At 44.8% G+C, this 115,343-nt stretch carries 113 protein-coding genes and 2 tRNA genes (1 of these 115 running past the window's edge); 51 read left to right on the top strand and 64 right to left on the bottom strand.

The genetic code is table 11. The features are described from left to right. Positions 1-176: 176 nt before the first annotated feature. Genes ACHKAR_RS15090 through ACHKAR_RS15105 form a run of 4 tightly spaced genes read right to left on the bottom strand, consistent with a single transcriptional unit; the run spans position 177 to position 4,501 of the window. Positions 177-1,451 (bottom strand): adenylosuccinate synthase, encoded by a 1,275-nt coding sequence (locus tag ACHKAR_RS15090; RefSeq protein ID WP_159583524.1) that lies wholly within the window; start codon positions 1,449-1,451, stop codon positions 177-179. Positions 1,452-1,455: 4 nt separating this feature from the next. Then, complete coding sequence (locus ACHKAR_RS15095) at positions 1,456-1,794, bottom strand: STAS domain-containing protein (RefSeq protein ID WP_159583522.1); 339 nt, start codon at positions 1,792-1,794, stop codon at positions 1,456-1,458. Continuing rightward, positions 1,794-2,252 carry a Fur family transcriptional regulator gene (locus tag ACHKAR_RS15100; protein WP_159583520.1) on the bottom strand — a complete coding sequence of 153 codons (459 nt, stop codon included), beginning with the start codon at positions 2,250-2,252 and terminating at the stop codon, positions 1,794-1,796. The genes ACHKAR_RS15095 and ACHKAR_RS15100 overlap by 1 nt, the downstream gene beginning before the upstream one ends. Positions 2,253-2,299: 47 nt before the next feature. Next, positions 2,300-4,501 carry a RelA/SpoT family protein gene (locus tag ACHKAR_RS15105; RefSeq protein WP_159583518.1) on the bottom strand — a complete coding sequence of 734 codons (2,202 nt, stop codon included), beginning with the start codon at positions 4,499-4,501 and terminating at the stop codon, positions 2,300-2,302. Positions 4,502-4,569: 68 nt separating this feature from the next. Between ACHKAR_RS15105 and ACHKAR_RS15110 the strand changes: the two genes are divergently transcribed. From ACHKAR_RS15110 to clpX, 4 genes are all read left to right on the top strand, one after another. Next, positions 4,570-4,654, top strand: a tRNA-Leu gene (locus ACHKAR_RS15110). A gap of 71 nt (positions 4,655-4,725) precedes the next feature. Beyond that, positions 4,726-6,045: a trigger factor gene (tig, locus tag ACHKAR_RS15115; protein WP_395418211.1), complete on the top strand. Its 1,320-nt coding sequence runs from the start codon at positions 4,726-4,728 to the stop codon at positions 6,043-6,045. Between the two features lie 88 nt (positions 6,046-6,133). Continuing rightward, entirely contained in the window at positions 6,134-6,811 is a 678-nt protein-coding gene (locus ACHKAR_RS15120; RefSeq protein WP_159583514.1) for a ClpP family protease, read from the top strand. Further along, a complete protein-coding gene (gene clpX, locus ACHKAR_RS15125; RefSeq protein WP_159583512.1) occupies positions 6,811-8,040 on the top strand; it encodes an ATP-dependent Clp protease ATP-binding subunit ClpX in 1,230 nt (409 codons plus the stop codon). Before ACHKAR_RS15120 ends, clpX begins: the two co-directional genes overlap by 1 nt. On the opposite strand, the gene lpxB is transcribed toward clpX, so the two are convergent. Then, on the bottom strand, positions 8,026-9,129 hold the full coding sequence (gene lpxB / locus ACHKAR_RS15130; RefSeq protein ID WP_395418213.1) for a lipid-A-disaccharide synthase: 1,104 nt from the start codon (positions 9,127-9,129) through the stop codon (positions 8,026-8,028). The genes clpX and lpxB overlap by 15 nt on opposite strands. Further along, on the bottom strand, positions 9,126-9,554 hold the full coding sequence (locus tag ACHKAR_RS15135) for a 6-pyruvoyl trahydropterin synthase family protein (protein ID WP_395418215.1): 429 nt from the start codon (positions 9,552-9,554) through the stop codon (positions 9,126-9,128). Before ACHKAR_RS15135 ends, lpxB begins: the two co-directional genes overlap by 4 nt. A 91-nt stretch (positions 9,555-9,645) precedes the next feature. Between ACHKAR_RS15135 and rfaD the strand changes: the two genes are divergently transcribed. Further along, positions 9,646-10,611, top strand: a complete 966-nt coding sequence (rfaD, locus tag ACHKAR_RS15140; RefSeq protein WP_395418216.1) for an ADP-glyceromanno-heptose 6-epimerase — start codon at positions 9,646-9,648, stop codon at positions 10,609-10,611. Between the two features lie 51 nt (positions 10,612-10,662). Here rfaD and ACHKAR_RS15145 read toward each other — a convergent pair whose 3' ends face one another. The 15 genes from ACHKAR_RS15145 to ACHKAR_RS15215 form a co-directional block, all read right to left on the bottom strand. Continuing rightward, positions 10,663-14,619 carry a VPS10 domain-containing protein gene (locus ACHKAR_RS15145; RefSeq protein ID WP_395418218.1) on the bottom strand — a complete coding sequence of 1,319 codons (3,957 nt, stop codon included), beginning with the start codon at positions 14,617-14,619 and terminating at the stop codon, positions 10,663-10,665. After that, positions 14,603-15,037: a hypothetical protein gene (locus tag ACHKAR_RS15150; RefSeq protein ID WP_395418219.1), complete on the bottom strand. Its 435-nt coding sequence runs from the start codon at positions 15,035-15,037 to the stop codon at positions 14,603-14,605. Before ACHKAR_RS15150 ends, ACHKAR_RS15145 begins: the two co-directional genes overlap by 17 nt. Before the next feature lie 67 nt (positions 15,038-15,104). Further along, complete coding sequence (locus ACHKAR_RS15155; RefSeq protein WP_159583500.1) at positions 15,105-15,827, bottom strand: hypothetical protein; 723 nt, start codon at positions 15,825-15,827, stop codon at positions 15,105-15,107. Positions 15,828-15,961: 134 nt separating this feature from the next. After that, positions 15,962-16,903: a hypothetical protein gene (locus ACHKAR_RS15160; protein WP_395418221.1), complete on the bottom strand. Its 942-nt coding sequence runs from the start codon at positions 16,901-16,903 to the stop codon at positions 15,962-15,964. A gap of 26 nt (positions 16,904-16,929) precedes the next feature. After that, a complete protein-coding gene (locus ACHKAR_RS15165; RefSeq protein WP_159583496.1) occupies positions 16,930-17,763 on the bottom strand; it encodes a hypothetical protein in 834 nt (277 codons plus the stop codon). Positions 17,764-17,795: 32 nt separating this feature from the next. Further along, positions 17,796-19,223, bottom strand: a complete 1,428-nt coding sequence (locus ACHKAR_RS15170) for a SusD/RagB family nutrient-binding outer membrane lipoprotein (protein WP_159583494.1) — start codon at positions 19,221-19,223, stop codon at positions 17,796-17,798. A 3-nt stretch (positions 19,224-19,226) separates the two neighbouring features. Beyond that, positions 19,227-22,424 carry a SusC/RagA family TonB-linked outer membrane protein gene (locus ACHKAR_RS15175; RefSeq protein ID WP_221413349.1) on the bottom strand — a complete coding sequence of 1,066 codons (3,198 nt, stop codon included), beginning with the start codon at positions 22,422-22,424 and terminating at the stop codon, positions 19,227-19,229. Between the two features lie 241 nt (positions 22,425-22,665). Further along, on the bottom strand, positions 22,666-24,549 hold the full coding sequence (locus ACHKAR_RS15180) for an OmpA family protein (protein ID WP_395418224.1): 1,884 nt from the start codon (positions 24,547-24,549) through the stop codon (positions 22,666-22,668). Further along, positions 24,549-25,175, bottom strand: a complete 627-nt coding sequence (locus ACHKAR_RS15185) for a 7-carboxy-7-deazaguanine synthase QueE (RefSeq protein WP_395418225.1) — start codon at positions 25,173-25,175, stop codon at positions 24,549-24,551. The genes ACHKAR_RS15180 and ACHKAR_RS15185 overlap by 1 nt, the downstream gene beginning before the upstream one ends. Beyond that, entirely contained in the window at positions 25,153-26,028 is an 876-nt protein-coding gene (locus ACHKAR_RS15190) for a bifunctional 5,10-methylenetetrahydrofolate dehydrogenase/5,10-methenyltetrahydrofolate cyclohydrolase (RefSeq protein WP_395418227.1), read from the bottom strand. The genes ACHKAR_RS15185 and ACHKAR_RS15190 overlap by 23 nt, the downstream gene beginning before the upstream one ends. A gap of 16 nt (positions 26,029-26,044) precedes the next feature. Beyond that, complete coding sequence (gene lepA / locus ACHKAR_RS15195) at positions 26,045-27,835, bottom strand: translation elongation factor 4 (RefSeq protein WP_159583488.1); 1,791 nt, start codon at positions 27,833-27,835, stop codon at positions 26,045-26,047. 74 nt (positions 27,836-27,909) lie between these two features. Continuing rightward, positions 27,910-28,359 (bottom strand): D-aminoacyl-tRNA deacylase, encoded by a 450-nt coding sequence (gene dtd, locus ACHKAR_RS15200; protein ID WP_395418229.1) that lies wholly within the window; start codon positions 28,357-28,359, stop codon positions 27,910-27,912. Further along, positions 28,356-29,036 (bottom strand): Rossmann-fold NAD(P)-binding domain-containing protein, encoded by a 681-nt coding sequence (locus tag ACHKAR_RS15205; protein ID WP_395418230.1) that lies wholly within the window; start codon positions 29,034-29,036, stop codon positions 28,356-28,358. Before ACHKAR_RS15205 ends, dtd begins: the two co-directional genes overlap by 4 nt. Before the next feature lie 25 nt (positions 29,037-29,061). Further along, positions 29,062-29,451, bottom strand: coding sequence for a YkvA family protein (locus ACHKAR_RS15210; protein WP_395418232.1), 390 nt, complete (start codon positions 29,449-29,451; stop codon positions 29,062-29,064). Between the two features lie 7 nt (positions 29,452-29,458). Continuing rightward, positions 29,459-29,980, bottom strand: a complete 522-nt coding sequence (locus ACHKAR_RS15215) for a DUF7935 family protein (RefSeq protein ID WP_159583480.1) — start codon at positions 29,978-29,980, stop codon at positions 29,459-29,461. Positions 29,981-30,035: 55 nt separating this feature from the next. Between ACHKAR_RS15215 and ACHKAR_RS15220 the strand changes: the two genes are divergently transcribed. Then, a complete protein-coding gene (locus tag ACHKAR_RS15220; protein ID WP_395418233.1) occupies positions 30,036-30,332 on the top strand; it encodes a HesB/IscA family protein in 297 nt (98 codons plus the stop codon). A gap of 2 nt (positions 30,333-30,334) precedes the next feature. Here ACHKAR_RS15220 and folB read toward each other — a convergent pair whose 3' ends face one another. From folB to ACHKAR_RS15235, 3 genes are read right to left on the bottom strand one after another with little or no spacing between them, the layout of a single operon-like run. Continuing rightward, positions 30,335-30,685 (bottom strand): dihydroneopterin aldolase, encoded by a 351-nt coding sequence (gene folB, locus ACHKAR_RS15225; RefSeq protein WP_159583476.1) that lies wholly within the window; start codon positions 30,683-30,685, stop codon positions 30,335-30,337. A gap of 2 nt (positions 30,686-30,687) precedes the next feature. After that, positions 30,688-31,458 (bottom strand): DivIVA domain-containing protein, encoded by a 771-nt coding sequence (locus ACHKAR_RS15230; RefSeq protein WP_395418235.1) that lies wholly within the window; start codon positions 31,456-31,458, stop codon positions 30,688-30,690. 11 nt (positions 31,459-31,469) lie between these two features. Then, positions 31,470-32,381, bottom strand: coding sequence for a WD40 repeat domain-containing protein (locus ACHKAR_RS15235; RefSeq protein ID WP_395418237.1), 912 nt, complete (start codon positions 32,379-32,381; stop codon positions 31,470-31,472). 47 nt (positions 32,382-32,428) lie between these two features. Here ACHKAR_RS15235 and ACHKAR_RS15240 point away from each other — a divergent pair, with 47 nt between their 5' ends. Continuing rightward, positions 32,429-33,034 (top strand): 4'-phosphopantetheinyl transferase family protein, encoded by a 606-nt coding sequence (locus tag ACHKAR_RS15240; RefSeq protein ID WP_395418238.1) that lies wholly within the window; start codon positions 32,429-32,431, stop codon positions 33,032-33,034. A gap of 29 nt (positions 33,035-33,063) precedes the next feature. Here the strand turns inward: ACHKAR_RS15240 and ACHKAR_RS15245 are convergent, their stop codons facing one another. The 4 genes from ACHKAR_RS15245 to ACHKAR_RS15260 form a co-directional block, all read right to left on the bottom strand. Next, entirely contained in the window at positions 33,064-33,918 is an 855-nt protein-coding gene (locus ACHKAR_RS15245; RefSeq protein WP_370519069.1) for a transglutaminase-like domain-containing protein, read from the bottom strand. 73 nt (positions 33,919-33,991) lie between these two features. Then, on the bottom strand, positions 33,992-35,620 hold the full coding sequence (locus ACHKAR_RS15250; protein ID WP_395418240.1) for an acyl-CoA carboxylase subunit beta: 1,629 nt from the start codon (positions 35,618-35,620) through the stop codon (positions 33,992-33,994). Positions 35,621-35,672: 52 nt separating this feature from the next. Then, a complete protein-coding gene (locus ACHKAR_RS15255) occupies positions 35,673-36,605 on the bottom strand; it encodes an MlaD family protein (protein ID WP_395418242.1) in 933 nt (310 codons plus the stop codon). Between the two features lie 17 nt (positions 36,606-36,622). Continuing rightward, complete coding sequence (locus ACHKAR_RS15260) at positions 36,623-37,405, bottom strand: N-acetylmuramoyl-L-alanine amidase family protein (RefSeq protein ID WP_159583464.1); 783 nt, start codon at positions 37,403-37,405, stop codon at positions 36,623-36,625. Positions 37,406-37,502: 97 nt separating this feature from the next. On the opposite strand from ACHKAR_RS15260, the gene ACHKAR_RS15265 reads away from it, so the two are divergent. From ACHKAR_RS15265 to ACHKAR_RS15275, 3 genes are all read left to right on the top strand, one after another. Next, positions 37,503-40,271 (top strand): putative LPS assembly protein LptD, encoded by a 2,769-nt coding sequence (locus ACHKAR_RS15265; protein WP_395418243.1) that lies wholly within the window; start codon positions 37,503-37,505, stop codon positions 40,269-40,271. Positions 40,272-40,358: 87 nt separating this feature from the next. After that, the gene (locus tag ACHKAR_RS15270) at positions 40,359-40,709 is read left to right on the top strand and encodes a LytR/AlgR family response regulator transcription factor (RefSeq protein WP_159583460.1); all 351 of its coding nucleotides are present in this window, start codon (positions 40,359-40,361) and stop codon (positions 40,707-40,709) included. Positions 40,710-40,817: 108 nt separating this feature from the next. Further along, positions 40,818-41,528, top strand: a complete 711-nt coding sequence (locus ACHKAR_RS15275; protein WP_159583458.1) for a YebC/PmpR family DNA-binding transcriptional regulator — start codon at positions 40,818-40,820, stop codon at positions 41,526-41,528. 25 nt (positions 41,529-41,553) lie between these two features. Here the strand turns inward: ACHKAR_RS15275 and ACHKAR_RS15280 are convergent, their stop codons facing one another. Together ACHKAR_RS15280 and ACHKAR_RS15285 are read right to left on the bottom strand one after the other, a co-directional pair. Further along, positions 41,554-42,006, bottom strand: coding sequence for a hypothetical protein (locus ACHKAR_RS15280; RefSeq protein ID WP_159583456.1), 453 nt, complete (start codon positions 42,004-42,006; stop codon positions 41,554-41,556). Positions 42,007-42,101: 95 nt separating this feature from the next. Further along, entirely contained in the window at positions 42,102-43,043 is a 942-nt protein-coding gene (locus tag ACHKAR_RS15285; RefSeq protein ID WP_159583454.1) for a hydrogen peroxide-inducible genes activator, read from the bottom strand. Positions 43,044-43,254: 211 nt separating this feature from the next. Here ACHKAR_RS15285 and ACHKAR_RS15290 point away from each other — a divergent pair, with 211 nt between their 5' ends. The 5 genes from ACHKAR_RS15290 to ACHKAR_RS15310 all read left to right on the top strand — a co-directional run bounded on the left by ACHKAR_RS15290 (position 43,255) and on the right by ACHKAR_RS15310 (position 46,076). After that, entirely contained in the window at positions 43,255-43,806 is a 552-nt protein-coding gene (locus tag ACHKAR_RS15290; RefSeq protein WP_395418246.1) for a hypothetical protein, read from the top strand. Between the two features lie 84 nt (positions 43,807-43,890). Further along, a complete protein-coding gene (locus ACHKAR_RS15295; protein ID WP_159583450.1) occupies positions 43,891-44,430 on the top strand; it encodes a hypothetical protein in 540 nt (179 codons plus the stop codon). Between the two features lie 13 nt (positions 44,431-44,443). Next, on the top strand, positions 44,444-45,265 hold the full coding sequence (gene murI, locus ACHKAR_RS15300) for a glutamate racemase (RefSeq protein ID WP_395418248.1): 822 nt from the start codon (positions 44,444-44,446) through the stop codon (positions 45,263-45,265). Positions 45,266-45,282: 17 nt separating this feature from the next. Next, positions 45,283-45,615: a TfoX/Sxy family protein gene (locus tag ACHKAR_RS15305; protein WP_395418249.1), complete on the top strand. Its 333-nt coding sequence runs from the start codon at positions 45,283-45,285 to the stop codon at positions 45,613-45,615. 2 nt (positions 45,616-45,617) lie between these two features. Next, the gene (locus tag ACHKAR_RS15310; RefSeq protein ID WP_159583444.1) at positions 45,618-46,076 is read left to right on the top strand and encodes a GNAT family N-acetyltransferase; all 459 of its coding nucleotides are present in this window, start codon (positions 45,618-45,620) and stop codon (positions 46,074-46,076) included. 61 nt (positions 46,077-46,137) lie between these two features. Here the strand turns inward: ACHKAR_RS15310 and lysS are convergent, their stop codons facing one another. Both lysS and ACHKAR_RS15320 read right to left on the bottom strand, forming a co-directional pair. Continuing rightward, positions 46,138-47,868, bottom strand: a complete 1,731-nt coding sequence (lysS, locus tag ACHKAR_RS15315) for a lysine--tRNA ligase (RefSeq protein ID WP_395418251.1) — start codon at positions 47,866-47,868, stop codon at positions 46,138-46,140. A 3-nt stretch (positions 47,869-47,871) separates the two neighbouring features. Further along, positions 47,872-49,056, bottom strand: coding sequence for a proline dehydrogenase family protein (locus ACHKAR_RS15320; RefSeq protein WP_159583440.1), 1,185 nt, complete (start codon positions 49,054-49,056; stop codon positions 47,872-47,874). An 86-nt stretch (positions 49,057-49,142) separates the two neighbouring features. Between ACHKAR_RS15320 and aroB the strand changes: the two genes are divergently transcribed. Then, positions 49,143-50,177: a 3-dehydroquinate synthase gene (gene aroB, locus ACHKAR_RS15325; protein ID WP_395418252.1), complete on the top strand. Its 1,035-nt coding sequence runs from the start codon at positions 49,143-49,145 to the stop codon at positions 50,175-50,177. Here aroB and ACHKAR_RS15330 read toward each other — a convergent pair. Then, positions 50,170-50,331, bottom strand: coding sequence for a hypothetical protein (locus ACHKAR_RS15330; RefSeq protein ID WP_159583438.1), 162 nt, complete (start codon positions 50,329-50,331; stop codon positions 50,170-50,172). The genes aroB and ACHKAR_RS15330 overlap by 8 nt on opposite strands. 75 nt (positions 50,332-50,406) lie before the next feature. On the opposite strand from ACHKAR_RS15330, the gene ACHKAR_RS15335 reads away from it, so the two are divergent. The 7 genes from ACHKAR_RS15335 (at position 50,407) to ACHKAR_RS15365 (ending at position 56,974) form a co-directional block, all read left to right on the top strand. After that, on the top strand, positions 50,407-51,627 hold the full coding sequence (locus ACHKAR_RS15335; protein ID WP_395418254.1) for a 3-phosphoshikimate 1-carboxyvinyltransferase: 1,221 nt from the start codon (positions 50,407-50,409) through the stop codon (positions 51,625-51,627). 96 nt (positions 51,628-51,723) lie between these two features. Continuing rightward, positions 51,724-52,380, top strand: coding sequence for a TIGR04282 family arsenosugar biosynthesis glycosyltransferase (locus ACHKAR_RS15340; RefSeq protein ID WP_395418256.1), 657 nt, complete (start codon positions 51,724-51,726; stop codon positions 52,378-52,380). Between the two features lie 66 nt (positions 52,381-52,446). Further along, entirely contained in the window at positions 52,447-52,782 is a 336-nt protein-coding gene (locus tag ACHKAR_RS15345; RefSeq protein WP_159583432.1) for an arsenosugar biosynthesis-associated peroxidase-like protein, read from the top strand. A 40-nt stretch (positions 52,783-52,822) separates the two neighbouring features. Continuing rightward, positions 52,823-53,869 carry an arsenosugar biosynthesis radical SAM (seleno)protein ArsS gene (gene arsS / locus ACHKAR_RS15350; protein ID WP_395418258.1) on the top strand — a complete coding sequence of 349 codons (1,047 nt, stop codon included), beginning with the start codon at positions 52,823-52,825 and terminating at the stop codon, positions 53,867-53,869. 30 nt (positions 53,870-53,899) lie between these two features. Next, the gene (arsM, locus tag ACHKAR_RS15355) at positions 53,900-54,868 is read left to right on the top strand and encodes an arsenosugar biosynthesis arsenite methyltransferase ArsM (protein ID WP_395418259.1); all 969 of its coding nucleotides are present in this window, start codon (positions 53,900-53,902) and stop codon (positions 54,866-54,868) included. Positions 54,869-54,936: 68 nt separating this feature from the next. Then, entirely contained in the window at positions 54,937-55,566 is a 630-nt protein-coding gene (locus ACHKAR_RS15360; protein ID WP_395418261.1) for a hypothetical protein, read from the top strand. 43 nt (positions 55,567-55,609) lie between these two features. Next, complete coding sequence (locus ACHKAR_RS15365) at positions 55,610-56,974, top strand: M28 family peptidase (protein WP_395418262.1); 1,365 nt, start codon at positions 55,610-55,612, stop codon at positions 56,972-56,974. On the opposite strand, the gene ACHKAR_RS15370 is transcribed toward ACHKAR_RS15365, so the two are convergent. The 3 genes from ACHKAR_RS15370 to ettA form a co-directional block, all read right to left on the bottom strand. Continuing rightward, positions 56,966-57,859, bottom strand: coding sequence for a DUF72 domain-containing protein (locus tag ACHKAR_RS15370; RefSeq protein WP_395418263.1), 894 nt, complete (start codon positions 57,857-57,859; stop codon positions 56,966-56,968). The two genes, ACHKAR_RS15365 and ACHKAR_RS15370, sit on opposite strands and share 9 nt — an antisense overlap. Positions 57,860-57,978: 119 nt before the next feature. After that, positions 57,979-58,134: a zinc ribbon domain-containing protein gene (locus ACHKAR_RS15375; RefSeq protein WP_395418264.1), complete on the bottom strand. Its 156-nt coding sequence runs from the start codon at positions 58,132-58,134 to the stop codon at positions 57,979-57,981. Beyond that, on the bottom strand, positions 58,135-59,814 hold the full coding sequence (gene ettA / locus ACHKAR_RS15380; RefSeq protein WP_395418265.1) for an energy-dependent translational throttle protein EttA: 1,680 nt from the start codon (positions 59,812-59,814) through the stop codon (positions 58,135-58,137). A 78-nt stretch (positions 59,815-59,892) separates the two neighbouring features. On the opposite strand from ettA, the gene ACHKAR_RS15385 reads away from it, so the two are divergent. Together ACHKAR_RS15385 and ACHKAR_RS15390 are read left to right on the top strand one after the other, a co-directional pair. Beyond that, the gene (locus ACHKAR_RS15385) at positions 59,893-61,107 is read left to right on the top strand and encodes a DUF349 domain-containing protein (RefSeq protein ID WP_395418266.1); all 1,215 of its coding nucleotides are present in this window, start codon (positions 59,893-59,895) and stop codon (positions 61,105-61,107) included. Between the two features lie 132 nt (positions 61,108-61,239). Next, positions 61,240-61,461 (top strand): DUF2795 domain-containing protein, encoded by a 222-nt coding sequence (locus tag ACHKAR_RS15390; RefSeq protein ID WP_159583414.1) that lies wholly within the window; start codon positions 61,240-61,242, stop codon positions 61,459-61,461. Between the two features lie 60 nt (positions 61,462-61,521). Here ACHKAR_RS15390 and ACHKAR_RS15395 read toward each other — a convergent pair whose 3' ends face one another. Together ACHKAR_RS15395 and queA are read right to left on the bottom strand one after the other, a co-directional pair. Continuing rightward, positions 61,522-62,193, bottom strand: coding sequence for a 2-C-methyl-D-erythritol 4-phosphate cytidylyltransferase (locus ACHKAR_RS15395; RefSeq protein ID WP_395418267.1), 672 nt, complete (start codon positions 62,191-62,193; stop codon positions 61,522-61,524). Position 62,194: 1 nt separating this feature from the next. Further along, entirely contained in the window at positions 62,195-63,241 is a 1,047-nt protein-coding gene (gene queA, locus ACHKAR_RS15400) for a tRNA preQ1(34) S-adenosylmethionine ribosyltransferase-isomerase QueA (RefSeq protein ID WP_395418269.1), read from the bottom strand. Positions 63,242-63,362: 121 nt separating this feature from the next. On the opposite strand from queA, the gene ACHKAR_RS15405 reads away from it, so the two are divergent. Then, complete coding sequence (locus ACHKAR_RS15405) at positions 63,363-64,616, top strand: ABC transporter permease (protein ID WP_395418270.1); 1,254 nt, start codon at positions 63,363-63,365, stop codon at positions 64,614-64,616. A 62-nt stretch (positions 64,617-64,678) separates the two neighbouring features. Here the strand turns inward: ACHKAR_RS15405 and recA are convergent, their stop codons facing one another. Beyond that, the gene (gene recA, locus ACHKAR_RS15410) at positions 64,679-65,704 is read right to left on the bottom strand and encodes a recombinase RecA (protein WP_159583406.1); all 1,026 of its coding nucleotides are present in this window, start codon (positions 65,702-65,704) and stop codon (positions 64,679-64,681) included. Between the two features lie 107 nt (positions 65,705-65,811). Here recA and ACHKAR_RS15415 point away from each other — a divergent pair, with 107 nt between their 5' ends. From ACHKAR_RS15415 to tsf, 8 genes are all read left to right on the top strand, one after another. Next, positions 65,812-66,831, top strand: a complete 1,020-nt coding sequence (locus ACHKAR_RS15415; protein ID WP_395418272.1) for an aminopeptidase — start codon at positions 65,812-65,814, stop codon at positions 66,829-66,831. Between the two features lie 169 nt (positions 66,832-67,000). Next, a complete protein-coding gene (locus ACHKAR_RS15420) occupies positions 67,001-67,687 on the top strand; it encodes a response regulator transcription factor (protein WP_159583402.1) in 687 nt (228 codons plus the stop codon). Positions 67,688-67,708: 21 nt separating this feature from the next. Beyond that, complete coding sequence (locus ACHKAR_RS15425; protein ID WP_159583400.1) at positions 67,709-68,797, top strand: sensor histidine kinase; 1,089 nt, start codon at positions 67,709-67,711, stop codon at positions 68,795-68,797. Beyond that, on the top strand, positions 68,790-69,524 hold the full coding sequence (locus ACHKAR_RS15430) for an RluA family pseudouridine synthase (RefSeq protein ID WP_255465448.1): 735 nt from the start codon (positions 68,790-68,792) through the stop codon (positions 69,522-69,524). The genes ACHKAR_RS15425 and ACHKAR_RS15430 overlap by 8 nt, the downstream gene beginning before the upstream one ends. A 100-nt stretch (positions 69,525-69,624) precedes the next feature. Next, entirely contained in the window at positions 69,625-70,068 is a 444-nt protein-coding gene (gene rplM / locus ACHKAR_RS15435) for a 50S ribosomal protein L13 (RefSeq protein ID WP_159583398.1), read from the top strand. A gap of 8 nt (positions 70,069-70,076) precedes the next feature. After that, a complete protein-coding gene (gene rpsI, locus ACHKAR_RS15440) occupies positions 70,077-70,463 on the top strand; it encodes a 30S ribosomal protein S9 (protein ID WP_159583396.1) in 387 nt (128 codons plus the stop codon). Between the two features lie 9 nt (positions 70,464-70,472). Beyond that, positions 70,473-71,228 carry a 30S ribosomal protein S2 gene (gene rpsB, locus ACHKAR_RS15445; protein WP_395418273.1) on the top strand — a complete coding sequence of 252 codons (756 nt, stop codon included), beginning with the start codon at positions 70,473-70,475 and terminating at the stop codon, positions 71,226-71,228. A gap of 107 nt (positions 71,229-71,335) precedes the next feature. Continuing rightward, entirely contained in the window at positions 71,336-72,166 is an 831-nt protein-coding gene (gene tsf / locus ACHKAR_RS15450) for a translation elongation factor Ts (RefSeq protein WP_159583392.1), read from the top strand. Positions 72,167-72,248: 82 nt separating this feature from the next. Here tsf and ACHKAR_RS15455 read toward each other — a convergent pair whose 3' ends face one another. After that, complete coding sequence (locus tag ACHKAR_RS15455; protein ID WP_395418274.1) at positions 72,249-72,731, bottom strand: hypothetical protein; 483 nt, start codon at positions 72,729-72,731, stop codon at positions 72,249-72,251. Positions 72,732-72,849: 118 nt separating this feature from the next. Continuing rightward, the gene (locus tag ACHKAR_RS15460; protein ID WP_159583388.1) at positions 72,850-73,812 is read right to left on the bottom strand and encodes a zinc dependent phospholipase C family protein; all 963 of its coding nucleotides are present in this window, start codon (positions 73,810-73,812) and stop codon (positions 72,850-72,852) included. 126 nt (positions 73,813-73,938) lie between these two features. On the opposite strand from ACHKAR_RS15460, the gene rpsT reads away from it, so the two are divergent. From rpsT to ACHKAR_RS15515, 11 genes are all read left to right on the top strand, one after another. Next, positions 73,939-74,190, top strand: coding sequence for a 30S ribosomal protein S20 (rpsT, locus tag ACHKAR_RS15465; RefSeq protein WP_159583386.1), 252 nt, complete (start codon positions 73,939-73,941; stop codon positions 74,188-74,190). A gap of 92 nt (positions 74,191-74,282) precedes the next feature. Further along, positions 74,283-74,987: a RadC family protein gene (gene radC / locus ACHKAR_RS15470; RefSeq protein ID WP_395418275.1), complete on the top strand. Its 705-nt coding sequence runs from the start codon at positions 74,283-74,285 to the stop codon at positions 74,985-74,987. A 13-nt stretch (positions 74,988-75,000) separates the two neighbouring features. Next, positions 75,001-75,609 (top strand): DUF1684 domain-containing protein, encoded by a 609-nt coding sequence (locus ACHKAR_RS15475; protein ID WP_395418277.1) that lies wholly within the window; start codon positions 75,001-75,003, stop codon positions 75,607-75,609. 136 nt (positions 75,610-75,745) lie between these two features. Continuing rightward, complete coding sequence (gene pheT, locus ACHKAR_RS15480) at positions 75,746-78,151, top strand: phenylalanine--tRNA ligase subunit beta (RefSeq protein WP_395418278.1); 2,406 nt, start codon at positions 75,746-75,748, stop codon at positions 78,149-78,151. Then, positions 78,152-78,451: a hypothetical protein gene (locus ACHKAR_RS15485; RefSeq protein WP_159583378.1), complete on the top strand. Its 300-nt coding sequence runs from the start codon at positions 78,152-78,154 to the stop codon at positions 78,449-78,451. Positions 78,452-78,458: 7 nt separating this feature from the next. After that, entirely contained in the window at positions 78,459-78,743 is a 285-nt protein-coding gene (locus ACHKAR_RS15490) for a cell division protein ZapA (protein WP_159583376.1), read from the top strand. Between the two features lie 82 nt (positions 78,744-78,825). Next, positions 78,826-80,385, top strand: coding sequence for a ribonuclease Y (gene rny, locus ACHKAR_RS15495; protein WP_159583374.1), 1,560 nt, complete (start codon positions 78,826-78,828; stop codon positions 80,383-80,385). Positions 80,386-80,490: 105 nt separating this feature from the next. After that, positions 80,491-81,243 carry an MBL fold metallo-hydrolase gene (locus ACHKAR_RS15500; RefSeq protein WP_395418279.1) on the top strand — a complete coding sequence of 251 codons (753 nt, stop codon included), beginning with the start codon at positions 80,491-80,493 and terminating at the stop codon, positions 81,241-81,243. Positions 81,244-81,373: 130 nt separating this feature from the next. Then, positions 81,374-81,937 (top strand): hypothetical protein, encoded by a 564-nt coding sequence (locus ACHKAR_RS15505; protein WP_395418280.1) that lies wholly within the window; start codon positions 81,374-81,376, stop codon positions 81,935-81,937. A 51-nt stretch (positions 81,938-81,988) separates the two neighbouring features. Further along, positions 81,989-84,340 (top strand): alpha-L-rhamnosidase-related protein, encoded by a 2,352-nt coding sequence (locus ACHKAR_RS15510; protein ID WP_395418282.1) that lies wholly within the window; start codon positions 81,989-81,991, stop codon positions 84,338-84,340. 150 nt (positions 84,341-84,490) lie between these two features. Continuing rightward, complete coding sequence (locus tag ACHKAR_RS15515) at positions 84,491-84,637, top strand: lmo0937 family membrane protein (protein ID WP_159583360.1); 147 nt, start codon at positions 84,491-84,493, stop codon at positions 84,635-84,637. 81 nt (positions 84,638-84,718) lie between these two features. Here ACHKAR_RS15515 and ACHKAR_RS15520 read toward each other — a convergent pair whose 3' ends face one another. The 3 genes from ACHKAR_RS15520 to ACHKAR_RS15530 all read right to left on the bottom strand — a co-directional run bounded on the left by ACHKAR_RS15520 (position 84,719) and on the right by ACHKAR_RS15530 (position 87,758). Continuing rightward, positions 84,719-85,612, bottom strand: a complete 894-nt coding sequence (locus ACHKAR_RS15520) for a hypothetical protein (RefSeq protein ID WP_395418283.1) — start codon at positions 85,610-85,612, stop codon at positions 84,719-84,721. A 78-nt stretch (positions 85,613-85,690) separates the two neighbouring features. After that, complete coding sequence (locus ACHKAR_RS15525; RefSeq protein WP_395418284.1) at positions 85,691-87,091, bottom strand: sensor histidine kinase; 1,401 nt, start codon at positions 87,089-87,091, stop codon at positions 85,691-85,693. Then, positions 87,078-87,758 (bottom strand): response regulator transcription factor, encoded by a 681-nt coding sequence (locus tag ACHKAR_RS15530; protein WP_395418285.1) that lies wholly within the window; start codon positions 87,756-87,758, stop codon positions 87,078-87,080. The genes ACHKAR_RS15525 and ACHKAR_RS15530 overlap by 14 nt, the downstream gene beginning before the upstream one ends. 106 nt (positions 87,759-87,864) lie before the next feature. Between ACHKAR_RS15530 and ACHKAR_RS15535 the strand changes: the two genes are divergently transcribed. Next, the gene (locus ACHKAR_RS15535; RefSeq protein WP_395418287.1) at positions 87,865-88,737 is read left to right on the top strand and encodes a DMT family transporter; all 873 of its coding nucleotides are present in this window, start codon (positions 87,865-87,867) and stop codon (positions 88,735-88,737) included. Here ACHKAR_RS15535 and ACHKAR_RS15540 read toward each other — a convergent pair whose 3' ends face one another. From ACHKAR_RS15540 to ACHKAR_RS15555, 4 genes are all read right to left on the bottom strand, one after another. Then, on the bottom strand, positions 88,738-89,325 hold the full coding sequence (locus tag ACHKAR_RS15540) for a hypothetical protein (RefSeq protein ID WP_395418289.1): 588 nt from the start codon (positions 89,323-89,325) through the stop codon (positions 88,738-88,740). 66 nt (positions 89,326-89,391) lie between these two features. After that, positions 89,392-90,060 carry a DUF2461 domain-containing protein gene (locus ACHKAR_RS15545; RefSeq protein WP_395418291.1) on the bottom strand — a complete coding sequence of 223 codons (669 nt, stop codon included), beginning with the start codon at positions 90,058-90,060 and terminating at the stop codon, positions 89,392-89,394. A gap of 111 nt (positions 90,061-90,171) precedes the next feature. Next, a complete protein-coding gene (locus ACHKAR_RS15550) occupies positions 90,172-92,793 on the bottom strand; it encodes a fibronectin type III domain-containing protein (RefSeq protein WP_395418292.1) in 2,622 nt (873 codons plus the stop codon). Positions 92,794-93,204: 411 nt separating this feature from the next. Next, positions 93,205-94,725: a 2-isopropylmalate synthase gene (locus tag ACHKAR_RS15555; RefSeq protein WP_395418294.1), complete on the bottom strand. Its 1,521-nt coding sequence runs from the start codon at positions 94,723-94,725 to the stop codon at positions 93,205-93,207. A gap of 202 nt (positions 94,726-94,927) precedes the next feature. Between ACHKAR_RS15555 and ACHKAR_RS15560 the strand changes: the two genes are divergently transcribed. Continuing rightward, positions 94,928-96,472, top strand: coding sequence for a hypothetical protein (locus tag ACHKAR_RS15560; RefSeq protein ID WP_159583344.1), 1,545 nt, complete (start codon positions 94,928-94,930; stop codon positions 96,470-96,472). Positions 96,473-96,478: 6 nt separating this feature from the next. Here the strand turns inward: ACHKAR_RS15560 and ACHKAR_RS15565 are convergent, their stop codons facing one another. From ACHKAR_RS15565 to ACHKAR_RS15610, 10 genes are all read right to left on the bottom strand, one after another. Next, a complete protein-coding gene (locus ACHKAR_RS15565; protein ID WP_395418296.1) occupies positions 96,479-97,540 on the bottom strand; it encodes a VOC family protein in 1,062 nt (353 codons plus the stop codon). A gap of 75 nt (positions 97,541-97,615) precedes the next feature. Next, positions 97,616-99,637 carry an excinuclease ABC subunit UvrB gene (gene uvrB, locus ACHKAR_RS15570; RefSeq protein WP_395418297.1) on the bottom strand — a complete coding sequence of 674 codons (2,022 nt, stop codon included), beginning with the start codon at positions 99,635-99,637 and terminating at the stop codon, positions 97,616-97,618. A gap of 6 nt (positions 99,638-99,643) precedes the next feature. Continuing rightward, on the bottom strand, positions 99,644-100,390 hold the full coding sequence (locus tag ACHKAR_RS15575; protein ID WP_159583338.1) for a shikimate dehydrogenase family protein: 747 nt from the start codon (positions 100,388-100,390) through the stop codon (positions 99,644-99,646). Between the two features lie 2 nt (positions 100,391-100,392). Then, positions 100,393-101,271 (bottom strand): DUF368 domain-containing protein, encoded by an 879-nt coding sequence (locus ACHKAR_RS15580; protein ID WP_395418299.1) that lies wholly within the window; start codon positions 101,269-101,271, stop codon positions 100,393-100,395. A gap of 37 nt (positions 101,272-101,308) precedes the next feature. Further along, positions 101,309-102,076 (bottom strand): phosphosulfolactate synthase, encoded by a 768-nt coding sequence (locus ACHKAR_RS15585; RefSeq protein ID WP_159583334.1) that lies wholly within the window; start codon positions 102,074-102,076, stop codon positions 101,309-101,311. 75 nt (positions 102,077-102,151) lie between these two features. Next, a complete protein-coding gene (locus ACHKAR_RS15590; RefSeq protein WP_159583332.1) occupies positions 102,152-103,552 on the bottom strand; it encodes a tetratricopeptide repeat protein in 1,401 nt (466 codons plus the stop codon). A gap of 100 nt (positions 103,553-103,652) precedes the next feature. After that, positions 103,653-104,366, bottom strand: coding sequence for a tyrosine-protein phosphatase (locus tag ACHKAR_RS15595; protein ID WP_395418300.1), 714 nt, complete (start codon positions 104,364-104,366; stop codon positions 103,653-103,655). A 33-nt stretch (positions 104,367-104,399) separates the two neighbouring features. Then, positions 104,400-106,739 (bottom strand): GumC family protein, encoded by a 2,340-nt coding sequence (locus tag ACHKAR_RS15600; RefSeq protein ID WP_395418301.1) that lies wholly within the window; start codon positions 106,737-106,739, stop codon positions 104,400-104,402. Further along, on the bottom strand, positions 106,736-107,443 hold the full coding sequence (locus ACHKAR_RS15605) for a polysaccharide biosynthesis/export family protein (RefSeq protein ID WP_395418303.1): 708 nt from the start codon (positions 107,441-107,443) through the stop codon (positions 106,736-106,738). Before ACHKAR_RS15605 ends, ACHKAR_RS15600 begins: the two co-directional genes overlap by 4 nt. A gap of 151 nt (positions 107,444-107,594) precedes the next feature. Further along, on the bottom strand, positions 107,595-108,707 hold the full coding sequence (locus ACHKAR_RS15610) for a glycosyltransferase family 4 protein (protein WP_395418304.1): 1,113 nt from the start codon (positions 108,705-108,707) through the stop codon (positions 107,595-107,597). Between the two features lie 89 nt (positions 108,708-108,796). Between ACHKAR_RS15610 and hflX the strand changes: the two genes are divergently transcribed. The 3 genes from hflX to ACHKAR_RS15625 all read left to right on the top strand — a co-directional run bounded on the left by hflX (position 108,797) and on the right by ACHKAR_RS15625 (position 112,312). Then, entirely contained in the window at positions 108,797-109,936 is a 1,140-nt protein-coding gene (gene hflX / locus ACHKAR_RS15615; protein WP_159583322.1) for a GTPase HflX, read from the top strand. Between the two features lie 98 nt (positions 109,937-110,034). Continuing rightward, positions 110,035-111,753: a GMC oxidoreductase gene (locus ACHKAR_RS15620; protein WP_395418306.1), complete on the top strand. Its 1,719-nt coding sequence runs from the start codon at positions 110,035-110,037 to the stop codon at positions 111,751-111,753. Between the two features lie 4 nt (positions 111,754-111,757). After that, positions 111,758-112,312, top strand: coding sequence for a gluconate 2-dehydrogenase subunit 3 family protein (locus ACHKAR_RS15625; RefSeq protein ID WP_395418307.1), 555 nt, complete (start codon positions 111,758-111,760; stop codon positions 112,310-112,312). Here ACHKAR_RS15625 and ACHKAR_RS15630 read toward each other — a convergent pair. From ACHKAR_RS15630 to ACHKAR_RS15640, 3 genes are all read right to left on the bottom strand, one after another. Beyond that, a complete protein-coding gene (locus tag ACHKAR_RS15630) occupies positions 112,309-112,827 on the bottom strand; it encodes a DUF350 domain-containing protein (RefSeq protein WP_159583316.1) in 519 nt (172 codons plus the stop codon). The two genes, ACHKAR_RS15625 and ACHKAR_RS15630, sit on opposite strands and share 4 nt — an antisense overlap. Beyond that, complete coding sequence (locus tag ACHKAR_RS15635; RefSeq protein ID WP_395418309.1) at positions 112,817-113,614, bottom strand: hypothetical protein; 798 nt, start codon at positions 113,612-113,614, stop codon at positions 112,817-112,819. The genes ACHKAR_RS15630 and ACHKAR_RS15635 overlap by 11 nt, the downstream gene beginning before the upstream one ends. A 71-nt stretch (positions 113,615-113,685) precedes the next feature. Then, positions 113,686-114,051 carry an arsenate reductase family protein gene (locus ACHKAR_RS15640; RefSeq protein WP_395418311.1) on the bottom strand — a complete coding sequence of 122 codons (366 nt, stop codon included), beginning with the start codon at positions 114,049-114,051 and terminating at the stop codon, positions 113,686-113,688. Between the two features lie 159 nt (positions 114,052-114,210). Between ACHKAR_RS15640 and ACHKAR_RS15645 the strand changes: the two genes are divergently transcribed. Then, positions 114,211-114,282, top strand: a tRNA-Arg gene (locus ACHKAR_RS15645). Positions 114,283-114,339: 57 nt separating this feature from the next. Here ACHKAR_RS15645 and ACHKAR_RS15650 read toward each other — a convergent pair. From ACHKAR_RS15650 to ACHKAR_RS15660, 3 genes are all read right to left on the bottom strand, one after another. Then, a complete protein-coding gene (locus tag ACHKAR_RS15650; protein ID WP_395418312.1) occupies positions 114,340-114,831 on the bottom strand; it encodes an FISUMP domain-containing protein in 492 nt (163 codons plus the stop codon). 89 nt (positions 114,832-114,920) lie between these two features. Then, entirely contained in the window at positions 114,921-115,304 is a 384-nt protein-coding gene (locus ACHKAR_RS15655) for a VOC family protein (RefSeq protein WP_395418313.1), read from the bottom strand. 11 nt (positions 115,305-115,315) lie between these two features. Further along, positions 115,316-115,343, bottom strand: the final stretch of a protein-coding gene (locus tag ACHKAR_RS15660) for a hypothetical protein (protein ID WP_159583306.1). It continues 227 nt past the right edge of the window; 28 of the gene's 255 nt are visible here — the last part of the coding sequence; its start codon lies beyond the right edge, outside the window; the stop codon is at positions 115,316-115,318.

Here is a 115,343-nt window from a genome sequence, read left to right on the forward strand (position 1 = left end):
AAAGCGGATGCAAAATTAGAACTTATTTTTTAATATCAAACCCTATTGTGAGAAAAATATTTTTTTATTTCTAAGCCCAATCTCACCTCATCCTCTCAAGCATCTCCCCATCCCCGCTGAATGGACGGCAAAGATAGTAAAACTCCTGAAGTCCAAAAGGGATTAGGAATAAATAGTTAAGATATTTTTTCTTTCAGCAGTGTCTGAGTCCTATCCGGACCCAATGAGATCAAACTAATGGGTGTTTGCGTCTGATTTTCGATGTATTTGACGTACTCATCCAAGGATTGAGGTAGATTCTCAAATGCAGAAATGTTATTGTCTTTCCACCCTTTGAACGACTCGTAAAGCAAGCCTTCATTTTGGGTGTCCAAATAAAGTGGGAGTTCTTCTGTGATCTGATCGCCCAATTTGTAACTATGGCATACTTTTATTTCATCCATATCCGAAAGAACATCTGCCTTCATCATGAAAAGCTGAGTGACTCCATTGAGCATGCATGTATACTTTAGCGCTGGTAAGTCCAACCAGCCACACCGCCTGGGTCTTCCTGTGGTCGCTCCAAATTCATTGCCCAGCTTCCTCAGCGTTTCGCCAGCCTCTCCATGAAGTTCTGTAGGGAACGGTCCGCTACCGACTCTGGTACAATAAGCTTTGAAGATGCCATACACTTCGCCAATCCTACCTGGAGCCACGCCCAACCCTGTACAGGCACCTGCTGCTATGGTATTGCTGCTGGTTACGAAAGGATAGCTTCCAAAGTCGATATCGAGCAAGGAGCCCTGCGCTCCTTCTGCCAGCACGCTCTGACCATCTACCAAAGCCTGATTGATTAAATACTCAGTGCTAAGGATATCAAATTCACGTACCAACTCCACAGCCTCAAAAAACTGCTTTTCCTCCTCTTCTAATAAAGCTTCGAAATTATAGCGCTCGAGGATCTCCAGATGAAAATCCCGGAGTTGCTTATAGCGCTCATCAAAATCCGGTTCGTTAATATCTCCGATTCTTAATCCTTTTCTTGCTGCTTTGTCTTGATAGGTAGGACCTATTCCGCGAAGGGTTGACCCTATCTTCTTATCGCCCTTGGCAATTTCATAAGCCTTGTCTAGCATCCTATGAGTAGGAATAATCATCTGGGTCTTATTAGAAATGACCAGATGTCTCTTCAAGTCCAGATTGAAAGGAGCAAGTTCTTCAATTTCTCTCTTGAAAGTAATGGGGTCGAGAACTACACCATTTCCGATGACATTCAGGATACCCTCGTGAAAAATACCAGACGGAATCTGATGTAACACATGTTTGTGCCCATCAAACTCGAGGGTATGACCTGCATTGGGCCCTCCCTGAAACCTGGCTACCACGTCGTATTTTGGTGCCAAATAATCCACAACTTTTCCTTTACCCTCATCTCCCCATTGAAGGCCTAATAAAATATCAACTGATGCCATTAAATTATTTGATTTTGCTGAGCGCTTCCTGCTCTGTATCTACTATGTTAAAAATTGCCTGAAGTTTGGTGATAATAAGTAGCTTCTGGACATGCTCGGAGGGTTTGATCAAAAATAGCTCACCTCCCTTGTTTCTGAATTTTGTAAGCAAAGTTATTAAAACTCCAATACCGCTACTATTGATGTAACGGACATCCGAAATATCAATAAGACAATACTTCATCCCCTTGGTAAGAGAATCATTGACGAGTTCTACAAGCTCGGGCCCATTATTCTCCCCTATTAAATCACCATTGAAAACCAGTCTGAGTTGATCGCCGGCGGTTGTATGTTTATAATTCATTATTTGATATTCGGTTTATTCTCGCAATTTTCTCTCTTACAGTTGGCATGCAAAATCAAAGAATGGTGCATTACATCAAACTGCAGAAGTTCACCAACGGTATTTTGAATGTTTTGGATGCGTGGATCACAAAACTCCATGACTTTATTACAGTCGGTACAAATCAGATGATCATGCTGGCGGTATCCATAGGCCTTTTCGTATTGCGCAAGGTTCTTCCCAAATTGATGCTTAGTAACCAACTCGCATTCCACCAGCAAATCAAGTGTATTATATACAGTAGCTCTACTCACTCTGTAATTTTTATTCTTCATACTAATGTAGAGTGACTCCACATCAAAATGGCCGTTTCTGGAATAGATTTCTTCAAGTATGGCGTATCGCTCAGGAGTTTTCCTCAGGCCTTTTTCTTCCAGGTACTTGGTAAAAATATTCTTAACCTCCTCAAATACGATCACTTGGCTTCAATTTGGTGCAAATATACAAGTTAGAAGTTCAAAATTAATCAGTTGTCCCGGGTAACAGAAACAACCCCCGGTACCACTTCCAATTTGCCGATGAGCTGATCCACATGTTTGGTGTCGCTCACATACAATTGAATCTCCCCCTCAAATATGCCTCCTTCGGTGTTGATGGTAATTGATCTCATATTTACTTTCAACTCTCCTGATATAATACTTGAGACGTCATTGATTAATCCCATACGATCCGTACCTATTATTCGCAAACCTGCCAGGAACGAATTATCCTGACTAGAGGTCCATTTGGCCTTTACCACCCTATAGCCGTAATTAGAGAGCAATTCAGCCGCATTGGGACAAGTAGTGCGATGAATTTTGATGCCATCATTGACGGTGACGAAACCAAACACATCGTCGCCTGGAATGGGATTGCAGCACTTGGCAAACTTATAGTCCACCACATCCATATCCTCCCCGATCAACAATAGATCAAAGTCCTTTTCCCTGACTTTTTTAATCTGAGACTGCATGCCCTTGGGATCTGTGACCCTCCGGTATTTGTGCTCCTCTTCCTTTTTCTCGTTGAATTTTTTGATGAGGCTATGGTCAATCTTTCCCTTACCTATCAGGTAAAAAAGATCCGTGGGGGTTTTTACATCGAAATGGTCTGTTAGTTGTAACAGGGCCTCCTGGGTGAAATTGATTTTGAGCTGCTTCAGTTTGCGCTTGACGACTTCCTTGCCTTCCATTACAAACTGTTTTTTCTCTTCTTTGAGGGAATCCTTGATTTTAGATTTGGCTTTGGAAGTCACCACATACTTCAGCCAATCCTCATTGGGCTTTTGCTTTTTAGAGGTCAGGATCTCAACCTGATCACCATTTTTCAATACATAATTGAGAGGTACCAGTTTTTGATTCACTTTAGCACCCAGACAATGGGCTCCCACTTCTGTATGTATATCAAATGCAAAATCTAAAGCTGTGGAGCCATTGGGCATGGTGACCAAGTCTCCCTTTGGGGTGAAAGCAAATACTTCTTCCTGAAAGAGGTTGGACCTGAAGTCGTCAACGAACTCTATGGCTGAAGCATCATTCTGCTCAAGAATCTCCCGAACTTTTCCGATCCAAAGCTCAAGCCCCTTGTCAGCGTCACCATTTTTGCTCTCTTTATATTTCCAGTGGGCAGCATAGCCCTTTTCGGCAATTTCATCCATTCGGCGTGTTCGGATCTGCACTTCCACCCATTGTCCTCTGCCACTCATCACAGTGGTATGAAGTGACTCGTAGCCATTGGATTTAGGAATACTGATCCAATCCCGCAAGCGGTCCGGATTGGGCTGATAGTAATCAGTAACGATTGAATAGGCCTGCCAGCAAGCTGCCTTTTCATTCTCCAATTCAGTGTCGACGATGATTCTAACGGCAAACAGATCGTACACTTCCTCAAAAGGTACATTCTGCTTTTTCATTTTATTATGAATACTATGAATCGACTTGGGACGTCCCTTTATCTCATATTGAAAGCTTTGGCTATTAAGTTCATCCTTGATGGGCTTGATGAAATTTCTGATAAACTTATTTCTAGCGTCTTTGGTCGCATTGATCTTAGATGCGATATGTCTGTACGCATCCCCATCTGTATACCTGAGGTATAGATCTTCCAGTTCTGACTTAATGGCATATAGTCCCAGACGGTGAGCGAGTGGGGCATATAGATAAATGGTCTCATTGGCGATTTTGAGCTGCTTATCCCTGGGCATACTCCCGAGGGTACGCATGTTATGGAGTCTATCGGCCAGCTTGATCAGAATCACACGGACATCATCCGACAGTGTCAGAAGCATTTTTCGGAAGTTTTCCGCCTGTTGAGAGCTCCCCTGATCGAAAACACCAGCTATTTTGGTCAGCCCGTCGATAATACTGGCAACTTTTTTACCATAACCCCGCTCAATATCCGCCAATTCCACTTCCGTATCCTCCACCACATCATGGAGCAATGCCGAAACAATGGAAGTAGTGCCCAATCCAATTTCGCTAACACAAATCTGGGCCACCTCTAAGGGATGGAAAATATAAGGCTCACCGGATTTACGGCGCATATCCTTGTGCGCCTCCATAGACATGTAGAAGGCTTTCTTGATGATCCTGGCATCTCCAGATTTTAGTATCGGCTTGGCATGACGTAGCAGCTTACGATACCTCCTAATAATCTCCCTTTTCTCTTCTTCTAAATCAACTTCAATCATCAATGAATAAAAATTATTTTAGGGTTTTGCGAAATTAAACTTTTATATATCTTTGCACTCCAAAAAAAGCGGATGTGGCGAAATTGGTAGACGCACTAGACTTAGGATCTAGCGCCGCGAGGCATGGGGGTTCGAGTCCCTCCATCCGCACCAAAAAACAACCCTCTTTCCGAATAGTTTCGTGAAAGAGGGTTTTTAATTTATAAACATTAATACTTACCACATTGGACATCTCACTGGATAAAATCAACAAAACTGAAGCGGTAATTAAAGTTAATTTAAAGGCCGATGATTACCAACCTGGTGTAGCGCAAAAGATCAAAGAATATAGCAAGAAGGCCAACATCAAAGGGTTTCGTCCCGGCAAAGTGCCTTTAGGGATGATTCAGAAGATGTATGGCAAGTCTATCTTGTTAGAGGAGTTGAATCAATTGCTCTCTGAAAAGCTTAATGCTTACCTGAGAGAGAGTGATTTGCAGTTTCTCGGAGAGCCCATGCCGAAAGATGATTTCGAATCTATCGATTTGGACAGCCAGGAAGATTTCGAATTTGCTTACCATGTAGGGTTTGCAGAAGAATTTGAGCTCGCTATCAATGACAAATTGAAGGTGGACAAGCACTCTATCAAAATAGACGATAAAGTGATTGGTGAAACCATCGAAAACTTACAGAAGCAATTTGGTGAGTTGATCACTGCTGAAGTTTCTGAAGCGAATGACACCCTCTATGGCCCCATCAAAAGTGCCGATGGCAGCATTCATAAGGAGATAAGCATCGACCTGAATGATGTAGAAAAAGCCTCTGTTAAGAAATTAACAGGTCTGAAAGCAGAAGATTCGGTAGAGCTGGATCCCAAAAAACTCTACACAGACAGTCACAAACTCCATCATCAGTTGGACATCTCTCATGATGCTTTTGATCTTTTGAAGGGCAAAATGACTTTCACTGTTAAAGGCATTAACCGTCAGGTTCCCGCAGAAGTGAATCAGGAGCTTTTTGACAAGACCTTTGGTGAGGGGACTGTAAAGGATGAAAAGGAATTCAAGGAAAAAGTAAAAGAGTCTGTTGGCAAAAGTTTTGAGAATGAAGAAGAGCAGTATTTCGACTATCAGTTGAAAGAGACGCTCATCGAGAAAGCTAAAATCAACTTGCCTGATGAGTTTTTGAAAAACTGGTTACTCAAAACCAACGATCAAATTACTCCCGAAATCCTTCAGGATGAGTATGCGACATATGCTAAGGAGCTGAAATGGTCACTGATCAGAAATAAAATTGTAAAAGATCAGGACTTCAAAGTGGAGAACGATGAAGTGGTGGAGGAAGCCAAAAACCTTATCAGAAAGCAATTCGGACAAGCTGGTTTGATTGGGCAGATGGAAGACAAACTGGAAATGTTTGCTCAGAATTATCTACAGGCAGAAAATGGAGATAATTACATGAAGATTTACAACCAGGTACAAAATAATAAGGTGTTTAGTTACCTCAAGGAGAATATCACCATCAAGGACAAGAAAGTCACGATGGATGAATTCAGAAAACTTTAGGAAACTAAGTCATACCAAAACAAGTTTAAATAAAAGTCCTTAGTGCTAAGGACTTTTATATTTTTGCCTAGTTAAGCTAAATTGAAACATGATCAATAAAGAAGAATTCAGAAAATTTGCCGTAAAAGGCCAAGGAATAAATGGTTTGACCTTTGACGCGTATACGGATCGCGTGGAAAACATGACCCGTGCAGTCATTGAAGAACGACCAACCAATTTCAGAGAAATTGATGTTTTCTCCAGACTCATCATGGACAGGATTATATTCCTGGGTATGCAAGTAGAGGAGAATATTGCCAATATTATTACCGCTCAGTTGCTCTTTTTGGAGTCTGTAGATTCTAAAAAAGATATCCTGCTATACATCAATAGCCCTGGAGGATCAGTATACGCCGGATTGGGGATGTATGACACCATGCAGTATGTGAGTCCTGATGTGGCCACCATATGCACAGGTATGGCTGCCTCTATGGGAGCGGTGCTGATGACCGGGGGTGCCAAAGGCAAAAGATCTGCTTTGCCACACTCAAGAATCATGATACACCAACCAAGTGGTGGAATGCAGGGTCAATCTAGAGACATGGAGATTACCTTAAAACAAATGCAGGAACTCCGGAAGGATCTTTATACCATCATAGCCAATCATTCGGGCAGATCTTATGAAGATATAGAAAGAGATTCGGATCGTGATTACTGGATGCGTGCATCTGAGGCTAAAGAATACGGCCTGATTGACGAAGTATTAGAAAGAAACCCAAAGAAATAATGGCGCAAGTTACCTGTAGCTTTTGTGGAAGAAATAAGAAGGATGTAGACCTGATGATATCAGGTATTCATGCTCACATTTGTGATAAATGTATTTCACAGGCTCAGCAAATCCTCAACGAAGAGCTGAAAACAAAAAGCTCGGCGGAAAGCCCAAAGTTTAACCTGATCAAACCTACAGACATGAAGAGACATCTTGATGAGTTTGTAATCGGTCAGGATGAAGCGAAAAAGTATATCTCAGTAGCTGTCTACAATCACTACAAGCGACTCATGCAGGCAGACAGCAAGGATGATGTGGTGATTGAAAAATCTAACATTGTCATGGTCGGACAAACCGGGACAGGTAAAACCTACCTAGCCCGCACGTTAGCCAAAGTACTTCAGGTGCCGTTTTGCATAGCCGATGCTACAGTGCTGACGGAAGCTGGGTATGTAGGTGAAGATGTGGAAAGTATCCTCACAAGGCTCCTACAAGCTGCCAATTATGAGGTAGAAGCAGCCGAGCGCGGGATCGTTTACATAGACGAGCTGGACAAAATTGCGCGAAAATCTGACAATCCATCCATTACAAGGGATGTAAGTGGCGAAGGTGTTCAGCAAGCGCTTTTGAAGCTACTGGAAGGTACCTCTGTGAATGTACCGCCACAGGGTGGTAGGAAGCACCCGGACCAAAAGATGATTACGGTTAATACTGAAAACATCCTTTTCATTTGTGGTGGAGCATTTGATGGCATCGAGCGCCACATTGCCAACAGGCTCAATACAAGGCCGATTGGTTTTGCCAACGCCGATGATTTCAGCACAGAGTCTGTGGATAAGGACAACCTGCTTAAATACATTACCGCATTAGACCTGAAAAGTTTTGGGCTTATCCCGGAGCTGATTGGGCGATTGCCGGTGCTCACACACCTGGATCCGTTGGATGGTGTGGCTTTGAAAAAGATTCTGACAGAGCCAAAGAATGCACTGATCAAACAGTATGAAAAGCTGTTTGAAATGGAGGACGTAAAACTCACCATGACTCCTGAGGCGCTTGACTACATTGTAGAAAAAGCCGTAGAGTTCAAACTGGGAGCACGCGGGCTAAGATCTATCTGTGAGGCTATCATTACGGATGCCATGTTTGAAATCCCTTCCAGCAAGGATGTGAAAGAAATGGAAGTCACTAAGGACTATGCCGAGGAGAAATTTGAAAAATCGAAATTTAATAAGTTAAGAGCGGCCTAAGTCAATAATGTGTCTGGCTGCTTTCTCTGAAGCGTTTGTTTCACCTAAAATACTGCGAATCTCCGAATAACCTTCGGAGATTCTTTTTTTGGATGCTACATCGGAAAGTAAAGTCTCCAGTTCGGAAGCTACGTTGACCGCATTGTAATCCCCCTGAATAAGTTCCCTGACCACTTCCTTCCCAGCAATCAGATTAACCAAAGAGATGTGAGGTACCCGGATCATTCTTCTGGCGATCAGATAAGTCAGCCAGCTCGTTTTGTACACCACCACCTGAGGCTTACCAATGAGTGCCGTCTCCAGAGTGGCAGTACCAGAAGTTACCACTGCCGCCTCGGCAGACTGTATCAGTTCATAAGCTTTATCAAAAACCAAAGAGATGTTACCGAGATTTCTTAACGGTTCATAGATCGACTTATCAACATTACTGACCCCTGAGACCAAAATCTGATAGTCATCAAAGACCGTAGATATTTTCTGGACTACGGGAATGGCTTGTCTGATCTCCTGCTCCCGACTTCCCGGCAGAAATGCTATGGACTTATGTCGCTTCAGTACATGAAGTAAAGTGTCATTCCATTCATAGGCACTCAGCGCCTCCATGACTGGGTTGCCCACATAAGTCACCTCATACTTGAGGCCCTGATAGAAGTCCTTTTCGAAGGGAAGGATCACCAGCATCTTGTCTACACTCCTCCTGATCCTGCTGATACGCTGTGGTCTCCAGGCCCATAGTTTGGGAGCAATATAGTAGCAGGTTTTGATCTTAAAATTTCTAGCATAAGTAGCCAATCGGAGGTTAAAACCTCCAAAATCAATCAAAACAAGTACCTGAGGAGCAAATTCACGAATATCTCGCTGACACTCTTTCAATAGGGAACGAAGTGTCCAGAAGGTTTTGAAAACTTCCCAAAAACCCATTACTGTTAAATCACGATAGTCCTTGAGAATCCTAGCACCGGCTGACCCCATCAGGTCTCCACCCCAACCCACTATCTCAGCCTGCGGGTCTTGCTTGGTAATTTCCCGAATCAGGTTTGCACCATGCAAATCACCAGACCTCTCTCCGGCTACGATAAAGTATCTCATCCTTTGGTTTCGCCAAAGTACTCTACGTAATTGCGTGGTGTTTCGTATAATTTCAAACTATGAAGTGTACAATCACTTCCTAGCAGTTTAACCTTAGGTGCGAGGATTTTCCAAAACTCAATCACCAGGTTTTCGCAGCTGGCAAGTTTGCCCAGCATAAAATCGACATCCAGGTTCAGGTTTTTGTGATCCACCTTATCCGTGATGTCAGTACGCACCAGCGTACTCAATTTCTTCAGATCCACTACAAAGCCCGTCTCTGGATCGGGCATGCCTTTTACGGTTACAATGAGTTCAAAATTGTGCCCGTGCCAGTTATCATTGGCACATGGGCCAAACACCTCCACATTTCGCTCCCTCGTCCAATTGAGATTATACAGCTTATGGGCTGCGTTAAAATGTTCCTTTCTACTTACGTAAATCATAACCGCTGAAAATCTGCCACAAAGATAGAAAGTTCTGTCACCTTACTAAAGGCTTATGCCGTGGATGATTAAATTTGAAAAAACAACTTGTATGATCGTAGTAACAGGGGCAGCGGGATTTATCGGAAGCTGCATGATAGCCAGGCTCAATGAGAGTAATTTCAATAATATCATCGCTGTGGATGTCTTTCAGAATGAATTCAAAAACCAAAACCTGGCTGGTAAAAAGCTCCGAGCCACTATAGATCGTGAGGCCTTTCTTCCCTGGCTTGATGAGAATGCCGAGGCGGTGGAGTTTATTTTTCATCTTGGTGCTCATACTGATACCACAGAACAGGATACAGATATCCTTAGGAAATTGAACACTGACTATTCCAAAGCCATCTGGAAACGGTGTGTTAATGAGCAAATTCCACTGATCTACGCCAGCAGTGCTGCTACTTATGGTGCAGGTGAAAATGGTTTTTCCGATGATGAAAACACTCTTGAAAGCCTGGAGCCACTTAATGCCTATGGTGAGTCCAAGCAGGAATTTGACTTGTGGGCCATTTCCCAGGAGCAAAAACCATTCTTTTGGGCTGGACTCAAATTCTTTAATGTCTATGGGCCCAATGAATACCACAAAGAGCGTATGGCCTCTGTGGTCTATCACTCATTTCATAAAATCATTGAATCCAATACCCTGAAGCTCTTCAAGTCACACCGATCGGACTTTGAGGATGGTGAGCAAAAAAGAGATTTTCTCTATGTAAAGGATGCCGTGGAGGTGATGTACTGGCTTATGCACCATCGGAAAAACAGCGGCATTTATAACATCGGAACAGGTGAGGCCAGATCATTCAATTCGCTTGCTACTGTTATTTTCAAATCTCTCGGGCTCGAGTCAAAAGTTGAATACGTGGACACCCCGGAAGACATTCGGGAGAAGTACCAGTACTTTACAGAGGCTGACATAAAAAAAATAAAGTCCATTGGATACCCAATGGACTTTACAACTCTTGAAGCAGGTGTTGATGATTATATTAAAAACTACCTGCTCAATATGACTTATTATTAAATACAAAAGAGAGCCACACAACAGTCCGGCTCTCTTTTGATAAAATATATTCTAGTCTTTACTCACTCTAAGGGTTTGAACAGACCCGTTTTCTGAAACGATCTTAAGCAGATATATTCCGGTCCTCAATCCTCTCATGTCCAACTGATTGTTATTGAAGGAAACTCTTTTCACACTTCCATCAAGTCCAAACAACTCCACTTTGGCCAAAGGCACCTGTGATTCTATCGCCAGAAAATCAGTGGTCGGATTTGGGAACACTATAAGTGAGGACAAAATCTGATCAGCGGCAAGAATTTCTCCTTGTATAGCTACATCATCAATTGCCCATCCCCAAGAGTTGACCTGTGCATCAGACTGTAGGCGGAACCTAAATACCACCACATCTCCAGCATTAAAGTGATCCAATAGATTGTACTCATGGTCAACAAAATAGTCTTCTCTTCCTGATAGTTTAGATTCAAAAGCAGCCGTCCATTTATCATTAGCGCTGGCATCATACTTGGCAATGGTTACCCACGAAATTCCATCCGTAGACCCTTCCAACGTCACATAATCGGCCCCTGGCTCCACAATAGCCACATCCTTGTAACTAAAGGTTGCATCAGAACTTTTGACTTCAATAGGAATAAGCAGATTAAACACTTTGTTGGAATTTGCCTCATAGTTATGTGCAGAGTGAATCGCCTGAGATGGAAATCCAGTCACCTTTTTGATCTCCATAGATCCTGTAAAATGATCATCGTCGGTATCAAATCTATCTACATAGGACGATTGCGTTGCAGCAAAACTATATGTAGTAAACTCGAACGCGTCTGAGGTATATGGAGCGGAACCTTTAAAGCCTCTTACCACAATTTCCAGTTCCGTTTCCGAAGTGGAAGCAGTGAAAAGATTTTCTCCCAGATCAGGACTCACCACCGATGACGCATAATCACCATTAATATAGAGCTGAGCAGAGTCAAAGTCGGAAATAAAATTCACCAACACTCCAACTTCATTTGACAGACCTGCTGAAACGTCAGTTATTTCAGGGTAATAAGTGATCAGCGGAACCTCAGGAAGCGTGTAAGACCAGATTCCCCTTGAATGAGACGCTATGACCAATTGATCCTCTTTGAGATCAATTTCCCATACCGATGCCCGAGGCATATTGCTGTCAAGCAAGTGCCATGAAGCTCCATTATCCGTAGACTCTATGATACCAATTTCTGATCCTACCCATATGGTGTTTGGATCATGAGGCATCACCTGCAAATCATATACTGCTACATCTGGAAATCCGGTGCTCGTACTTCCCGCAGAAAAACCAGAAATATCTTCCCAGGTTTCTCCAAGATCGGTAGATCGTACCACCTTCGCTGATTTTGCATAAGAGAATAACACGTAAACGGTCTTATAATCATGATAATTGGTCGCAATTCCCGTTATCAACCCTGTGTTTATCCCATTATCTGGAACAGGAGCAAATGACTCGCCCTTGTCCGTAGATAGAAACAAAGAACCACTATTGCTAATGGAAGCTCCGGCCCACATCACGTCAGGGGTTGCATCTGATATTTCAATACTCATTAGCGAAGAAGTTGCCCAGTCACTATAGCCTGTCATATCAATCAACTGCCAAGAGCCAGCAAAGTCCTCAGATTTATAAACTCCATTTCCTGCAAGGGTAAACACAACGTCAGGACGTTGGGGGGCGTTACTAAATTGCCCGATGAATGGCAATGCGGGATCAGCTCCCAAGCCCACTGTTGCATTCAAAAAGGAATTTCCACCATCAATAGACCTACCAATTCCAAGGTTTTGACTGGTCACAATCAGTTTGTTTATGTCGGTGGGGTGCCATACGGCATCAAATCCATCTCCACCCCAAGCTTCCTCATATTCGGTAGTCTTTGATGCGTCTTCTCCTGAAGGGCTAAACCAACTACCATTATCCTGTGCACCGGCCACATAACGATCAACACCCGGAGCCTTGTCTGCTCCATAAAATTGAGTGGTATTCATCATGCTTCCTGCAAAATGCCAGGAATTTAAAGAAACACCAGGATTAGCTGAGACATTGGAGGCATAGGACGCTCCGTCGTTGACATTTACTATCTGCCATTCCTTGGCCTCTGCATCATGTATTACGGCTACCAGGTTATGGTGATCCGGGTGAACATTACTATTCTTTCCGTCAACTCTTCCATATGGGTCTGCAGCGCTCACCACATCATACTGGCCACTTACTACAGTTCCCCAATTAATTCGGAAGGCAGATTCAGGAAGATTATCAGGATCCCATGTGGCACCTGCAACCAGGTATGGCCAAATGAAAAACAGGTCATCATCCACATGTCCACCAGTAGTTGCTATGGCATCCGATGGCGTTTCTGAATAAGTCCTTGAGTTGATGTACAAATACTCGCGAGAGTGAGTATTGTTTGCATCATTCTCACCGCCCTCAGTATTATTATAAATCAAATTAAAAATGCCGTCACGCTGTTGATCTCTAAACGCGACCATCAATTGACGTTCCGGTGTGGCATCCACATCCCAAACTTCAAAAGGTACATCTACGTAATCCTGGTAAGTATATTCAGCATCACCGACACCAGAACCTCTGCCACTAGGCACCAAAAACCTGTGAGCCTTCTGTGACCTCCCCGGACCGAACCTTATTTCCACTGAAGTAAACTCATCTGCCGGAGCAGAACCCAGCGCAAGGGTTCCACCATCTAGCTCTGCAGTAAAATTAACTCGAGCCATGAATGCCTCAGTACCTCCAGTTTCAGTGCCTAAAAAGGTAGGGTCACTTTCACCAACGCCTGCTGCTACATCCACGGTATACTTATAGATACCTATTCCACCTACATAAAATTCATTCAAATTGAATGGATGAGCTAAGATGGTATTATCATACCAACCCTGGCCTCCCAATACATCAACGGTGTTAGACGGGTCAGTAATCAAGGTCCAATTATTACCAGAGTCATTAGAATAATAAATATCAGCTTCCTGTGAAGCGTCCAATCCCCCTACAACTGAAGCATACAATCGGGTTGGATCCACCGGAGAAACAGCCAACTCAACTCTGGAGCTTGGGCTCATTCCGTTCGAAATCAATGACCAAGTATCCCCGGCATCCAGAGAACCTAAAACACCAACACCACTTTGTCCGGCATACAGTATGTTAAAATCATTTGGAGAAGCTACAATCTGCTCAATAGCTCCAGCTTGAGCATTGAAAACAGAGTTCCAAGACAGTCCACCATCTGTAGACTTCATAATATTTGAAGTGTAGGATCCCCAAAAATTAGGTGCAGTGCTAGCTAACACAACATCCGGGTTGTTTGGATCTACTATTACCCGTGTAACAGACTGCCACAATTCATTTCCAGCCGTGGATGCCAGTTGTGTCCATGTTTCTCCGGCATCAAGCGATTTGAAAATTCCATCTCCATTGATGTTGGTATATGCAGACGCTATATATTCTCCTGTACCGGCATAGATAACATCCGGCTGACTCTCGCAATATGCAAGACTAGTAACCGCCAAAGTGGGAAAGTTAGGAGACTTGTCAATCCAGCTAGCACCACCATCTGTGGTCTTCCAGACTCCACCTCCTGAAGATCCAACCAGCCAAGTCATATGAGTATCATCCTGAGGCAGCACTATCAAACCACGAGCTCTTCCAGGAACATTTGATGGTCCACGCTCAACTATATTAACAGGGACAGATCGGCTTTTGGATACATTTGCAGCAGCAAGTGATTTAACCAGTTCCTTCTGAAGATAACCTGGCTGATAATTAACGCCACCCTCCCTATAGGTAAGTTGCTGTCGGATTTTAAATCTTTCTTCCGGAAGCATCAGATGTTTCCTCTCGAATCTGGAAACTTCCTCTTTGACAATTGTATCATCATGGGAGATTTCTTGATCCCCTTGCTTCATCCAATACACAGTGCACAGCAAAATCAGCAATGCTCCTACTGCAGAAATTGCGCTTTTATTTTTTATTTTCATCGTTTGGATTATTTTTTTCTTTTTTATCGCCGCTTACAACATCAATCTCAAAGGTCTTTAGACCATTGTCCATGGGAGTTGCTAATCCGGTCTTCTCTTTGATCATAATAGTTGAAATACCAGTCCAATTAAGGTAATCGCCGCGGAAACCCGAGTTATATATTGCTTTTGGCTTTTTTGTTAAGCGAACAACCACAAATGTGGTAGAAGGTGAATACCCCGTTTCTTCAAAGGTTGAAAGGAGAACGAATGAGCTATCAGGATTGTATTGGGTCTCAAAATCGGTTGTTCTTAAAGACTCTTTAGCAATGGCCAATAAATCATCATCACTTATCGATTTGTTCGTATATCTGGATGAGCAGTTACACAACACGGTCGAAAGGCTTATAAAGACCAAAATAGACATCCTATTCTTCATAATTTCATTTGATAACAAATTAAACAATTTGCCAAAAGAAGGCAACAAGAAGACTGTATTACAAGTCCTAACCTCGGTTTAAAAACCTCAAGATCAAAGTCAAATGATCAACATTTTTAGTCGAAAGGCCTTCTGATTTAACATAATCAACCAAAGCCTCTTGCTCACTCTCCGAAAGGCCTAAACCACTGGCAAATTTCTTCCTATTGCCACTTGCAGGGTATACAATCCCATCTCTCAGGAAATAGTATTCCTTAGCCGATTCGTATCTATCCTGCTTTGATCCCGCATCCAATGCCTTTACATAATTCGCCTCGTAAATTTTTATGAAATGCCGCTCGACAAGACTCCAGGTTTCTCCTCTAGAAACGTCGCGCAACAAGCCAATTATTGGTGTCTGATCGCTATATCGATATTCATTTGGGTTAATGTATCTAATCGCACTATCGCTCAACACTGATATATCGACGAATTGAATTTTTTCGATACTGAAGGTTCTTACACGATTCTTGTCCTTGACATCCACATTGTTGTTCAGTAGATTCACTCTTAATATAAGATTCCCCGTTTGGACACCATTTTTGAGAGTGAGTTTTCCGGATTTCCAATCCTCAAACAAATAGACATTTCCTACAGGATCGTAATTTGTGAAATCCACAACGGAAACCATGCCTCCGATTTCAGTATTCATATCAAGACCACTAGCGTCATTTCCTCCTAGCGTGGCTTGAGCTGCACCCCCAGTAACAATGCATACAAATAGGACTGGGCTAAGTAAATATCGTTTCATAAAACTAATTGGTTGATTATGTGGTATAACAACCTTCACTCAAAGCAACTGTACTAATATTCAAGAATAAATAAAACAAAAGCCATCTCGGAACGAGACGGCTTTTGTTCTAATATTAATAGCACTTAAATCTACTATTTTACGCCCGCAGGAAGATCCATTTTTTGCACAGATACATCTCCATAAGAAGTATCATCTGCATCAAACAATTCGTATACTCCATTGGTCACGGTAATATACCCTACCAAATAAAGAGAAGAACCGTCATCATCAGAATGCAACTGCTCGTCAATCAAAACAGTAGACGAAGAAGCAACAGAACCATCATTGTTATATCTGGTGAGTTGAAGTGATACAGGTATATCTGTAGCAAACTCACCTAGATCCACACTTCCATAAAGGTTTGTTGTTACCCAGTAATGTCCATCAGCCCAGTCCAGGTCACCTACCTCAGGACATGAACCAGTTGCCATAGAGAAATCTGGATGATAACCAGAGAAATCCTCCACCAAAAACAACACGTCCACATCAAAAGAACTACAGAATGACTCACCAACAGCAGTTTCGTCTCCGTTATCCCATACCGCGGTAAGCGTTACAGTTTCTAAAGGAGCAAAATCAGGCGTATTGTTGATGGTAATCGCCACAGTAGTAGGAGTGATACTTGCATTGGCTGTACGTGAATCTCCAATCTGGATCATCAACATTTCAGTCTCCTCTCTTGTATCATCATCAGCATAAAGGGTAACCATAGCCGTTCCTGTAGTAGATCCAGCTGGAATATAAACTCTGCTATTGCTATTCTCGATATCAAAATCGTCATGCTCTGTAGCAGTAGTTCCCTCTGCCACTGTAACATAAATAGCAACATCTACTATCTGCGCTTCACTCATTGTGACAGTCCACGAGAAAGTCGTATCCTGCTCATCAATAGTGATAGAGCTTGGTGCCGAAATCGAAATCGTTGGACTAGTCGGTACCAAAGACGAGTGTCCGGTAAAGTCCTCATCATCGCAAGATGTGAAGCCGAAACTCACTACTACCAAAATCAGTAATAATCTATATATCTTATTCATAGTTAATTTCATTTAAAGATTTAAGATCAATTAGGAGTCAGAACTTCCGTGTACACTCGGTTTCCAGCGCTAAACTCAATCGTATAGGAGTAAGTAATCACACCAGTTGACGGGTCAACAGATCCTGTAACCTCAGCGCCATCTCCTTCTCCCCACACACCATTGCTATAGAAATCTCCAAGGGTTTGCATAGGAATATAAAGCTGACCACATACATCATTGAACAACATAGGTGCTTCACCAGTTGGTGTTGCTAACACTCCTTTAGCCCATGATCCACTTCTACTAGAAACATAACTTCCAGGTCCCAGCTCTGTGATCACTACAGGGAATGAGTATGAAGCCCCATCATCTCTCTGACCAGTCATAGAATATGATCCAGCCAAGTCAGACAAACACTGAACAGTAAGACTCACTCTATTGGCTGCCTGAGCCAATACACGTCCATCAGTCATTGTCATCTCAGTATGAAACCCGATAACATCACCGATGGCCAGATCAGCAGCAGTGGCACTAAAGCCCTCCATAAAGTCCCCAATAGAAGAATAGTTCACTTCTATCGGATAAGTAGAAGCCGTAGTGATTTCCACAGACTCAGTTCCATACGATTTGTAAACAGTCATGGACTGAACATCAGAAACATTTGGAGAAGATACTGTCACAGAATAATCTAACATCGCTGTAACAAAAATCACCTCGCCAGTTTCCGTAGGGTTTCCTAGCAAAGCACCGCCAGAACTTCCAATAGTGGTTAGGGCAGCCTCTTTAGCCTCCGCAGTAACCAAATCTTCAGACTCATTACACGAGATCGCAAAAAGACCAAGGGTTAGGATGGCTATGTATATATTTATTTTTTTCATGATAATTTCAATTTAATGTTAATTGACAATTATTAATTATCCCACCAAACTTTGGTAGTCAATACATCTGCACCTTGACTTGCCACAGCTGCATCATAGCTAGCTTTATTGGTAGTCTGCTCTGAAGCAGGATAAGAGTATCGAGAAGGAATTTGAGATAGTACAGCATCAAGAGCTGGAGACAAAGCAGGCTGACCTGTTCTTCTCCATTCTGTCCATGCTTCTACTCCCTGAGCAAATAGAGAGATCCACTTTTGGGTTCCAATCAACTCAGCAGAAGCACCTGCGCTATACGCCACACCAGACTGGGACAAGTAAGCGTCCACACCTGAGGTGATTCCGTTTTCTTCCATAGAAGCTCGAATACCAGCATTGTAGAATGTGGCAGCATCTCCGCTAATGTAATTAGAAGCAGCAGCCTCAGCTAGCAAGAACTGCAACTCCGCGTATGACATAAACATACCTGGCAACTCGGGGTTCAAATAGAACTCACCGATACCAGAAACGTTCTCATAATTGAAGTCTTCACTAGGAACATCCTGAATTCCGTTTGGCTTACCTCTGTAGTTACCATCAGCATTCTTAGCAGCCATTACTGCAAGACGAGGATCACTAAATCCTTCGAGAGTCTGCACCAAAAGCTCAGAAACTTTCCATTCTAATCTGCTACCATAATCAATGGTCTCATAAAATGGGTGAGCATTAGGCTGAGCAGCTAAATAAACAATAGCAGCATTATCAGCATTTGAAGTGAATATTGGGCGAGCTACTGTTGCTTGTAAATCTGCAGACACATCACGAACACCAGAAATCCTCATCAGACATCTGATTTTCAATGAGTTAGCAAACTTTCTCCACTTAGAAGCATCACCACCATACATCAAATCAGTGGCTGCATTCAGTGATCCATTTCCTCCAGCGATCAACGCATTAGCTCTGTCGAGCTTTGCCAAGATGCTATCATAAACCACTGATTGCTCATCATATGCAGGAGCAAAAATACCCTCAGTACCACGGATGGCCTCTGTATTAGGGATATCTCCATACAGGTCAGTAAGCAATGAATATCCCCAAGCCTGTAGCGTAAGTGCTACTCCTTTAGATACATCATTACCTTCTGCAGTAGCCAAAATCTCCATTGATCTGGCATCAGAGATTACATCTTCGTAGATGTTATCCCAAGTAGACTCAATTACAGACTGTCTTGGAACGTAACGCTCCTCGTCGTTGTACTGAACTTTCGTCCAAAGCTGAGCCCAAGTGGAACCCATATCTCCACCTACAAACGTGCTATGCAAGTTGTTGGCAGCATTCCTAATGATATCTGCTGTCAGAAGATCTGAGGGAACAGTTGTCGGGTTGTTAGGATCCTGATTCAATTCCTCAAATCCCTTATCACAGCTCGTTGCAAAAAGAACGAAGAAAATTCCCGTGAATAAATATTTTATAGACTTCATCATCGATTAAAGTTTAAAGTTGATATTGAAACCCATGCTTCTTGCAGATGGCAACTGACCAAATTCCTGGCCTTGCTGCGAATCAGCATTGCTAAATCCACTTTCTGGATCTATGTGTGGTACTTTAGAGTACAACAACGCAAGGTTTCTCCCTACTAATGCAATGTTTACATCTTTGAAAGGAACGTTGGTAAACCACTGACTTGGCAATTTCCAGTTCAATGTAACTTGTCTCAATTTGATATAAGACGCATCAAAAACTGATCCTTCAGCAACACCGTTGCTAAATGCTGCTTTGTTATAAGTTTCAGCAGTTACTACAATGTTATTTGGCACATAGATAGGGTTACCATCTGTGTCAGTACCTGATTGCATCACACCTTTACCTACAATACCTTCTTCTCTTCCTTTCAAAGTTTCAGCAAGTACTCCAGCATATCTACCCCAAGTAGTAGTCATAGTATAGATATCACCACCCCATTTGGCATCAAATAAACTGCTCAAAGAAAGACCTTTGTAACGCAAGTTCACTGCTATACCTCCTGTCCAATCTGGCTGAATGTCTCCCAATACTCTGTATGTAGGGTCGATCTGTGGTCTACCATTTACGTGAACGATGTTACCATCCTCGTCTTTAAGATACCCAGGGCCGAAAAGCACACCATAAGGATGACCTTCTCGTGCTTGCAAATCCACATTCCACTGACCACCTAGTACAATTGCGCCTTCATCACCATCAATGTTATTAACGGAAATTACATCGTTATTGTAAGTAGCAAAGTTTACATTCAAACCGGCAGAGAAATCCTTAGTGTCTACAATTGTAGCGCCTAATTGAAGCTCAATACCTTTGTTCTCAATCAAACCAACGTTATCGTAAGCTGACTCATAACCACTAGTAGGAGAAACCTCCACCTGAACGATCAAGTCCTCAGAAGTCTGGTCGTAGTAAGTCGCATCCAATGAGATTCTTCCATCGAAAAACTTAGCTGCCAAACCAATTTCAATACCCGTAGTTGTTTCAGGCTTGATGTTTGGGTTGTTCAAAGTTTCAGGATTGTATGCCAAAGAAACAGATCCGTAAGGAGTTGTTCTGAAGCTGTACAACTGCTGCAAGCTATAAGGGTTCAGACCACCTGAACTACCTACTTTAGACCAACCAGCACGTACTTTCAAGTAAGGAAGTGCGTTGGAATAAATGTCTAACATGTCGGTCAGAACAAAGCTTAAAGAAGCCGATGGGTAGAAATATGAGTTATCAGCCTTTGGAAGTACTGACCACCAGTCATTTCTGCCTGAAATATCCAAGAAAACGAAATCTCTAAAAGAAAGCTGAGCAGTACCCAACAAACTATTGATTTTCTCTTCTTCCAACGTGTTAATCAAAGTAGGAGTACTACCTGACTTCAGGTTGGAAACGTTATACAATCCTGGAAGCTCTAATGCAGGAACACCTACATAGTGTCTTGTGTACTCCTGAATCATATTATTACCACCAAAACTCACAGCTACACCGAAATCACCGAATGTCTTGTTTGCTGTGATCATGTAGAAATGGTTGATCTCAGTGAATCTTCTCACCTGATCTGAATAGAAACCATCTGCTGCTGAGTTAGTACCGATAGCCTTAATGTTGCTGTTTCTCATGTCCCAGTTATCAATACCGGTTCTTACATAAGCACTCAACCAGTCGTTGAACTGATACGCAAGTTTAACGTTACCAATCAAACGATCTTTGTCGTAACCCTGAAGGTTTACATCCTGTCCCCAATAAGGGTTATTCTGGAATACTGTATTCCAGTTCAAAGGAGTACCAGCTGCTGCTGTTCCTTCTGGTGACAATGGCAAATTCTTGTAATCCTTCAAAGCTGCAAGATCCACGTTTCTTCCAGACCAGATCATCTGCTGAACAGGGTTATCATTGGTATAACCAATAGAAGCAAGGTTATCCGCATGTTCCTTGATATAATTAGCAGAGAAAGAAGCCTCAAGCCCCTCTAGCAATCTCAGGCTAGCAGAAGAGTTGATGTTCCATCTGTTAAAATCAGTATTAGGAACCATACCTGTCTGATTCATATTAGTAGCAGAAAGTCTGAAAGCATTGTCTCCATCGCTACCAGCTATTGCTACGTTATTACTCAACTGAACACCAGTTTCGTAAAAATCCTTAATGTTATTTGGATAAGACTTCCATGGGCTTGGACTAGACGTTGTTCCATCGTCTCTGTAATCGCTCCACTGAACGAATTCCAATCCTACATCAAGAGGAGCTCCCCAGCTTTCATCCACACCGTCACCATATCCACTTTGTCCGTTTACAAACTCAAAGTAAGTATTGCTGGCTCCCTGACCATAAGAGTTTTGGAAGTCCTGCAATCTTAAAGGAGTCTGGAACATTGTAGAAGAGTTGACAGAGACGCCAAGACCTTTCTTGCCTTTTCCAGTTTTAGTAGTCACGAGGATTACACCGTTTGCACCTCTGTTACCATAGAGAGCAGCTGCAACAGGACCTTTCAATACAGAGATAGACTCTACATCATCCGGGTTAAGTGAAGCAGCTCCGTTTGGCAAGTCATAACCACCACCATTACCGGCAGTACCATAGTTAGAGTTGTCAATCGGCACACCGTCTACTACGAATAGAGGCTGGTTGCTACCACTGATAGTAGAAGCTCCACGAAGTACAACACGAGAAGAAGCACCTGGAGTACCACTTGAGCTAGTCACCTGAACACCAGCTACCTGCCCTGATAGGGAGTTAACGATGTTGGTTTCTCTAGCCTGGGTAAGGCCATCACCTTTTACGTCCTGAACTGCATATGTAAGTGACTTCTCCTGACGCTCAATACCCAAAGCCGTTACAACGACTTCAGTCAATTGCTGAACATCAGAGCTCATTCCTACATCGATAACAGATCTAGCGCCAATTTCAACTTCTTTTGGCTCAAGACCTACAAATGAAAATACTAACGTTCCGCCCTCTTCTGGAACGCTCAAACGGTAGTTACCATCTAAATCACTGGTAGTACCTGTCGTTGTTCCTTTCAGCACAACGTTTACACCCGGAATGCCGCTACCATCCTCTGCGGAGGTAACGGTTCCAGATACTGTCCTTTGCGCCAATGCGCTGAACGCAAAGACGAAAGTCAACATGAAACTGAGTAGTAGAATCCTCTTCATATTATACTGTTTTAAATTGTACATTATGTTTCAACTACTAAATTTATAACAATTTGATCGTAATCAGCAAAAAGGGAAAAACTAAAGTGATTGTGAGAAAACCCCTCTATTTATTGCGAAAAGGCCTTTTTACACTATAAAAAATTACAATTCTACTATAGATTTCAATAAGGCGAAATAATCATCTCTAATTGGATTATTTTCATAATTTAAATTCTGAGAAAAAAAATAAAAAAATTGTTAAAAAATGTAACCTCACAAAAAATCACTTATTGGAAATAACTCTAAAAGTGATCCTTCGATTTAAATCCCGACCATTTTCAGTGCTATTATCTGCGATAGGCTGACTACCCCCATAACCCTTCGAAAACATTCTGGACTCATCCACACCTTTAGACAGCAGATAATTATACACGGTACGGGCCCGCTTCTCAGATAATGCCAGATTATAACTTTCAGTCCCTACGGTATCTGTATGTCCCTGAATCTCGAAAGTTAAACTTTTGTTAAGCTTTAGGTATTCCACGATCTCATTGAGTTCTGAACGCGACTTGGGGTTTAATAGGTGCTCGTTGAACTCAAAATAGATGTTCTCTAAAGTGAGTGAAGCGCCTGCTTCTATGGGATGAAGCAAGATGTCCAGGGTATCTGGTCTTAATGCGGTAGAACTTTGAGCTTCGAATTTTAAGTCTTCAAACAGATAGTCCTTCTTTCTGATAAAGACACCATATTCATTACCTTCTGTCAATACCAGAAAATACCTCCCTGAAATGGAATCAGAGTTTACCCAATAGGTATCTGTGGTATCATTCAAATTGGACATTCTCATCCGGGCACCTAAAGGCTTCCCCGTTATCCCATCCTGTACCCGGCCCGTCACATAACTCGCTTTCTTTTTCACCAAAGAGTCAAAGGGGACTTTGAATTTCACAATGTTAGTAGTACTCGTAACTCCGGACTCGGTCTTTTCAATGGCATAATAGCCAAATGTGCCTGAGGCATTAATAAAAAGCGAGAGTTCGTCATTTACCGTATTGATAGGATAACCGAGATTGGTAGGAAGTGACCATTGCCCATTGGTTTTTTCAGAAAAGAAAAGATCGAATCCTCCAAGACCAGGATAGCCCTGTGTGGAGAAGAAAAGCAAATCATTATTGACATGAATAAAAGGGGTGGTTTCATCAAAAGGTGTATTGATGGGTTTACCAAGGTTTACCGGCTCGCTCCAGCCTGTCTCTGTAAGCTGAGAGCTCCAAATGTCACGTTTACCAACTCCCCCAGGCCTATTGGAAGCAAAATAAAGCACTCGCCCATCGGCACTGAGCGAAGGTTGAGAATCCCAATATCTGGAATTGATCCCGGAACCGAGGTTTTCTGGCTTCGTCCATTTATTTCCTTGTCTGTATGTGACATACAGGTCACAACTACCAAATGACGACCTTCCCTCACAAGAAGCGAAGATCAATGTGCTCCCGTCTGCAGAAATGGTACAGGCCCCCTCGTTAAAGGGAGAATTGATCTCCCTGGAAATGGACTGAGACGGAATCCACTCATCATTGATTCGTACACTCACGACCATGTCTTCGTCGGATGACGGGTTATTGGCATCTCGCTTGGTATAGATAATCGTGCGCTCATCCACCGTGAGCACCGGGAAATACTGCAACTGATAGGCATTGATTGCGGGTGGTAGCTCCTGGATCTCCAGAGGTCGGGCTTCCTGTACAGACTTCACAGAGAAAGCAATGCTTTGAGCCAGCAAAGGATTCGGGTCAGACACATGGGAAATAGCCTGCTGTGCTTTATGATAGTCGCCAACTTCGAAATTTAGCCCTGCAATGCGATCCCATAAACGTTCATCTATTTGATCGGCGGGAATCATTTCGGTGAGCAGGTTATAATAATAAGCTGCGGAGTCCGGCTGCAGATAGACACTGTAAATGGTGGCTAGCCGCCGGTAGGCCTTGGGGTATAGCGGATCCGCCCCAATGGCTTTCTTCAGGAGTGTCTTAGCTTCTTCAAAATCTCTGGATTTGGCAGCTTCCTCTGCTTTCTCTGTAAGCTTTACCGCACGCTTATTATAAGGCTGACTATAACCGACCGCTGTGATAAGAAAAAAACAAAAAACAAATAGGATTCGTGGGGTCATTATGGGATGTCCAGATACTTATGTGTCTGTAAAGATATCCTCCATTTTGGGTTTTTCTTTACATAATCCACGATAAGCGGCATCATGTCGTCCTTCTTTGACCACTCTGGTTGTAGAAAAAGCCTGGTCTTGGGGAGGCATTTTTCTGCATGGGATTCCGCCCATGCAAAATCAGACTTATTGTAAACGATGACTTTCAGTTCATCTGATTCCTCATAAAACTCCGGCAAAGGGGCCATGAATTTTTTAGGGGAAAAACAAATCCAATCCCAATCACCGGATAATGGATGAGCTCCGGAAGTCTCAATGTGGGTTTTCAATCCTGCATCATGCAGCTGGTTGGTAAAATCACCCAGATCGTACATGAGCGGTTCGCCACCTGTGATCACCACGATCTCAGAACCGGAGGCTTTGGCATCAGCAACCATCTGACTTAAGGAAACTTTTGGGTGCGCATCGGCATCCCATGATTCTTTCACATCGCACCAAACACACCCCACATCACATCCGCCAAGGCGGATAAAATAGGCCGCACTGCCCGTATGGTAACCCTCACCCTGAATGGTGAGGAAGTACTCCATCAACGGGAGATCGGTCAACACCTTATCCTCCGTGTTGATCTTCATAAGCCTTCATTGTATTCAAAAGTAAAGAAGCAATGGTCATAGGGCCCACTCCACCGGGTACGGGAGTAATAAATGAACATTTCTCAGCTACTGTATCAAACTCTACATCACCAGCTAACCTAAAGCCAGTCTTTCTTGACTTATCTTCTATGCGTGTAGTCCCAACATCCACAACCACAGCTCCATCTTTCACCATATCGGCCGTAATCAGACCTGGCTTACCCACTCCCACGATCAGAATATCCGCCAGTTTAGTATGGCTGGACAGGTCCTTGGTGTATTTGTGACAAAGTGTTACCGTAGCCTTTCCATCTTCAGTCATCATCATACCCAGAGGTGCCCCAACCAATCGGCTGGCCCCCACAATGACACAATGCTTACCTTCGGTTTCAATGTTGTATCTCCTCAGCAACTCCACCACTCCAAAAGGTGTAGCCGGCATGATGAGCTGGTGCTTGGAAACAATACTCCCGAAGTTCTGATTCGTAAATCCGTCTACATCTTTCTCAGGCTTCACACTTTCAGTGACCCGCTCTACTGAGATGTGCTCCGGCAATGGTATCTGCACAATGAAACCATCAATGTCTTCATCAGCATTGAGGTTCTCCACATGCTTAATTAGTTTATCCTCGGAGATGGTACTGGCAAAATGCATGAGGGTAAAATCGAACCCCACTGACTTGCATGCTGCTATTTTACCATTCACATAGGTATGGCTGGCACCATCATCACCTACAATAATAATGGCCAGGTTGGGAACCCTCTTTCCCTTTGATTTCAGGTCTTGTACGCGGGCTGAAATCTCATTCTTGATGTCACCGGCAACTTTCTTACCGTCTAATAGTGTAGGCATTATGATTCTATTTTGATTAGCTATCTAGTTTAAGGACTGCCATGAAAGCCTCCTGAGGTATCTCCACGTTCCCCACCTGTCGCATACGCTTCTTCCCTTTTTTCTGCTTTTCAAGGAGTTTACGCTTACGCGAAATATCACCCCCGTAGCACTTGGCCAATACGTTCTTTCTCATCGCTTTCACAGATTCCCTGGCAATGATCTTGGTGCCGATAGAAGCCTGAACGGCAATTTCAAACATCTGACGAGGAATCAATTCCTTCAGCTTCTCGCAAAGTCGCTTTCCCCATTCGTAGGCTTTGTCTCTATGAACGATCGCAGAAAGGGCATCCACTTTCTCCCCATTTAGCATAATATCCAGCTTCACCATATTAGACTGCCTGTATCCTATCAGCTCATAATCGAGTGAAGCATAACCTCGCGAAATGGTCTTCAGTCTATCAAAAAAGTCGAAAACAATCTCCGCCAGTGGCAATTCAAAAGTCAACTCTACCCGATCACTGGTGAGATATACCTGATTTTTGATCTCACCGCGCTTGTCCATGCACAATCCGATAACCGACCCTATAAATTCTGATTTGGTGATGATCTGTGCCCTTATATAAGGCTCCTCTACATGCGAAACATAGTTGGGCTCCGGAAGCTCTGATGGTGCATTCACTTTCAGCACTGCGCCATCCGGCATGATCGCATGAAACTGTACCGAAGGTACCGTGGTGATCACGGTCATATCAAACTCACGTTCCAGACGCTCCTGCACAATCTCCATATGCAGCATCCCCAGGAAGCCACATCTAAATCCAAAACCAAGGGCCATGGAAGTCTCAGGCTCCCATACCAGAGAGGCATCATTGAGCTGGAGTTTTTCCATAGAAGCTCTCAACTCTTCAAATTCCGTGGTATCCACAGGGTAAATCCCTGCGAAAACCATCGGCTTCACATCTTCAAATCCCTTTACCGTACGCTGAGTAGGGCGACTTACGTGGGTGATGGTGTCTCCCACTTTCACCTCTTTGGCCACTTTGATCCCAGAAATAAGATAGCCCACATTTCCAGCCGAAATAGAGTTCTTTGCCTCATGGGTAAGTCGGAGTACACCTATTTCATCAGCTTCATAAGTCTTGCCTGTGTTGACAAACTTCACGTGATCTCCTTTATTCAGGGTGCCATTGAAAACCCTGAAGAAAACTTCTATCCCTCGATAGGTATTAAAAACTGAGTCAAAAATCATGGCCTGAAGCGGCTCCTCAGTATCGCCTGTAGGCGCCGGTATGCGCTCCACTATGGCTTGCAGTATTTCTTGTATTCCAATGCCTTCTTTGGCGCTGGCATGGATGATATCTTCTCTGTCACAACCGATCAAGTCAATGATCTGATCTGAAACTTCCTCGACCATGGCTCCGGGAAGGTCTATTTTATTAAGCACAGGGATCACCTCCAGGTCATTTTCAAGAGCCAGGTAAAGATTGGAAATGGTCTGTGCTTCTATACCTTGAGCAGCATCCACCACTAGCAAGGCACCCTCACAGGCAGCTATTGACCGGGAAACTTCGTAAGAAAAATCCACATGGCCCGGAGTGTCAATCAGATTGAGAGTGTATTGATTGCCTTCATAGGGAAAATACATCTGAATGGCGTGACTCTTGATGGTAATCCCTCGCTCACGCTCCAGGTCCATATCATCGAGTAGCTGCGCTTGCATGTCTCTTGCCGAAACAGTCTCTGTGGACTGTATGAGTCTATCGGCCAGGGTACTTTTACCATGATCGATGTGCGCAATGATGCAGAAATTCCTAATGTGCTTCATATCCAATTAAAAGTCTGCAAAGGTAGTATAAAGATGGGTCAATAGTCATGCTAATCTAAAAGGATTCTCAGGGTCTATTGTTTGTTTTTGGTGTCGATAATAATGGTTACCGGACCATCATTGACGAGGCCCACCTTCATGTCTGCACCAAATTCACCAGTAAACACTGGCCTGCCAAACGATTCCATTTTTTTCACAAAAGCCTCGTAAAGAGGGATGGCAACATCCGGTGACGCTGCGCGAATGTAAGAAGGTCGGTTTCCTTTTTTTGTGAGCGCATGAAGGGTGAATTGACTGACGACCAAAACTTCACCGCCGATATCCAGCAAACTGAGGTTCATTTTTTCCTCTTCGTCTGAGAAAATCCTTAAGTTGGCCACCTTTTTGGTGAGCCAGTCAATATCCTCATTGTTGTCTGCCTCCTCAATGCCCAGTAAAATGAGCAAACCATCACTTATCCTGGAAACCTCTTTGTCCGAAATGGTAACCGAGGCCTCAGAAACCCTCTGAATAACGGCAATCAAAGTCCCTGAGTATTTACAATTTTAAACATGTCATTGGAGCTGTATACCCTGGTGCCTTCTTTGCCTTCTGAGGCCACTATGTGCATGGCTTTGGCCACATCTGAGGCATTAATCGACCAGAGGCGGCGCTTCAGGCCCACCATGAAAAAAGAGAATATTTTGGAAATAGCCTTCGCAAATTCCTCCGCCAACCTAAAGTCTGTGCGCTCCCCCAGCAGCAATGAAGGCCTGAAAATTTTCAATCCCCTCAAGTGAAGCTGCTTAAGTCCCTCCTCCAGCTGGCCCTTTACCTGATTGTAAAACAATGGCGAATCAGCATTTGATCCAGCGGCCGTCACCACCAAATACTGCCTGAACTCCGGAGATTTCTGCGCGATCTCAGCGAGCATCAGGGGGTAGTCTAAGTCAACTTTCTTAAAATTCTCCTTGGATCCTGCCAACTTGATGGTGGTACCCAGCACACAATAGTAATCTTCCGCTTGTAACTGCTCACTGATAGAATTCATCTCTGCAAAATCAGGAATAACAATCACCTCTACCCTGGGATCATCCATTTCCAGCGCGCGGCGGGATAAAATTTTGATTTTACTGTAGTACGTTTTGGTAAGCATATGGTCTAGCAAATGCTTCCCTACAAGGCCAGTAGCTCCTACGATTAGTGCGGTGTGTGTAGACATTACTCGATTCTTTTATGGTGAAAAATCAGCCAGTTGTTTCTTCCCAAGATCTGAATCTCCCTATATCTTCGGCCAGATTTCTGAAAATAAAGTAAATCAGTGAAATATCGTCTGTCAATCCCAAAGCCGGTATGAAATCAGGGATCAGGTCAATCGGGGTAATAAAATAAATCAGGCCAAATACTAAGGTCAGAATAGTGGAGGTAGAAAAAGCTGAATACTTCCCATTGAAATGGGCGCGAATCATCCTAATCAGTACCTGTATCTGATAAATGAAGGTAGATCGCTCTTCCGAGTCTGTGTTGATCTTGTCCATTTTCGCTTTCACTTCAGTCAGCAGAGACTTCACTTTCTCATTTTGAGTAACTGTCTCCTTTGCTTTCGTGAAAATCCTATCCAGCTTCGCGTTGCCCATATTTCTTTCAGAAAAGTTCCTTTATTTCATTTTTAATAAACGAGAGTGCGCCCCGAAGGGTGTCCTGCTGATTACGCATATTTTTTTCAAACACCATTTTAGCCAAATCCAGACTAGTGGCCGAATCATCCAGTTCATTTGCAGACTCATTGATAAGTGAGATCAGCTGCTCGATAGCACCAGTCACATAAATCCAGGCTTCCTCAGAAATATAGACCTGCTGAGAGAGGTTGTGACTAAACTCACTTCTAATCTCACTAACCAGCGCTCCCTGAAGTTGTTTAGCACTTAAATCTTTTTCATTCAGGCGAGGAATGATATGGTTGGGAGAAATCCGCTCCAACAAAAGACAGATTCGCTCATAGGCCTGCAGCCGAATAGGCAAGACCACCTCCTGATTTTTATGCCTGAGACTCAGGTGTAGTTCATCCAGTTGTTTGTTCATAAATGACCTCACAATCAGATATGCAGTATACAAAATGAGCAATCCAGGTATTGTTATTTTCAACAGGTCGTAAACCATCTCCATTTTCTAAGTGTTAGCGCTTAAGTAAAGATCAAAAATAAGTATTTTCTTTGGCGAAATGAATGAGCCCGTACACATAACCCCGAAAGCACAAAAAGAAATTAAACACATCATGGCCAATAAAAACATCCCGGAGGGCTATGGCCTCAGAGTGGGTGTGAAAGGTGGTGGCTGTGGTGTGACATTTGTGCTGGGTTTTGATAAACAAAAGGAGAATGATCAGGCATATGACATTGCGGGAATTCCAGTCTATATCCAAAAACGTGAGATGATGTTCCTGCTGGGAAAAGAGGTGGATTTTTATGACGGTGCGGATGCCCGTGGATTCGTTTTTGTCACGCCCTCTCCGTCATGAACTCAGCCTTCTAAAGTGACCATCGCTCTGTGGCACAAGCCTTTAATCGGGGGGTTGTACTTACTCACCTTCACTTGTACCTTGCTCACTTTTGGAAAGGCTTCTTTCAGCTTTCTGATCATTTTTCCGGCCAAATGCTCCAATAGCATGGCATCAATGCTCATCACCTCCGCCACTACTTCGTAGACTTTTTCATAGTTGACTGTGCCCTCCAGCTTGTCTTCACTGGCCGCTTCCGCAAAGTCTACTTCCAGCTGTACATCAACACTGTATTTGTTCCCAATCTTGCGCTCCTCCTCGTAGTAGCCGTGGCGCGCATAAAACTCCATGCCTTCCAGTGAAACCAATCCCATCCTTACTCTTCCAAATCATCAAAAAATGAACCCCCACCTGATTGACTTTTGACAGACTCAGTAGGCTTCTTAGCTGCCGGTGGAGCTGGTGCTGGCTTAGGTGCCGGGCGGTGAGATCGGGTATTGTTGAGATCCGGCTGCTTCAGTGGAGTCATCTTCACCGGTTTCACTTCCAGTTTCTCTTTATTGATCCAGGCTTCGGATTCACGAACAAGTGCTTTTACTTTCTTGGTATGATCCTCCATCTTGAATGGTGCCTGCTGCTTAGTCGTTCTATTAATCCTGTCATGGATGTCCTCGGCAAAATTCTTCAACTCCGCCATGATGTTATCCCGGTGATTTTCCAGCGCCCGATAGTTCTGCTCCAGGTCCTTGATGGCATCCTGCATTTCTTCTATCATCTGCCGGGCTTCCATTTCAGACTTCTCTATGAGGTTTTTGGCTTTGGCTTTGGCTTCACTCATCATGGCCTCAGCGTTCATTTGCGTCTCTTTGAGGTGAAGCTCTGAGGCCTTATTGGCCTGATCGATCAGATTGGCCCCTGTGTCTTCTGCGGTTTTCAGTGTCTTGAAGAGCGAACTCTCTACCTCGCGCAGCTTTCTCACTTCCTTCTCGGCCTGATCAAGCTTGATTTTGAGTTCTTTATTATCATCCAAAACCCGCTCCCATTCATTCGAAAGAGAAAGCAAAAAGGCATTGACTTCATCTTTGTCATACCCTCGAAGTTTCTTTTCGAAGTTTTTCTGCCTTATCTCTATCGGCGTGATTTTCATATGCTACTAAATTAATGTTCTGAAAGAACTTCCCAAACCGAAATCGTGCGATCGTCGCTACAAGATACTAACCAATTGCGATAATTCATCCAAAGGAGCTTATTCACGGAAGTGGCGTGCCCGGCATGCCGTGCTTTATCTATCACCTTGAGCAGTTTAAACTCAGTGGCATCCCACACCTTGATAGACTTGTCCATACTGCAGGTCACAAAGTACTTCCCTGATTCGCCAAACTCTATATGATTGATGGCGTACATGTGGCCCACGACCTCCTCCACCATCTTATAATCATTGTCCAAATCCCAGAGTTTGAACCGTGCATCCCTACTCGCGCTCATCAATACGGGCAATTGCGGATGATAACGAACCGAAAACACAGAAATTTCATGAGCTTTAAACTCCTTTTTCAGCTGTAAAGATTCAGTGTCGAAAATCCTGATATGGTGGTCACTAAATCCTACAGCCATTTCCTTTCTTTCTGCTGACACTGCTATGCTCCTCGCGCTCTCCACACTCAGCTTTTTAGAAGCTAAAATCTGCAGGTCCCAGTCAATTTTAAAAACTTCACCCTCTCCCGTGGCCACAAAAATAGCCTCTGAGGTGGTCTGAATATCAAAAATAGCTTTGGTAGTAAGTGCCAAAGACCCAATCTCCTTTTTTGTATTTACATCCACCAGGTGAATGCCGCTGAAGTTTTGCCCGACCACCAATATATCCCGCTCCTTATTGTATGACATGCCATAGACACTGGCTGGCACCTTCACGATCATCTTGCCTGTATCGGGAGATTTCAAGTCCCATAAAACCACCATACCATCCCCACCAGCGGAGAAAAAAGCAGAATCAGTGTAAGCACACAAGGTGTACAGGCTATCCTTATGCCCCGTTAAAGTATGCTGCTTTTTTACCTGAATTGAACTCATAATCAATAAATTGGGGTAAAATTAACCATAGGTGATCAGAATAGACTATGCCATTGTTATTATCTAAGCCAATCAGCCCATATTCTGCCTACGCAGTGTGGAACATTCAAGAAACCAATCAGGTTCTTTTGGGATTGATCAAAGAAGAGGTACCCGAAGGGCTGAACCCTACAAGGCTGGCTGAATGGATCGTTGGGAGGATTCTCATCCAAAACCTGTGTGCACAGTTTGCGCTGAAGTACCGGGGACTCACACCCAATGAGTCCGGTAAACCCTTTCTGATCGGATCTACTGCTGAAATCTCCATTTCGCACTCCTTCCCCATGGCGGCAGCCATGATCCACCTGCACAATCCTTGTGGGATAGATCTGGAACGTGCCCGTAACAAACTGATCAAAATACAAGACAAGTTTATCAATGAACGCGAGATTGAATACCGGGATAATCTCCAAAAGCTATGTGCCATCTGGTGTGGCAAAGAAGTGCTTTACAAAATCTACGGTCGCCGGAAGCTGAGCATGCGGGATGAAACTTTCATTGAGTTTGAAACGGACAGTGTGATGAACGGAATCATCCAAAAGGATCAGATGGAACTGCACTACAGAATCCACTATGAGGCCGTAAGAGACTATTTTTTGGCTTATAGCCTTTAGCCTTGGGCTTTTGGCTTTTGGCTAGTTACTTAAGGGAACCCGATGTTCTTATCGTCCAGTTTGGTCAAAACTGTTTTGATCTCATCGCTCTTGTGGTAATCTCCCAGTTTCTCAAATGAGACAATGAGGTTGCGCAAGCATCGCAACACGATATCGATATTCGGACAGGGGTCGTAGAAAATCTCCTGCGGAGGAATGTCCAGATGATCCAGATAGTTGTCAATATCCTCCTTGGAGAAGATCAGGCCCTTATTGAACACATTAATGTAGAAATCAGACTGCTGGCTACGGTAAGTCAGGATGAAAAGGTTTGGCAGATTTACCCCATAAATAGGTAAATCCAGCTTGCGGGCTATCAGTAGATATACAGCGCAAAGGGAGATCGGATTTCCTTTTTTAGACTCCAGCACAGCATTCACCATGCTATTGGCCGGCGAATGAAAGTTCTTGGTATTGGCTCTGAATTTGAAGCGATTAAACAAAACACTGTTCATCACCCGCACCTGATCAAAAGGATTGAGATCTTCTCTGAACTCCCGCCAGACTTCCACATAGAGTTGATGGACCTGCTGACGAAGTTCCTCCAAATCAAGGTCAGGATACTGATAGGTAGCTACTAACCACAACCCCTCCAGCAAATCATCTTCGCGGTTTACCTTCCAATCCTCCAGGCGCTCCTGAAAAAGCTCAAACTGCAAAGTATGAATGAGGTCCTCTATCCGGCGCTGAATGAGTGGGTTAAAGTTAGTTTCCCACTCCTGCTCCAACAAGGGTATCACACCCGTACCAATTTCCATCAGCTTCTTTTCTACATGAGAGATAATCTCCTCGTCATCATCTTCCAGTAGGGTTACCAGTGCTTTAAGTTCGCTTTCCTTGATCAATTCTTTCTAAAAGTAGGATTATAAAAGACGAAATTAATAATTCTTATCACATGAATCGGGCAATCCACCCACCTTAAGTTTGAATAACCCCTACGTTCATGGGTTTTTCAATTTTAGCATGATCCGCTGCCGCAATCCCGGTAGATATTACCCGACGTGTTTCCAGGGGATCGATGATGCCATCTACCCATAGCCGGGAAGCCGCATAATACGGACTGAGCTTGGCTTCATAAGAATCTGTAATCTCATCCAGCATGGTCTGCTGGTCTTCATCAGAAATCACTTTCCCTTTGGCTTTCATGGTAGATACCTTGATTTGCAGGAGGGTTTTGGCGGCTGATTTACCACTCATTACGGCTATTTGAGCATTTGGCCAGGCATAAATAAGTCTCGGGTCAAAAGCCTTGCCACACATGGCATAATTACCCGCGCCATAAGACGATCCCAGGATGATACTAAACTTTGGTACCACGGAATTTGATACTGCGTTCACCATCTTAGCGCCATCTTTGATGATACCTCCATGCTCAGACCGGCTGCCCACCATGAATCCATTCACATCGTGTAGAAACACCAATGGAATCTTTCGCTGATTGCAATTCATAATAAAACGTGCAGCCTTATCCGCAGAGTCACTATAGATCACCCCCCCCATCTGCATCTCGCCCTTCTTGGTCTTGACCACCGTCCGCTGATTGGCCACAATGCCCACACTCCAACCATCTATGCGGCCATAACCACAAAGGATGGTTTTGCCATAAAGTTCCTTGTATTGCTCAAAGTCCGAATCATCCACGAGCCGCTTGATGATCTCCAACATATCGTACGGCGTGTTCCGATCATTCGGAAAAAGCCCATAAATTTCTTTGGGATCTTCCTTGGGTGGCTTGGGTTCCGCCCGATTAAATCCTGCCTTTTCGAAATGACCAATCCGGTCAAAAATATTTCGGATCGCCTCCAGGCACTCTTTATCCCCAGGGTATTTATTGTCTGTAACACCGGATATCTCGCAGTGAGTAGTAGCCCCACCAAGTGTTTCATTGTCCACATCTTCCCCAACGGCGGCTTTGACCAGGTAGCTCCCTGCCAGAAAAATAGATCCGGTTTTATCCACAATCATTGCCTCATCTGACATGATGGGCAAATAAGCTCCACCAGCCACGCAGCTACCCATAATGGCCGCTATCTGGATGATCCCTTCTGAAGACATGCGCGCATTGTTTCTAAACTGCCGGCCAAAATGTTCTTTGTCAGGAAATATCTCGTCCTGCATAGGCAGAAACACGCCGGCGCTGTCCACCAGGTAGATGATCGGAAGCTTATTCTCTATGGCTATTTCTTGGGCTCTCAGGTTTTTTTTGGCAGTCATGGGAAACCACGCTCCTGCCTTCACGGTGGCATCATTAGCTACGATCACACACTGCCTGCCGGACACTACTCCCAGGCCTGTGACCACTCCTGCGGAAGGACATCCACCCCACTCCTCGTACATTCCATCTGCTGCAAAAGCACCCACTTCCAGAAAAGTGTCCATGGAATCCACCAGAAGTGCAATGCGTTCTCTGGCTGATAATTTCCCTTTTTGGTGAAGTTTCTCGATTTTTCCTTCGCCCCCACCTACATGCACTTTTTTGAGCTTTCGGTGAAGTTCGGAGATCAGTTGTTTATTTGAATCCTCGTTTTTGTTGAATTTAATATCCATAAAGATAATTTGGGGTGTTAAGGATAATTAAAAAAAGGGGTGACTAACCCCCTCATTTCATGTCTTCCATCACTTTCTTATGGCTCTTGCCCAAAGGCGAGAAAAAGTGCTTGGGATACTGATCCATATGAAGAATCAGTTTATCCAGATCGGTCATGGTCTGGTTTATGTTGTTGTACAAGGAGTCATCGCTGATCAGTTTTCCGAGCGTACCTTCCTCGCTTTTGATTTCATTGATCGTTACATTCAGGTTGTCCACTGCCCCACGGATAGAAGCGAGGGTCTGGTTGATTTCGAGGTTACTCAATGAGTCCAATACCCCTCCTGTTTTCACCAGAATCGGATCTATTTTATCCAATTTGCTATTCAGTGTTTGTATAAGTATCGCAGTCCGGGTCATGATCACCGCCAGTTCAGCCTGATTCTCCGAAATAATCTCATTTACGCTCACAGTGGTTTTGCGCACTTCCTCTATCGTGGCATTGATCTTCTCTCCGCTTCCTTTAAGACCGATAAGGATCTCATTCACCCTGGTGATGGTTGTGTTCAGATTACTGGCCACAGGCTCTGCGCTGGCCAAAATCTCATTAAGTCCCTTGTCTACATATGACGTAAGGGTATCTCCGGGCTGTATCGGATTATTGAGGGGCCCCACAGTCAGTACAATACCTTTGCTCCCTAGAAAATCGGTATTCATCAGGGATGCCACGGTGGAATCTCCCAAGGTAATGGTTTCGTCAATATCCAACTCTACCAAAATAAGATTGCCCTGATTTTGCAACAGCCTGATGCGGCTAACCCGCCCCACTGTAAGTCCATTGATGATGACGGGGTTTGACTTATTAAGTCCATCCACATTATCGTAGACGGCATAGTATTTATGGGTAGGTGAGAAGAAATCTATCCCCTTTAGAAAATTGAAACCATAATATAAAAGTACACCTGTGACAAGCGCTATGAGACCTACTTTAAATTCTTTTGACATGCTAAGGCATTAGTTTATTAGTTCATGGACTCTAGTTCCATTTTATAATCACGAAAGGCTCTGTAAATACCGGATGCAATGTAAACCTGATTGAGTGGATCATTAAGCTCCTTCTCTTCTTTTTCATTGCTAAGGTACCCCACTTCGACCAAAACACTCGGCATAGCGGTGTTCCAAAGCACCCATAAACTGGATTGCTTGACACCCCGGCTCTTTCTTCCCACTCTGTTCTTAAACTGATCTTCTATCAGGCCAGCCAGTCTGAGGCTCCTCTCCTGGAAGGCTGACTGAGTCAGCGAAAAAAGAATATACGAGTCTGGTGACTCAGGGTTGAAACCATCGTATTTGGTTTCGTAGTTGTCTTCCAATAGAATTACGGAGTTCTCACGCTTTGCCACTTCGAAATTCCCGGCGGTATTCTGCACACCCATCACATAGGTCTCAGTTCCATAAATACTCGGATTAGACACCCAGTTGGCGTGAATAGAAATGAAAAGATCCACATCCTTCTTATTAGCCAGGTTAGACCGCTCATGGAGCTTCGGGAAGCTATCGTCGGTGCGCGTATAAATCACCTCCACATCCGGGAGATTATCATTAATCACGCGCCCCACCTCCAGTGCAATTTTCAGTGCAATGTCTTTTTCCTTTGAGATGTTGCCATGCGTACCCGGATCTTTTCCTCCATGTCCGGGATCAATCACAATCTTCCGCACTTTGTACTTGGTAATACCTACGGTATTAAAGGAGCCCAGCACCAGCAGTATAGAAATGCCAAATGGAATTACAATATTTCTCATGCCTACTCGGTTATATCTTAAATTCCCATAATTTTACGCAAAATTGTAAATTTTTAACCAGTTAATAAAATCTGTCGGCTTGAGGAGAATTGCGCTAGTGACTATTTTTTTATCGATTGTTATTCGATTACAGGCGCAAGTTGATTCTACCTCCACTGAGTCCACTGATAAAGGCCTGATTGGCTCCAATCCTGAGCTCCAATTTACCGGATCAGACTTCATACAGGCCAACGATAGTTCCCACCTGGCACTGATGCCTGCAGACTCCCTCATCTCACCTTCTGATTCCTCAGCGGCTCCCTCCAAAAAAGCCTCTAAAAAAAATGACATAGAAACCACTATCAACTATACTGCCAAAGATTCCATGATCTTCGAGATTGAGGATAGGAGACTCTTTCTTTATGGCAACACCCACATAGATTACGGCAGCATCACCCTGGAATCTGACCAAACCACGATCGACTGGAATGAGCGAAACATTAAGTCGAAATACACATTGGATACACTGGGAAGAAAGCGTGGAAAACCGGTCTTTTCTCAAGGGGGGAGTGTTTATGAAACGGATGATATCCTTTACAATTTCAAGACCAAGAGGGCCATTATCAAGGGTGTAATTACGGAGCAGGACGGAGCCATCATGCATGGGGAGGATGTGAAAAAAAATGAAGAAAACGAACTCTTCATCAAAGGAGCCAAATACACCACCTGCAACTTGTCAGATCCTCACTTTTTCATTAAGTCGGAGAAAATCAAAGTGATTCCTGGAAACAAAGTGGTGTCAGGCCCCTTCAATCTTAAGTTTAGAGAAGTCCCCACGCCGTTGTGGTTTCCTTTCGGGATGTTCCCCCAACCTCGCCAAAAAGCTTCGGGCATCGTTTTTCCGTCTTATGGTGAAGAGACCCGAAGGGGCTTTTTTCTAAGGGGTGGTGGGTACTATTTTGGCTTCAGTGAATACTTTGACCTGAAACTGACCGGTGATGTGTACTCCAAAGGAGGCTATGCCCTGGATGCCACCACCAACTATAAGGTGAGGTACAAATTCAATGGGTCCATGAATTTTGCTTACAACAAGAACGTCACCGAAACAGAAACTGTACCCAATGAAACCAACGACTTCTGGATCCGATGGAGTCATCGCCCTGAGACCCGAGGCAATTCCAGCTTCAGCGCATCTGTCAATGGTGGTACAAGAGGATTTAATACCAACAATAACGTCGCTATCTACAATCCACAGCAAAGCATCAGTTCTGAGTTTCAGTCTAGCCTGAGCTATAGTCAGAAGTTTCAGCGTATACCATTCAATATGTCCTCTACCTTCAGGCAAAGACAGAACATACAGTCAGGCATCTACAACATGAGTTTGCCTGATTTTGCGCTGAACATGAACAGGATGTACCCCTTCAAAAATGTGGTTAAGTCCTCCAATTCACCGATCGCCAAAATAAGCTTTAGCCATAATTTCGTGGCCAAAAATGAAATCAGCAACTCACCTGTATCACCAACTGCGTTAGGTTTTACCCCCATTAACGGTAATGTCACAGAAGACGAAGACCCAATCAAGCTGAATATAGAGAACCTGGGAGATATCTATGACCGGTCGAAAATTGGAGGAAAGCACACTATTCCGGTCTCTACGTCTTTTAACCTTCTAAAGTACTTCACAGTAAGCCCCAGCTTTAACTATCAGGAGGTATGGTATACCCGTGAACTGGACTACACTTTTGTGCCTGAGCAAAATGGCGTGAGAGTAGATACCGTAGAGGGCTTTTCAAGAGCTGGCAGCTGGAGCTCCGGCGCTTCCGTCAATACCCGGATGTACGGGATGTACTATGTGAGGGGTATTGCTGGTATAGAAGCCATCCGCCATGTAATGACTCCCAGCCTATCCTTCAGCTACAACCCAGACTTTGGTGATGAAAAATACGGAGTATATGAAACGGTACAGATGGATACCCTAGGGCGAACGAAACGGTTATCCAAATATCAGAATTTCGCTTACGGAAGTCCATCAGGCAATGAAAGTCGGACAGTGAGTTTCGGCCTCACCAACAACCTGGAAATGAAAGTACGGGCAAGGAAAGACTCAGTCAATGAATTCAAAAAAGTGAAAATATTTGAGAACCTTTCCGTCAACAGTGGGTACAACTTCGCTGCAGACTCCTTTCGACTGAGCAACATCAACTGGAATGCCAGAACAAGCTTTTTCAATCAAAAGGTAAACCTCACCCTGAGTGGTGCCTATGACCCTTACCTCTACATTGAAGACGGAACCTCCTCCGGACAAAAAATAGACCGCTATGCCTGGAATAACGGCGAAGGAATAGGCACATTGAGAACCCTGAGCTCCCAGGTGAGTTTCTCGCTAAAGCCTAAGGGATCCAAAGAATCCAATGATAATCCAAATAGCAACCCCAATGACCGCAGTGCATTTGCTGACGATGGCGCGGCAATAGACAGAAGTCCGTTTGGCACAGAAGACGAAAAAGAATACATCAAGCAAAATCCGGAGGCATATGTGGACTTCAATGTGCCTTGGTCTCTTCGAGTGGCCTATAATGTGAACCGAACCAAAAACGGACTGGATGATGCGCTCATCTCCAGCCATGGTGTTCAGTTCAGTGGTACATTGGGTCTCACAGACAAAACGCAGATCACTTTCAACTCTGGGTATGATATCAAAAACAAGGATTTTACTCAAACTAATATAGGAGTGGCCCGTGATCTGCACTGCTGGACGCTCAACTTCTCGTGGGTACCTTTTGGCAGGTACCAATCGTTTAGTCTCATCATTCGACCAAAATCAGCGCTTCTACAGGATTTGAAAATCGAAAAGCGACGAAGCTTCCAGGATTTCTTTGGTCAGTAATCAGTTGATCTTTCCATTTCCAAATGAAAGGGATAATGTGTTCATTTGTGACCCAAACCAGCCTTTATTAAAATGCCCAACCAGACCATGCGCACATGCATCATCGTAGAAGATGAAATACACCATCAGGATCTTTTGTCCTTTTATCTGAAAAAGACAGGTGGAGTTCAAGTTCTTGGCATGTACACGGACACAGTGAATGCCGCCATCCAGATTGAAAAACAAAAACCTGACTTTATCTTTCTAGATATCAACATTTCCGGGCTGGAAGGGCCCGAGTTTATCGACTTGCTTGAACATCGGCCAAAAATCATCATCGTCTCTGCGCATTCTGAGGATTTCATGGCGGCTCATTACAGTGAGATTCCCTATGCTGCATTTGTGCAAAAACCCATCGATCTGATCAAACTACAAGAGGCCCTGGCCCATATTAATTGATCTGCCTATCCAAAATCTGGTACTCCTGAATATTGTTGATCAGACATTGAGAAAACTTTTTTAGATATTGTTCAACTATGTATTTTTGCCATCCAAAAGATAAAATCCATGGGAAGAGCATTTGAATACCGCAGAGCAGCCAAAGAGGCACGTTGGGACAAGATGTCCAAGATATTTCCGAAACTGGCCAAAGCCATCACTGTAGCGGTGAAAGAAGGTGGGGCCGAACTGGAAACAAACTCCAAGCTGCGTACGGCTATCCAGAATGCCAAGTCGCAAAACATGCCCAAAGACAATATCGAAAATGCCATCAAAAGAGCATTGGGCAATGACGCTGCGGATTACATAGAGGTGACCTATGAAGGAAAAGGTCCACACGGTGTGTTGGTGTTTGTGGAATGTGCCACGGACAATACCACGCGAACGGTAGCCAACGTAAAGTCCTATTTCAACAAAGCTGGCGGAGGCATAGTCCCCAATGGCTCTCTGGAGTTCATGTTCAGTCGCAAGGCGGTATTCGAGTTTGAAAAACCTGAAGGTGTGGAACTGGAAGAACTGGAGTTGGAGTTAATAGATGCAGGCCTTGAAGAGATAGAGACGAATCAGGAAATGGTTTATCTATATGCAGATTACACCAACTTTGGCTCCCTGTCCAAAGCCCTGGAAGATCAGAACATAGAAGTTAAAAAAGCTAGCCTGCAAAGGATTCCGACTAGCCCGGTGGAGTTTACCGATGAGCAGATGGAAGAAATAGAAAAAATGCTGGATAAGATAGAGGATGACGATGACGTGCAGGCCGTCTATACCAACATTGCCTAAGATTTCAATTCAGGTATGACGCCTGTCATACCTGAACCAACCTTCTCCCTGCCTCTTTCACGGCGTAAGACTTGATCTCTTCAAAGGAATGCTCATCCAGGTTAGCCAGAGAGTTTTCCAATTCCTGCGGAACCTCTTTTCCCTCGGAGTCCCACCAGTCATTGGCCACTGTCTTGGCAGCTGACTCATCAATATCAAAAAGATGGAGATGTGAGTCTGATATGACCCAGGCACGATCCTTATCTGCATATTTCTTAAATATCATTCCTCTGATATTAGTGGCAGTTTGATCACCGCTTTTGAAATATGCTTCCGTATAAGTCATGGTGTCGGGCTCCGTCATGATGTTGTCCCAGAATTTTCGGGAGGAGATGATCTGCGCGGTGGACACCAGGTAAGCAGACTCTCTTTCGAGCGGACTACCACTCAGATCACAGGAGGCTTTAAATTTTTTCTTTTTGCTAAACAGGCTGAACATGGCGACTTAATTAGAGTTTTTGACCATTTAGTTTACTCCTCCAGCGCGAAAAGGTTACCAAGATCTGCGGCAATTTGATGGACGGCAACCCCAAATCAGCCAATATTGATTTGTGGATCTACAATTTCATAGTCTTGTGGTGAGAGCATATGTCGGGGAATATTCTTCCTGATGTATTCTCCCAGCTTGTCGATAAACCTTTGCTTGTCGTAGTGCTTGGTCATGATGAGGCTAATCTCCCGGGCCTTTGGTTTACCGCCGATCGGGATCACACGCTCCTCCTGTTCCTCATTCAGGCTCAGCATGCTCAGCTCTGGCAGAATGGTCATCCCACCTTTGGTATCCACTATCCTGATCAGCGCATCGATGGAGTTGCTCCGATAGATGAAATGCTTATGCTGTCTGATTTTATTCAGGTCACAAAAATTATTGATCTGGTCCCGAAAGCAGTTGCCCTCATTCAAAAGCCAGAGTTCGTCATAACTGATATCCTGTAGGTCGAAATGAGTCTTGGTCTCGGGCTGAAAGGACATATACAGAAAGAACTTTTCATAAAACAGAGGCTCAAAAACGATCCCTGCGACACTGATGGGTGTGGAGATCAGACCAACATCCAAACTCCCATCCCGGACCCCGGCCACCACATTTTCCGTGGTGAGCTCATGGATATCGAGGCGAAATTCCGGGTAATCCTTCTGCAGATCGTCGGAAAACAATGGAACCAGAAATGGTGCCAGGGTGGGAATCACCCCTACGCGAATCACGTCGTTGTACTGCTGACTAAGCTCCTGAGAGAAATTAATCAATCGCCGTGCATCCGTCAAAATCTGCTGCGAACGCTCAAGAAATCTCTGCCCATCTCTGGTGATCTCGATAGGTGAGGTATTCCTGTTAAACAGCTTTATTCCGATTTCCTCTTCCAGTTTTTTGATCTGAGAACTAAGTGCGGGCTGTGTGATCCCCAATCGCTCCGAGGCCTTGCTGAAACTGCCAATTCGCCAAAGCGTCAGGGCATAATCTAGTTGGTTCAGTGTCATAACTTAAAATTATGTCAGTAAGATTTCAATAAATACCTCTAATGTATCTTTTTCTAAAAATTCCCAAAGGAAGCGACCAAACGAGTAACCAGACAAGTGAGCCACCTGTAAGAAAACAAAGACAGAAATGGTACATTAATTACTTTTTTCATAAATTCATAGGGATGGTAGCCGGCCTCCTTGATCATTTCATCATATCACCCCTCCAAAAATGAAAGAAATTCAATACCTCAGTATACAAGGGAGTTGCGCTCCGTCTTTCTGGTTTAAGGATCATGATGCACAGAACTTTCGCTCACTGATCGAGTCACTTACGCTCAGTCACTCACTGATCATTTCCTCTATTTATCGGACGGATGTGTTTTTCATGGCTGAAGAAGATCGTCTGGATCTGATCATGCGCACCTGGTCCACTTTCAAGCAGCATACTTTTGATCAACACTTAAAAGGGAAGTTTACTCGGGCCAACAATCGAAAAGAAGCCTTTGAACTCTATTTCGATACATTGTTTCACCTCATCAAGCATCCAAAACACCACGAACGATACAGGCTACGCCTGAATGAAATCCAGCGACTCGAAAGCAACAATCCCATCTTAAGAGCGCTAATGGAATGTGACATGCTTCTCACCGAAAAATACCGCGAACAGCAGGTGAAGTATGTAAGCCTGGCCACTACTGAACAGGTCGGTCAGTATATTCCTTCGTGTGAGAACTTTAGTTTACTGGCCCACGAAAGGCTCAGCAAATTGAATTACAATTAATTCGGGTGGTGCGGCTTCATTCATACTTCGGATGAATGAAATATATTATCTTCATGGGAGTTACTATAAGGAAAGAAGAAACCCATGAAAAAACTGATACTCGCTTTTATCTTTTGCTCTCCAGCTTTATTATTTGCACAAAAAGGAACCATTTTCCCAAACCTGGCTGGTGAAAACCTCATGCATGGAGAAGTGAATTTACCGGAAGATGTGAAAGGAAAGCATACATTGATTGGTCTGGCTTTTTCCAAGAAATCTGAAAAATTCCTCAACTCATGGTTTACCCCCGTCTATGACCAGTTGATCAAAGAACCTGAGGCAGGTCTGTTTGCATTCAGTTACGACGTGAACGTCTATTTCGTACCCATGCTCACAGGAGCCAAGCGACCAGCGTATCAGCAGGTGATGAAAAACGTGGAAAAGGATGTGGACCCACGCCTGCACCCAAATGTTCTTTTCTATCAGGGCACACTGAAAGAATACAAAGATGCCCTGAATATCACGGACAAAGACTTACCTTATTTTTACCTGCTGGATAAAGAGGGCAAAATCATATATGCCACCTCAGGCTTATATAGCCGTGCCAAATTGCAGAAAATAGTTGATGAGTTGCCCTTTGAGTAACTAGCTTAGCGGCATGGAGCAAGGACCTATTGGCATTTTTGATTCGGGATATGGCGGACTCACGGTTCTGCGGGAGATTGTGAAAGTGCTGCCTCATCATGACTTTTTGTACCTGGGTGATAATGCCCGTACCCCATACGGCAACCGATCTTTTAAAACCATATATGAGTATACGCTGGAGAGTGTCAAATATCTACTGAATGAAGGTTGCCCACTGATCATTCTGGCCTGCAATACCGCTTCAGCGAAAGCTTTAAGAACCATACAACAGCGAGATCTCCCGGGCCTGGCACCCGACAGACGAGTGCTGGGGGTAATCAGGCCAACGGCCGAGGTGATCGGGCAATACAGCCAGACCGGGCATGTGGGTGTACTTGGCACCAGCGGTACGGTAAATTCTGAGTCCTACTTACTGGAAATCAAAAAGCAATCACCTGAACTCAAAGTATTCCAACAAGCCTGCCCCATGTGGGTGCCACTGGTGGAAAACGGAGAGCACGACTCTGAGGGGGCGGACTACTTTGTGGAGAAGTATCTCCGGGAGCTTTTCAGTCAGTCAGAAAAAATAGACACACTTCTCCTTGCCTGCACACATTATCCCCTGCTCATCGAAAAGATCATGACCCGGATTCCGGCTGGCATCACCGTACTGAATCAGGGCGAAATTGTGGCCCCCAGCCTTGAAGATTATCTGAATCGTCATCCGGAAATTTCTGATTTTTGCCTCAAAAACCATCAACTTCGATTTTTGACCACAGACGAAACTGAAAACTTCAATAAAAAAGCAAAGACCTTTTTTGGGCAGTCGATTTTAAGTGAATTTGTGCATCTTTAAGAGACAAAACCTGACACATGGCTTTCAACGAAGAGACGGCTCAGCGAATCCGTATGGCAATGGATTTGATTCACTCCTTTCAGTATACTGAAAAGAAAATGTTCGGTGGACTCTCATTCCTCTATGAGGGGAAAATGACTGTGGGAGTGGTGAAAGACGACCTGGCGGTGAGGGTAGTTGCGGATAAAATGGAAAAAGTACTTACCGAACCACATGTACGTCCCATGGATTTCACCAAAAGTGCCATGAAGGAATTTGTCTATGTAAGTGCTAATGGATTTGATACAGAAGAGCAATTGATGGGGTGGATAAATCTCGGAATAGAGCACGCTAAAAGTAAGATTGGATAAGAATGAATTTGGAGATTGGTAAATTAGGACATACTGAAAAGGCACCCATGGATTTGCTGTTCAAGGCAGACCCTTCGATAGAGATGATCGAAAAGTACCTATACTCAGGGGAGTGCTATCTGGCCAAGATGAACGATGAGGTGGTGGGTGTATTTGTGCTCATGCCTAACAACCCCCAGGAAATGGAGCTCAAGAATATCTCCATTGTCGATCAATATCAGGGTCAGGGCATTGGTAAAGAAATCATCAAATATGTAATGCGCATCTCCAAAATGGAGGGCTACGAATACCTGGTTGTGAAAACCGCTGACACGAGTGCGGATACCATCAAGTACTACGAGAAGATGAAATTTGAGCACTATTTTGTTGCCAAAGGTCACTTCCTCAAATACTATAACCAACCCATCATCGAAAACGGCAACCAGGCCATTGATCAGGTGGCCATGAGAAGAAAATTGTAAAAAAAGAGGCCGCTCAATGCATTGAGCGGCCTCTTTCTTTGTCAACTTGTCATTGAAGACCTCATCCCTCGATCCAACTTTGTACTTCTTCTTTGGTAGGATTCTGCACATCGTTCAGCTTTAGTTTTTTTCGAGTGCCACACACATCATTGTGCAATTTGTTTACATCGCTGTGTTTGATCTGTTCAATGGTATTGAGCGCCAGTTTTCGAATGATCGGCAAGAGATCAGCTCTGATTCCAAGCGCCATTAGCTCAGCATCCGTCACGATTTTAGCCTTTTTCTCAGCTTTCATCTGAGGGAAGAAAAGCACATCCTGAATGGAGTTGGAGTTGGTCATAATCATGGTCAGTCGATCAATACCCAGGCCTACACCTGCAGTAGGTGGCATCCCAAACTCCAGTGCTCTGAGAAAGTCCTCATCCAGCGCCATCGCCTCGTCATCACCACGCTTAGCCAGCTCCATCTGATCCTCAAATCGCTTGCGCTGATCGATTGGATCATTGAGCTCTGAGTAGGCATTCATGATTTCCTTACCATTGCATATGGCCTCAAACCTTTCCACCAGACCAGGCTTGGATCGGTGCTTCTTGGTCAATGGTGACATCTCTTCCGGGTAGTCCGTTATGAAGGTTGGCTGAATCAGCTGCCCTTCGCACTTCTCCCCAAAAATCTCATCTATGAGCTTCCCTTTGCCCATGCTATCGTCTACAGATACATGCAGTTTCTTAGCCGTTTCTCTCAGCTCAGCCTCCTCCATGGCGGAAATGTCTATGCCTGTAAAGTGTTCTATGGCTTCAAACATGGTGAAGCGCTTCCATGGGCGCTGAAAATTAATTTCATGTGGCCCCACCTGTACTTTAGTATCTCCGTGCAGGTTGATGGCGATTTGCTCCACGAGCGCCTCCATCAGGTCCATCATCCAGTTGTAATCCTTGTAGGCCACATAGAGCTCCACTTGTGTAAATTCAGGATTGTGAAAGCGCGACATCCCTTCATTCCTGAAATCTTTGGCAAACTCATAGACCCCATCAAATCCACCTACAATCAGCCGCTTGAGGTAAAGCTCATTGGCTATTCGCAGGTACAACTTCATGTCCAGCGTATTGTGATGGGTCTCGAAAGGACGCGCCGCAGCACCTCCATGAATCGGCTGAAGGATGGGTGTTTCCACCTCCAGATATCCTTTGTCATTCAGAAAATCCCGGATGGTGTTCACCAGCTGGGTACGTTTCTTAAAGGTCTCCTTGATGTGTGGATTAACGATCAGATCGAGATAACGCTGCCTGTAGCGCTGCTCCGGATCGGTAAAGGCATCATAGGTTTTCTTATTCCCTTCTTCATCCTCCACCTCTTTGACGATGGGGAGCGGTCGCAGAGATTTACTCAGCACCTTCAGACTCGTCACATGAATGGAAATCTCTCCCACCTGAGTGGTAAAAACATAACCGGTGATCCCGATGATGTCGCCTATGTCCAGACGCTTTTTGAATACTTCATTGTAGAGGCTCTTATCCTCTCCCGGGCAGATGTCGTCACGACGAAGATAAATCTGAATCCTGCCAGAGCTATCCTGTATTTCCGCGAAGGAAGCCGATCCCATGATCCGGCGACTCATTAGTCTTCCGGCGATAGAGATGTTCTTATAGTCCGTTTTATTGCGTTCGTAGTTTTCGTTAATGTCTTTGCTGCTTACGTTCACCTCAAAAAGGTCCGCAGGATAGGGATCTATCCCCATTTTCATCAAAGCCTCTCGCTCGTTTCTTCGCTGGATTTCTTGTTCGCTTAGCATTTTTTATGATTTACTTCGTCTTCTTTTCAATTCCTTTCTGATCAGGCTATACTCCCGGCCGCTCTGACCAGCTATAGAGGTGTTCTCATCGGCCCTTCTGAATAAATAGGGCAACACTTTTTCTACCGGGCCATACGGCACATACTTGGCCACATTGTAGCCCAGACTAGCCAGTTTGAAGGAAATATTATCGCTCATTCCCAGAAGCTGTGCAAAATACACCCGGTCATCAGATTTCTTTATGCTGTGGGTGTCCATGAGGTTCACCAGTAGCTGACAGGATTCTTCATTATGGGTACCAGCACAGAGTGCAAACTTGTCGATATGCTCAATGGCAAACTGCAGTGCCTGGTTATAATCGTAATCTGTTTCCTTCTTGTTGGTTTGAATCGGATCCGGGTAACCTTTCTCCTCGGCTCTATCCCTCTCCTTTTCCATGTAGGCACCTCGCACCAGCTTGGCCGCAAAGTAGCAACCCGCTTTGGTCACTTCTTCAAAACCGGCCTTCATGTTGGCCAGCGCTTCATGCCTGTACAACTGATAAGTATTGTACACATAAGGCTTTTCCTTATTGTATTTCAGCATGAGGTCATAGGTAATGCGGTCGATTACATCCTGTATCCAGGACTCCTCCGCATCAATCATAAATTTCATATCATTCTGCACAGCCCTTCCCACGATGGTGTCTATTCGTTCGAGTACTCTGTCGAAGCGCTTCTCCTCCTGAGGGGTGAGTTGTTCTCCCTTTTGCTTCCTTTCCATCAATCTGGTAGAAGCTATCCCCGTCATTTTGAGTACACAAAAGGGTATGCTTACATGCTGTTTGGCATATTCAGAAACACGCAACGCCTCCTCCACAGCTTCGTCGTAGCCATCCTCAGAGGCTTCACCCTCTACTGAATAATCCAGGATCGTCTTCACATTGGACTGGGCCAATAAAATCATTCGAGGCTCGCTCCCTTCTATCGATTCTCCGCCACAAAACTGATCAAAAAGAGTATTCCTGATCAAGCCTTTTACAGGCAGACGCATCTTGAGAGCTGCGCTTGTCACAGAGGTACCCAACTTCACTACCCAGGGGTAATTCATGGTAGAGAACACAAAATGAGACTTCCGGAGCCTGGCGGTACTCTTGTGCGCAAATGCAGTTGCCGTATCTTCGAAGTTGATTTTTGAATTTTCTGACATACTTTTGAAAACTGACGGCAAAGATAGTAAGCCCTCAATCATTTTTGCACCTTCATTACAACTGTTACTCTTTATAATCAAGTACTTTGAAAATACCAGCCTACATCACGCTCACCGACGACCCTGCGAATAAGCTTCAATCGCTTTTGGAAACCTTTAAACCGGACAAAATCGCTTATCTGGTGGATGAAAACACCAGGGAACATTGCCTCCCCTTGTTGAGAGTGGGTGGGGATGCTGAAATCATCCAAATCCATAGTGGCGAGATCTTCAAAAACCTCAATAGCTGTGAACTCATCTGGGCGGCACTCACCACGAGCGGCTTTAGCCGAAAATCTATGCTGGTCAATGTGGGTGGAGGAGTAATTGGCGATATGGGCGGATTCGCTGCATCTACTTATAAGCGGGGAATTCGGTTTATCAACATCCCCACTACACTGCTGGCCGCTGTTGATGCCAATATCGGTGGGAAATTGGGAATCGATTTTCGGGGTTTCAAAAATCACATTGGTGTCTTTAATGACCCGGATGCGGTAGTCATCTCCGATTTATTTCTAAAAACACTGCCCGAGCGAGAGCTCCGATCCGGCTTTGCAGAGGTGATCAAGCATGGACTCATCTACGACAAGGATTATTTCCACCAAATCAGCCAATCCAGTTTCCCCAATCTTAACTGGACTGAGGTGATTAAGCGGTCGGTGGAAATCAAAAGTGAGGTGGTAGCTCAAGATCCCCGTGAGGCCGGGCTCAGGAAAATCCTAAACTTTGGCCACACCCTGGGGCACGGTATTGAAACATGGTATCTCAACTCCAGACAGTCACTGCTGCATGGGGAAGCCATTTCCATTGGGATGATTCTGGAGGGCTTTCTGGCCAATAAACTGGGGAAGCTGAGTATCTCTGACCTGAATGAGGTGTCTAACTATCTCATTTCGGTTTTCGGGAAATTTGATTTACCTCCTATCCATGAGATTATGCCACTGATGCTACAGGACAAAAAAAATGTAGGCAATGAAATTAGTTTCTCATTGCTGGATGGGGTGGGTAAGTGCTCTTTTGATGAGTTAATTGACCTGAAGTGGATCGATGAATCGTTCCAATATTATCAAAACCTCAAATAAATAGATTTTCCTTTTCCTCAATCCCGTTTTGCGTACTAGTTTTGGTGGTCTTTGCTTTGTTTTTCATTACTTTCTTTGGAGTAGCAACTAAAAGCGTCAATGAACCTACTAAAACTGTAGCGATAAGGGTTCCTATGGTTTTTGATAAAGACATAATTAATCATTAAGACAATTGTATAACGTAAACAGTTGTAATGCTGTTATACCTTACTTTAAATATATATTCTGCTTGAAATATCTCGTTAAGAAATTCGACCAACACCTCCACGGAACCGTGCAATTAACCTCTTCAAAGAGTGAAAGTAATCGGGCACTCCTCATCAATGCATTGAGCGGTAATCAGCTTCAGCTTCACAACCTGTCTGCAGCACGCGACACTCAGACCATGGAGCGTCTTTTGAAGGAATCAGGTGAGGTATGGGATGTATTGGATGCCGGCACCACCATGAGATTTTGCACTGCATTTTTAGCCATCAAGGGCTCCGGACAAACCATCACTGGCACTCCCAGAATGTGCCAGAGACCTATCGGAGTTTTAGTGGGTGCCTTAAGAAAGCTGGGAGCAACGATAGAATATCTTGGGGAAGATGGCTATCCGCCATTGAAAATCTCAGGAATAAAAGACCAACAAACCAGCCTGATAGAAATACCAGGCAACATCAGCAGCCAGTTTATCAGCGCCCTGCTCATGATCGGGCCAAGCCTACCCGACGGACTTACCCTACGACTCACCACCGAAGTATTCAGTAAGCCCTACATAGAAATGACCCTGGATCTGATGAGGCGATTTGGAGTAGAGTCACTGTGGGAAGGCAACGAAATCAAAATAGCCCCTCAGGCCTACTCATCAGGTGCCTACACCATAGAGAGTGATTGGTCAGGAGCGAGCTATTGGTACTCCCTGGCTGCGCTTGGGATGAATTCTGAACTTACACTTCTGGGTCTTCGATCGGAAAGTCTGCAGGGAGATCAGGAGATAGCCACCATCATGGAAAAGCTGGGCATCAAAACCACATATGATAACAAAGGCGCTACCCTGACACAAACGGGTGAGGTCGCAGGAGAAATCGAAATAAACTTCAAAACCTGTCCCGATCTGGCCCAAACAGTGATGGTGACCGCTGCAGCGAAGGGAGTTACCCTGAAGATGACCGGACTGGAAAGTCTTCGCATCAAAGAAACGGACAGAATAGCGGCTATGCAAAATGAACTCCGAAAGCTTGGAGCGAGCCTGATCGAGGAAGGGAGTACATGGACGATGATCCCGGGAACCTTACCAGTGACAGTGGAGACGATCGATACTTATGATGACCACCGCATGGCCATGGCTTTTGCGCCGTATTGTGCCATCAACGATATCACCATAGATGACCCCTCCGTGGTTCAGAAATCTTACCCTGATTTCTGGAAGGACTTTCAGAGTGTGGGAATAGTGATAGAACAAATCTGACTTTTTTAGGTCATTTGAAAATCTGCCGACAATTGAGCCTGCGTAAGTAGATCAGACAACTTTTTGATCTACACAATGGTTATCTTGTCTCAGCAGATGAAAACCAGTACGGCCATATTACTCTTTACCCGCAGGGAAAAAGATGAAATCCGATCCAAATCGCTTCATCCTACCCCCAAGGTCATTAGGTATTTTCAGAATCGAACGAGAAACCTGATTTCCAAAACCAACCTGCCGGTATTTGAGAAAGTGGATATGGAGCCAACTCAAGGCCCCATAGAAGTCCGTTTTTTTCTAGCTATAAAAGAAGTATTCGATCAGGGTTTTGAAAACGTCATTGTGGTGGGCAACGATTGCCCCCAGTTGAAATCAGCTGATCTGACCCTTGCCAATGAGCTACTGCTCTCCCGCGACCTGGTCATCGGTCCGGATAGTCATGGCGGCGCCTACCTTATCGGTATCTCTAAAAAGATATTTCACAAGGATTGGCTGGTCAATCTGCCCTGGCATACCAACCGTTTCTGCGAGGTGCTTTCCTCCGTTTCGGAAAACGTCGCCCACCTGGAGCAGCTTTCAGACATTAACCGTCCGGAGGATTTTGTTGAGGTACTCAAAACCAAAATACGACGATCAATCCTGCTGCCTTTATTGCACTTGCTAGGTCAAATCTTTCTGCCAGCAGTCTGGTCATTTTCATGTAAGCCACTCCTCCTGGTCGCAAATCTCCCCTTACGAGCTCCCCCTTCCCACTAAGTTCCTTCATTGTCCTTCTATTTATTTATCACCGAGCCAGCAGGCTCACAATCCTCTATTTAACAGATGAAAGAGACTTATTATAACCGCGAAGACCTTGGGAAATTTGGCAACATCACAGAGTTTCAACAGGAATTAGGAGATAAATTTTTCGACTATTATGGAAGCGTTTTCGCCCCGGGAGCTTTGACTGCCAGAGAAAAATCACTGATCGCACTGGCCGTAGCCCACGCCATCCAGTGCCCCTATTGTATTGACGCCTATACGTCCGACACCCTAAAAAAAGGGGTGGACGAAGAGCAAATGATGGAAGCCATACATGTAGCTGCTGCCATACGTGGTGGAGCCTCGCTGGTGCATGGTGTGCAAATGATGAATCAGGTGAAAGACAAAATGATGTGAAGTCACTCCTCCGTTTTGAAAACCCATTAATCTGATAATCATGAATTTAGCAACACTCAAGCGACAAAACCATAACCTTGCTAACACCAATCGGCAGATTGAAATCCTAGACGATCATGAAGCGATAGGCATTCCCAGCTTTCAGGAAAAGCTGCAAAACATTGGCTTGTTTCCACTCAAATCTACGGGAATAGAAATATTTCAAATCAACGTAGGGAAGATGTGCAACCAGGTGTGCAAACACTGCCATGTGGATGCCGGGCCTGACCGGCAGGAGATCATGACCAAAGAGACCATGCAGCAAATCCTGGATGCCCTCAGGGGCACAGAGGTGAAAACGGTAGACCTGACCGGTGGTGCTCCTGAGATGAACCCTGACTTCCGGTGGTTTGTGGAGGAAATAACGGCCATGGGAAAATCCGTGATTGTGCGATGCAACCTGACCATCATTCTCGCCAATCCTAAGTATCACGACCTGCCAGATTTTTTCAAAAAACACAAAGTAAACGTGGTTTCCTCACTCCCCTACTTTGCCGCCAAACGCACCAACGCCCAGCGCGGAGAGGGAGTATTTGAAAAGTCCATCAAGGCACTGCAGATGCTCAATGAGGTGGGCTACGGAATGCCTGGTTCCAACCTCAAGCTGGATCTGGTGTACAACCCATCCGGGGCTTTTTTACCCGGAGACCAGGCCGAGCTTGAGCAGCAGTTCAAGCAAAAACTTTTGGAGTTATATGAAGTTCAGTTCAACGAGCTTTTCGCTATCACCAACTTGCCCATCAGTCGTTTTTTGGACTACCTGATCACTTCTGAAAATTACGAGGACTATATGCACGAGCTAGTCAATGCCTTTAATCCGGCAGCTGCGAGTGGCGTGATGTGCAGAAACACACTCAGCATCAGCTGGGATGGATACCTCTACGATTGTGACTTTAATCAGATGCTGGACCTGAAGCTCGAAGACGTGCCTGTTCATATTTCAGATTTTGATTTGATCTCCACCAACGAGCGCACCATACGCATCAGCCAGCATTGCTTTGGCTGCACAGCCGGCGCAGGCTCCAGCTGTGGGGGAGTCACAACATAAAACCTAGAACACCATTAATTAAATCACAAAATGGAATACTTAGAAGTAACCAAAGACATTTACAAACAAGCGGCCATCACTCCGGATGTAGGCCTGTGCTGTACGACCACCCCTATTTGGGCTTTCCCGGGGCTGGAAATCCCAAAAATCATGCAGCAGATGAACTATGGATGCGGGAGCACAGTACACCCCCGCGACCTCATCAATGATCCGAAAATTCTCTACGTTGGTGTAGGCGGAGGCATGGAGCTGTTGCAGTTCGCCTACTTTAGCCGTCAGAGAGGTGGTGTCATAGGTGTGGACATTGTGGATGAAATGCTGGAAGCCAGCAGAAAAAACTTCAAAATAGCCGAGGAGGAAAACCCTTGGTTTCAAGAAAACTTTGTGGACTTACGCAAGGGTGATGCGCTTAATCTGCCAGTAGAAGATTCCACGATTGATGTGGCTGCCCAAAACTGCCTCTTCAATATTTTTCATGAAGAAGATCTTAAGAAAGCACTGGAGGAAATGTACCGGGTACTGAAGCCTCATGGGCGATTGGTGCTTTCTGATCCGGTCAGCGAATCATCCATGCCTGAGGCATTGAAAAATGATCCCAAACTGAGAGGACTCTGTCTGAGTGGGGCACTGCCCTTGAAAGATTATATCAAGCTAATTACTGATGCTGGTTTTGGAACAATCGAGATTCGCGCCAAACGCCCGTATCGAATCCTTGATTCCAAGAATTACGATACTTCGGAGACTATCTTCATCGAAAGTGTGGAGGTCTGCGCCATCAAAGACCCTATGCCTGCGGATGGACCGTGCGTTTTTACTGGCAAAACGGCTATCTATTTTGGAGACCAGGAATACTTTGATGACCACAATGGTCACGTGATGACTCCCAACCAGCCACTGGCGGTGTGTGACAAAACAGCCCGAAATCTGGCTGCACTGAAGCGGGATGACATTTACCTCTCCGAAAGCACCTATCATTACGATGGAGGGGGATGTTGCTAAAAGATCAATGATAGAAGCGGATTAACCTCCGCTTTTTTTACTTTTACTACCTAACCACCCCCAAAATCTTGTATTTACTGAAATCCATATCGCGTTACACCCTACTCGCTCTCATCCTATCAGCTTGCGTGCCTTCTGTCTCCTATTACAACTGGGTGGCTCCTGATCATGACTTCAAAAAATTTGATAAGATTGCCGTTTTTGGGCTAACCCGAGACCTCCAGGATGCCAGCGATTTTGAAGTGGGAATGGTAGGTCAGCTCAGAAAAGACGGATACCTCTCCATTCCAGGCATGACCGTAATTCCTCCTGAATGGGTAAAAGACTTGGATGTAAAAAGCATTCGCAAACACCTCATATCTAAGGGTGTGGATGCGGTGATTTCTCTTGCCGTGGTAGATGTGAGCACCAGAGCTGTTTTCGTGTCAGGATCCAATTACATCATTCCGGCAGACAGAAGCCGCTTTGGGAACACCTACATCAGTACCTATAAGGAAATCTATCAGCCAGGTTATTACACCCAATCCAGCACCTTCATCTACGAAGCACATGCCTACGACCTCACCTCAGAGGATGTGAACAATAACCTCATCTGGACTTATCAATACAAATATGATGCGGCAACCCCGGGTGTTCCACAGCTCAGCCCGTTTGCACGTACGCTCATGGATGCGTTGAAAAGAGACAGAATCTTGTAAGTTCCAAATCCCCCTTTAGCTTAATCATTTTATATTCGCTTCCATGAAAAAAGCACTCTTCCTTATTCTCTTCCTACCTGTAGGTGTTTTTGGTCAGGACCATACGGCCATGATCAAAAAAATATACGACCATCAGCTTTCTGAAAGCCCCGCATATGAAAACCTAAGGGCACTTTGTAAAGAGATTGGGCCACGACTGTCAGGCTCACCCCAGGCAGCAGCCGCAGTGGAATACACCCGCCAGTTGATGTTAGACTATGGCTTTGATACAGTGTATTTACAGCCTGTGATGGTTCCGAAATGGGTGCGGGGAAGCACAGAAATCGCCAGAATCACCAATTCTGACAAGGTCGGCACACGAGAGTTAAGAACCGTGGCGCTGGGCAACTCAGTGGGCACCGGTCCCGCGGGCATTTTGGCCGAAGTAGTAGAGGTAAAGAGCATCGAGGAAGTCAATGCACTCGGCAAAGCGGTGGCAGGTAAGATAGTTTTCTACAATGGCGAGATGGACCCTACCCTGGTCAATACCTTTCAGGCCTATGGTAGTGCGGTGGTACAGCGGGCCTATGGTGCGTCTGAAGCCGGGAAGTTTGGTGCAAAAGCGGTGATTGTAAGATCCATGACCAATCGTAGAGACGACATTCCCCACACTGGCTCCCTGGTGTACAAACCACTCATGCCGCAAATCCCAGCATTGGCCATCAGCACCAACGATGCAGATTTGCTCAGCGATTTACTGCAAGATCAGAAAGGTTTGAAAATGTATGTGGAAACCCACTGCGAGATGCAGGAAGATGTGCTCTCATACAATGTGATTGGTGAAATCAAAGGTGCTGAATACCCTGAGGAAATCATTGTGGTAGGCGGCCATCTGGACTCCTGGGATGTGGGAGAAGGAGCACATGACGATGGCGGAGGATGTATGATGTCTATAGAAGTAGGTCGCACTTTTCTTGCTTTAGGCATCCGACCAAAACACACCATCAGGATCGTGATGTTTATGAATGAAGAAAATGGACTAAGGGGTGGAAAAGAATATGCTAGGGTGGCCAAAGAAAAAGGAGAGAAACACATTGCCGGTCTGGAATCGGATTCGGGAGCTTTTGGTCCTATGGGCTTTTCCTCCATGGGAGAAGAGACGTCAAGAGATAAAATCAAGAGCTGGAAACCCTATTTCCTACCCTATTTTGTCTGGAATTTTGATAAAGTGGGAAGTGGTGCAGACATCAGCCCCCTTGAGGATCAGGGAGTGTTTTTGATGGAGATGGAGCCCAATCCTCAAAAATACTTCAACTATCATCACACAGAAGCGGATGTATTTGAGGCGGTGGACAAACGAGAGCTCGAACTTGGTGCTGGCACCATGACCGCCATGACCTACCTGATCGATCAGGAAGGGTTAAAATAAATTTCCCTGTGCCTGCTCTCCCAACTCAGGGAGCGGGAGATCTGTTCCAAATTCTTTATTGAATTGCTCAAGAAAATAGGCCGACAGGAATGGGGAAGCCTTTTCAAGGTTTTGGTGAACAAAAAAGTAGAGCTTCTCCAGTCCCTGCGCTTTCCAGATTTTGATGCGGGCTATCCAATCGTCTAATCGCTGATAGTCACTCTCGTGATTAGCGCCTACATACCTCACGAAGGCCACCGGTGAGGTCAGGCGCATGTGCAGCAGATCTCTCCTACCAGCCGTGTCCGTGACAATATTGGACACTTCATATTTTTCAAAAAGATCATAAATCCACTCACTGGCCTCTTCATCATTGAACCAATCCGTGTTCCTGAGCTCCACAGCCAGCGGAATATCCCATGACCAGACGTCCATAAACTCGCTGATCCGATCTTTATTTTTAGGGGAAAAATTATCATGCACCTGCAAGAAAGCCATCCCCAGATGCGGGCCGAACGTGGAAATGTTTTGACAGAAATCATTCACATAAACGCCCACGGCATTCAATCGCTTGATGTGACTGATGTAGCGAGATACCTTAGGGAAAAACTTAAAGCCATCCGGCACTTTTTCATTCCACTTCTCTATCTGCTCGGGACCATAGTTATTGTAGAAAGTGGCATTGAGTTCTACTGAGTTAAACTGCTGGGCATAGTAAGCCAATTCATCCTTTACTCCTTTTGGATAAAATTTCTTCAGGTCCCCTTTGTTCCACTTGGCACAACCCACATAAATCTCGGACAGTCCGGCACCCCCCTTACTAGCCAGCACCCGCTCCGTGCCAGGATGGTCAGCAGGCAAGGTAAAATCTACAAGAGCGGGGTTGTCTACGCTTCCGAATTTCATGGTCTTCAGGGTTTGTTTTTCTAAATTTAGTGGGTCTCAAAAATAATTCACATGATTTCGGCGCTTTTCCTCGACCTGGACGATCCTCATTGACCCTCCCCAGCAGTCCTTTTCAGCCCTCAGAACACCAGGTAGAGCAACATCATCACAATAAGCAGAATAGCTACCCATTTATATGCAGGACTGAAATCAGCAAACTCATACCCACAAATGGGGCATTCCTTGCTTTTAGCAGACACTTCCATAGCGCAGGAAGGGCATTCTTTCTTTTTCATTTACTTCAGCTTTCTATACTTGATCCTTTTTGGTGCCTGATCCCCTAGCCTTTTCTTTCTATTCTCCTCGTAATCGGTGAAGTTGCCTTCAAACCAGTACACCTGAGAATCGCCTTCATAAGCCAGTATATGCGTGCATATCCTATCGAGAAACCACCTATCGTGGGAGATGACTACCGCACATCCCGCAAAGTTTTCCAGCGCTTCTTCCAGGGCACGGAGCGTATTCACATCCAGGTCATTGGTAGGCTCATCCAGTAAGATAAGGTTGGCACCCTGCTTCAGTGTGATGGCCAGGTGCGCTCTATTACGCTCCCCTCCTGACAATACGCCCACCTTTTTGGTCTGGTCTGAACCTGAAAAGTTAAATCGGCTAACGTAAGCCCTGGCATTCATTTCCTTTTCTCCAAGGTGAATGATCTCATTGCCACCGGAGATAGCCTGAAACACCGTGTCATCCGGTTTGAGGTCATTGTGCTCCTGATCCACATAAGCCATTTTCACGGTCGTTCCTACTTCGAATGTTCCTGCATCGGGTTGCTCCCTACCAGTAATCAGGTTGAACAGGGTGGTCTTACCGGCTCCATTGGGGCCTACTACCCCCACAATGCCGCCCTGAGGCAGGCTGAAAGTCAGATTATCGAATAATAGCTTGTCTCCATACGACTTGGACACTCCATTTGCTTCAATCACTTTAGCGCCCAATCGGGGGCCTGGCGGGATATAAAGCTCCAACTGAGATTCCTTCTGTGCGCCCTCTTCACCCAGGAGTTTGTCATAAGCAGACAGTCTGGCTTTGGCTTTGGCTTGTCTACCTTTTGGGGTCATTCGAACCCATTCCAGTTCGCGCTCAAGGGTTTTTTGTCGCTTAGATTCTGATTTCTCTTCCTGAGCCAGGCGCTTTTGTTTCTGATCAAGCCAGCTGCTGTAGTTTCCTTTCCAGGGAATTCCTTCCCCCCTGTCCAGCTCCAAAATCCACCCAGCCACGTTGTCCAGAAAATACCTATCGTGAGTGACGGCAATCACCGTGCCTTTATACTGCTGAAGGTGTTGCTCCAGCCAGTGCACTGACTCAGCATCGAGGTGGTTGGTAGGCTCATCCAGCAGCAGCACATCCGGCTCCTGAAGTAGCAGCCGGCAAAGGGCTACCCGACGTTTCTCTCCACCAGACAGATTCTTAATAATGGCATCTTCAGGTGGCGTTCGTAGCGCATCCATGGCCCGCTCCAGTTTGCTGTCCAGCTCCCAGGCGCCCATCTGATCCAGCTTATCCTGTACCTCACCCTGCTTTTCGATCAGCTTATTCATCTTATCAGGGTTATCCAATATTTCAGGATCACCAAATTTCATATTGATCTCATCATAGGCCTTCAAAAGCTCGGTGACCTCAGTGACCGCCTCGCTGATCACTTCTTTCACTGTTTTGTCCGGATCCAGTTTGGGCTCCTGCTCGAGCAAACCCACGCTAAATCCCGGCGAAAACACTACTTCGCCCTGATAATCCTGATCTACTCCGGCAATGATTCGCAATAAGGAAGATTTTCCTGATCCATTTAATCCCAACACTCCTATCTTCGCACCGTAGAAAAAGGATAGATAGATATTTTTCAGTACCTGTTTCTTTGGAGGGTAAATCTTGTTTACCCCCGCCATTGAAAAGATTATTTTTTCGTCTGACATTTTTGCTTAATTTGAAAAGAAGTTGAAGTTACTGTTTTTATCTGTCCAGATTAGATTACAGTATAACAGTTTTAAGTCGTGAGTGCAAAGGAAATACCTTTCGGGAAAATATTAGAAAATAAAATCATTCTCAATGGCTGGGGAGCTTACCCTGACCGTGAAATCGGTGAGGTGAGAGAAGATGAGGAAACTTCAGTAAAGTATTTCGAAGAGCGCTTCACTGAGCTGGAAGCTAAAATTACTGCCCTGGAAACAGAGATTGAAAGCTCTGAGAATAAGGGCTCATTTCTCATGAAGCTGATCCACCTCAAGGAACTTCTGGGGACACATGATGGTCTGGGTAATTACCAGTCACTTTTGGACCGACTCACTGCACAGGAGGCCTATCTGGAAGAGACCATAGAGAAAAACAGAGTACGCAATACCCAGATCAAACAGGCCCTGATAGAGGAGCTCCGCGTCTCGGTGGAGAAAATAAACTGGAAGGAAGCCACACAGGAAATACATGACATAAAAGCCCGGTGGATCAAAACCGGAAATCCAAAAGAAGAGCTTCAGGAAGAACTGGACACCGCCTTCTGGGGACTGATTGATCAGTTTTTTGATAAGAAAAAGGAGTTTTACGAGGACAAAAAAAGACTTGGAGAGAAGCGCAAGCGCGACTATCAAAATGTAATTGCCAAAGCCGACGAGCTAGAGAACCTCCATGGCAAAGAGCGATTCGATTTCATTCAGACCCTGAAAGATGAATGGCGAGAGATTGGCAACATCCAAAAAGAAGATTATTCTCCCTTGCTCCGGGCGTTTAACAATAAATTAAAACCAGGACCAAGACCCAGCCAGTCGCAGAGTTTTGACATCCACGAGTTGAACAAAACGCTCCAGCGGTTCACCAATGGTGAGCAACCCTATGGCTTCAAACAGTTGGAGGAGCTTAAGACTCAACTCAAATCTTACCGGCCAAGTGATCCCGAAGGAAAAAACCTAAGAAGAAATGCTTTCCAAAGCATTCAGCTTTTACTGGAACGTGACTTCATCGACAAACTGGCCCACAAGCGTTTTAAAAACTTCAAAGAACTGGAAAAAGCGAAAAAGCGTCAGATAAGAATTGGCATTTTGGAGGAACTGATCAACCGTGATAAAGCGGATCTGGACAAATACCAGGAGAATTCGGCCAACTTTTCCTCTTCTTTTGGTGGGACAATGGACCTGATCGAAAAGAAACTATCGCAACAAAAAGGGAAAATTCAAGTAAAAGAAACCTTACTCCAGTTGCTTAAAAGGGAGGATTAAAAGTTTTTTTGATAAATGAAACAAAAAAATTAGTTTACGCATTAAGGGTTAGATAAAGTAGAAACTTAAATTAAAATTTGTTTTTACGATAGAAAACCTATTTTTGCACGAAATTTTTAAAGGCATAAGAATATGTATTGGACATTAGAATTAGCTTCATATCTTGAAGACGCACCATGGCCAGCCAGTAAGGACGAATTGATAGATTTTTCTATTCGATCAGGAGCTCCGCTAGAGGTTGTAGAGAACCTTCAGGAACTTGAAGACGATGGACAGCCTTACGAAAACATTGAGGAGATTTGGCCTGACTACCCCACCAAAGAAGACTTTTTCTTCAATGAAGATGAGTATTAAGGGTTAAGCATCCATCTAAAAACGTTTAAAAGCCTTGCGATCGCTAATCGGGAGGCTTTTCTATTTTTTTCGCTGGTTCATAATCGCTTCCGCCAAAGTCAAATCTTCCGGCGTAGTGATTTTGAGGTTGGTATACTCCCCTGTGACCGGTGACACGAGCATCCCGGCATGTTCATACACGGAGGCATCATCTGTAAAAGTCTCCAGCTCCGCTTGCTCGAAAGCCTTTTTGATCTGAGCTACCTGAAAGGTCTGTGGGGTCTGTACTGTAAAAAAGGCAGTCCGATCCTCAGCTACCGTCTTACCTTCTACTCTACGTCTGATCGAATCCTTCAAAGGCACCATCACCACGCCTGAACCCTTTTGCGCTGCAGAAAGAAATGACTCTGCGATCACCTGAGGGGAGATCAGTGGCCTAACGGCATCATGTATGGCTACCAGCCCTTCGTTGATCACCCTTAGTCCTGACTTGACACTTTGAAACCTTGTGGCTCCACCCGCTTCCAGGTGGATAGTGGTATTGGGAAAAAATCGCTCAGCCAGTGCTCTCCAGGTGCTGAAATGAGCGCTGGGAAGTACCAGCACCACCGAAATGGACTGATCATAAGCTAAAAAAGCCTCAATGGTATGAACCACTATAGGCTTTTCTAGAATTTCTATAAACTGCTTGGGCAGTGACTGCTGCATGCGCGTGCCACTACCACCAGCTACTATGATTACACTCTTTTGCATTTTAGAGGATCAACATCGCATCACCATAGGTGAAGAAACGATACTTTTCCTTCATGGCTATCTTGTAAGCTTCCATTATCAGATCATACCCACCAAAGGCTGCGGCCATCATCAGAAGGGTAGATTCCGGTAAATGGAAGTTGGTCACCAAAGCGTTACAGATCTTAAACTCGTATTGTGGGAAGATAAACTTGTCAGTCCATCCCTCATTCGCCTTCAGTCTGCCATTGGCCGAAACAGAAGATTCCAACGTACGCATCACTGTGGTACCAATAGCCAGCACACGCTTCTTCTCATCCAGGGCGCGGTTCACACGCTCGGCAGTTGGCTCAGGCACAAAATAATTCTCTGAATCCATCTTATGCTTGGTAAGGTCTTCCACATCCACTGGACGGAAAGTACCTAGCCCAACGTGGAGTGTCACGGGGTTAATATCCACCCCTTTGATTTCCAAACGCTTAAGCACCTGCTGGGTAAAATGAAGACCTGCGGTAGGTGCCGCAACGGCGCCCACATTTTTAGCATAAATGGTCTGGAAACGCTCGCGATCCTCAGGCACAGTCGATCTTTTGATGCTCTTTGGAAGTGGCGTTTCGCCCAAACGATCGATCATTCTGTAAAACTCATCTTCCTCGCCATCGAACAGGAATCTGATGGTACGACCTCTGGATGTGGTATTGTCGATGACCTCTGCCACCAACTCTCCTTCTCCAAAGTACAGCTTGTTTCCCACACGGATCTTTCTGGCCGGATCTACCAGCACATCCCACAATTTCATTTCCTTATTGAGTTCTCTCAGGAGAAAAACCTCAATTTTAGCACCCGTCTTTTCTTTATTGCCGTATAATCTGGCTGGGAATACTTTAGTGTCATTGATCACTACCATATCCCCTTCGTCAAAATAATCTACTATATCTTTAAACGTCTTATGCTCGATTTCACCAGTATCCCTGTGTATCACCATCAATCGGGACTCGTCGCGATTTTCAGTAGGGTGAAGGGCAATATGGCTGGAAGGTAGATCAAATTTGAACGCTGATAATTTCATATTGAAAGCTTGGATTGACCAAAAGTCGTGAATTAAATAAGTGCGCAAAATTAGCAAATAGTTTTGTTTATTTAGCATAAAATCGATATAACCTTGTATCTGAAACCCATAATAAAGCACCGTGCTCATCGTCAGACTCATACTTGAAAGTTTTCGTTTTGCCTGGAATGCGCTGAGGATGAATATCCTGCGCACCACCCTGTCTCTGCTGGGTGTCACCATCGGCATTTTTGCCATCATCGCAGTATTCACCCTGGTGGATTCTCTGGAGCGTAGCATCAAAGACAGTTTGAATTTTCTGGGCACCAATAACATCAATGTGGAGAAATGGCCCTATGGATTTGGTGGTGGGCCCTACCCCTGGTGGAAATACATGCAGCGCCCCTATCCTACTTATGACGAATACAAATTTCTGAGGGACAATGTGAAAAACGCTCAGGGCATGTCCATTTTCACTGTCAGGGGTGGAGTGACGGCCAAATACGAAAGTAGCAGCAGTGTGGACCTGGACCTACTGGGCGTGGTACACGGACACAAAGACGTCTATGAAATTCCGATAGAAAAAGGCAGGTATTTTACACCTCAGGAAGCGGAAGCAGGAAGAAATGTGGTCATCCTGGGATTCAGGCCCGCCAAAGAACTTTTTCCTAATCAAAGCCCAATTGGGAAATCCATTAAAATAAAGGGGCTCAAATATCACGTGATCGGAGTAATCAAGGAAGAAGGTGATGGCTTCCTGGGTGCCCCGTCCAATGATGAAAATATTTACATGCCCTACCGGTCATTCCTCAAGATCTATTATTCAGGCCAGCGATCAGGGGTAGAGTCTCACATTACAGTGAAAGGACTGGATAAGGACATTGGGCTGGTGGAACTGGAGGCGGAGCTGCGCGGCCTCATGCGCAAAAAACGTTCACTCAAGCCGAAAGAAGAAGATACCTTCGCGCTGAACAGACCGGAGGCCATTGCCAATTTCATTGGATCTACTTTTGACGTCATCGGGCTGGCAGGCTGGGTCATTGGTGGTTTTTCCATCCTTGTGGGTGGCTTTGGAATTGCCAACATCATGTTTGTATCCGTCAGAGAGCGAACTCACATTATTGGCATTCAGAAATCACTGGGCGCCAAAAACTATTTCATCCTGTTCCAGTTCCTCTTCGAATCAGTCTTCTTAAGTGTGATTGGTGGTGGGGTAGGCATATTGCTGGTCTGGCTCCTTTCGTTTGTGAGTCTGGGATCTCTGGATCTGGTACTGAGTCTTTCGAATATTGTGCTCGGACTTGGGGTGTCTGCCATTATAGGCATGGCCTCTGGCATCATCCCTGCCGCCATGGCAGCCAGGCTTGATCCGGTGATTGCCATCAGGTCTCAATAACAAAAAAATCCCGCCAAGGCGGGATTTCGTTTTTTTTCATGAAGCTACGGGAACATCAGACCTTACTCAGCATCAGCTGGCTCCTTGATGACGCTTCCCTGAATCTTTTCCTTTATTTTCAGCTCGATATCTTCCATCAATTCCGGATTGTCTTCGATCAGGAGTTTGACAGCATCACGTCCCTGGCCAAGCTTGTTGTCATTGTAGGAGAACCATGAACCTGCCTTTTTGATCACATCCAGCTCCACACCAATATCGATCAGCTCGCCTGACTTGCTGATGCCTTTGCCATACATGATATCAAACTCCACCACTTTGAATGGAGGCGCCACTTTGTTTTTCACCACCTTAACCCTCGTGCGGTTACCCAGCACATTGTCCGCACTCTCCTTGATCTGGCCAATTCTCCTGATATCTAAACGAACAGAAGCGTAAAACTTCAAAGCATTACCACCAGTGGTAGTCTCCGGGTTTCCGAACATCACACCGATTTTCTCACGCAGCTGGTTGATAAAAATACAGGCACAGCCCGTTTTGTTAATAGCCCCAGTTAGTTTTCTCAGTGCCTGAGACATCAGCCTGGCTTGTAGACCCATTTTACTGTCGCCCATTTCACCCTCAAGCTCACTACGGGGCACCAAAGCTGCCACAGAATCTATCACAATAATATCAATAGCTCCTGAACGAATAAGGTGCTCGGCAATTTCAAGTGCCTGCTCACCATTATCCGGCTGTGAAATCAAAAGATTCTCGGTATCAATACCAAGCTTTTCAGCATAGGTCTTATCAAACGCATGCTCCGCATCGATAATAGCTGCAAGTCCACCCTTCTTTTGAGCTTCAGCTATACAGTGCATAGCCAGAGTAGTCTTACCTGAAGACTCAGGGCCATATATTTCGATCACCCTACCCTTTGGGATACCACCAACACCTAATGCCATGTCCAGCCCCAATGATCCTGTAGAAATCGTAGGGACATCCAGTACCTTATTGTCAGACAATTTCATGATGGTACCTTTGCCATAAGCCTTCTCTAACTTATCTATGGTCAGTTGAAGTGCTTTGAGTTTTTCTGTATTATCAGACATGCTTATACTTAGTGAAGTTTATTTATAATGCGAAGTAATTACAACTTAACAAAAATACCGCGTTTGATCGAATTTCCTTCTTAAAAACTAAAATAATTAGTATTTAAATGCTCAAAAAAATATCGTGGGGTATTTTGCTTATATTAATAGCATTGTGCTTATACTATTGGAATTGGCTCTCCTATGGCTATAATCAGGCCAAAGGACAACTCAAAGTCATTACCCAATCCCGACCTATTGAAGATTTCCTCCAGAATCCCAATTTTCCAGATTCATTAAAACAAAAACTGGAACTCACCATGGCCGTTCGCGGCTTTGCGGTAGATAGCCTGGGGCTAAACAAGTCAGATAATTACACGGAGCTGTATGATCAGAAAGGCAAAACACTCCTTTGGAATGTCTCAGCTAGCGAGCCCTATGCACTTAAAGCCTACACCTGGCAGTATCCTTTTCTGGGCGAAATGCCGTACAAAGGTTTTTTTGATTTGGAAAAAGCCAAAAAAGAAGCTGATTTACTGAAAGAAAAGGGGCTTGATGTTCGCATCAGAACGGTCGGAGGATGGTCCACCCTGGGTATCCTCAAAGATCCGCTACTCTCCAACATGCTGGAAAGAAATGATGGTGCCCTGGCCGAGGTAATCATCCATGAGCTCACGCATGCCACCCTTTTTGTTAAAAACGAGGTGGAATTCAATGAAAACCTGGCCTCTTTTATCGGGGAGAAAGGTGCCGAACGCTTTCTTGTATCTCACTTTGGGGACAGTTCGGCTCAGCATCTGGAGTACCTCCAGTCCCTGGCCGACTCAAAAACCCTTACCAGAATCATCCTTAAGGGAGCAGAAAGACTCGACAGCTTGTATAGGAGTTTTACCGATTCGCTGAGCACCTCACTCAAAGATTCGCTCAAAAATAATTGCATTCAGCATATTGCTGATGATCTCAAAAACGGAGCATTCTACAATACCCGATACCAAAACATCTTTGATGACGTATTGCCAAACAATGCATACTTCATGGCACACAGGCGTTATCACAATCAGGAAGATTCCATTCAAGCCATATTTCATCAATATGATGACGACATCAAATTGATGCTCACAGCTATGAAAATAAAGTATGGAAAGTGACTTTAATTAACAAATTGTTACCTTATTACTCATAAAACCGATTTGTCTTTAATTTTGAATAATATCGAATGTCTTTGCTCCTAACCAGTACTTCTGGGTGATGCGGCTAAGGCGAGTTAATTTTTCATCAATAAACTGTTAAGATTTCTTTAACTCAAACCACAAACTCATGGCGAAGAATGCCCAAAAAATTTTGGTCGTAGATGATGAAGCAGACATTCTTGAATTATTAAAATATAACTTGATCAAAGAAGGCTATGACGTGAAAATAGCCCTGGACGGGATCAAAGGTGTGGATATTGCCAAATCATTCGTGCCGGACCTGATCATTCTGGACATTATGATGCCCAAGCAAGACGGTGTAGAAACCTGTCGTCAGATACGCGAAATTCCTGAGCTGGCAAATGCCTTTGTCATCTTCCTTACAGCCAGATCTGAGGAGTATTCTGAGGTGGCCGCTTTTGATATGGGTGCCGATGACTATATCACCAAGCCTATCAAACCGCGTGCATTGGTTAGCAGAATCAATGCCCTGTTCAGGAGGGAATCCAAGAAGAAAAAAGAATCCAATCAAATTTCCATAGACAACCTGATCGTAGACCGAACCAGCTACACCGTGTTTGTGGGAGAAGAGAAGGTCAGCCTTCCCAAAAAAGAATTCGAACTTTTGTACTTTCTGGCTCAAAATCCCGGAAAGGTTTTCAGTAGAGATGAACTCCTACAAAACATCTGGGGCACCGATGTATATGTACTGGCCCGAACAGTGGACGTGCACATTCGGAAGGTGCGTGAAAAAATAGGTGATGGCTACATCTCCACCGTCAAGGGTGTCGGGTATAAGTTTGACACCAATTAATATAGATACAAATACAATTCGATGATCATCAACTCTCGCGGACTAGCCCTGATGCTCGCCTTTGTGATCTCCATGATTGCGACAGCTTTTCTGGCTCTGGTGCCTTCCGTGCTCACCACAGCATTGATCATCGGGTTTGGCATCACTTTTTGTGCTTCCTATATTCTCATCAGGTTGGTGCTCGAGTTTCTCTTTTTCAGACATATTAATGATATCAATGAGGCCCTTGAAAACTTTCAGGATCAGGAATTATCAAACATCACCAAGCCCACCAAGACGCTTTCACTAAACCCTCTGAAAAGAATCAATAAGGATATTTTCAGCTACGCAGAAAAAAAGCAGCAGGAAATACTGGAGCTTAAGCGCATGGAAGTATTTCGTCGGGAATTCATTGCAGACGTATCTCATGAGCTAAAAACTCCCATTTTCGCTGCCCAGGGTTTCGTGCATACCCTATTGGATGGTGCAGTGGAAGACAAAAAGGTTCGTGGAAAATTTCTAAAGAAAGCGGCCAAAAGCCTTGATGGCCTTGACATCCTGGTGCAGGATCTGCTCACCATCTCTCAGATGGAAACCGGAGAGATCAAAATGCACGTGGAGAACTTTGACATTGTAGCCCTGGCCCGCGAAGTACTGGATCAGCTGGAGGACAAAGCCGAAAAACAAAAAATTGACATCCAGATTGAAGAGCCCACCGCCAGGCATTTTGTAAAGGGCGACTACCGACGCATCTATCAGGTATTAATCAACCTGATGTCAAATGCCATTAAATACACCAAGAAAAAAGGCACTGTCAGAATCCGGTTTGAGGAAAAAGACAACCACGTCATTACCTCCGTAGTGGATAATGGCAGGGGAATTCCTCAAGAAGACCTCAAGAGAATCTTCGAGCGATTTTACCGGGTAGAAAAAAGTCGATCCAAAGAAAAAGGAGGCACCGGGCTCGGTCTGGCCATCGTCAAGCACATCATGGAGGGCCATGGCTCCACTGTAGAGGTGAAGAGTCAGGTAAAAAAAGGATCGACTTTTAGTTTTAAATTAAAAAAAGGTAAGCCAGTTGCGCATAGATTTGTGGAGGAAGACGAAGAGGACGAAGAAGACTATGCATAAATACCTGAAAGGGATCACACTCAAGGACCTGCTTATTTTTGAAAATGACCACTATCTGGTCATCAATAAACCCCCGTATATCTCCACACTGGACGACAGGAACGACCCTGTAGATATTCTAAAACTAGCCAAAGAGCACCACGCCGATGCTCAGGTCTGCCATCGGCTGGACAAAGAAACCTCCGGAGCGCTCGTCATCGCGAAGCATCAGGAAGCCTACAGGCATTTTGCCATCATGCTGGAAAGACGTCAGGTAAAGAAAGTTTATCACGCTGTGGTAGGAGGCATTCATGAGTTTGATAATGTTTCCGCTGACCAGCCCATTTACTCCACCAACAGTAAGTCTCGGGTAGATTTCAGAGAAGGAAAACCTTCACTTACCCTTATCAGCACACTGGAAACCTTTAAATATCATACCTTGGTGAAGTGTTTTCCGGTATCGGGTCGCTTGCACCAGATTCGCGTACACCTTGCTTTTCACAAAGCACCCATCAGCTGCGATCCTGTGTATGGTGGAGAGTACATTTATCTCTCCGGGATCAAGAAAAACTTCAACCTTTCCCGTCATACCGACGAGGAAAAGCCGATTTTACCCCGAGTAGCCCTTCATGCACACAATATTGCGTTTTATGATTTTGACGCTAATGAGGAGCGAACAATCGAGGTAGAAGCACCTTACCCGAAGGATTTTGGTGTGTTAATCAAGCAGCTACGTAAATACCTGTGATTTAATTCATTACCATCTTTTGTTTTTCAAGAATTAAACTTCTATTTTTGTGTCCCTTTTCCAGGGGAGAACCATTAAGTTCATTTAAACGAATAAAAAATTGGATACTTTAAGCTATAAAACGGTATCGTTAAACAGTGCTACAGTAGAAAAGAATTGGGTCATCGTAGACGCAGATTCAAAAGTGTTGGGTAGAGTGTCCAGCGAAGTAGCTAAAATCATTAGAGGAAAAAACAAAGCCAGTTACACTCCGCACGTGGATTGTGGTGACAATGTCATCGTGATCAATGCAGACAAAGTAAGACTGACAGGTAAAAAGTGGAATGACAAGCAGTACGTTCGTCACACAGGATTTCCTGGAGGGCAGCGTTTTGAAACTCCTCTTGAAGTGAAGGCTAAATCTTCAACCCTTTTAGTAGAAAGAGCTGTTAAAGGCATGCTTCCTAAGAACAGACTTGGAAGTAAGCTCTTTAAAAATTTATACGTGTATGCAGGTGCTGAGCACCCTCATGCAGCACAACAACCAAAAGAAGTAAAACTTTAAAAACCTAGATGGAAATCACTAACACCATTGGAAGAAGGAAGACCTCTGTAGCTAGAATCTACCTACAGAGCGGTAAAGGTGCTATCACTGTGAACAACAAGGATATCGCCACCTACTTTCCCTCTGAAATTTTACAGACCATCGTAAAGCAGCCTCTAGTGACGCTGCAACTCGACGGCAACTATGATATCAACGTGAATGTTGATGGAGGCGGACCAAAAGGTCAGGCTGAAGCGGTAAGACTTGCAATCTCCAGAGCACTGGTAGAGCTAGACGAAGAAAACAAACCAGCTTTGAAAAAAGAAGGTTTTATGACTCGTGACCCTCGAATGGTAGAGCGTAAGAAATACGGTAGAAGGAAAGCAAGAAGAAGATTCCAATTCAGTAAACGTTAAGATATCATCATGCAAAAGCTAGAATACAAAGACTTATTGGACGCTGGTGTTCATTTTGGTCACCTTACACGTAAGTGGAATCCACAAATGGCGCCTTACATCTTCATGGAGAAGAATGGCATCCACATTATAGATCTCAATAAAACCCTGACCTGCATGGATCAGGCAGCGCAAGCCTTACAGTCAGTCGTAAGATCAGGCCGTAAAGTAATGTTCGTTGCTACCAAAAAGCAGGCTAAAGAGGTGGTAGAAACTGCCGCTCAGAAATTGGGCATGCCTTACGTGACCGAAAGATGGTTGGGTGGTATGTTGACCAACTTCGCAACCATCAGAAAGTCATTGAAGAAAATGGCTGGTATTGACAAATTGATGAAAGACGAGTCTTACCTGAACCTTGCGAAGAGAGAGCGACTGATGATCAGCCGCGAGAAAGAAAAACTGGAAAGAGTACTAGGTGGTATAGCAGACCTAAACAGACTTCCAGCTGCACTTTTCGTGATCGATATCAAAAGAGAGCACATTGCGGTAGCAGAAGCTCAGAAGCTTAACATTCCTGTATTTGCTTTGGTAGATACAAACTCTGATCCTACTCAGGTAGATTTCCCGATCCCAGGTAATGACGATGCATGGAAATCAATTAACCTGATCACTAACTACATCACTCAGTCCTTGGAAGAAGGTCTGGCTGAGCGTAAGAAGGATAAGGAAGATCAAAAACTACAGGAAGAGGAAGAAGCAAAGAAGAAAGTAGACGAAGAGGCATAAGCTTCCTCATGAAATAATCATTTCAAAATTGAACATTGCTCCGATTCCTTTCGGACGGTGTTCAATTTTTGTTAATAAGCATTGCTAAAAATTAAAAGAAGACAAGAATGGCTATTACTGCGCAAGACGTAAACAAACTAAGACAAATGACTGGTGCCGGCATGATGGATTGCAAAAAGGCACTCGTAGAAGCAGATGGTGATTTTGAAAAAGCGATAGAGCTACTCAGAAAAAAAGGTCAAAAAGTATCTGCCAACAGAGCAGATAGAGAGACCACTGAGGGGATCGTAGTAACCAGAACCAACGAGGACAAAACCAAAGGTGTAGTGCTTGCGCTCACTTGCGAAACTGACTTTGTGGCTAAAAACGAAGACTTTGTAGCCCTGGCCAACCTGGCTGCTGACCTGGCTTTCGAAAATGCTCCAGCTGATGTTGAAGCCTTGCTGGCTTTGAGCGTAGGAAGCATCACCCTGGGTGATAAAATCATCGAAGCTACTGGTAAAATAGGAGAAAAAATTGATGTGAAATTCTACGAAACCCTTGCTGGAGAGGCCGTAGTACCTTACATCCACTCCAATGGTAAACTTGCCGTAGTGGTCGTATTGAAAAATGTAAACGGTGCTGACGTAGAGGAAGCAGGTAAAGATGTAGCGATGCAAATTGCTGCGATGAACCCGGTAGCCGTAGATAAAGATGGTGTTGATCCAAAAGTGATCCAGCAGGAAATCGAAATTGGAAAAGAGCAAGCCAGACAAGAAGGTAAGCCTGAGAACATCATTGAGAAAATCGCTGAAGGTAAGCTTCAGAAATTCTTCAAAGAAAACACACTTTTGAGCCAGTCTTTCGTGAAAGACAACTCTCTTACCATTGCTTCCTACCTGAATGGTGTGAGCAAAGGTCTGACTGTATCTGAGTTTAAAAGAATTTCTATCGGATAATCACCATCCGGTAGTCTACCAAAAAAGCCTCATGATTTTCATCATGAGGCTTTTTTTATGACTCAGTTTGTCTAATATCTTTTCAATCGGCCTTGCTGATCAGGTTAAAATCGATTGGCACCATGTTCTGATCGAAGTACAACTGCTCATCCCCCTTTTCCTTGCTCCTGATTTTCATCTCGTACCCAACAGAATTATCCTGTTTGAACTTAGTGACTTTCTCAAACCTCATCACTTTATACTTTTCATATTGATCATCCAGGTGGTAAACCAGAGAGACCGGCATACTATTGCTTACATCTACACGCTCCTCTATTCGCTTGCCTCTCGAATCATAAACCACTGATACATCCATCGACTCAAAAACAAAAGACACCGTATAGGTATCCTCCCCGGAATCAAGCCACTGTTTTGTTTCACTTTTCGGATAGTGATGGAAGTGCCATTTCAGGATATCGAAAGAAATATCCGACTCACTGACCAGTTGTGCGCGAGTATCTGTGGACGAAATGGCAACTAGAAAAAAAACACCTATTATTAATTTGATAAAATAACCCCTTCTCATAATACTATTATTTAGAAGTATTTTAATGTAATGTTAAAATACTCAAAATATCATAATAACACCAATAAGTCTTCGATGCATTTAGCTAATTCTCAGATAAGTAGAGGTTTTTCAGAGTCTAAGAATCTATCTCCTCCCCACTTTCGTGGCTGCGGAGCTTGATCTGCTCTGTAGCAGGTGCAATCTCCTCCTCGGTAGCCGGCACATTGATCAACAAATCGAGATCAGGCTGCCCCCCGTCCACCCAGGCGGTAAACCAGAAATCGCCTACCATTTTGATAGCTCTCTTCATTTGACGCTCCACCATACCATTGAGCATCTCGTGATAGTCCCTCGAAAAGTCGTAAGAATAAACCCTGACCGTCGTGGCTCCCCGCTCTTCATAGCTATATTTCTTATCTTCCGGATACCTTAGGGTCAGGAGCTTCTCAAACCTCAATACCGAATCGAGTGCGAGATGTGAGCTTTCCACTGCTTTCCAGGCTTCCAGCTGAGTGTTTTTGATATACTCTGCCTTCCCGGTAAACAAATCATAGTGCTCAAAGAATACTTCCGGCAGACGAGATTCCCAAAACCCATGAATACCCAACTGTCCCGTAAGCTGCCCATTGTAATTCTCGGTGGTATGCAGAGGCACATGAGCGTCTCCTATATAATGCCCCAGATCCACCGAATACCTTAAGATACGGTCAGCATCCCTATTGAGAAACGCCTGGGTCAGCTGATATTTCACCAGATTGATATGCCAGGGCACTATGCCATAGGCCTGCAAAGTATCCTCGGTGTACATGGCTACAGCATCATTCCAGTAGCGAGGCATATTATACAAAGCACTGTCGCCATATACATCCAGGTCTATGTAATGTCTGGCAGCCTCCTCCTTCATGATGTATCGGCGTTTGTCGGGGTTAATCGCCTTCTCGGTGATATATTGAATGTGGTACTTATAGAAACCCATCATTTCTATGGGCAGTGTAAACACCGCCACCCGATTGATTTTTTGATGGGAGAAAAACCCCCAACTACTGGAGACTATCGCCCCCAATAGCACTATTAGATAAACTTTATGTGCTCCTTTCATCGCAAAATGAAATTAGTCATTTTTTTCGTGGGTTTTTTAAGGTGAACATTATGAAATGTATTTGTTTTTTTTACCAATTGCTCTATCTTTGCATCCCTTAAACAAGGATAGGAGAATAAAAAGCTTATGGCAAATCATAAATCCGCATTAAAGAGAATACGATCAAACGAGGCAAAAAGACTCAGAAATCGTTATCAGCATAAAACTACCAGAACCTTTATCAAAAGGTTGAGAGAAGCTACAGACAAAACCGAAGCACAGAAGCTTTTGGGTGAAGTTTTGGGCATGGTAGATAAACTTGCTAAGAATAATATCATTCACAATAACAAGGCGGCTAATCTTAAATCAAGCTTAACTAAAAGAGTTAACGCGCTTTAAGACTTAGTTTGTCCTCTTCAGGATATTCACACCCTGTTCGCATGGCGAATAGGGTTTTTTATTATCTTCAGTGCTGTAAATACTGGCAGGTAATGGAAAAATCCGATCATACTTATCTAGCTATCCACCAGTGGGCCGAAGAAGACCGTCCACGGGAAAAGCTACTCCTCAAGGGAAAGGCGAGCTTATCTGATGCCGAATTGATAGGCATCCTTCTCGGCTCTGGCACCAAAACACTCAGCGCCGTGGATCTCGCCAAGCAAATCCTCAGTACCGTTCATAATGACTTGCATGCTCTGGCAAAGCTCTCTGTCACCGATCTCATCCGATTCAAAGGCATAGGAGAAGCCAAGGCCATCACCATAGTGAGTGCATTGGAGCTCGGACGAAGAAGAAAAGAATCCGAACCACGAAAAACCCTCAGAATCACCTCAAGCAGTGATGCCTATGAATACATGAAGCCGGAGCTCACCGATCTGCCTCATGAGGAATTTTGGATCATCATGCTCCGACGAAACAATGCGATTATAGGAAAGGAGCAAATCAGTGTGGGCGGAGTATCAGGCACTGCGGTAGACCCTAAAGTTATTTTCAAAAAAGCCTTGGATGTGATGGCCAGTGGCCTCATCCTCATACACAATCATCCATCCGGCAATGCCCAACCCAGCGAAGCTGACAAGAAACTCACTCGGAAAGTAAAATCAGCAGGCGAGATGCTGGACATTCCCGTATATGATCATCTCATTTTCACAGATCACACCTATTTTAGCTTTTCGGATGAATCCATAATGCCTTAGTGCTCGAGCAAACATGAAAAAACTTCTTTTTATACTGATCCCGGTAGCTGCTGTTGCTATTATTTTCTATTCATTGTCGGGCAACTCAGATGAAGCTTACATCACCAAAGTCGCCGACACACGGGCCGAGCGTGTACGCTTTTTGAAAACTTCTGAACAATCGCCCTTTACACAGTTTGACCTGAAATACGAGCCGCTCAGTTTTTTTACCATCGATCCCTCCTATAAGGTCCGAGCCAACCTGGAAAGAATCCAATCACCTACCCGAGTGATGATACAAAGCAGCGATGGCACCTCAGCTCCCTATTCCAAATTTGCCTACGCATCTTTTAAGTTACAGGGCCAATCACTTAAACTACTCATTCTCAAGCCTGCCGGCTTTGGGGCTCTTCCTAACACGTACTTTACAGCCTTTGCGGATGACACAAGTGGTGAAAGCACCTATGGCGGTGGCCGCTACCTGGACCTGCAGATAGGTAAGTCGGATAACATAGAGATAGACTTCAACCTCGCTTACAATCCCTACTGCGCCTACGTCAGTGAATACTCCTGCCCTCTGCCCCCAGCCGAAAATGTGCTACCCCTACGTATAGAAGCCGGCGAAAAAGATTATAACCATTGATTTGATAGGGCATTAGACTTCACTTTCCTATTTTTGCCGGTTACATATCGGGGGGATCGTATTTATTACGAAAAATGACAGAATTCCCTCTGATGATCCGGTTAAAAACAGATTTCAAAAATACAATTACATCAGGATGAAGATTTCCTACAATTGGCTCAAGGACTATATATCGCTTTCAGAATCACCCGAAGAAATCAGCTCTGCCCTTACCCAGACCGGTCTGGAAGTGGAAGGTGTAGAACACGTGGAAAAAATACCCGGGGGATTTGAAGGGCTTGTCATTGGGGAAGTCATCGAATGTAAGCCCCACCCTGATGCGGATAAGCTACAGCTCACCAAAGTGGATGTGGGAACAGGAGTACTTCTTCCGATCGTCTGTGGTGCGCCCAACGTTAAACAAGGGATCAAGGTCATAGTAGCCACAGTAGGCACGACCATCTACCCTACGAGCGGTGAGCCTTTCAAAATCAAGAAGGCCAAAATAAGAGGAGAGGTTTCTGAGGGCATGCTTTGTGCAGAGGATGAAATAGGTTTGGGTACAAGCCATGCGGGTCTGTTGATCCTGGATACCGAAAAACCCAACGGCACCCCGCTCATTGAGATTTTCGAATCTGGCTCTGACTATGTATTTGAAATTGGCCTGACCCCCAATCGTGGGGATGCTACCTCTCATCTGGGGGCCGCCCGGGACCTGAAAGCATTTTTCAAAAGACCCATTGAACCACGCCAATCCAAAAGTCTAAAAACGGAAATCGACCGACCCATTGAGGTAACGGTAGAAAATAATGAGGCTTGCCCGAGGTATTCAGGCCTCACCATTCGCGGACTGAAAATAGAGCCTTCTCCTGATTGGTTGCAGTGGCGGTTAAAGGCTGTTGGGCTGTCCCCTATCAACAACGTAGTTGATATCACCAACTATGTGATGATGAGTCTCGGTCAGCCGATGCATGCTTTTGATGCTGACGCAATTACCGGAAACAAAATCACCGTAAAAACTTTACCAGCGGGCACAAAATTCACTACGCTTGATGAAGTGGAGCGGAAGCTGAGTGACAAAGACCTGATGATCTGCAATGATCAATCGGGTATGTGTATCGCCGGAGTATTCGGAGGAACACAGTCCGGGGTGAAGGACAGCACCACCAGCATTTTCCTGGAAAGTGCCCACTTCTCAGCAGATTGGGTACGTGGTACGGCCATGCGACACGGACTTTCTACCGATGCTTCTTTCCGGTTCGAAAGAGGCTCTGATCCGGAGATGACCCTCCCAGCCCTTCAAATGGCTGCAGAGATGATTTTGGAGCTCGCAGGTGGCCAAGTGGCATCCGAAGTGGTGGATATCTATCCACAACCTATTTTGCCGGTTAGGATTCCTACCACCTATCAAAATTTTCACCGACTAATAGGCATTACACTGCCCAACGACCAAATCATCGAAATCCTTAATCTGTTGGACATCCAGACAGAAACTATTGATGACGCCTCTTTCACGGCCATTGTGCCTCCTTACAGAAGTGAAGTGACGCGCGAAGCAGACCTGGTAGAAGAAGTTCTGAGAATTTATGGGTTTAACAATATCCCGCTGGAAGAAACCCTCTCTGCAGGATACCTCTCTTCATTCAGTGAAAAAGAGCCTTACAAGCTTCAGGAAGATCTTTCTACCTACCTGGCCGGAAAGGGCTTTTCAGAGATACAAACCAATTCTCTCACTAACCCAAAATACTATAAGGATTTGGGCCTTGGTGGTGAGCCGGTGGAGATCCTGAATAAATCGAGTGAAGACCTGGGGTATATGAAAACCTCATTGCTCTACACCGCCCTGGAGTCGGTCAGACACAACATCAACCGAAAAGCCAAAAACCTGAATCTTTTCGAGTTTGGTAAAATTTACGCCCAGAAGAACGAAAAATATAAGGAAGACCAACTGCTGGCATTCTATATGAGTGGTGACTCTCACGAGGAAAGTTGGCTGGAAGGCGCCCGAAAAATAGGATTTCACGACCTCTCAAGAGTCGTTTTCTCATCGCTACAACACCTAAAGGTCGTTGGCTACACCACAGAACCAACTGAGGACCCTGCTTTGGAATACGGACTGGCTGTGAAACTCAATAATAAGGTGATTGGGAAATTGGGGATGCTAAAAACTAAAATCTCTCGTTATTTCGACATCAAACAGGAAGTGTTCTACGCTGAGTTTTTATGGAAAGACCTGGTAAAAGCTGCTAAGGTGGAAACGTCGTTTGAAGAAATCTCAAAATACCCTGAGGTCCGCAGAGATCTTTCGTTGGTTCTGGATAAAAAGGTATCTTACAATGAGATTAAAGATTTAGCTTTCAAGTCTGAAAAAAAATTACTAAATCGAATTAATGTCTTTAGCGTGTATGAAGGAGACAAACTGGAAGCAGGCAAAAAATCATACGCACTGAGTTTCTTTATTCAGGACAAAACTAAAACACTCACAGATAAGGGTATTGATAAGGTCATGAATGGCCTGATCAGCACATTTGAAAATGAAGTAGGAGCAATTATCAGAAAGTAAATGGGCAACGAAACACTGAGAACTGAAATCAACAATCTGGAACGAAGGGTTAAACTTTTACTTAGTGAACACGCACAGCTTAAAGTAGAGCTCCAAAAAGTAAGCAATGAGAACCAACAGTTGAAAGCCCAGGCTTCACAGCAGGAGGCCAATCTTGCAAACTTTCAAAATCAAATGAAAATTAGTAAAATTGTAGAAAGCATGGTAGTCGGCGATAGCGATGCGAACGAGGTGAAGGATGTGCTTGACGACTATATTAAGGAGATAGATAAATGCATTGCTCATTTGGGTGAAGCTTAAATACCTGATGGCAGAATTATCAATAAAGCTAAAAATAGGAAACCGGGAGTACCCCATGAGGGTAAAGGCCGAGGATGAGGAACGTATCAGACGTGCTGGTAAGATGTTAAATGAAAAAATAAAATCTTATCGGAACCAGTTTGGTATAGAAGACAACCAAGACCTGCTTGCCATGGTGGCATTTGATTGCCTGGTAGACAAAATGAAAAACGAAGAGACTATAGAGTCCACAGACGAAGTAGCACTTGATCAACTGAGAAACATTAGCCAATTGATAGCGAACGCTATTTAAACCCCTCCGTAATACAGTCCACACCCCATTCCCGGCCCTCCCCGACAGGCCATGTATGTGAAATACATACTTAAATTGATCGATGGATATATTATACATTTTGATTGCTCTGGGGGGGATACTCCTGGGGTTTGTCATAGACCGGGTCATACTCAAACGGTCTATCACCAAGAAGCTAAAAAGTGCTGAAGACCAGAAGAAACTGATCCTGAAAGAAGCTGAGGTAAACGCCGAAAGCATCAAAAAGGACAAAGTACTGGAGGCTAAAGAGAAATTTCTCAAACTCAAAACAGAATTTGAAGAAGAGGCCAACCGCAAAAAGAACCTCCTCATCACCAACGAAAACAAACTCAAGCAGCGTGAGTCTACCATCTCCAAGCAAATAGAGCAAAACAAACGGGTGGAAGCTGAATTGGAATCTGCCAAAGAAAACCTGCAGGCTCAGCTGGAAATTGTTCGAAAGCGAAAAGAAGAATACGAGAAGTTGAAGAATCAGCAGGTTTCTATTCTGGAAAAGGTGTCCAACCTCACCGCTGAGGAAGCCAAAGCGCAGCTGATACAGACGCTCAAAGATGAGGCTCGTACAGACGCGTCGGCACACATCAAAGAGATCATGGAGGAAGCCAATATGTCGGCTACCAAAGAAGCCAAGAAGATAGTACTTCAAACTATCCAACGAACTGCTACCGAGCATGCCATTGAAAACTGTGTGTCTGTCTTCAACATAGAAAGCGACGATATCAAAGGTAAAATTATTGGTAGAGAAGGTAGAAACATCCGGGCGCTGGAGGCTGCCACCGGTGTGGAAATTATTGTAGATGATACCCCTGAAGCCATCATCATCTCAGGTTTTGACCCTGTAAGGAGAGAGATCGCCAGGCTCTCACTTCACAGACTCGTACAGGACGGCAGAATACACCCCGCACGTATAGAAGAGATTGTGAGTAAGACCACCAAGAACATTGACGAGGAGATTGTAGAGATCGGTGAGCGTACCGTCATTGACCTGGGTATTCACGGATTGCACCCGGAGTTGATCAAATTAGTGGGTAGGATGAGGTTCCGCTCGTCCTATGGACAAAACCTGCTGCAGCACTCCAGAGAAGTAGCCAATCTGTGTGCTACCCTGGCCTCTGAACTTGGAATTAATCCTAAACAAGCCAAGCGTGCCGGCCTCCTGCATGATATTGGCAAGGTATGGCCAGATGAGCCAGAAAAGCCACACGCGATCATAGGTATGGAGCTCGCACAGAAATACAAAGAATCTCCAGACATCTGCAATGCCATAGGTGCTCACCATGATGAAATAGAGATGACCACTATGATCTCGCCCATCGTACAGGCCTGTGACGCCATCTCTGGCAGTAGACCTGGTGCTCGTCGTGAAATCATGGAGCAGTACCTCAAACGCCTCAAAGAACTGGAGGAAGTAGCGCTCAGCTTTGAAGGCGTGAATAAATGCTACGCCATCCAGGCGGGCCGTGAGCTTCGTGTACTTGTAGATGCTGAAAACGTGACCGATCAGCGCGCTGGAGAGCTGTCCTTCAATATCTCTCAGAAAATTGAAAAAGACATGCAGTATCCAGGTCAGATCAAAGTGACCGTGATCCGTGAGACCCGGGCCGTGGCGTTCGCCAAGTAGGAAACCGCTTTTAAAATAATTAAAAAAAGTCCCGGATTAGTTCGGGACTTTTTTTTCGCAACCAAAGCAATCTTTCGGCAGTTAAATCTGAACAAAACCTAGACCATGAAAACACCACTCCTGATACTCCTTCTCCTGGTTTCATTGATTGGAAATACCCAACCGCCAGCTCCTGATTATATCCCAGCCAACCACACCAGTATAAAAATACAACCCATCCTGCACGGCACTCTGATGCTCGAATGGAATGGGGAAGTGATTTACGCAGACCCCTATGGTGGAGCTTCCCGGTTTGAAAACCTACCTGCCCCCTCCATGATTCTCATTACAGACATCCACGGAGATCACCTCAACCCTGAAACACTTCTGGCCATCAAAACTGAAAAAGCCACTTTCGTAGTGCCTCAGGCCGTTGCGGATCAGCTACCTAAAGAGATCACCTCCAAGGTCATCGTGATGAAGAATGGAGAAAGTAGAAAAGTAAATGATATACTCATCACCGCAGTGCCTATGTATAACCTCCCTGAAAGTGCAGATTCCCGCCATACAAAGGGCCGTGGCAATGGCTATGTCATCAACCTGGGTGGAAAAAACATCTACCTCTCCGGAGATACCGAAGACATCACCGAAATGAGGGCTTTGAAGGATATCGATGTGGCTTTTGTCTGCATGAACCTCCCCTATACCATGGACATAGATCAGGCTGCCAGTGCTGTTCTGGAATTCAAGCCGTCTGTGGTCTACCCCTTTCATTACCGTGGCCAGGCAGGCCTCAATGACGTAGAGGGATTCAAAAAACTCGTGAGCGAGGGTAGTGATCAAATAGAAGTGCGCCTCCGCAATTGGTACTCGGAGTAACCCTAAAAACCATTATTTCATAATAACGAGATCTGCACATTATTGCCATTTTACGCTTTGATGAAGTTGTAGTAATACGCTTTGATGTGTGAGGAGCCAGGTCTTCCTTTGACCTTCCAACCATCTGCTTATGAAATATTCATTCGTGCTATTCCTGTATGCCTCATATCTGGCATCCGCAGCTCAAACCTTCAATGCCAAGGCACCTACCTCAGGAGTAATCAAAACATCTGAGGGCAAATACGAAGGGATCATTGACATCAACACCACCTCTAATCAGGTACTCTGCCGTAGCGCTGAGAAAACCCAAATATTCAGTGCCCAGCAAATCAAAGAGGTGAGAGGTACCGGAGCCCAGGGAGAAGAAATCTATTACAAAGGCTATACACTCAATGGAGAAGCCCACCTCTTTGAAGTGCTCTCAGATGGCAAAATCACCCTACTCTTCAAGCCAGGAATTGTCAAAGATGAATTTACCAACAGTACTTATCCACCGTTTTTTACCGTGGGAAAAAAGAAAGAGCTCATCCCCCTGGAAAGAAAAAAAGACCTGATTTCCGCATTTGGCGGGGACTCCAAATGGATGGAGCAATTCATCAAGAACAACCAGCTGGATCTGGATCACAAAGAAGGTGTCTATCGGGCTTTCAGCTATTACAACCAGACTTTTGAGGCTACAAATCCCAGCCCTTGAATCGCTTTTGAAGGAAATCTGTTATCTTCATTTTCCCAAAAATGAAAATACATGAAGACCATCTTTCCAACCCTACTAATTCTACTCGTCGGTTGCTCTTCACCTTCCCCTACTGAGTCTTTTGAGGGGATACTCACCGATCTCCCATCAATGCCCGGAAAATCCGAGTACCTGGGCACTCCATATGTCACCGCTGGTGACCGGCTCTACTCAGTAGGGCATCAGGATGGGAGCTTTCCAGATCTGGGCTGGCATGTGACCGGAGAGATGGGTGGCATTTGGGATCACCCCATCAAGCTGATGGATGGCTTCATACTTGGGATCAGTGCGGGCTCCATGTACTACTGCCTCAACGACGCTCAGGAATTCATCAATTTTCCCATGGCCAACCAGCACCGATTTTATCCTTCGGAGGCCATAGCTGTCACGCGCACCCAATTTGTGCCTGACCAAAAGGAAGGAATGATCATAGAGTACGTTCTGAAAAATACGGGTGATGAAGCATTGAATCTAAAGGTAGATTTCACCGGCATGGTAGACCTGAGACCCGTATGGCTCGCAGAAAGACTAAACCAGACAGATGGCCAAGATCTGGCTGATTTTGATAAAGTCAATGGCACCTGGGCCGCCCGTGACTCCCTAAACTCCTGGCATACGGTCTTTGGCACGGATCAACAGGTTTCTGCATGGTCCCAACCCAAGACTGAATGCAGTGATGACCGTAAAGGCAAGGGAATTGACCTAACCCTTCAAAGCGAAATCACAATTCCACCAGGAGAGCAAAAGGTTCTGAAGTATTTCATTTCAGGGTCCTATAAGTCTCAAGCACAGGCATTGGAAACTTACAAAGAACTTGAACAGTCACCCAACAGCCTTCTTCAGCAAAAAATGGATCGTTACAGTAAGCTGGCCAAAATCGCCAAACTCACTATTCCTGATCAGGAAATAGAAGCGATGTACACCTGGACCAAATACAATACTGATTGGCTTATGAGAGATGTAGCCAACCAGGGACGGGGACTCTCTGCCGGCATCCCGGATTACCCCTGGTGGTTTGGCACTGACAATACTTATGCACTGCAGGGTTTATTGGCCACTGGTGCTCACGAAGAAGTCAAAGCCACCATTGAACTCATCCTGAAGCTTTCTGAAAGTGTAAAGTATAACGGAAGGATCATGCACGAAGCCTCCACTAACGGCGTGGTATTCAACCCTGGAAATCTCAATACGACACCTTATTTCATCCACCTATTGTGGAAGTACTACCAATGGACCGGAGACACCGACATGCTCCGCAAAACCTACCCAACTGCACAAAAAGGACTACAATGGCTGGAGCAGGAGGACAAAGACGGCAACGGATATCCTGATGGGGCAGGGATGATGGAAATCCACGGTCTGCACTCAGAAATGATTGATGTGATGGTGTATACCCAGGCGGCATACGATGCGGCATTCAAAATGGCCAATGCCCTGGGTGATAGTTCCGCTAGCAAGTCCTATCAGCAAAAAGCAGAGTTGCTGTCCAAAAAAATCAATGATGAGTGGTGGGTTCCCTCAGCAGGATCATTTGCGGACTTTCGAGCTACCCGTGTGGAAACCCTCCAACTAATAGACGCTGCCATCGTGCGCGCAGACACCATCCAAAAACCCTGGGCCGTAGAGGAGCTGAAGCAACTCAAAGCACAGGTCGGCAGGCTGAGGGACAACAGAGTACAAAGCCAGGTGGTTCATCACAACTGGGTGGTAAACACTCCTATGGAGCTCGGTATTGCCGATGTGGACAAAGCAGAACAAGCTCTGGAAACCGCCAGAAAATACACCAACCCTTTTGGTATGTATGTGACTGGTATAGACAGGGATGAAAACCAGGGTAAGGCCTCTAAGTGGAAATCGTTTAGCTACGTGGGCGCAGTAATGACCCTGCCCACAGGTGTGCAAGCCATCAGCGAAGCCCGATACGGGCATCCGGATGCGTCTCTGGATTACCTGAAAAAATTGGCCAATGGCTTTGGCTATGCACTACCGGGCTCTATGTATGAAGTGAGCCCTGACTATGGCATGATCGTTCAGGCCTGGAACATTTACGCAGTAGCCACCCCCATTGTAGCGCATTACTTTGGCGTGAAACCTGAGGCATATAACCAAACGGTCACTTTCGAACCCCATTTTCCAACAGGATGGGATGAAGTGAAGCTGGAGAATATCCTGGTGGGTGACAACCTGATCTCCTTTGAGAAAACAAAATCCGGTTTTACTATCACCCAAACCCAACCGGAGTGGGAAATTCTTTTGATTTCTCCTGAGCTGCAAAAGTCGACACTCGTCAATGGTCAACCCGCTGAGCTTTCTTCCACCACCCATATACTGACAGGATTGCGCAATGAGATCATTTTTCGATGAGACATCACCTGGGATGTGTCCAAAATTGAGAAAAAAGTCTCATTTTGAAATAATTGCTTAGCACCAAAACCCCTTCTCAGGGCATATAGCCGTATTTATCCATTCTGGAAAGACTTTTGAACCTCATAACACAACCAAACAAAAACAATTATGAGATCTTTACTATATCTAATTGCAGTCATACTGGTAATCGGATGGTTGCTCGGGTTCTTTGTTTACAGCCTAGGTGGTTTGATTCACATTCTGCTGATCATTGCCGTAATCTCTCTCCTTCTGGGAGTGATCAAGCGGGCATGACAGCTAACAATAAAAAAGGGCCGTCAACCAACTGACGGCCCCTCAACCTTTCACCTAACCTTAACTCAAACTTCTTTACTACTATTTTAATCTGATCTGGCTGCTACCCACGAAGGTGCTGTCAGAGAAGATATCGATCATGTACACTCCACCGACAAGTTTCTGCTCGGGTTTGTAAGTGAGTACTACACGCTTCTTGTTTCTTTTGTCCGAAATGCTGGCATAAGTACCGTTTATACTGGCCATCACTTCTGAATCACTGAATTCAAAATCCTCTTTCACAGTATAGGTAATGGTCTTTGAGTTGTTACTCGCCACTGCTTTACCATCGGGTGAGGTGATCTTGAACGAAAGCTTTTCGGTCATCTCCGTTGGCACATCAAAGCCCAACAGAATTTCCTTAGTTCTTTTAGAGTTCACCGTCAGTTTGTTTCTTTTCTTATGAGCCTCCACACCATAGTTCTCAGAGATCAGCTGTGACAATACTGTGTTTCTGGTCACCAAATCCTCATGGGTCTCCTCCATCATCGCGATGGTGTTTTTGAGGTTTCCATTCTCTTTTTGCAAAGCAACGAGTTGCTCATTTTGTCTGGCTATTTCCTCGTTCAGTTTGTTTCTGATGGCCTGCAAATCAGCCAATTGCTTTTTGTAATCAGCGATGGACGTCTCACCTTTTCTCGCCTGGTTTTTCAACTCGCTCTCCTTCTGCTGAAGCTGAGTCTCCAAACTCATGAGTCTTTTATCCAAATCAGCACTTTTCCCTTTGTATCCAACAATCTCGCTTTTCAACTTCTCTATCTCTTTCGAAAGCGCCAGCTTTTCAGAAAGCATCTTCTCGGTTTTTACTTTCTCTGAAGTCAGTTCATCTTCAGCCAGACTCTTTAAAGAGAAAAAATAAACTGCAACACTACATGCAAGGACGAACAAGAGGGTCACTATCACTGCAGTAACGCTCTCTTTAGATTTTGTAATCATGGGTTTAATATTTTTCTTGGTTTAGGAGAGAAAACGGCCCGGGGATTAAGCCCTCCTAAGTGGGAGATTAAAAAAGAATTAAAATCCGAGGTACTCAAAAGAAATGCTCACCCGTGTGCCCTCACCCATGCGCGAGTCCAGGGAAAAGGCACCATGGTGCAGCTCCACGATCTTTTTAGACAGGTTCAGACCTATCCCACTCCCTGAAAACCCCGAAGTGTTTTTCCCCCGGTAAAAAGGCTGACCAATCTCCGGAAGATCCTCGGGCGCTATGCCCACTCCTTGGTCCTCTACCTTAAGGCATAACCCTTCTGCGGCAAGCTCCACCAATACCCGCACATCCTTACCCTCGGAGTACTTACACGCATTCTCTATTAGGTTCTGCAATACACTTCTAATCAGCTGCTCATTGCCCATGATGGTAAAAAACTGCTCATCATCAATGTCAGAAGAAAAGTCGACAAGAATGTTGTTCTTAAAATGTCTGGAGACCTCACTGATGGCCTGCCATAGGATAGAATCAACCCTGATAGGCTCAAAGGTCTCTCTGAATGCATCCACCCGAGCCAGTAGCAGCAACTTACCTGCCAGTGCAGAGAGCTCCTGTATATCGTCCCGTACGGATTGTAACGTGCCCTTGTAATGCTCCGCATCCCTGTCCTTCAGTAGAGCCACATCCACTTGAGATAGCACACTGGTCATGGGTGTTCTCAACTCATGGGAAGCATTGGTGATGAAACTTTTCTGGCTTTCGAAAGCACTTTGGAGCCGATCGAGCATCCGGTTGAAGGTGATCCCCAGGGTAGCTATTTCATCTTTTCCGTTTCCTTCTGAGACTCTTTTTCCCAGGTTGCTGATACCGATCTGGTTGACCTCCTCCACCACTTCGGAGATCGGACGAAGTGCATTTCCGGCATACAACCGGGCCGCCATGGCGATGACAATGAGAGAAATAAAAAATACTGTAATCAGTATATTTCGGAGGTTGTCGAGCTTTCTGAAACCATACACATCCTGGCCAGCAGCCACCACCACAAATCGCTCATACTGATCAGTATAGAGCAGGCCCAAGACTTCCACGCTTCCCTGCCTCCAGCGGTATTCCCCCTCCAGGCGAATATCATTGAACCGCTCCTCATCCATGCGAATGGAATCCTGAGTGTCTGTGCTGAAAATCTCCACGTTGTTATAGTCATAAATAGTGATACGCTCCCCCGGCAGTTTGATGGGGTTAGCATCCTCTATTTTTCTAAGCAGTGAGGCATCTACTTCCTCTACTTCTATAAGCAACTTGGCAGCTGTGCTGGCTCTGGTGTGCAGGCGCTGATAAAACTCATCGTGTCGAAACTGAGCCGAAGAATAGTAGATGGAAAATGAAGCCAGTACCCACAGTACCCCAAAAATCAACACAAACCGGAGGACGAGTGCATCCTTGATGTTGATGGCCGGAGAGCGTAGTTTGATCTTAAGAAAGGTCATCCAGATAATAGCCCATACCCACACGGGTATGGATCAGTTTATTTTCAAATTGCTTGTCAATCTTCTTGCGCAAAATGTTCACATAGACATCCACCACGTTGGTTCCCGGATCAAAATCCAAATCCCATACTTTCTCTGTGATTTCCATTCTGGAAAGCACCTTACCTTTATTTCTCATCAAAAACTCCAGAAGGGCATATTCCTTTGCAGTGAGATCTATATTCACTCCTGCCCTATTGGCAGTCTTCCGCTCCATATCCAATAGTAGGTCCCCAATCTTTATTCGCTCTTTCCCTGTATAAGGTAGGTTACGCTTCAAAATGGCTCGTATCCTTGCCAGGAGTTCCCTGAAATCAAACGGCTTCACCATGTAATCATCCGCACCTGATTCCAGTCCCTCCACCTTATCATCGGTGGTTCCCAGGGCTGTAAGCATGATGATTTTCACTTCAGAATTTCGCACCCGGATTTCCCGACAGATTTCGAATCCATTCTTCCCGGGGAGAATCGCATCTACAAGCACCATGTCAAATGCCTTCTGGCCAAAAAGCCTAAGTCCAACATTTCCATCATAGGCAATGTCCGCAGCAAACCCCTGCTCTTCCAGACCCATTTTCAGGTGATTGGCTACCTTCACTTCATCTTCAATGATCAGTATTTGCATCATGTTGATGCTGAGAACGGAAATAGCACAGATTGGTTGATCCGGTTAATTAAATTCCTGAAGTGAGTACTCCTCGGTCAAAAGTGATAATCACTTACCTTTGGCCCGCATGAATCAGCAACTCGCTCACTTACTCCAGCTAGGACTGGCCATTTTTATCATGTCCAGCTCCGGCACTCTTGGCAGATATATTGAACTTCCCCCACCGGTTACCATCTGGCTGAGATGTATTATTGGCGCTGTTGCCCTCTTTATTGTGCTGAAAGTAGGGAAGTTTGACTTACGTATTGGCAATCGCAAGAATTTTTGGCTTCTTTTTGGCAGCTCCCTGCTTCTGGCTGGCCACTGGGTATCTTACTTCTATTCCCTGAAACTTTCCACCGTCGCAATAGGTATGCTTTCCTTGTTTACCTACCCTGTAATCACGGCATTTCTGGAGCCCGTCATGCTGAAAATTCCCTTTCAGAAAAGTAGTCTGGCTCTGGGGATACTGGCCTTTGTGGGTGTGGCATTATTAGCTCCTGAACTGAGTTTTGAAAATGAACACACATTGGGGATTGCTATTGGGGTTTTTTCTGCCCTTTGCTACTCTATACGAAACATCCTCATGAAGAAGCGTGTGGCTCAGCAATCAGGCATTACCCTGATGTTTTATCAGCTGCTCTTTATTTCGTTATTCCTCTGGCCAGTTCTATTTGGTTTTGAATTTGAGCCTGCACAACTCTCTACAGACTGGGAAGCATTGTTGATTCTGGGCCTATTCACGACGGCTACAGGTCACACACTTCTTGTCCTTAGTTTCAAACATTTCACGGTGAGTACTGTGAGTGTGATCAGCGCACTCACCCCGCTGTTAGGCATCCTACTAGGTTTTCTGGTACTTAATGAGATTCCTGCTGGCCGCACTTATATAGGTGGATCACTGATCTTTCTGACCGTGGTGACCGAAAGCCTGAAATCAATATTTCAAAAGCGAAACTGACTATTCCCTCACAGTACCTGTGAATACCTGTACATTCGGGTTCAAAGGGTTGCCTGATGAACGCCTGAATGACACTACCTGTCCCACATGCCATAATGCATCGGCAATGGGGCCATTGATCTGATTCCAAAAGGGAAAAATTGTTTGCGCTTCACCCCGCTGAAAAATAACCTGAAAGTCCTCCAACCTGGCTCCTTCACTTTTCAGGGTTTGGCTGGCTTCCGCAATATTTGCCAAGGTCTGGGCTCGCAGTTCTTCAAATGACAGATCCGTAACCTCTTGTGAGCTATGCGGGATCATTCGAGTGGAATTCACCAACACCAGTGTGAGACTGAAAATATGCTCCAAAGTTTCTCGCGTTGATCTGGCTTCATCACCAGGGCGAAAAGACAGGTCCTCAAACCGTAGACCTTCCGTAGCCCAATAGTACCTAAATCCCAAACCGTCAACCATTCGGGCCACTACCGTCTCTGCTGTAAATTCGGCCGGGTAATCAGGAATTTCTTCATATGAATTTGACGGAGTCTCCTGGGCGGAAACCATGATCGCAAAAGCGATTGATACGAGAAGGGTAAAAGTGTATTTCATAAGCTTTTATATAACAAACGATCCGGATTAGGCATCACCGGAGAAAATTTGATCAACAACAAAAAATTATACTATTGATTCTCCATTCAAGTCCGTGGTGAGGATTTCGCTCATATAGTCCAAAAAAGGCCTCATCGCTCTGAAGGCGCTATTTATGGTTTCAGGAAAATCAGGTGACAGCACTTCCTCATCGGTGAAATAATGCTCTATCACAAACTGCTTTTGCCGGATGAGCATAATGGCCGGATCGTCAATAGAAAAACCCTTGGGTGAGGTCTTGACGGCATCTCCCTTTAACTCTCCGAAATATTGCTTGAACTCCTTCTGATTAAGCACCTCCCATAGTGGCTCAGGCTCCTGGCTGATTTGCTTCCTGATATGCAGCAAATCCGAGGGGTTCGGGCCGAAAAAACCACCGGCTACAAAGGATCTTCCCGGGGCAATCTCATAATAGTACCCACCTCTTAGAAGTGCTGTAGCCCTGCGAAAGCTCCCGGCCCAATAATCCTTGAAAGGTGTCTTGTCTTTTGAAAAACGCACATCTCTGTATATCCGATAGACTCTGCCTCCGGCTAGTAAATCGTGCTCATTCATCAGCACTTCTACATCCTTTGCCAGGTTTTTCACTTCCTCATGGAAGACTTCATATTCGTGTTTATGCTCGGCAAACCACTCCCTGTTATTGTGGAGACTCAGCTCATTCAGAAACCGGAAGTTGGCATTAGATATGGGCATTCGCGTTTTTCGTTTTTACTCCCCGAAGATATCTAAAAATCAATCACTACCTAAAAAAGAAAGCCGGCTCAAATGCTTGAGCCGGCTTTCTACCATTGTATTAAAGAAGTATTATCTCTTAATCAGTTTCTGGATATCATTTAATCCATTACCATCACTCACTCTGACAAAATAGAGCCCTTTCTCCAGTGAACTTACGTCCACATCCAGCTTGGTCACACCTTCTAGTCCGTTCCATGCTTTTTTGAGAATCACTCTGCCCTGTACATCATGAATGACCATATGTACCTCAGCATCTTCATCCACATCCACCATCAGGGATATTCGGTCTACGGTGGGGTTAGGATACATATTGAATCCGTCAATGTCAATGCCATTGTCTGCTTCAACCACTCTTCGCTCCATATCCAGAGCGGTTATGGAATTACCAGCAGACTTGGCACCACCACTGATACCTGTTACCGTCACAGCGTCAATGTAAATCTGATCGTTGTTGCCACTGGCATCACACTGGAATCTTATCTGCGCATTACTTGGGAAAGCATAGTTGGAAGCATCTATGGTCACCGTAGCCACATAAAAAGTGTTATTGTCAAAGTTGGTTCCACGGGCATAGGTCGCCACCGTGCTCCATGAGCTGCCGTTGTAATACCTCACCCAGAAGTCTTCACCGTTTTCCATGCTATAGGCATAGAAATAAAACTCGACTGAAATCTGGTCATAAGCGCTTACGTTCATCGCACCAGATGTCATTGCTGATGCGGTACCAGAGTTGTCTCTCAGTCGGATGCTATAAGAACCTTCATAGGACCTGGTACCTGAGTATCTGGCTACATCGCTGCCGCCATCAGACCAACCATCCCATCCTGATTCGAAATAACTTGACAGCAGTACGTTGGAGCCTCCGCCACCAGAAGATAGTGTAGTAGCCGAAACCGTACTGGAAGCCGACATGTTACCAGCAGCATCTTTTGCTTTCACTGAAAGTGAATAAGTAGTCGCAGATGATAATCCTGTTACGGAGTAGGACGTACCTGTGGTACTGCCATCCAAACTACCATCTACAAATACATCGTAGCCAGTCACACCTACATTGTCCGATGAAGCACTCCAGCTCAAATCCACTGAGGTCTGAGTTTCATTAGATGCTGATAGGGATCCAGGTGCTGTTGGCGCCTGAGTATCAGGGGCAGGTCCTCCACCCTCTACACAATAGCTGGTATTCTCAGAACTTGAGAAATTTCCTCCTGATACAATCACAGTGCTATTGGCATCTGTCAATGAATAAGAACCGTTTCCGTACGAGCAGCAAATACCATCGCCGTAAGAATCATTGATGGTAAATGAATAGCTACCACTACCAAAGTCGAATACTTCAGTGACAGTCTGGCCGCTGGTACTATAACCGCTTCCTGAAGCCACAGTAGAACCATCTTTGCTAAGGGTCCAGCTTGTTTCAGATGGGTAGTTATCCAACGTAAGTGAAAGCGTTACTGGTCCAGTGCTGCAATTGCTGCCCGTGGTAGTTACCATCAGGTTAGCAGAGTAAGCGCCGCTTCCACTGGCACACTTAGATCTTACTTTGGTGGTATACGTAGTGCCGGGAGTGAGACCAGTAATGGTAGTAGAAGTACCGGATGTGCTGGTCACAGTCCCATCTACACTTACGTCGTACCCGGTAGCTCCGGAAACGCTGCTCCATGATAAGGTGAAGCTGTTGTCACCAATATTTGAAGACGATAATCCTGATGGAGCAGCTAATGTACAACCACCAGTAGAGGTCCCAAGTGTTTCTCTCGATCCTCCTGGCTCAAAAATGGCATCCATACGTGCTTTCTGTCCTGCAGAAAACATGTACATGCAGGCATCGTCTACATAGTCCATGTAGTTCATGAACATGTCGCTGGTATATCCACCATTGTTAGTACAAGACTTTGATGGATAGCTTGGACAACCGTAGTTGGCCCCACCTGCTGTAGGCGTATCCGTCACAAAATCATCTGCATTACAGTTACCATCACCCCAGATATGTCTCAGGTTGAGGTAGTGTCCCACCTCGTGGGTAGCTGTTCTTCCCAGATCAAAAGGAGAACTAAGGTAAAAGTTTTCGCCAGCACCCTGTCGGTCAATGCTTCCGAAATACTGTGGCGAAATGACCACTCCGTCTGTAGAACTTGGCCCTCCAGGAAACTGTGCGTAACCCAGGATACCTCCACCGATATTACATACCCAGATATTCAGGTATTCATCAGGGCTCACTACATCCACTCCGCCCTGAGCGGATGATTTCATAGCATCGTTAGTTCCCCAGGAAGTTTTCGAGCTTGACTTTCTGGTGATCTGTGCCAAAGAAAATTCTATTTCAATGTCAGATGCCAATGGTGCAAACTCTGAAGGAGTAAGACTCACATCAGCATTCATTTTTCTGAAATCCTCTGTAAGCACATCAATCTGAGACTGAATTTGGGCGTCAGAAATATTCTGCTGTGAGTTATTGTAAATAACATGCACGATAACCGGGATATTCAAAATTCCGGTGCGCTGGTTGGCTTTACCTCCCTTGGCCAGGAAGTTTCTGGTATGCTCCTCGACATTTTTACGAAGTTCGAGGGTCTTCGGATTGGCATTTTGCCTTTCAAAAACTTCATCTGAGGCACATAACCTCTGATTCTGGGCGTTTACTGTAAACGCCATAAGCAGGACTGTACCCACTGTAAGTAATAGTTTTCGCATAATGAATTAGGTTTTAAATGTGAAAAACTCACAGATTCTGACTCGCGAAAATCAGTCACTGTGTCAACTTACTATGCTGGTTGGGTGGGTGCCGAAAGAGATTCGTCTGTCACAGATTGGTCACGTTCAAGCGCGTCAAAGAAACAGAATTTCCTTTCACAATACCAAAACTATCTCCATGTTTATGCCCATTTTTATATTGCTTACAATATATCCTTACATTTTTAACAATAAGACATAAAATTTCCTTCTGAATATTGACAATTTTTGAAGAAGTGTAAATACTCCATTTAATCAGCAACCAACATGTGCATTTCAATCCCGCTTGACCAGATTGGTCAATAACAAAAAAAGCCCTTCACAAAACTGTGAAGGGCCAAACGAGGACTGGAATATTTAGATTCTACTAGTTTACGCGGTTGCCTTGAGCACTTTACTCTTTACTGAAGTGATCTTATTAATAGCGTCGACATAGGCTTTGACTGACGCTATGATGATGTCCTTATGAACACCAAATCCCATATAATGCTGATCCTGATATTTCACACGCAGGTGCACTTTGCCATCATCATTTCTATTACCCATAGACTGCACCAAAAATTCATCCATATCAAACACCTCTCCCAATATTTCATCCACCGCCCTGAAAGCGGCATCAATGGATCCCGTACCTGTGGCCGAGGCATGAATGATCTCTTTATTAACCTCCAACTCTACTGTGGCTGAAGGAAACACAGACTCCCCACAAATGATCTGAACATTTTTCAGCTTAATACCCCCCTCTGGCAGCGATCCTTCTATTAAAATAATCAGATCATCATCAGTCACGTCTTTTTTGGCATCAGCCATTTTCAAGAAGTCATCGTAGACCTCTTCCACCCGAGCCTCTTCCAGAGAATAGCCCAGTCTGTCCAAATGATATTTCAATGCGGCCTTGCCACTTCTGGCGGTGAGAATAATGGATGACTGTGGGATACCCACGTCTTCAGGATCCAAAATTTCATAATTTTCTCGATGCTTAATCACGCCATCCTGGTGAATACCGGAAGAATGCGCGAAAGCATTTCTGCCCACAATGGCCTTATTTGGCTGCACCGGCATTCTCATCATTTTGCTCACCAGCAGACTCAACGCATAGATGTGTTTGCTGTCAATGTTGGTGTGCAGATCCACATCCTTATGCGTTTTCAGGATCATAGCCACCTCTTCCAAAGAAGTGTTACCTGCTCTCTCTCCGATACCATTGATGGTGACTTCCACTTGTCGGGCGCCATTCAGTACACCTGCCATGGTATTGGCAGTAGCCAGCCCCAGGTCATTATGACAATGACATGAAATAATCGCATTGTCAATCCCCTTCACGTTTTCTTTCAAAAATTTGATTTTGGCACCATACTCCTCTGGCAGACAATAGCCCGTGGTGTCAGGAATATTCACCACTGTAGCCCCGGCTTTGATCACCGCTTCCACCATTCGGGCCAGGTACTCATTGTCAGTACGTCCGGCATCCTCGCAGTAGAACTCTACATCCTCCACGTACTTTTTGGCATATTTGGTAGCAGCTACAGCTCGCTCCAATATCTTCTCTCTGTCACTCTTAAATTTGTATTTGATATGGTAATCGGAAGAGCCTATACCTGTGTGTATTCTTTTACGCTTGGCGTATTTCAAGGCGTCAGCCGCAAAGTCTATATCTTTCTCTACAGAGCGTGTGAGTGCACAAATAATAGGATAAGAAACGGCCTTGGAAATCTCGATGACCGAGTTAAAATCCATGGGGCTGGAAATCGGAAAGCCCGCCTCTATGATATCCACACCCAGGATCTCCAACTCCTTCGCCACTTCAATTTTCTCGGGAGTGGACAACTGACAACCAGGGACCTGCTCGCCATCTCTCAGGGTAGTATCAAACACATATACTTTATCACTCATGATATCTTATTTAAAAAGGCCTCAAGATGCTTTGAGGAAAGGTTTCCTCCGCTGGCCGTGCATTCACACATTGATTTAACTCCCCGAAAGTATAGGGGAACTGGTGAAGCCAAAAATCAAATAAATTTTTAATTACGATTTCTATTATACCAATTCAGATCAAATCAGCCTAAATTGCATATAAAACGTATTTTTAATTACTATGCCTAAAGAGCGATCAGATCACTTGTTCACCCTTATCCGATCCATGCGCAAAAATGAAAAGCGCTACTTCAAAGTCCGCAACAAAGGTCAAAATCAGGACGATGCGAAATACCTGATGTTATTCGATGCCCTGGACAAAATGGAAGCATTTGATGAAGATCTTATCATTCGGCAAAATGAATGGATCAACCCACGCCAGTTCAGTAACCTGAAGGCGCATCTATACAAGAAAATCCTCCAAAGCCTGAAAGAATACACTGCCTCCTCCAACGAGGACATTAACATTCGTGAGCAGATCGACTATATCCAGATTCTCTTTGACAGAAGCCTGTACCAGCAAAGCATGCAGCTCCTACAGAAAGCCAAGAAAGTAATCAAGAAAAGTGATAACCTGGAGCTCCAGCTGGAGGTCCTCAAGTGGGAGAAAAATCTGCTCCCCTACTCGATAGGCAAAGGCAATCAAAAACGCGTAAGTCAGGTGGTTGCCGAATCCAATGACATTAATGAAAAAATAACCAGGGTCAACCAGCTCACCAACCTCTCTGTGGAACTAAGCGCGATCTATCTGAAAACAGGATACATCAGAAACAAAGAGGACCATGACAGGATCAGCAACATCTTCTCCTCCCAAATTCCAGAATGGAATCAGTCGGAGTTTTCCTTTCGAGAACGGCTCCTCTGGTATGACATTCAACTGAGCTACTACAGTTTTATTCAGGATTTTGATGAGGTTTTTGAGTATGCCAAAAAATGGGTCAGCCTGTTTGATTACCCGCCCACCTCTGCCTATTATTTTGAAATGTACTTAAAAGGGCTCAACCACCTGCTGAATGCACAGGCGAGGCTACAGAAGCATGAAGAATTTCAGGAAACTCACCGAAGACTCAGGGAGCTTGCCAACCACCGTTTAGTAAAACTGAATGAAAATCTACAAATAAGGCTCTTTAAGTACAGCTACGCTCACCAGTTCAACGGCTACTTCATGGTAGGTGATTTTCAGCGTGGGGTCAATCTCCTCCAACGGATAGAAAAGAGGCTGGAAGGGTATATCGGTATGCTGGACAAACACTCCGAGCTGGTGCTTTTCTACAAAATTGCCTGTCTTTATTTTGGAAACGCCAATTACCGGAAGGCCCTCAAATGGCTGAACCGGATCATCAATTCAGAGGATGAAGACATTCGTCAGGACGTGCACTCTTTTGCCAGAATCGTCAACCTCATCACCCACTATGAGCTGGGAAACCGCGACGTGATCGATTACTACATTCGATCTACTTATCGCTTTCTACTCAAAAAACACGATCTGCATTCATTTCAGCAGTATATCCTGGCTTTCCTGAAAAGCCTGAGCAGAGAGACCACCCAAAAGGAACTGATCCAGGGGTTTGTTGAGCTCAGAAATCAGCTGCTTAATTTGGCTCAAAGCAAATACGACAAGCGGGCGTTCGTCTATTTCGACATCATCTCCTGGCTGGAAAGCAAAATTGAAAATCGCCCTGTAGGAGAAATCATCAAAGAGAAAGCTATGGGTCAGATCAGCTAAGCGGTATCAGTCCTTTATTCTGCTAAATTTCAGCGCTTTCAGCATAAAATCTGGCAGAGGCTTCAAAGGATCACGCTTTTCTACATTCAGGAATACACCCATTTTTTCGATGATCGGAATTTTATACACCTCGATCATTTCTATCAGCACGCCATCTGGATCATCTATGTAGGTACAGTGCACACGGGTGGTTCCACCCATATCCAGGGTATCCCGGGTATCGCAGGTAAACCCAAAGCCCTTTGTGGCCAGCTCTTCACCCAGCGCCTTCATACCACGAACATCCAACCCAACATGAACAAAGCCAATATCTCCCCAGATTCGGCCCTTATAAATTTTCCTGGGCTGATAGTCCTGGGCCTGAATCAATTCGATGTAAGTATCAGCAGACACTTTGGCAAAACCTCCGCCGGGAGGATTGGATTGTGTTAGCCGGATTCTTCGGAAAGATTTCTCGCCCCCGGGAAGTGACTTGAAATCATCGAAAACACGAGTTTCATCATAGACCACCTGATCATAACCCAATACATCGGCATACAACTTCAGTGAATTGTCAATGTTTGAAACACCAATCACACAGCCATTTGGCCCACCGGTGATGTGATGCCCCTTCGTGTAGAAGTTGCGCCCAGGAAGAATCTGGAATAACAAACCATTGGGATCTTCTGCATAAAAAGTCCTCCCTCCATCGGGCATGTCCACGATACCCGAGCGCAGGATGGCTCCGTGTTTCTCAAAATGAGCATAGGCAGCCTCCACATCCAGTGCTTTTACCTGATTGATATAGATCCCAATATCACCTAGCTGAGTTTCGAAATCCGGCGGACGTGGGGTAAATGAAGTAGGATTGACCACTTCCATAGCACATCCACCCTGAAGGTTCAAAATCATGGTAGCTCGCTTGGTAATGGTTTCGTTTTTTGTGTACACATCCATCAATGGAGCTGGAGCTACTCCATCAAAAATAGGAATGTCCATTCCTATGAATTTCCGATACCATTTTTGTGAAACCTCAGAGTCGGAAACACCTACTCCGATGTGCTGGATGCCATTGATGCGCTTGTACATATCGATTTAATAATTCAGGTGGCTAAAATAACAGAATTTGTTGGTTTGATGGGCGGAATCCTCTCATGGCTGGAGTCACTTCTTTAACATTTTCTCGATCTCCAGCATCTCATCCCTTAGTCTGGCAGCTTCCATAAAGTCGAGATCCTTGGCTGCCTTCTCCATCTGCTTACGGGTATCTGAAGCCAGTTTTTTCAACTGGTCCTTATTCATATATGCAACTACAGGATCCGCTGCTACAGTCAGCTCCACTTCATCTCCTGTATAATATTTCTTGGCGCCTTTTTTCTTATCCGCCGCAGAGGTTTGCCCCAAGATGGCTTCCCTGTTTTTAATGATGGTTGTCGGTACTATTCCGTGTTCCTCATTGTAGGCTTGCTGGATACTTCGCCGCCTGTTGGTCTCGTCGATGGATCTCTGCATAGAATCCGTAATCTTATCTGCATACATGATTACCATCCCATTCTCATTCCTGGCAGCCCGACCAATGGTTTGAACTAAAGAACGTTCATTTCTTAAAAATCCTTCTTTATCGGCATCAATGATAGTGACCAGGGAAACCTCAGGCAAGTCGAGTCCTTCCCTGAGCAGGTTTACCCCCACAAGTACATCAAAAACCCCCAGACGCAGCTCACGCAATATCTCCACCCGATCCAGTGTATCCACTTCTGAATGAATGTAGCGGGTCTTCACGCCCGCATTGCTCATATACTTCGTCAGCTCCTCGGCCATTCGCTTGGTAAGTGTGGTCACCAGCACCCGCTCTTTTCGCTCCACCCGCAGCCATATTTCCTCCAGCAAGTCATCGATCTGATTAACACTGGGCCGGACTTCAATGATAGGATCCAAAAGTCCTGTGGGCCTGATGAGCTGCTCCACGATAATCCCTTCAGACTTGATTAACTCATACTCACTAGGAGTAGCGCTCACAAACACCACCTGATTCAGCATGCTTTCAAATTCATTGAAAGTAAGCGGTCGGTTGTCCAAAGCAGAAGGCAGTCTGAAACCATAGTCCACCAGATTTACCTTCCTACTCCGATCACCTCCCCACATCCCCCTGATCTGAGGGATTGTAACATGGCTCTCGTCCACGATCATCAGGTAGTCATCCGGGAAGTAATCCAATAAACAGAAAGGTCGTGCGCCCGCTGTACGGCGGTCAAAATACCTCGAGTAATTTTCCACACCGGAGCAGTATCCGATCTCACGGATCATCTCCAGGTCAAACTCGGTTCTTTCTTTCAGCCGTTTGGCTTCCAAAAAACGACGCTCCTCTTCGAAAAACTGAACCTGCGCTACCATGTCATCCTGAATCTCCCTGATGGCCACCTGAAGCAACTCTTTTCCTGTAACAAAAAGGTTGGCCGGGAATATGCTCACAATGCGCTCTTCTGAAAGCTTCTCGCCCGTCTGAGGGTCTATCCGCTGAATAGATTCCACATCATCGCCCCAAAAAATAAAGCGATAAGCAAAATCTGCATAGGCAATGAAGACGTCCACTGTGTCGCCTTTTACCCGAAAGGTGCCCCTTTTAAACTCCACCTCCGTGCGGCTGTACAGTATATCCACCAGTTGGAATAAAAATTGGTTTCTGGGAATGGTATCCCCCTCCTGAACCTTAATGACGTTTTTCCCAAACTCCTCGGGGTTGCCGATACCATAAATACAGGAAACTGAAGCGACCACTATAACATCCCTGCGTCCTGAAAGGAGCGCAGATGTAGCACTAAGTCTGAGTTTTTCGATTTCCTCGTTAATAGAAAGGTCTTTTTCTATGTAGAGGTTGGTGGTAGGCAAAAATGCCTCCGGCTGGTAATAGTCGTAGTAGGAAATGAAGTATTCTACGGAGTTGTCCGGGAAGAAACTTTTGAACTCCCCATACAGCTGGGCTGCCAGGGTCTTATTATGGCAAAGCACCAGTGTAGGCTTCTGTACCTGCTCGATGACATTGGCCACCGTGAAGGTTTTTCCGGAGCCCGTTACCCCCAGTAGGGTCTGAGCACCTTCTCCATTGTTGATTCCTTCTGTAAGCTGAGTAATAGCCTTGGGCTGGTCGCCGGTAGGCACATATTCTGAACTGATCTTAAAATCCATGTAGATTTAGGAATTCCAAATTTCCCAGGCTCGATCGGCCTGTACATACAGCATTTCCAATCCATTTTTGGTGCGCGCTCCCCTGCGTCTTCCCTCCTTCATGAATGCCGTTTCTTCCGGGTTATAAACGAGATCATACAAGTATTGTTCGGCCCGAATGACATCATAAGGAATATCAGGTTTGCTCTCCAGATTGGGATGCATGCCTAGTGGTGTGGTGTTAACAATCATGTCCACCTTTGAAACGTAAGTGGGGTCGTCTTTCAGGTCCTGGTACACCAGATCACCTCTGTGCTTATCCCTGGAAACGACCATGTACTTAATGCCTAAATCCAAAAAAGCGGCTTCTACAGCTTTGGAAGCACCGCCACCGCCCAAAATCAATGCTTTCTCACAGGTCACGTTCCCCTGAAAATAATTAATCATGGACTGTCTGAATCCAAAAAAATCACTGTTGTAGCCAACTAACTTGTTACCCTCCTTCTTGACCACATTCACTGCCTCCACTTTATGGGCACTGCTATCCAGCCGATCCAGAAACCGACGTATATTTTCCTTGTGTGGAACCGTGACATTCACTCCTACAAGATCAGGATATCGCTCCCAGAGTGCAGGGAAATCTTTGAGGTATTCTATCTCAAAGAGGTCATACTTGTGACTTTCAGTAAGCCCGAGTCGGGTGAACTTCTCCTGAAAATATCCACGGGAAAAGGAGTGACCTAGCGGAAACCCGATTAAACCATATCTTTTCATTATTAAGCTAGTTTTTTTCCTAACCACTCCAAACCACCCACAATGATGATTCCAAGGGAAAAGAATATAATAGCTAAATATAGTTGATTTGGTTGATCTGTAACCGCTGTGAAGTCATTAGGGCTCAAATTCACGAAAACATCTCCGGATTCATCTTTCCAGGGCCATATTTTGTTGAGTGAACCAAGCATGAAGCCGGCCAGAAGGGATAATGTGACTCCTTTATAATGAAGCAGGAGCCAGTGAATAACCTTAGAGAACGAAATAATCCCAACAGCACAACCTGCTGCGAAGGCCGCAATTATAGATAGATCAAGGGTTTTAACAGCACCCAATACAAACTCATACTTCCCCAGCAGGAGAAGGATAAACGAGCCGGAAATTCCCGGAAGGATCATAGCGCAAATGGCAATGGCCCCAGAAATAAAAACAAACCACAGTTCCTCTGGTGTATCACCTGGTGTGAGTGAGGTAATCAGATAGGCCAGAACAGCCCCTACAAATAGTGAAAGGTAGTCCGTCCAACCACGTGTGCGGGGCATGACAAAGTATGCCGAAATCAAAATGAGCCCAAAAAAGAAAGACCAAACAGGGATAGGATGAACCTCCAGCAAATAGGTAATGAGCTTGGCCAATGAAAAAATGCTGATCAGAACACCAGCAAACACATTCACCAAAAATGCACCATTGATGCGCTGCCACAAACCCTTAATATCCAACTTCAGGAGTAGTTTCAACGCCACAGCATCCACCGATTTGATAGAGTGGATTAATTCTTCATAGATGCCCGTGATCAGAGCAATCGTACCACCAGACACACCAGGAATCACATCGGCACCACCCATGGCCATGCCTTTCAGGAGTAGAACAATTCTTTTCATACCATCAAAAAAGCCACCTAGGGGTGGCTAATATTTCTTATTTAAGACTATCGAGAAAATAATCAAACGTATCACCCCTAAGCCCTAGTCGGATGGTCTCCAAAGGAATCACCTCATTCGGGGCAATATTTCCCAGATTTACATTGGTACCAATCAACTTGATAAACCACACCTGCTGAGCCTTCTGGGGAGCTTCCCATAAAATCTTGTCCTCTGGTATCTTGGTAAGTATCTCCTCCACCAAACCTTGTCTTACCTCTCCTGAATCCCTAAAAAGCCCTACATTCCCGCTCTCTCTGGCCTCACCGATTACTTTCCAGGCGCCTGCGTCCAGCTCTGTCTGCATTTGCTCTATCCACTTATAAGGAGGGATGATTTTTGCTGCATCCTTCGATCCCACTTCACTCAGCACAGTCACCTGCTTTGCCAGCGTACTGATGTAGCCACACTTCTCATCATGATTCATCTCTATGGAACCATCAGAAACCTCTGCATACTCTAAACCAAACTGATCCAGCACTTTCTGGTAGTCTGAGAACTGATTTCTGACAATAAAGGCTTCAAAAAGGGTCCCACCGAGGTAAACCGGAAGCCCTGCCGACTTATAGACAGCCAGCTTCTCCTTTAAATTCTTGGTAACATAAGATGTAGCCCAGCCCAACTTCACGATATCGATAAAATCCCCGGATATGTCAATCATATCCTCCACCTCTCTGATACTGAGGCCTTTATCCATAATCATTGTATAACCAGTATTACGTGGCTTGCTCGTACGGTAGGGTATTTGATTTAAATGGTAATTCATAAAAGATGTTTTGACAGGGGATTTTTTAGAAGGCACAAAAATCAGAAATTCTGCTCAAAATGACCTACCGATCCACTAATTGTTTTTTCGGTATTGTTCGATGATTTTGTACAGTGCTTTCTGAGTGTGCAAGTTGGGGAAATAATCAAACAACTGTAGGTGGCCTTCAAAGTCTAAAATAAGGGCAGTTTCGAGGCGATTGATGGCCATCTTGTATTTCCCTCCCTCAATAAGGTACACTACACTCCTGTAAAACAAATCTGCATCATCAGGGCATTCGGCCAGTCCCTCCTCTACGGTGTCCTGAGCCAGTTGAAAGTCACCCTGCTCATAATAAACATTGGACCAATCCAGCCATACCTGAGGGTTTTCAGGATCCATCTCACTCGCTTCCGCATAAGCTTCCAAAGCAGACACTATATTGCCCATCTTCGCTTCGGCATCAGCCACAGCCTTCCAGTAAATGCCATTTTCCACATCGAGCTTCAGTGCTTTATTCAGAAAGTGAATGGCCTCATACCACTTTTCCTGAAGGCCCAGGCAAATACCCAGACCATACCATGCCTCATGATAAAGGTGGTCGAGCTTTGTAGCTTTTTGATAGTTTTTTACGGCCAATTCGAGCTGCTCCATTTTTTCGTATGCAGCACCTATGTGACAATATGTTTCCGAGGTAGGCCCCTCAATGTCCATGGTTTTGGTATACGCATTTAGTGCTTTGTCATACTGCTCCAGACTCATGTAGGCATTGCCCATATTAAAGTGCGCACTGCTGAAATCATCGTCAATAGCCACCGCATATTCGTAGGCATCTATCGATTTTTCAAACTGCTCGAGTTTGTTATAGACTATACCCAGATTGTACCAGGCATATTCAGAATAGGGATCCTGATCAATGAATTTATGATAGTAATCAAGGCTACTTTCGAGTTCGCCTGACACGTCCAGGCAGTAGGCGAGTTCATACAGCGCGTTTTCATTGAGCATATTAAACTCAATGGCTTGTTTGTAGTTTTCCGCAGCGGCCTCATAATTGCCCATCCCCTGAAAGGCCAATCCGATGCTGTAATACACCTCATCTTTATCCTCAGCAAAATCCAGGGTCTTCTGATAGCATTCCACCGCATCCTGATATTCCGAGAGTAAAGAATGAATGGTTCCCTTTTGCATTAGCAACTCAGGGTCATTTGGATGATAGTTAAGCGCCTCCTCCAGCTTTTCTATCGCATCATCCTGTCTATCCAGCTTTACCAGCACATCCGCCAGCTCCATCAGCATATCCACGGAGTATGGATACTGCTCCAAAGCCACTTCACATGCCTTTAACGCCTGATTGTATTTCTCATGATTCTGATAATAAGAGATGACCTGAAGAAAGGTCTCTTCGTCGAAGTAAAATGGCTCCTTGTTTTTAAGGAACGCTTCAAACTTTCTCACCAACTCTCTCTCTTCCTTGCGCTTATACTCTTCTTGCATATAAAAAAGTTAAAAGGGCCTGTTTGTAGTTAAAACAATATACTTTAAAATTCAGTGCGGTTTATCAACACATATCGAAAAGTTATCCACAATCAAACCATCAAATAAGTTCATTGTTCAGCACATTTTGAGGTGAAATTTTTATCCCCAATGACTTCTCGAAACCCTCCATCTGGCTCTTCCTGTGTAGGTCTGACCCAAAAAAATCCACCATTCCTTCTTTGAGCAGTTTCATCGCCATCCTCTTAGGGTTTGAACCGTAAAATCCGTTTAGTGATGGTATTGATACCTGCAACCTCACACCCTTTTCACGAATCTGCCTTAACCATGACAGATCATCCTCCAAATACATGTAGCGCTCTGGGTGGGCTAAGACGGGTACGTAATTAAGGGACTTGAGTTTGAATATGACCTCATCAAAAATGATGGGCTTGGTATGAAATCCGGTTTCCACCAGAACATATCGCGGGGTTCCAAAACTCAGGATTGGCGCTTTTCCGTCTAATAGATCAATCAGGTGAGAATCTATGTAATACTCTGCAGCTGCTTCCACCTCTATGCTCAACTTTTCCTGCTTAAGCAATCTCTTTAACTCACTCAGAGCCTTCAGAATGGTGTCATGGGTATTTGGATAATGATCTGAATAAATATGTGGGGTAGTTATGAGTTTTTTGAAGCCAAGTCTGGAAAATCCACGAATAATTTCGAGTGATTCATCGAAATCACGAACCCCATCGTCAAGATTTGGCAACAGGTGACTATGAATATCAACCCGGATATCAATCCCTACTTTCTTAGAAAACCATCCAAACATATATTCCCCGAACTGGCCACAAAGGTAGGGCTATTATTTAGATTCTTCGTAGTAGCCATAGCCGTAACCATAACCATAGCCGTAACCATATCCCCTTCCGCCAGCCTTCACGGAATTAAAGATTACAGTAAGGTTGTTGAAGCGGTTCATCTTCTTGAGATTCTCTATGGATTTAACAAATGACCGCTTAGAGTAATCAGACCTTACGACATAAAGCTGAAGATCTGACTTTTTCATGCTCAGTACTGCATCTGTCACCAGCCCTACGGGTGGCGTATCCAAGATCACCAGGTCGTAGCGTGTTTTTAGCTCTTCCAGTATGTTGTCATACTCATCATTCAGAATGAGTTCCGATGGATTGGGAGGATTAGGGCCAGCGGGGATATAGTCTAAATTCTGGATGGAAGTATTGGTTATGCACTCATCCAGTGAGTTTTTGCCAATAAGCAACGTACTCATTCCCTTGAAATGAGCTTCATCACCAAAGGCCAGGTGCACCTTTGGCTTACGCATATCCATGTCCACGACACACACTCGCTGCTTGGAGAAAGCCATCACTGCCCCCAAGTTGACCGCAACGAACGTCTTTCCTTCCCCGGAAATTGTAGAGGTGATGGTAATGGTTTTTGTCACCTTGTTTCCATTCAGAAACTCCATGTTGGTCCGGATAGTCCTCAGCGCTTCACTTATGGCTGACTTTGAGCTCGGCATAATTACCAGCTTGGTCAATGGCAGCTTGTGAGTAGTAAACTCAGGAACAGACCCAAGGATCGGCACATTCACCAACTTTTCCAGTTCACGATAACTGGAAATGCTATTGTGCAACAAATACCTAATCAGAAGGAATACAAAAGAAATCAGAAACCCAGCAGCCAATGATATACCATAAATAATAGTGGGCTGGGGTTTGATAGGGGATGCTGGAATTGATGCAGGTGAAAGAATTACGAAATCCGTAACAGTTCCTGCCCTTGTAATTTCCAAATCCATTTTAGTCCGCCATAGCGACATCAAGTAACTTTCATGGAGGTTGTAAAATCGCTTGTTTCTATCAAAACTTGTCCTCATCGATGGGAGTTCGGCAAACAATTTTTCAAGGGATGCGCTCTGTGCACCAAGTTTTTTACTCCGCTCCTTTAGGTATTCGATATGCTTTGGAATCAGAGACTCGATGGATTGTCTAAAAACTTCAAGTTTCTCATCGATCCCCTTAATTACATATGTATTCTCATTGTAATGTCTTAGTTTTTCCTTACGTTGATTTAACAATTCTCTGTATTCTATCAGAAATCCGTTCAAAGACATTGGCATGCCCGGAACAGCTGACTCGGAGAGTAAAGAATCATAGTTATCATAGTTACTATTAAACTCAAGAGCTTCTGAAAGTTGACTATCCAATCGATGCTGAGCAGAATCTAATTTTATAAGATTCTCAATCACACGTTGAATATCAGCCATTAAATTTAGGGTACGATGCTCTATTATGAAGTTTTCAAAGTATGAATCATAAGTTTCAAGCGTATCTTCAGTAACCAGGATTTGAGAGTTCAAAAATTTTATCTTCTGTTCAAGTGCTTGATTTTTGGCTTGTTTGGTATAATCCAGATATAATGTATCAACAGCCATGAGCAGATCACGTGCTTTATACCGATTATAATCCACCAGTGAGATCCGAATGGTGCGTGCAGTAATATTCTCAGGACTCACTGTAATCTTTCCTTGCAAATAGCTAATAAGGGCATCTTTACTATTTACAGTGAAGTAATACTTTCCTGTAGACTCGGGATATTTAAACTGATCCGTTTTATGCAGAATGAAATTAAAATCCTCTGTGATAATGTCCTCGCCAAACTTGTAAGTATGACTTTGTTCAATTCCATTTTGTACATAAATCAATTCGAAGGAATCTTCCGAATTTAGAACGACATCAAACGGCCGGTTATAGAACGAAAGGTTTTTGATTTTGTAAGAAACTACAAAAGGACTATTGCGATAGCGCTCATCTGTCAGATACCTACCATAATAATAGTATGAAACATCCAGATCCACTACATCTACGACCTTTGCAAAGAAAAGCTTTGATCTTAAAAGTTCAATCTCTCCGGACAGTCCGGTACCCATTGTGCCTTTAAATCCTGAAGTTAACCCAAGTGTCGTTGCTTCACTTTCAAAATCTAATTTGAGTAGCGAAGTGGACTGAAAAACAGGTTTTGTGTATCTCACATACACAAAGGCCAGAGAGACCGAGGCTGCTATGAATAAAAATATCCATAACAAACTCTTTCTCAGAATGAACAGAAACTTCTCCAGGTCAAAGGAATTGAATATTTCATCTCCTCCTTGCGTATTTTCTATTTGATCGAAATCCTTCACCTCGTGATACTCTGAATTAGGAGAAAAAATGCGATCACACTGGAAGTAATACTAAGAATTGGGGACACGTCCCTCAAACCAGCCAGCCAGGGCCTTCTCCAGGGCTCAACATAAATGATGTCTCCCGGCTCTACTTTGATGATCGTGGATCTCATACCGTCAATTGTTGTTAAATCCATCTGATAGACCATAGGGTTGGATAGGTCGCCGCGGATCAATTTAATATTGTTTGCCTTCGCTCCAAGACTGAGTCCTCCGTATAAGGCCAGTACCTCAGCCAATGTAAGATTTTCATTTTCCAGAAGTATCACCTGCCCCCCATTCGCTCCCAAAAGTACCACTCGCCTATTGTTTACTTTGATCTTTACAAAACAGTCTTTATAGAACTCATTGTATGCGCTTTGTAGCACTATTTCCGCCTCGTTGACTGTAAGTCCGGCCAAGTTTACCCGGTCCACCACAGGTAACTTGACTACACCATCTACCTGAACCAAATACTCAAACTGCTGACGTGAATTTAAGCGATTGTTCAGATTATTGTTTCCACTAAATATCTCAGGATTGGGATCAATAATTCGCTCCCCATCATTGGTAAATAAGTTTAACTCAATATAGTCATTCACCTGAATCAGATAGTTCTCCTCAGCCTTCTTCACTGGTTCAGACAAATCCTCTTCTGTGAAATTGTCGTCAAGCCGGAACATAATGTCCTGCTTGTAAACCTTACAACTACTTAAAAAAACCACGCACCCAAGGAAAAGCCACCGTATCGTGGAAATATTGAAAATCATATAGAACAACTGAGTTTGATGGCGAAGATAAGCCAAAACCTAAAAATAGCCTTGATACTGTTCATTATAAGCCTGAAACGAATTCATCCATCTTGTCACTATAAAGCTTGATGACCAGTCGCTCATCAAACCGCTCTACAATGCTCTGGCGAGCGTTTTGAGCCATTTGAAATTGCTCCTCATCATTAAGGGAAAGAAACAGGCTCATCTTCGCAGCAAGGTCATTGGGATTTTTGACTTTGCACAGGAATCCATTGTATCCATCAATGAGCACATGATTGCACCCTGGTACATCCGTAGCTATCAATGGCTTCCCCATGGCGCCGGCCTCCAGCAAGGTACGCGGCGTACCCTCCCTGTAAGAAGGTAAAACCACCACATCAGCCTGCGCAATAGCCACCCTCACATCCTCAATATGCTCCTGATAGCTGATCAATCCCTCTTCTATCCACTCTTCCAACTCACTTCTGGAAACCGCTCGTGAATGCTCTTCATCCAATCCACCAATCAAATGAAACTCGGCCTTCCTCCCCTTCCTTCTTAAAATCCTGATGGCTTCAATGAAATCGTATATTCCTTTCTCCACCAAAAGCCTACTAATCATTAAAAAGACGGGAATGGAGTTCTCTGGAGGTGAATCGGGCTTAAAGTGATCAACATCTACCCCTGAGCCAGGAAGAAGACTTGTTTTGCTCATATCAATCCTCACAAACCTGCCAAATTCTTCACGATCATCCGTGTTCTGAAAAAACACCCAACTATTGAACCGAAACGCAAATGAATAGAGTGTTGTGGCCATTTTCTTTACCCATCCTTTCCATAAAAAAGTAGTCCCCAATCCACTCACATTACAGATACAGGGGATTCCAAGCCACCCGGCTGCTAACGAACCATAGATGTTGGGCTTGATGGTGTAGGTCAGCACCACGTCGGGTCTTTCTTCCTTCAGAATGCCTCGCAATTTCAGGAACAGAACAAAATCAGCGAAGGGGTTCATACCACTGGCAGACATGGGCAGGTCAATAATTCTGCACCCAAGATCCTGAAGCTTTTTCGAGTATGCATCCGCGGGAGCGATGGCAATCACCTCATCTCCACGATCAAGAAAATACCTCACAAGACCCCTGCGAAAATTATAAATATTCCAGCTGGTATTAATGATAATCGCAATTTTCATGGATGATACTGAGCAGCCTCCTGATTTTAGTTAATTTTGAACTTCCTGATAACAATATATGTAGTGAAGCACAATATCAGGGAATTTTTATGATAGAAACTAAAAAAGAACAAGAATACGGCGTGTTGGTTGCTGTCACCCCAAAGTTTCAGGCTGACGATAAAACCATTGAGTTTCTTGAAGAACTGGAATTTCTGGTGCAAACACTGGACATCAAAGTAGAGAAGACTTACGCTCAAAAGCTGGAGCGTCCTGACACCAAAACTTTTGTTGGCAAAGGGAAACTGGAAGAAATCAAGGAGTTTGTCAAGGCCAAAAACATTGGCAACGTCATTTTTGATGATGACCTCACGCCTTCTCAACTGCGCAACCTCGAAAAGGAGCTGAAAGTAAAAATATACGACAGAAGTTTACTGATTCTTGATATTTTCCTCAAAAGAGCCCAAACCACACAGGCCAAAACGCAAGTGGAGCTGGCCAGGTATCAATACCTGCTGCCTCGTCTGACCCGCATGTGGACTCACCTGGAACGCCAAAGGGGAGGCACTGGCACACGTGGTGGAGCCGGAGAAAAAGAGATAGAAACTGACAGAAGGAATATCCGAAATCAGATCAATGTCCTCCGTAAAAAGCTGGACAAAATAGAAACTCAGGCTGCCACCAGGCGAAAATCAAGAGATGGAATCGTGCGCGTAGCGCTGGTAGGTTATACCAACGCGGGGAAATCCTCCCTGATGAACCTCATTAGTAAAGAGCAGGTGTATGCCAAAGACGAACTCTTCGCGACAGTGGACTCCACCGTCCGCAAGGTGGTGATTAATCAAATTCCTTTTTTACTGTCCGATACTGTTGGTTTTATTCGCAAACTCCCACACAACCTGATCGAGTCGTTCAAATCTACTCTGGAAGAGGTAAAGGAAGCGGACTTCCTGCTCCACGTTATCGATGTGTCCAACCCGGCTTATGAAGATCACATACAGGTGGTGGAAAAGACCCTTGAGGAGATTGGTGCTGCTGATATTAAGACCATTAGGATTTACAATAAAGTAGATAAAGTGGAGGACATTGCCGAGCTTCATTTGAACGAGAACGGAGCAAATGACCAAGCGATGTTTGTCTCTGCCAAAACAAAATACCATTTGACGGAGATGCGTGAGCTCCTCGCCAAAGAAGTAAAAAAAGAGCACATCAAGATTTATCCCAATTACCTGGAACCGGAAACTTATTGACATTAAGGTGATGTTGGTCTTGCCAAAGGCATCAAGCCTCTGAGTATTTCAGATTCTGAAGAATTATGATTAAAATGGGTAGCTGAAACCTCATCAACATGCCCATTAACACTACTTTTCAGATTGGAGAAAAAGCGGATGCCTATGATGCCATAGTCATTGGCTCCGGTGTCTCCGGCGGCTGGGCCGCCAAAGAACTTACCGAAAAAGGCCTAAAAACCCTGGTGCTCGAAAGAGGTCGCCCGGTGGAGCATCGAAAAGACTACATCACCGAACACAAAGCTCCGTGGGAATTTGACCTGAGGGGGCAACTCACCCAAGAGGAGAAAAAGGAATATTCACAGGCTGTAAGAATCGGTTACCTGGACAAAACTGCGTTGCATTTCTTCTCAAAGGACTCAGAAAGCCCATATGTAGAAGAAAAACCATTTGTCTGGGCACGGGGATATCAGGTGGGTGGCAAATCCATCACCTGGGGACGCTATACTTTCCGCATTTCTGATCTGGATTTTGAAGCCAACCAAAAAGAAGGTGTGGGTGTGGACTGGCCTATCAGGTATAAGGACATAGCTCCCTGGTATGACTATGTAGAGCAATTCGCGGGAATTTCCGGCGAAAAGCTGGGACTCGACTATCTCCCTGACGGCAACTTTCAAAAGCCTATGGAGCTGAATGTGGTCGAAAAGCATTTGAGAAAGCGAATCCGCGAACTCTATCCTGAAAGATACCTCACCATCGCCAGAGCGGCTGTTTTGACAGAGCCCATTGGCGAGCGTGCACCCTGCCACTACTGTGGGCCGTGCTGGCGCGGTTGCAGTACGGGCTCTTATTTCAGCTCCTTGTCTTCTACTCTACCTGCGGCAGCTGCCACGGGCAACCTTACCATCCGCCCTTTCAGTGTGGTACACAGCATCATTTACGACCCGGAAACCCGGAAAGCATCAGGCGTGCGAGTGATCGACAGTGAGACCAAAGAAACCATAGAGTTTAAGGCCAAAGTGATCTTTGTATGCGCCTCGGCAATGGCCTCCACCCAGATCCTGCTCAACTCCAAATCTGAAGAATTTCCTGACGGTATTGGCAATACCAGTCGCGTGCTGGGCCATTACCTGATGGATCATCACCTGGGTATGGATGTCAACGCCACAGTCCCTGGTTTTCTGGACAGAACCACTCGTGGTAATCGCCCCATTGGCTTTTATATCCCGCGGTATAGAAACATAGGCGGAGCCTCAGATATGCCCGATTTCTCCAGGGGATATGGCTTTGAAGGGGCTGCCTATCGAGAGGGGTGGTCAAAAGCCTTTGGTATGGAGGGCTTTGGTGCAGACTTTAAAAACAAAATAAAGGAGGCTGGTGAATGGAGGGTAGGCATGTGGGGATTTGGAGAAACCTTGCCTTACTACGACAATCACGCCCGGCTTCACCCGACGGAAACAGATGAGTTTGGCATCCCGAAGATGGTTTTCAACGCAGAAATTAAAGACAACGAAAAACGTATGCGGCAGGATTGCCTGGACTCTATGGCAGAGATGCTTGAAAACATTGGTTGCACCAATATCACGGCTGAAGACAATGCCGCCGGGGCGGTGCCAGGGTTTGGTATACACGAAATGGGCACTGCCAGGATGGGAAGAGACCCCAAGACTTCATTTCTCAATGGCAACAACCAAGCGCATGAAGTACCGAATCTATTCGTCACGGATGGGGCCTGTATGACCTCCTCTCCTTGTCAAAACCCCTCTATTACCTATATGGCCCTCACGGCGCGAGCTGCTGATTTTGCTGTGAAACAATTAAAATCCGGAAACCTATAATCGCATGGACAGACGAAAAGCATTGATCAATATGTCGCTAAGTGCGGCGGGCATCAGCCTCTCAGCATCACTCATTGCCGCACTTGGCAGTTGTGAATCCAAAAAACAACTCTCCTATCAAGCACTGACATTCTCTGCTGATCACGATGCACTGCTACAGGAGCTGGTAGAGCTGATTATCCCCACTACTGACACCCTTGGCGCAAAAGCCGCAGGTGTCAACCAATACATCGACAGAGTACTGGCCATGGTGAGTGATGTTCCGGAAAAGGAGACCTTCATTGCTGGCCTGGAGAATATGGATAGACTAAGCCAAAAGCAGTTTGGGAATGCATTCCTCAAACTATCCCAGAAAGATCAGATCACGCTACTCCAACAAATGGAATCCGAAGGCCGAAGCACACCGGGAGGCTCTTTTTTCTCGCTACTCAAGAGTATGACCATATACGGGTACTACACTTCCGAAATTGGCGCCAGCCAGGAGCTTATGTATGTGCACGCTACCGGCATGTATGATGGTGACATCCCTTATGCCGAAGTTGGGAAAAACTATTATTAAAGCGTCATCGGAGGTAATTCTGGATAAGGCACTATTGCCTCGATGAGCAGCATCACCCCATCTCTGGTGAAAAGCGTGAGCGTGATCAGTATGCTACCAATAACCAGTGCTACCCCAATGTTATTTTCCCTGATCTCCTTAAACTCATCGATGGGTGTGAGCTTGCTGTACAAGAAAGTACTGATCAGCCCAATAGAAATAGCCGCCGCGTAGGCAATGGCAATATAAACACCGCCAATACCAATGTACTTCAATGCCACTATGAAGCTTTCGCTTTGCTTATCCAACAACCTGAATGAAGACATCAGTGGCTGAATGATCCCACTCACCATAATACCAACAGATAAGATAATGGAGGCCATGAAAATACTGTAGGCCACATTAAAGGACTCAATACCATAATATCTTCTACCCACCCACTGCACGATTTTGTAGGTCAATACCAGAATAAACACACCAATGGTGATGGCAGAAAAAATTTCGATAAGGCCAAGAATGGCGATGTTATAGTTCATGAGCGAGTACGGTTTTCCAATAATTCACATTGCCTGTGTTGGGTGGCAGCATACCCAGTGGCCAGCCCTTCGCAGTAGTTTCCCAAAAGTAATATTTCTCCCCCTGATGTAGCAGGTAATCACCTGTAGCTGGGGCTTTCAGGGCCAGCATTGCATGAGCGTATTCATTGCTTACCACAATCATCGGATCAAAATCCAATTCTTCCAATATGGTATAGATGAGAACTGCCCGGGTGTCACAGTCTCCATAAAGAGAATGAATAAATTCATAAGGGGATAATATCCCCAAAGGAATGTTACCTGCACATGGTTTGCCATCTGTCTGTATTTCCTTACAATCCTCGGGAACCACGAAGCTATACGGGATGTCCTGCACAAAGCTTACAATCAACTCTGCCAACTCTAACCTGGAGAGCTTATCACGGTCCCCGATGGCCGCCAGTGAATCCACCAAAAAACCAATGTCTGATTTACTGTCTGTCACCAGGTTGGCATATACGTGTGACCAAAATTCTAAATAGCTGTCTCCTCGAAGATTCATGGTCAGACGCTTTTTGGCCAAACGATCACTGGTAACTCCCTTCGAACGATAGGCTCCACAAAAACTTCTGGATTGATCAATTGAATTCCATCCACGGGTGTGCAGACGGTCGTTACCGGTATTGAGTACATCAAACCCATCCGTACATCTTTCCTCCGTGTCCGTCTCTTTGATGGTTTGAATTAAAATATTCAGGATGAAAAAAATGGCCACAAAATAGCCTACCACCCTCAAAAATTTCTTCATGCTCTAAAGATGCAAAACATCTTTAATTTTCAACCACAGGGTGCGCCTATTTAATGCCGCCAAACGTCCTATTACATCTCTTTTTTGATAAATTCATAGGAAGAACCGATCAGTCTGGCGGTATCGTGGTAGATAGCCACAGGTGTTCGGATCAAGTCTGTATGTTTTCTGATGGCTTTCAGTGCATCCTCCCTGCTCAACTCCACGCCCACATACTCCTCCAGATAAATCGCAGATCGCTGGTTGATCAAATCATCAGGCTCCATTTCCAGTCGCTCCAGAATCTCCTCCAACTGCCACTCTGTGAAGGTATGCTTTCTCACATCCAGCGCTTTCACGTGATAATGTTTCAAACTTTTAGCATAAGCGAGTGCCTCTCTATCCTGAAGATCATTGGAGTCATAGATGAAAAGCATTTCGTTTTCGGCTATTTCCATTTTTCCTTCTTTTTTACCCCTCAACCAGACAAACGCTGTATTGTTTGATGGAATCAGGATCCGAAACCCGTCATGAGGCTCCTCCAAAGGCTTTAAAATACCCTACAGATGAATTGAATTAGATCAATAATTTCCTACTTTTGCTACCCGAAATTTTAAGGTCTCATAGTTCAACGGATAGAATAGAAGTTTCCTAAACTTTAGATCCAGGTTCGATTCCTGGTGAGACCACAGAAAAGCCTCCTGATTGAGTTTAGGGGGCTTTTTTGATGTAAGACAGAAGTTAAATCACTCCTTCACACACCTACACGCCGTTCGCAGGGACAGGGACGCAGGCCTTATGTTTACCGCTCCATTCTCCGGGTTCAATTCTACCGCAAGGGGCATGTTTGAGGAGTCATCGAGGGTTGAGGTCCAGTAGACAGCTTGTTTTCCGAAACCCGAAAAACGACCTGCTTCCAGAAAACCAGCAGGTTTTGGTTGGATGCGGTTTGCCTGATTTCCCAGCGCCTGCCATTCATCCAGGGTGGGCACCCGCCATCCTTTGGGGCACAGGCTATCACTGGCAATGACATTGCCCTCATAATACACCTCTCTCCCGCTGAGGTAGTAAAAGTGGCTATGGTTACTATTGAATCGGAGATTTTCAGCCATCCAGATTTTAGAATCTATGGCGACTGTTTGATATTGCCCATTGTCACGAAGATCACGAAGGCCACTTTGTGCAGTCACATATTGGCCAGAAGCCATCATCAGAAGGGTAATCGCAATCCATTTCATCAGTTAGGGGTATAATGGAGTCGATCATAAAGGCGGATCATAAAAGTAAACCAATGAGAAGCTCAATCCAATTTTTTCAGGGAATATTACTACGAAGTATGACTTTGGATGATGGATAAGATATTTCCGGAAGGGTCCTTAAACCAGGCGATTGCCGGCCCATGTTTACTTCGGCTAATTCCCTGAGCATCCGTGGCTATTGCTCCCTTATATTGTTCAAAAGTGACACCTTGTCGGGTCAGATCGCCCACGGTTTGCTCAATATCTGCCACTACAAAGTTATAGATGGTGAAGGATGCAGGCTGATGATCAGACTTAGGATAGACAATAACCGGACGGTTTCCCGAAATGTGGAGCTCCAGAAACCCCATTGAATTGTTTCGTACATCCAGGCCAAGATTCTCCTTGTAAAACTTCCTGGCCAGGTTCAAATCACCAACAGAAAACCCACTAAACGCTTCTAAATAGTCCATATCATGAATGTTTAAGGTAATTGTTTCAGTCTATCTACA

The sequence above is a fragment of the Marinoscillum luteum genome (assembly GCF_044005705.1).
GTDB lineage: Bacteria > Bacteroidota > Bacteroidia > Cytophagales > Cyclobacteriaceae > Marinoscillum > Marinoscillum luteum.

What these genes read in the sequence shown, in the direction of transcription:
- ACHKAR_RS15305 (WP_395418249.1), top strand. Translation starts at nt 45,283, where the DNA reads ATGGCTTTCAACGAAGAGACGGCTCAGCGAATCCGTATGGCAATGGAT.
- ACHKAR_RS15610 (WP_395418304.1), bottom strand. Translation starts at nt 108,707, where the DNA reads ATGAAAATTGCGATTATCATTAATACCAGCTGGAATATTTATAATTTT.
- ACHKAR_RS15155 (WP_159583500.1), bottom strand. Translation starts at nt 15,827, where the DNA reads ATGAAACGATATTTACTTAGCCCAGTCCTATTTGTATGCATTGTTACT.
- ACHKAR_RS15420 (WP_159583402.1), top strand. Translation starts at nt 67,001, where the DNA reads ATGGCGAAGAATGCCCAAAAAATTTTGGTCGTAGATGATGAAGCAGAC.
- ettA (WP_395418265.1), bottom strand. Translation starts at nt 59,814, where the DNA reads ATGTCAGACGAAAAAATAATCTTTTCAATGGCGGGGGTAAACAAGATT.
- ACHKAR_RS15205 (WP_395418230.1), bottom strand. Translation starts at nt 29,036, where the DNA reads ATGTCTACACACACCGCACTAATCGTAGGAGCTACTGGCCTTGTAGGG.
- ACHKAR_RS15550 (WP_395418292.1), bottom strand. Translation starts at nt 92,793, where the DNA reads ATGCGAAAACTATTACTTACAGTGGGTACAGTCCTGCTTATGGCGTTT.
- lepA (WP_159583488.1), bottom strand. Translation starts at nt 27,835, where the DNA reads ATGAAGCACATTAGGAATTTCTGCATCATTGCGCACATCGATCATGGT.
- ACHKAR_RS15390 (WP_159583414.1), top strand. Translation starts at nt 61,240, where the DNA reads ATGTATTGGACATTAGAATTAGCTTCATATCTTGAAGACGCACCATGG.
- ACHKAR_RS15535 (WP_395418287.1), top strand. Translation starts at nt 87,865, where the DNA reads ATGAATCAGCAACTCGCTCACTTACTCCAGCTAGGACTGGCCATTTTT.
- ACHKAR_RS15150 (WP_395418219.1), bottom strand. Translation starts at nt 15,037, where the DNA reads ATGAAGAATAGGATGTCTATTTTGGTCTTTATAAGCCTTTCGACCGTG.
- ACHKAR_RS15185 (WP_395418225.1), bottom strand. Translation starts at nt 25,175, where the DNA reads ATGAAGATCAACACGGAGGATAAGGTGTTGACCGATCTCCCGTTGATG.
- ACHKAR_RS15280 (WP_159583456.1), bottom strand. Translation starts at nt 42,006, where the DNA reads ATGTTCAGCCTGTTTAGCAAAAAGAAAAAATTTAAAGCCTCCTGTGAT.
- tsf (WP_159583392.1), top strand. Translation starts at nt 71,336, where the DNA reads ATGGCTATTACTGCGCAAGACGTAAACAAACTAAGACAAATGACTGGT.
- ACHKAR_RS15620 (WP_395418306.1), top strand. Translation starts at nt 110,035, where the DNA reads ATGCCCATTAACACTACTTTTCAGATTGGAGAAAAAGCGGATGCCTAT.
- rpsI (WP_159583396.1), top strand. Translation starts at nt 70,077, where the DNA reads ATGGAAATCACTAACACCATTGGAAGAAGGAAGACCTCTGTAGCTAGA.
- ACHKAR_RS15170 (WP_159583494.1), bottom strand. Translation starts at nt 19,223, where the DNA reads ATGATGAAGTCTATAAAATATTTATTCACGGGAATTTTCTTCGTTCTT.
- ACHKAR_RS15220 (WP_395418233.1), top strand. Translation starts at nt 30,036, where the DNA reads ATGAATGAGCCCGTACACATAACCCCGAAAGCACAAAAAGAAATTAAA.
- ACHKAR_RS15375 (WP_395418264.1), bottom strand. Translation starts at nt 58,134, where the DNA reads ATGAAAAAGAAAGAATGCCCTTCCTGCGCTATGGAAGTGTCTGCTAAA.
- ACHKAR_RS15485 (WP_159583378.1), top strand. Translation starts at nt 78,152, where the DNA reads ATGGGCAACGAAACACTGAGAACTGAAATCAACAATCTGGAACGAAGG.
- ACHKAR_RS15210 (WP_395418232.1), bottom strand. Translation starts at nt 29,451, where the DNA reads ATGGGCAACGCGAAGCTGGATAGGATTTTCACGAAAGCAAAGGAGACA.
- ACHKAR_RS15330 (WP_159583438.1), bottom strand. Translation starts at nt 50,331, where the DNA reads ATGTCTTTATCAAAAACCATAGGAACCCTTATCGCTACAGTTTTAGTA.
- ACHKAR_RS15345 (WP_159583432.1), top strand. Translation starts at nt 52,447, where the DNA reads ATGAAAGAGACTTATTATAACCGCGAAGACCTTGGGAAATTTGGCAAC.
- ACHKAR_RS15215 (WP_159583480.1), bottom strand. Translation starts at nt 29,980, where the DNA reads ATGGAGATGGTTTACGACCTGTTGAAAATAACAATACCTGGATTGCTC.
- rny (WP_159583374.1), top strand. Translation starts at nt 78,826, where the DNA reads ATGGATATATTATACATTTTGATTGCTCTGGGGGGGATACTCCTGGGG.
- ACHKAR_RS15285 (WP_159583454.1), bottom strand. Translation starts at nt 43,043, where the DNA reads ATGACACTGAACCAACTAGATTATGCCCTGACGCTTTGGCGAATTGGC.
- ACHKAR_RS15490 (WP_159583376.1), top strand. Translation starts at nt 78,459, where the DNA reads ATGGCAGAATTATCAATAAAGCTAAAAATAGGAAACCGGGAGTACCCC.
- ACHKAR_RS15145 (WP_395418218.1), bottom strand. Translation starts at nt 14,619, where the DNA reads ATGAAAATAAAAAATAAAAGCGCAATTTCTGCAGTAGGAGCATTGCTG.
- ACHKAR_RS15505 (WP_395418280.1), top strand. Translation starts at nt 81,374, where the DNA reads ATGAAATATTCATTCGTGCTATTCCTGTATGCCTCATATCTGGCATCC.
- ACHKAR_RS15240 (WP_395418238.1), top strand. Translation starts at nt 32,429, where the DNA reads ATGCCATTGTTATTATCTAAGCCAATCAGCCCATATTCTGCCTACGCA.
- ACHKAR_RS15190 (WP_395418227.1), bottom strand. Translation starts at nt 26,028, where the DNA reads ATGCCTACACTATTAGACGGTAAGAAAGTTGCCGGTGACATCAAGAAT.
- ACHKAR_RS15530 (WP_395418285.1), bottom strand. Translation starts at nt 87,758, where the DNA reads ATGATGCAAATACTGATCATTGAAGATGAAGTGAAGGTAGCCAATCAC.
- ACHKAR_RS15565 (WP_395418296.1), bottom strand. Translation starts at nt 97,540, where the DNA reads ATGTACAAGCGCATCAATGGCATCCAGCACATCGGAGTAGGTGTTTCC.
- rfaD (WP_395418216.1), top strand. Translation starts at nt 9,646, where the DNA reads ATGATCGTAGTAACAGGGGCAGCGGGATTTATCGGAAGCTGCATGATA.
- pheT (WP_395418278.1), top strand. Translation starts at nt 75,746, where the DNA reads ATGAAGATTTCCTACAATTGGCTCAAGGACTATATATCGCTTTCAGAA.
- ACHKAR_RS15260 (WP_159583464.1), bottom strand. Translation starts at nt 37,405, where the DNA reads ATGAGAAATATTGTAATTCCATTTGGCATTTCTATACTGCTGGTGCTG.
- ACHKAR_RS15165 (WP_159583496.1), bottom strand. Translation starts at nt 17,763, where the DNA reads ATGAAAAAAATAAATATATACATAGCCATCCTAACCCTTGGTCTTTTT.
- ACHKAR_RS15590 (WP_159583332.1), bottom strand. Translation starts at nt 103,552, where the DNA reads ATGCAAGAAGAGTATAAGCGCAAGGAAGAGAGAGAGTTGGTGAGAAAG.
- rpsB (WP_395418273.1), top strand. Translation starts at nt 70,473, where the DNA reads ATGCAAAAGCTAGAATACAAAGACTTATTGGACGCTGGTGTTCATTTT.
- ACHKAR_RS15160 (WP_395418221.1), bottom strand. Translation starts at nt 16,903, where the DNA reads ATGAATAAGATATATAGATTATTACTGATTTTGGTAGTAGTGAGTTTC.
- recA (WP_159583406.1), bottom strand. Translation starts at nt 65,704, where the DNA reads ATGTCTGATAATACAGAAAAACTCAAAGCACTTCAACTGACCATAGAT.
- ACHKAR_RS15595 (WP_395418300.1), bottom strand. Translation starts at nt 104,366, where the DNA reads ATGTTTGGATGGTTTTCTAAGAAAGTAGGGATTGATATCCGGGTTGAT.
- ACHKAR_RS15270 (WP_159583460.1), top strand. Translation starts at nt 40,359, where the DNA reads ATGCGCACATGCATCATCGTAGAAGATGAAATACACCATCAGGATCTT.
- ACHKAR_RS15605 (WP_395418303.1), bottom strand. Translation starts at nt 107,443, where the DNA reads ATGTTCCGGCTTGACGACAATTTCACAGAAGAGGATTTGTCTGAACCA.
- ACHKAR_RS15455 (WP_395418274.1), bottom strand. Translation starts at nt 72,731, where the DNA reads ATGAGAAGGGGTTATTTTATCAAATTAATAATAGGTGTTTTTTTTCTA.
- ACHKAR_RS15560 (WP_159583344.1), top strand. Translation starts at nt 94,928, where the DNA reads ATGCCTAAAGAGCGATCAGATCACTTGTTCACCCTTATCCGATCCATG.
- folB (WP_159583476.1), bottom strand. Translation starts at nt 30,685, where the DNA reads ATGGGATTGGTTTCACTGGAAGGCATGGAGTTTTATGCGCGCCACGGC.
- ACHKAR_RS15555 (WP_395418294.1), bottom strand. Translation starts at nt 94,725, where the DNA reads ATGAGTGATAAAGTATATGTGTTTGATACTACCCTGAGAGATGGCGAG.
- ACHKAR_RS15635 (WP_395418309.1), bottom strand. Translation starts at nt 113,614, where the DNA reads ATGAAGAAATTTTTGAGGGTGGTAGGCTATTTTGTGGCCATTTTTTTC.
- queA (WP_395418269.1), bottom strand. Translation starts at nt 63,241, where the DNA reads ATGAAATTATCAGCGTTCAAATTTGATCTACCTTCCAGCCATATTGCC.
- ACHKAR_RS15415 (WP_395418272.1), top strand. Translation starts at nt 65,812, where the DNA reads ATGCTCAAAAAAATATCGTGGGGTATTTTGCTTATATTAATAGCATTG.
- radC (WP_395418275.1), top strand. Translation starts at nt 74,283, where the DNA reads ATGGAAAAATCCGATCATACTTATCTAGCTATCCACCAGTGGGCCGAA.
- ACHKAR_RS15230 (WP_395418235.1), bottom strand. Translation starts at nt 31,458, where the DNA reads ATGAAAATCACGCCGATAGAGATAAGGCAGAAAAACTTCGAAAAGAAA.
- ACHKAR_RS15460 (WP_159583388.1), bottom strand. Translation starts at nt 73,812, where the DNA reads ATGAAAGGAGCACATAAAGTTTATCTAATAGTGCTATTGGGGGCGATA.
- ACHKAR_RS15120 (WP_159583514.1), top strand. Translation starts at nt 6,134, where the DNA reads ATGATCAATAAAGAAGAATTCAGAAAATTTGCCGTAAAAGGCCAAGGA.
- ACHKAR_RS15650 (WP_395418312.1), bottom strand. Translation starts at nt 114,831, where the DNA reads ATGAAATGGATTGCGATTACCCTTCTGATGATGGCTTCTGGCCAATAT.
- ACHKAR_RS15255 (WP_395418242.1), bottom strand. Translation starts at nt 36,605, where the DNA reads ATGTCAAAAGAATTTAAAGTAGGTCTCATAGCGCTTGTCACAGGTGTA.
- ACHKAR_RS15275 (WP_159583458.1), top strand. Translation starts at nt 40,818, where the DNA reads ATGGGAAGAGCATTTGAATACCGCAGAGCAGCCAAAGAGGCACGTTGG.
- ACHKAR_RS15575 (WP_159583338.1), bottom strand. Translation starts at nt 100,390, where the DNA reads ATGAAAAGATATGGTTTAATCGGGTTTCCGCTAGGTCACTCCTTTTCC.
- ACHKAR_RS15540 (WP_395418289.1), bottom strand. Translation starts at nt 89,325, where the DNA reads ATGAAATACACTTTTACCCTTCTCGTATCAATCGCTTTTGCGATCATG.
- ACHKAR_RS15370 (WP_395418263.1), bottom strand. Translation starts at nt 57,859, where the DNA reads ATGAAATTCGGAAGCGTAGACAACCCCGCTCTTGTAGATTTTACCTTG.
- ACHKAR_RS15310 (WP_159583444.1), top strand. Translation starts at nt 45,618, where the DNA reads ATGAATTTGGAGATTGGTAAATTAGGACATACTGAAAAGGCACCCATG.
- murI (WP_395418248.1), top strand. Translation starts at nt 44,444, where the DNA reads ATGGAGCAAGGACCTATTGGCATTTTTGATTCGGGATATGGCGGACTC.
- hflX (WP_159583322.1), top strand. Translation starts at nt 108,797, where the DNA reads ATGATAGAAACTAAAAAAGAACAAGAATACGGCGTGTTGGTTGCTGTC.
- ACHKAR_RS15545 (WP_395418291.1), bottom strand. Translation starts at nt 90,060, where the DNA reads ATGCCCATATCTAATGCCAACTTCCGGTTTCTGAATGAGCTGAGTCTC.
- ACHKAR_RS15510 (WP_395418282.1), top strand. Translation starts at nt 81,989, where the DNA reads ATGAAGACCATCTTTCCAACCCTACTAATTCTACTCGTCGGTTGCTCT.
- arsS (WP_395418258.1), top strand. Translation starts at nt 52,823, where the DNA reads ATGAATTTAGCAACACTCAAGCGACAAAACCATAACCTTGCTAACACC.
- ACHKAR_RS15580 (WP_395418299.1), bottom strand. Translation starts at nt 101,271, where the DNA reads ATGAAAAGAATTGTTCTACTCCTGAAAGGCATGGCCATGGGTGGTGCC.
- ACHKAR_RS15175 (WP_221413349.1), bottom strand. Translation starts at nt 22,424, where the DNA reads ATGTACAATTTAAAACAGTATAATATGAAGAGGATTCTACTACTCAGT.
- ACHKAR_RS15655 (WP_395418313.1), bottom strand. Translation starts at nt 115,304, where the DNA reads ATGGACTATTTAGAAGCGTTTAGTGGGTTTTCTGTTGGTGATTTGAAC.
- ACHKAR_RS15500 (WP_395418279.1), top strand. Translation starts at nt 80,491, where the DNA reads ATGAAAACACCACTCCTGATACTCCTTCTCCTGGTTTCATTGATTGGA.
- ACHKAR_RS15430 (WP_255465448.1), top strand. Translation starts at nt 68,790, where the DNA reads ATGCATAAATACCTGAAAGGGATCACACTCAAGGACCTGCTTATTTTT.
- ACHKAR_RS15250 (WP_395418240.1), bottom strand. Translation starts at nt 35,620, where the DNA reads ATGGATATTAAATTCAACAAAAACGAGGATTCAAATAAACAACTGATC.
- ACHKAR_RS15515 (WP_159583360.1), top strand. Translation starts at nt 84,491, where the DNA reads ATGAGATCTTTACTATATCTAATTGCAGTCATACTGGTAATCGGATGG.
- ACHKAR_RS15095 (WP_159583522.1), bottom strand. Translation starts at nt 1,794, where the DNA reads ATGAATTATAAACATACAACCGCCGGCGATCAACTCAGACTGGTTTTC.
- ACHKAR_RS15090 (WP_159583524.1), bottom strand. Translation starts at nt 1,451, where the DNA reads ATGGCATCAGTTGATATTTTATTAGGCCTTCAATGGGGAGATGAGGGT.
- ACHKAR_RS15630 (WP_159583316.1), bottom strand. Translation starts at nt 112,827, where the DNA reads ATGAACTATAACATCGCCATTCTTGGCCTTATCGAAATTTTTTCTGCC.
- lysS (WP_395418251.1), bottom strand. Translation starts at nt 47,868, where the DNA reads ATGCTAAGCGAACAAGAAATCCAGCGAAGAAACGAGCGAGAGGCTTTG.
- ACHKAR_RS15135 (WP_395418215.1), bottom strand. Translation starts at nt 9,554, where the DNA reads ATGATTTACGTAAGTAGAAAGGAACATTTTAACGCAGCCCATAAGCTG.
- ACHKAR_RS15290 (WP_395418246.1), top strand. Translation starts at nt 43,255, where the DNA reads ATGAAAGAAATTCAATACCTCAGTATACAAGGGAGTTGCGCTCCGTCT.
- ACHKAR_RS15320 (WP_159583440.1), bottom strand. Translation starts at nt 49,056, where the DNA reads ATGTCAGAAAATTCAAAAATCAACTTCGAAGATACGGCAACTGCATTT.
- ACHKAR_RS15585 (WP_159583334.1), bottom strand. Translation starts at nt 102,076, where the DNA reads ATGAATTACCATTTAAATCAAATACCCTACCGTACGAGCAAGCCACGT.
- ACHKAR_RS15105 (WP_159583518.1), bottom strand. Translation starts at nt 4,501, where the DNA reads ATGATTGAAGTTGATTTAGAAGAAGAGAAAAGGGAGATTATTAGGAGG.
- ACHKAR_RS15525 (WP_395418284.1), bottom strand. Translation starts at nt 87,091, where the DNA reads ATGACCTTTCTTAAGATCAAACTACGCTCTCCGGCCATCAACATCAAG.
- ACHKAR_RS15395 (WP_395418267.1), bottom strand. Translation starts at nt 62,193, where the DNA reads ATGCAAAAGAGTGTAATCATAGTAGCTGGTGGTAGTGGCACGCGCATG.
- ACHKAR_RS15365 (WP_395418262.1), top strand. Translation starts at nt 55,610, where the DNA reads ATGAAAAAAGCACTCTTCCTTATTCTCTTCCTACCTGTAGGTGTTTTT.
- arsM (WP_395418259.1), top strand. Translation starts at nt 53,900, where the DNA reads ATGGAATACTTAGAAGTAACCAAAGACATTTACAAACAAGCGGCCATC.
- ACHKAR_RS15425 (WP_159583400.1), top strand. Translation starts at nt 67,709, where the DNA reads ATGATCATCAACTCTCGCGGACTAGCCCTGATGCTCGCCTTTGTGATC.
- ACHKAR_RS15520 (WP_395418283.1), bottom strand. Translation starts at nt 85,612, where the DNA reads ATGATTACAAAATCTAAAGAGAGCGTTACTGCAGTGATAGTGACCCTC.
- clpX (WP_159583512.1), top strand. Translation starts at nt 6,811, where the DNA reads ATGGCGCAAGTTACCTGTAGCTTTTGTGGAAGAAATAAGAAGGATGTA.
- ACHKAR_RS15340 (WP_395418256.1), top strand. Translation starts at nt 51,724, where the DNA reads ATGAAAACCAGTACGGCCATATTACTCTTTACCCGCAGGGAAAAAGAT.
- rpsT (WP_159583386.1), top strand. Translation starts at nt 73,939, where the DNA reads ATGGCAAATCATAAATCCGCATTAAAGAGAATACGATCAAACGAGGCA.
- ACHKAR_RS15640 (WP_395418311.1), bottom strand. Translation starts at nt 114,051, where the DNA reads ATGGAAATAGCCGAAAACGAAATGCTTTTCATCTATGACTCCAATGAT.
- ACHKAR_RS15475 (WP_395418277.1), top strand. Translation starts at nt 75,001, where the DNA reads ATGAAAAAACTTCTTTTTATACTGATCCCGGTAGCTGCTGTTGCTATT.
- ACHKAR_RS15235 (WP_395418237.1), bottom strand. Translation starts at nt 32,381, where the DNA reads ATGAGTTCAATTCAGGTAAAAAAGCAGCATACTTTAACGGGGCATAAG.
- ACHKAR_RS15625 (WP_395418307.1), top strand. Translation starts at nt 111,758, where the DNA reads ATGGACAGACGAAAAGCATTGATCAATATGTCGCTAAGTGCGGCGGGC.
- uvrB (WP_395418297.1), bottom strand. Translation starts at nt 99,637, where the DNA reads ATGGATTTTAAGATCAGTTCAGAATATGTGCCTACCGGCGACCAGCCC.
- ACHKAR_RS15295 (WP_159583450.1), top strand. Translation starts at nt 43,891, where the DNA reads ATGAAAAAACTGATACTCGCTTTTATCTTTTGCTCTCCAGCTTTATTA.
- lpxB (WP_395418213.1), bottom strand. Translation starts at nt 9,129, where the DNA reads ATGAGATACTTTATCGTAGCCGGAGAGAGGTCTGGTGATTTGCATGGT.
- ACHKAR_RS15180 (WP_395418224.1), bottom strand. Translation starts at nt 24,549, where the DNA reads ATGACCCCACGAATCCTATTTGTTTTTTGTTTTTTTCTTATCACAGCG.